The sequence below is a fragment of the Thauera sp. DNT-1 genome (genome assembly GCF_055393985.1).
Window position 1 is genome coordinate 2,589,220 of record NZ_AP043752.1, and the last position, 113,800, is coordinate 2,703,019.

Below are 113,800 nucleotides of genomic sequence, written 5' to 3' on the forward strand. Positions count from 1 at the left end.
CTCGTCAGAATCACCCCGCCAAGGGGAAGGCGGCGGGCAGAGAGTTTCGCATGAGTCCCAAGTGCGGACCGTACTTCCTGTGGCCGGAGAATCTCCTCCCGTGACTGAGCGCTTCCCGTCCGCAGGTTCGACAGTTCAGCACGCAAGTGCTTGTTTCAACTGAATCACACTTCCAGAAATGCCACCACACCACGCCCGCCCCCACGGCCCGGCCACGAGCCCTACCTGACCCCCCATCCCCGCGAGACATCTTGAAAAGCGCCCTCTTCGTCGACTTCGATAACGTCTATTCCGGCCTGCGCAAGCTCGACCCGGCCATCGCCGACCGCTTCGCCCGCCAGCCCCTGGAGTGGGTGAACTGGGTGATCGGCGAGCTCGAGCTGCCCGACCACGCCCCCGCCGGCGCGCGCCGCCGGCTGCTGGTGCGACGCTGCTATCTCAACCCGCAGGCCTATCAGCGCTTCCGGCCGTCCTTCAACCTCGCCGGCTTCGAGATCATCGACTGCCCCGCGCTGACGAGCGAGGGCAAGACCAGCACCGACATCCACATGGTGCTCGACATCATCGACCTGCTGCAGCACGAGGCCCGCTACGACGAGTTCATCGTGTTCTCGGCCGACGCCGACTTCACCCCGGTGCTGCGCAAGCTGCGGCGCTGGGATCGGCGCACCACGGTGCTGGCGATCGGCTTTCCGTCCGCGGCCTATCGCGCCTCGGCCGACCTGCTGATCGACCCCGACGAGTTCGTCCGCAACGCCCTCGGCTTCAAGGACGAGGACGATGCGCCCGGCGCCGGCGCGCCCCCTGCCGACGTCGCCCCGGAAAGCCTGTCGCTCGCAGCGAGCGCACGTTTCGCGCAGGCGTCGCCGGAAGCGGCCCGGAGCGTTCCCCCGGCCTCGTTCTCCAGCGGCGCCGACGCCCTCGACCACGACCTCGCCGAGATCGTCGAGACCATGCGCGCCGAGGTTGCGCGCTCGGCCGCGCCCGTCCCCTGCAGCCGCCTGGCGAGCCTGATCACCACGCGCCACCCCGCCCTCGCCGCCGACTGGAACGGCAAGGGCAGCTTCCGCAGGTTCGTCGACAGCCTCGAGCTCGCGCCGCTGCGTTTCGACTGGAGCAACAGCGGCGGCTTCGTCTTCGATCCCGCCCGCTCCGGCGCCGGCATGCAGGACGGCAGCGTCACGCCCGACTGGGGCGAGGATCAGGACATCCTGCCGCTCGCCATGCAGATCCACGAGGTCTCCGGCGTCCCCCTGCTCGGCCCGGCCGAATACCGCGCGCTGTTCTCGATCATCGCGGACGACGTCGGCCGCCATCCCTTCGACCTCAAGGAAACCGGCAAGCGCGTGCGCGACCGCCTGCGCGAAGCCGGTCTCGGCGGCAGCCGGCTCGACGTCAACTGGATCCTGCGCGGACTGCTGATGCGCGGCCACGCCTTCGGCGAGGGGCAGGACCGCGCCGCGACGCTCGCCACCAAGACGGCGAACAACGTGCGCTCGCTCTGCCTGCGCGAGCAGATGATCCTCGACCGCGCGGCCGAGACGGCGATCGCGCGCTGGTTCGGCACCCATCCGGCTCCCACCCGCAGCGGGCAGTGAGCCGATGCGGGTGCCGCGGCCCTCGACTCCGCCTCCCACACGCTTCTGAGCTATATTGCGTCGCAACAGATCCAGCACGAGGACCACCCCCATGGCCAGTCGCAACCCCTCCTTCTTCCGCCGCATCGGCCTCGCCTTCTCCGTCCTCTTCGGCGCCGAGCTCGCCGGCCGCCTCGTCCGCCTGCGCGAGGAAGGCGCAGACACCGAGGCCGCTGCCGGCACCGAGGACGCCGCCGCAGCCGCCCAGCCCGCCATCGTGCGCGAGACCACCCCCGAGGCCGCGCTGCAGCTGCTCGGCCTGCTCCAGCGCGACGCACGCTTCATCGATTTCGTCCAGGAAAACATCGCCGCCTATTCGGATGCCGACATCGGCGCCGCCGCGCGCGTAGTGCACGAGGGCTGCCGCAAGGTGCTCGACGAGCACTTCGCCATCGCGCCGGTGCGCGACGAGGCCGAAGGCAGCCGCCTCACCCTGCCCGAAGGCTTCGACGCCGCGGCCGTACGCCTCACGGGCAAGGTGGTGGGCAAGCCGCCCTTCACCGGCACCCTCGGCCATCGCGGCTGGCGCGTGACCGACACCCGCCTGCCGGCGCTGGCCGAAGGCCACGACGCCAGCGTGATCGCCCAGGCGGAGGTGGAGCTGTGAGCGCCCCCGCCCGCTACACCCTCGGCATCGACCTCGGCACCACCCACTGCGCGCTCTCCTATGTCGACCTCGAAGCCAGCGACGGCGACCAGGCCGCGCAGCAGGTGCTGGAGATCCCCCAGCTCACCGGCCCGGGCAGCATCGAGGCGCGCCCGCTGCTGCCCTCCTTCCTCTACCTGCCGCACGCCGACGAGCTCGCCCCCGGCGACCTGAGCCTGCCCTGGGGGGCGACGCAGGATCACGCGGTGGGCGAGTTCGCCCGCAACCGCGGGGCGGCCACGCCGATCCGCCTGGTGGCCAGCGCCAAGAGCTGGCTGTGCCACCCCGGCGTCGACCGCCGCGCCGACATCCTGCCCGCCGAGGCGCCGCCCGAGGTGGCGCGCATCTCGCCGCTGACCGCCTCGGTGCGCTACCTGTCGCACCTGCGCGCGGCCTGGAACGCCGCCCATCCCGAGGCGCCCTTCGACGCCCAGGACGTCACCGTCACCATCCCGGCCTCCTTCGACCCCGCGGCGCGCGAGCTCACCGCCGAGGCCGCGCAGGCCGCCGGCTACCCGCCGATCACCCTGCTCGAGGAGCCGCAGGCGGCGCTCTACAGCTGGATCCAGCGCAGCGCCGGGCAGTGGCGCAAGGAAGTGAAGACCGGCGACCTGATCCTGGTGGTCGACGTCGGCGGCGGCACCACCGACCTGTCGCTGATCGCGGTGCTCGAGCGCGAGGGCAACCTCGAGCTGCACCGCGTGGCGGTGGGCGAGCACATCCTGCTCGGCGGCGACAACATGGACCTGGCGCTGGCCTACACGGTCACGCGCAAGCTCGCCGAGCAGGGCACCCGGCTCGACCCCTGGCAGACGCGCGCGCTCGCCCATGCCTGCCGCGGCGCCAAGGAGGCGCTGCTGAGCGACTCCGACCTCGACAGCGTGCCGGTGGTGGTGCCGAGTCGCGGCTCGAAGCTGATCGGCGGCTCGATCCGCACCGAGGTGCGGCGCGAGGAGCTGGTCGCCACCCTGGTCGAGGGCTTCTTCCCCCGCGTCGCGGTCACCGAGATGCCCATCACGCGGGCGCGCGCCGCGCTCACCCAGCTCGGCCTGCCCTATGCGCAGGACGCGGCGGTCACCCGCCACCTCGCCGCCTTCCTCACCCGCCAGCTCGGCGCCACCGCCGATCTCGAAGGCTTCGCCGCGCAGCCCGAGGAGAGCGTCTTCCTGCACCCCACCGCGGTGCTGTTCAACGGCGGCGTGCTCAAGTCCGGGCTGATCGCCGGGCGCGTGCTCGACACCCTGAACGACTGGCTCGCCGCCGACGGCGCCGCGCCGGCGCGGCTCCTCGGCGGCGCCGACCTCGACCTCGCGGTGGCGCGCGGCGCGGCCTACTACGGCTACGTGCGCCGCGGACGCGGGGTGCGCATCCGCGGCGGCACCGCGCGCGCCTACTACGTCGGCATCGAGTCCTCGATGCCCGCCATCCCGGGCATGGAGCCGCCGCTCGAGGCGCTGTGCGTCGCGCCCTTCGGCATGGAGGAGGGCAGCGAGGCCGCCCTGCCCGCGCAGGAGTTCGGCCTGGTGGTCGGCGAGCCGGTGCGCTTCCGCTTCTTCGGCTCCTCGGTGCGCCGCCAGGACGAGGTCGGCACCCTGCTCGACTTCTGGCAGCCCGACGAGCTGCAGGAGCTCGAGGAGATCGAGGCCACCCTCCCGGCCGAAGGCCGCCGCCCCGGCGAGGTCGTGCGCGTGAAGCTGCACGCCCGCGTCACCGAGACCGGCACGCTCGAGCTCGAGGCCCTGCCGGTGGACGGCAGCGCGCGCTGGAAGGTGCAGTTCGACGTACGCGGCACCGCCGAGGCCTGAGGTCGCTCGGGTGGCGACGCGCTACACCGTCGGCATCGACCTCGGCACCAGCAACACCGTGGTCGCCTTCGCCGCAGAGGGCGAGGACCGCATCCAGGTGCTGGAGATCGAGCAGCTCGTCGGCCGCGGCGAGCTCGCCGCGCGCACGCTGCTGCCCTCGGTGCGCTACCACCCCGCCGCGGGCGAGCTCGACCCCACCACGCTGCGCCTGGTCGCGAGCGCCGGCGAGGGGCAGGGCGCGCCGCCGGGCGTGATCGGCCAGGCGGTGGTCGGTCAATACGCTCGCGAGCTCGGCGCCCAGGTGCCCGGGCGCGCGGTGGCCAGCGCCAAGAGCTGGCTCTCGCACGCCGGCGTCGACCGCAACGCCGCGATCCTGCCCTGGGGCGCGGCCGAGGACGTGCCGCGGGTGTCGCCGGTGGTGGCGAGCGCGAGCTACCTCGCCCACGTGCGCGCGGCGTGGAACCGTCAGCATCCCGGGGCCGCGCTCGAAAATCAGGACATCGTGCTCACGGTGCCCGCCTCCTTCGACGAGGGTGCGCGCGCCCTCACGCTGGAGGCGGCGCGGCTGGCCGGCCTGCCGCGCCTGCGCCTGCTCGAAGAGCCCCAGGCCGCCTTCCACGACTGGCTGTTCCGCCACCGCGAACAACTCGCCGCGGAGCTCGCGCAGTCCCGCCTGTTGCTGGTGTGCGACATCGGCGGCGGCACCACCGACCTCACCCTGATCCAGGTCGAGCCCGCCGCGGACGGTCTCTCGCCGCCGCGCCTGACCCGCATCGGCGTCGGCGACCACCTGATGCTGGGCGGCGACAACATGGACCTGGCGCTCGCCCACCTGGTGGAGAAGCGCCTGCTCGCCGGCGGCGAGCGCCTGTCCGCCGCACAGCTCGCACAACTTGTGCAGCGCTGCCGCACGGCGAAGGAGCAGCTGCTCGCCGCGGACGCGCCGGAAGAGCTCAAGGTCACCCTGCTCGGCGCCGGATCGCGCCTGATCGGTGCGGCGCGCTCGACCGCGCTACGCCGCGACGAGGTCCTGCGCCTGGTGGTGGACGGCTTCCTGCCTCTGGTCGGAGCCGACGAGGCACCCGCGCGCCGGCGCGCCGCGATCGTCGAGTTCGGCCTGCCCTATCCCGCCGACCCGGCGATCAGCCGCCACCTCGCCGCCTTCCTGCGCCGCCACGGCCAGGTTTCGCGCGTGGCGCTCGGGATGCCCGGTACGGGCGCGGGCAGAGATGCCGACGGAGATGCGGACGAAGCCGCAGCCCCACTCGCGATCCCCGACACCCTGCTGCTCAACGGCGGCGTGTTCCGCGCCGACGCGATCTCCGCCCGCCTGGAAGGATTGCTCGCACACTGGCGCGGCGCGCCCCCGCGCGTGCTGCACAACGACGCCCCCGACCTCGCCGTCGCCCGCGGCGCGGTGGCCTTCGCGCTCGTGCGCGCGGCGCGCAGCGGCCCCGGCATCGGCGGCGGCTCGGCACGCAGCTACTTCCTGGTGCTGGAGGCGGGTGGCGAGGCCGCGCGCGCGATCTGCGTGCTGCCGCGCGGCACCGAATCCGGCACCGAGGTCGCGCTCCCCGAGCGTCGCTTCGCGCTGCGCCTCGGCCAGCCGGTGCGCTTCCACCTCGTGTCCTCGACCGGCGACCGCGCGTGGCAGGCGGGCGAGCTGGTCGAGCTCGACGCCGACGATTTCATCCACCTGCCCCCGCTCGCCGCCCGCCTGCCCGCCACCGCCGCCGGACGTCGCGAGAACGTCGCCGTGCGCCTGGTCGCCTGCCTGACCGAGGTCGGCACGCTGGAGATGCAGTGCGTGGCGATCGACGACGACACGCAACGCTGGCAGCTCGCCTTCCAGGTGCGCGCCGAGACCGACACGCCCGCCACCGAGGCCGCGGCCGGCGCCCATCCTCGCCTCGCCCAGGCCATCGCCCTCATCGACGAGGTCTTCGGCGGGCAGGCGCGCGAACTCGACGCCAAGGCGGTACGCCAGCTGCGCGCCCGCCTCGAGCGTGTGCTCGGCCGCCGCGACGACTGGGACATGGCGCTGCTGCGCGCGCTCTTCGACGCCCTGCTCGAGCGCGCGCGCCGGCGCCGGCGCTCGGCCGAGCACGAGCGCGTGTGGCTCAACCTCGCCGGCTACTGCCTGCGCCCCGGCCTCGGCGCGGCGCTCGACGACTGGCGCGTCGACCAGCTGTGGGCGCTGTTCGGCCAGGGCCTGCAGTACGTGCGCGAGGGCAACAACTGGAGCGAGTGGTGGACGCTGTGGCGGCGCTGCGCCGGCGGCCTCGACGAGGCACGCCAGCTGCAGGTCCTGGAGGTGCTGGCCGAGCACCTCGAAGACACCGACGCCGCCCGCCGCCGCGGCGACCCGGTGCAGGGCAGCTACGACGACATGGTGCGCCTGGCCGCTGCCCTCGAACGCGTGCCGGCGATGCACCGCATCGAGGTCGGCAAGTGGCTGCTCGAGCGCCTCGCCCGCCCCGCCGAAAAGGCCCACACCTGGTGGGCGCTCGGCCGCGTCGGCGCGCGCGAGTCGCTCTACGGCAGCGCACACAACGTGGTGCCGCCGGAGACCGCCGCCGAGTGGCTGCAGGCCGTGCTCGCGCTCGACTGGAAGGTCGTCGAGCCCGCCGCCTTCGCCGCCGCCCAGCTCGCCCGCCTCACCGGCGACCGCGCGCGCGACCTCGCGCCCGAACTGCGCGACGAGGTCGCGCGCCGCCTCGCCGCCCTCCGCGCCCCGCAGAGCTGGATCACCATGGTGCGCGAGGTCGTCAGCCTCGACGACGCCGACCGCCGCCGCAGCTTCGGCGAAGCGCTGCCGCCGGGCTTGCGGCTGCTGTAGCGCTGCGCGGTGGAGGGAGGAGGGCGCGCCGTCGCCGGCTCGATGCCGACGGCGCCCATCCGGTCACTGCAGGCCGGCGAGCGGCGCGCGGTCGATCGCCGACAGCGGCGCGTTGACCTCGAACAGCTTCGCATGCACCTCGGGCACGCCGAAGCCGAGCAGGCGCGCGCGGTGCATCGCCAGGTAGCGCTCGGCGTCGGCGCGGTCGGCGAACAGGTAGATCCCGCCCGCCTCGCCGCTGTCGCGGTTCTCGGTCCAGATCTTCCACAGCAGGCCGGGCTCCTGCGCGATGGACTCCGCCAGGCCCCGCATGGCCTGCGCCATGTCCTCGCCCCAGGGGCCGGCATAGGGAAAATCGACTTGAAGAAGGATGGGCACGCGCGATCTCCTGTGCGTCGGGGTCGGAACGGAAGGCAAGCCGGGTCGCGCCGGGAGGGTGGACCGCGACGTTCGCACGGTTCAGGACGGCTCCGGATTCATCGGCCATTCTACCGTCGCGGCGCAGGTATCCGGTCGCGGCGCCAAACGAACCGACGCATCGCGACTTGCGTCTCCTATGGAAAACCGGGCAGGTTTCCGGAGCGCCCGCAGGAGCGACGCCAGTCGCGATAGCAGCGCGTCCTGCACAAGCCTCGCCGGCCAGGCCGGCTACCATTGTCGACCGCAAGGCCACCCCGCCTTGTCACCCATCACACCCGCACCCGCCATGTCCACCGACTCCGCTGCCCTGCACTACGACACCATCGCCCGCGCGATCGCCTTCGTGCGCGCCCGCCCCCGCCACACGCCACCGTCCGGGGCGGTCGCGGAGGCGCTTGGCCTCGATCTCGGGCAGTGGCAGCAGGTGCTCGCGGAATGGGCGGGGATCACGCCCGAGCGCTTCCTGCACTGCCTGGGGCGGGCGTATGCACGCGAGCGCCTGTCGCCGACGCCGGAGCGGCTCCCGGAGCGCGACGCCGGCGATCCCGCACCGTCGGACCTGGCCCGCGCCGTGCCGCTCACCTGGGAGCCGATGCCCCCCGCCTCAGGGCGCACCGTCGCACTCGGCCACGGCCTTGCAGCCACGCCCTTCGGCGACGCGCTGCTGGCGTGGACCACCCGCGGCGTGTGCCATCTCGCCTTTCGCTGTCGTGACGAGGCGGCCCTGCTCGTCGAGCTACGCAGCCTCTGGTCCGCCGCCGCGCCGGTGCGCGACGATGCGCACGCACACCGCCTGGCGCAGCGGATCTTCCCGTCGCGCGCGCCTTCCACCCCGGTGGCTGCAGCCACCGGGGCCTCCGCGCCCGCCGAAGCGGCGAACCCCGCCCCAGGCGGCGTTCACCTGATCCTGCGCGGCACGCCCTTCCAGGTCCGCGTCTGGTCCGCCCTCATGCGCATCCCGCCCGGCCGCCTGATGTCCTACCGCCAGCTCGCCACCCTGCTCGGCATGCCGGCTGCACCGCGCAGCGTCGGCAGCGCGATCGCGGCCAACACGCTCGGCTACCTCGTCCCCTGCCATCGCCTGATCCGCGCGGACGGCGACGCGGGCGAGTTCCGCTGGGGCCGCGAGCGCAAGCTGGCGATGCTGGCCTGGGAGGCCACTTGAACACGCGGCGCAGCCCCGACTACCTGGCCGGCTACCCACCGGCGCTGGTGCATCAGGTGAGAACGCTGATCGAGCAGGGCGGACTGGCCGACGCGCTGCGCCGACGCTATCCGCAGGGGCACGCGGTGCGTTCGGACAGCGCGCTCCACGACTACGTGCAGGCGCTCAAGGCCGCCCACCTGCGCAGCGCGCCGCCACTCGCCAAGGTGCGCTTCGACAACACCCTGCATGTGATCCGCAACGCGCTCGGCACCCACACCGCGATCTCGCGCGTGCAGGGTTCGCGCCTCCAGGCCAAGCGCGAGATCCGCATCGCCACGCTGTTCCGCGCCGCGCCGGAGGCCTTCCTGCGCATGATCGTGGTGCACGAACTCGCCCACCTGCGCGTGCGCGAGCACGACAAGGCCTTCTACCAGCTCTGCCTGCACATGGAGCCGGATTATCACCAGTACGAGTTCGACCTGCGCACCTACCTGAGCTACCGCGACGCGGGCGGCGAGGCGCTGTGGGGGGCGTAGGGATGCCGGAGTCCAGATACGCAGCGCGCGTCGCGGCCGCACCGCACGATCGCGACTTGCGTCGCTCCCACCGGGCACGGCGGAAGCACGGCGGCTATCCGTAGGAGCGACGCAAGTCGCGATCGGCCGGCGCGGCGGTTTTCCGTAGGAGCGACGCAAGTCGCGATCGGCCTGCACGGCGGTTTTCCGTGGGAGCGACGCGAGTCGCGATCGGCCGGCACGGCTCGACACGACGTGGCGAAGGGCACATCCCGGCCGTCCCCGAACGAAACCGCCCACACCGCGCGGCTGCACGGTGTGGGCGGGAGGGTGCTGCAGGCGGGAACCGCGTCAGCGCAGGTCGAAACGATCCGCGTTCATGACCTTGGTCCACGCGGCGACGAAGTCGCGCACGAACTTCTCCTGATTGTCGTCCTGGGCATACACCTCGGCGTAGGCGCGCAGGATGGAATTGGAGCCGAACACCAGATCGACGCGGGTCGCAGTCCACTTCTTCGCGCCGCTCTTGCGCTCGACGATGTCGTAGCTGTTGCGCCCGGTGGGCTTCCAGCTGTAGGACATGTCGGTCAGATTGACGAAGAAGTCGTTGGTCAGCGCGCCGACGCGGTCGGTGAACACGCCGTGCCCGCTGCCGCCGTGGTTGGTGCCGAGCACGCGCAGGCCGCCGACCAGCACGGTCATCTCGGGCGCGGTCAGGCCGAGCAGTTGGGCGCGGTCGAGCAGCATTTCCTCGGGCTGGACCACATAGTCCTTCTTCTGCCAGTTGCGGAAGCCGTCATGCACAGGCTCCAGCACCTCGAAGGACTCGACGTCCGTCTGCGCCTGGCTGGCGTCGCCTCGACCCGGGGCGAAGGGCACCTCGACATTGAAGCCGACGGCCTTGATCGCCTGCTCCAGGCCGACGTTGCCGCCGAGCACGATCACGTCCGCGATGCTGGCGCCGGTCTCGGCGGCGATCTTCTCGTAGGCCGCCAGCACCCTGGCCAGCCGCGCCGGTTCGTTGCCTTCCCAGTCCTTTTGCGGGGCGAGGCGGATGCGGGCGCCATTGGCGCCGCCGCGGTAATCCGAGCCGCGGAAGGTGCGTGCGCTGTCCCAGGCGGTGGCGACCATGTCGCCGACCGACAGGCCGGCGGCGGCGATCCTCGCCTTCACCGCGGCGACGTCGTAGGTCTTGTTGCCGGCGGGCACCGGGTCCTGCCAGATCAGGTCTTCGGCAGGCACGTCGGGACCGAGGTAGCGCGCCTTCGGGCCCATGTCGCGGTGGGTGAGCTTGAACCAGGCGCGCGCGAAGACGTCCTCGAAGTAGGCCTGGTCGTTGCGGAAGCGCTCTGCGATCTTGCGGTACGCCGGGTCGAATCGCAGCGCCATGTCGGCGTCGGTCATCATCGGCTTGCGGCGGATCGACGGGTCTTCCACGTCCACCGGCATGTCTTCCTCGGCGATGTTCACCGGCTCCCATTGCCAGGCACCGGCGGGCGACTTCTGCAGCCACCAGTCGTGCTTGAAGAGCATGTCGAAGTAGCCGTTGTCCCACTTGGTCGGATGCGAGGTCCACGCGCCCTCGATGCCGCTGGTCACGGTGTCACGACCGATGCCGCGGGTGGTGTGGTTCATCCAGCCGAAGCCCTGCTCCTCGAGATCCGCAGCTTCGGGCGCGGGGCCGAGGACGGCGGCGCTACCGTTGCCGTGCGCCTTGCCGACGGTGTGGCCGCCGGCGGTGAGCGCCACGGTTTCCTCGTCGTTCATCGCCATGCGGGCGAAGGTCACGCGCATGTCGTGGGCGGTCTTGATCGGGTCGGGCTTGCCGTCGACGCCCTCCGGGTTCACATAGATCAGGCCCATCATCACCGCGGCGAGCGGATTCTCGAGGTCGCGTTGGCCGGAGTAGCGCGAGCCCTCGCTGCCGCTGGGGGCGAGCCATTCCTTCTCGGAGCCCCAGTAGATGTCCTTCTCGGGATGCCAGATGTCTTCGCGACCGAAGGCGAAGCCGAAAGTCTTGAAGCCCATCGACTCGTAGGCCATGTTGCCGGCGAGGATGATGAGGTCGGCCCAGCTGATCTTGTTGCCATACTTCTTCTTGATCGGCCACAGCAGGCGGCGCGCCTTGTCGAGGTTGCCGTTGTCGGGCCAGGAGTTCAGCGGCGCGAAACGCTGGTTGCCGGTGCCGCCGCCGCCACGACCGTCGGCGATGCGGTAGGTGCCGGCGGCGTGCCAGGCCATGCGGATCATCAGGCCGCCGTAGTGGCCCCAGTCGGCCGGCCACCATTCCTGGCTGTCGGTCATCAGCGCCTTGAGGTCGTTCTTGAGCGCGTCGACGTCGAGCTTCTTCAGCTCTTCGCGATAGTCGAAGCCCGGGCCGAGCGGGTTGGTCTTGCGGTCGTGCTGATGGAGGATGTCCAGGTTCAGCGCCTTGGGCCACCACGCCATCACCGCATCCTTGGCGGCGGTATTGCCGCCATGCATCACCGGGCACTTGCCGGCGGTGTTCGTGCTGTTCTCGCTCATCTGATTCTCCCTCTGTGACTGCTACGCAGACTGATTGCGAGGGGCGGTCGCGCCTCGCAGAAAACCGCTTCCGAAGCTCGCTCCACGATCGCGGAACAAGGCCGGAAACGGCCGAAAACCGCTGCTGACAGGCTCAGACTAGCAAAGATCGGGCGCTTTGGAAGCAATGGAGAGAATTGACGGAGGCTATCTTCCGACGTTGCGGTGCACAATAAAATTTATCCGGCTGGCCTGCGGAACGCGTTCCGCTCATGCGGCTCCACATCGTCCAGCAGAGGTGCGAACGCCCTGCCGGTCGCGCGCACGAAACCCAGCCTGGCTACCCAGTTCGAGCAGTTTTCTCCATAGCCGGGTGTAAGAAAACCCGACACTCCGGGGTCGCCAACCTTGTTCGGCCAGGGACTGTCATTTTCCTGCAACCCGCCGCACCGCTTCGCGCCGGAAATGCGAGAATCGCGCCCCCTCTCCCGCGGGCACGACCCGCCGGCAGGCTGGAAAAGACAACGGACACCATCGAGGAAAGCAACATGTCGAAGAAGTTGGCAGGTTTGATCGTTCTTGGGCTCGCGAGCGCGACGCCCGCATTCGCCGCCGGGCAGGCCGAGGCGAAGGGTCTCGTGGAGGACAGCTCGCTGAACGTGCTGCTGCGTAACGCGTTCATCAATCGTGATTACAAGGGCGGCCGCCACGACAGTGGCGAATGGGGCCAGGGTGCGATCGCGAACTTCGAGTCGGGCTTCACACAGGGCACGGTCGGATTCGGTGTGGACGCATTTGCCGCCTATGCGGTTCGCCTCGATGGCTCCCGCGACCGCGCAGGCAACTGGGGGATCGACTTCTTCAAGCAGGACAGCACCGGCATGCCGGAGAAGGATGTGGCCAAGGGTGGCGCCTCCCTCAAGCTGCGCTTCTCGAACACCGTGCTCGCTTACGGCGACCTGCGCCCCAACCTGCCGGTGCTGAGCCACGACAACTCCCGCCTGCTGCCCGAGAGCTATACCGGCACCATGCTGACCTCGACCGAGATCGAAGGCCTGGAATTCAATGCCGGCACCTTCCACGCCCAGTCGCGCAAGAGCGACGAGGGTCGTGACAGCGGTGGTCTGAAGGGCATCGACGTGATCGGTGCGAGCTACAAGTTCAACGACGCCTTCAGCGGCGCGTTCTACGCCTCGGACGTCGAGGACGTGCTCAAGCGCCAGTACCTCAACCTGAACTATGTGCTGCCGATCGCCAGCAACTCGCTGACCTTCGACTTCAACGGCTACCGCACCAAGCAGGACGCCGACTTCCAGCCCGGCAAGAGCCGCATCTGGAGCCTGGCCTCGACGTACGCGACCGGCCCGCATGCCTTCACGCTGGCCTACCAGCGCAACAATGGCGACATCGACTACAACTACGGCTTCTACCAGAGCGAGGGATGGATCGGTGACGGCGGCGGCTCGATCTGGCTGGCCAACTCCTACTGGTCCGACTTCAACGCTGCGGACGAGCAGTCCTGGCAGGTGGCTTACTCGGTCGACTTCGCCGAGTACGGCATCCCCGGCCTGAGCTACCGCATCGCCTACGTCCGCGGCCACGACATCGACGTCGGCACGACCACGGATGGCAAGGAGCACGAGCTCTTCAACCAGCTGTCGTACAAGGTGCAGAGCGGCGCCGCCAAGGATCTGAACGTCCGCCTGCGCGCCTCGACGCTGCGCGTCTCGGAGAGCGCCCGCGCCTACAACAGCAGCGGCAACGAAGTCCGCATCTTCCTCGACTACCCCTTCAGCGTGTTCTGATCCACGCGATGCGCACCGGTCCGGGCATCCCCCGATCCGGTGCGCACAAGAACAAACGGGAGCCATCGGCTCCCGTTCCTTTTTTGCGGGGATCGCGCCCCCCGCCTCAAGCCCTGCGCCTGCGCGCTACACCAAGCCCGGCGAGCCCCAGGCCGAGCAGCGCGAGCGAGGCGGGCTCCGGTACGCCGTTCGGCGTGCAGCCGGGTGCCGTCGGGTTCGCGTCGCAAAACTCGACCGCGGTCCCCTGCACGCCCACCGTGAAGCCGTTCCAGTTTTCGTCGCTGAGGCTGCGCCAGTTCACGGTGTCGAACGTGCCCTTGAACTGCAGCGTGCCGTGCGGTTCGCCCGTGCCCAGCAACTGGTACTCGGTCTTGCCGTTGACCGTCACCATCTGCTTGTACGAGGTTCCGCATCCCCAGTAGCCGCAGGCGTTGCCGTCACTGGAATCGCCGAAGCTGAGGATGTCGAAGTCCTGGTCGAAGCCGTAGCCGTTGCCGTTGAGGCTCACATAGGCGAACACCGGATTCGCGATCGCCTGCGAGAAGCTCAGCGTCTGCAGGCCTGCGCGGTTCAGTGCAACGATGTCGGTCGTGGCCGGCCGGTTGTCGACCGCAGTACTCGTGAACGGCGAGGTGCCGGTCGGGCCATCCGTGCCGTTGCTGTAATAGTAGGTGCCCCCGCCCGTCTCGTAGAAGCTGATCCCCTGCGGGTTCGTGTAGGTCACGGAGACCGTCGAATTCGACGTCGTGATCGTGCCCACGCCCTTGAAGCCGACACCCGGATCCAGGTCGCTTCCGGTCCAGTCCGTCCAGTAGATCTGCGCCGCCGAGGCGCCGCCGGCGCTCAGCGCCAGAGCCAGCGCCAGCACGCCGGCCTTGCAACTCGTCCGTGTCCTTGTTTTCATGTCCGTCTCTCAATCAATCTCGGCGACGCCGAGCCGTCTCGACCGAAGCGAGATCCGTGCCAGCCTTGCAAAAATGCCGAATTTGCCCTTGATAACAGAAACTTGCGGGCTTGTCGGAAAAGTCGGACGCGTATCGGGCCCACAGGCGTGTAAAGATTGCCGACACCGCCCATCCCGGGCAAAGGAAGCGCGGCCCCGTCAGCACACCTCGCCTGAAAACATCCCCATGCGGCCCGAAATCCATCCCTCGATCCCCGCCCTCCACGTCGACGAGTGCCTCCTCGTCGTCGACAAGCCTGCCGGCCTGCTCTCCGTCCCCGCGGGCGGGGAAGGCCGGCAGGATTGTCTGGCGGCGCGGATCCAGGCGCGCTGGGCCGACGCCCGCATCGTGCATCGGCTCGACGCCGCCACCTCCGGCCTGGTGCTGTTCGCGCGCGGCGCGGAGATGCTGCGGCGCATGAGCCTCGCCTTCGAGCAGCGCATCGTCGGCAAGCAGTACGTGGCCGTGGTGCACGGCCATCTCGCCCAGGACGACGGCGAGATCGACCTGCCGCTGGCCGAGGATGCGGACAACCGGCCCCGCCAGATCGTCGATGCGCTGCGCGGCCGGCGCGCGCTCACGCGCTATCGCGTGCTCGATCGCCAAGGGGCGGGCGCCGACGCCTGCAGCCGCCTGGAGCTCAAGCCGGTCACCGGGCGCGCGCACCAGCTGCGCGTGCATCTGCTCTGCCTCGGCCACCCCATCTTCGGCGATCCGCTCTATGCTCCGCCCGAGTCCGCCGCCCGCTTCGGCCGCATGCACCTGCACGCCGCCCGCATCGCCTTCATGCATCCACACACGCGCGTGCCGATGGTGTTCGACAGCCCGGCGCCGTTCTGAAGCCCATGGTGCAGGCCGCCCCCACGCGAGCACTGCATCGAGCCCTCGACCGTGAGAACCGCATGACGACCCGCTCCCCCCTGCAACGCGTCGCAGACCTGCTGCGCGCCGAGTGGCACCACCTCACCGCGTTCACCCCCAGCACCCGGCGCTGGCAACTGGCCTTCGCCGCCGCGTTGGCCTCCGGCCTGCCGCTGATGGTGGGGGCATGGTTCGGCCATCTCGAATACGGACTGATCTCTTCGATCGGCGGGCTCGCGCTCCTCTACCTCCCCAACACGCCGATGTCGCACCGCATGGTGTGGCTGATGGCCTGCGCCTTCGGCATGGCGGCGAGCTATGCGCTCGGGCTGATGACGCATTTCCTGCCGCTGGCCAAGGTGGGCGTGCTGGCGTTGATCGCGATGCTGGTGACCATGGTGTGCCGCTTCTATCGCGTCGGCCCCCCGGGCAGCCTGTTCTTCGTCATGGCGGCGGCGATCGGCGCCTACACGCCCGGCACGGTGGAGGAGATCCCGCTGCGCGTGGGCCTGTTCACCATGGGCGCCCTGCTCGCGAGCCTGATCGCCTTCGTCTACAGCCTCCAGGTCCTGCGCCTGCAGCCGGCCGATGCGGTGCCGCCGCTGCAGCCGCCGACCTTCGACTTCGTCGTCTTCGATTCGGTGGTGATCGGCGCCTTCGTCGGCCTGGCGCTGGCGATCGCCCAGGCGCTGCAGCTCGACCGCCCCTACTGGGTGCCGGTGAGCTGCCTGGCGGTGATCCAGGGCGTGTCGCTGCGCGCGGTGTGGAACCGCCAGCTCCAGCGCGTGCTCGGCACCGCCATCGGCATGCTCTTCGCCTGGTGGCTGCTGAGCCTGCCGCTCGACGCGTGGCGGATCGCGCTGCTGGTGATCCTGCTCGTCTTCGTGATCGAGAGCCTGGTGGTGCGCCACTACGGCCTCGCGGTGATCTTCATCACCCCGCTCACCATCCTGCTCGCCGAGGCCGCCACCCTGGGCCACGCGCCGCTCGCCGAGCTGATCGCGTCGCGCTTCACCGACACCCTGCTCGGCTGCGTCGTCGGTCTGGTGGGCGGCATCTGCCTGCACAGCGCGCGCTTCCGCACGCTCTTCGGCAACCCGATGCGCCGGCTGATCCCACGCCAGCCGCCATCCTGACCGGCTTCAGCCCGTAGCCGGACCGCCAGCACCGATGAAAATCAACCAGTTGCGCTATTTCCTCGCCGTGGCCGACAAGGGCAGCGTGCGCGCGGCCGCAACGGCACTCGGGGTCTCGGCTGCCGCCGTCAGCCAGGCCCTGCGCGAACTCGAGACGGCGATGGGGACGCCGCTGTTCACGCGCGAGTCGCACGGCGCGGTGCTGAGCTACGCCGGACGACAGTTCCTCATCCACGCCCGCCTGATCCTTGGCCAGGTCAGCCGCGCCGAAGCCGAGATCGCACAGATCCGCGGCGCAACCGGTGGCTCGCTGACGATCGGGGTCACGCCCTGGGTCGCGCAGTCCATCCTGCCCCACGCCCTGGCCCGCTTCCACGCCCTGCGCCCGGACGTGCACCTGGACGTCACCGAGGCGGTGGGCACGGTCCATCCGCTGCTGCGCGACGGCACCCTCGACCTGGTGATCGCGATCCCGCCACCACGCCAGGAGGCGTCGATCTTCTACACGCGCGAGCTGTTCCGCTGCGATCTGGCTGTCGTCGGCCGCCTCGGCCATCCCTTTGCCAGCGCCACTTCGCTCGAGGAGCTCGTCGACCAGGACTGGGTGCTGACGATGCTCGGCGCCGGCCAGGACGAGCCGCTGGTCAACCTGCTCGCCCCCCACGGCATCGCGCCGCCGCCGCACCGTGTGCATTACGCGCGCTCGGCGCTGGTCGCCATCAGCATGCTCGAGGTCGGCAACATGCTCACCATCTGCCCCTGGCCCCTGCTCGAGACCCCGCTGCTGCGCGGGCGCGTGCAGGCCCTGCCGATCCGCAACCCGCTGCCCGAAATGCACACCGCCATCATCGTCCGCCGCAACGACACGCTGAGCGCGGCGGGGCAGTTGTTCATCGACTGCTTCGAGGACGCCACCCGGACCTGCGTGGCCACCGACGATCCCGCGCTCAAGCGCATCATGAACTCGGTCGAGCGGGCGCCCGACGCATGATCCGCCGGGAAGAAACCAAAAAAATGCCCGCAAGCTGCGGGCATGAACCACATTGAAGTGGAGGAGGGAGACCAGAAAGGATTTGCAGGCGGTCGCGTGGCACCACGCCACGCGCTTGCAGCTCAGGCGGCGCAGCGTTGCGCGACCGCGCCCGGCGGCCACCGCCGGGTCACGCTGGGCGCCGGGCGCGCGGCGCGTGCCGACAGGACGGTAGCGCGGGCATGGGCGAGGGCGACGAAGCGATCGACCGCAACACGATCGAAGGTCGCGCCGCTGCGCACGCCGACGTACGCGGCCGCATCGACCAAGGCGCGTCGCCAGGCATCGAGGGCATCACCTTCACTGATGCCGGCCTTGCGGGCAACCCAGGGCAGAATTTTGGGGGCTTGCATGGTGAGAACTCCTGTGAATTTCGTCGAAGGCCGCGCGCCGGTGAGCCTGGTTGCACGCCTCTTGCAGTGCACAAATCTTATGGGACGATGGGCCGTCCGAATAGACAGGCATTTCCGTGGGTGTAAGGTTTTTGTTTACGCGGGACGACGCCCGCTGGTCGCACTACCCGCGGGGCAGGACAGGCGCCAGCCCGGGCCGGCGCGCTTCGGGCATACTGGCGCGCCCCGCGCAGGAACCCGCCATGTCCTCCACCCTCACCGACCTGCTCTCGACCGCGCTCGCCGCCCGCGCACCGCTGATCGCACAGCTGGCTGCCGAAGACACCGACGCCTGGCGCCTCTTCCACGGCACCGTCGAGGGCGCGCCCGGCATCACGGTCGACCGCTACGGCAGCGTGCTGCTGGCGCAGACCTTCCATCGCCCGCTCAGCGCCGAGCAGCTGGCCGAGCTCGAGGCCTTCTACGCCGCCGCCCTGCCCGGCCTGGCGCTGGTGTGGAACGACCGCAGCGGCAAGAACTCGCGCGTCGCCAACGCGCTCCCGCCCGAACAACAGGCCCTCGCCGAGCAGCCTTCGGAGTTTTCCGAACTCGGCGTGCGCTACCGCTTCCAGGCCCGCCACGGCGGGCAGGACCCCTGGCTGTTCCTCGACCTGCGCGCCGCGCGCCGCCGCGTCATGCAGGAGGCCGCGGGCAAGTCCCTGCTCAACGTGTTCGCGTACACCTGCGGCGTCGGCATCGCCGCGGCCAAGGCCGGCGCGCGCCACGTGGTGAATGTGGATTTCGCCGAGTCCGCCCTCGCGGTCGGCAAGGACAACGCACGCCTCAACGAGCTGCCGATCCGGGTGCGCTTCATCAAGTCCGACGCCTTCGCCGCGCTGCGCCAGTACGCCGGCATCGGTCAGCCGAAGATGGTGCGCGGCAAGCACCTGCCGCCCTTCCCCGAGCTCGCGCCGCACCGCTTCGACCTCGTCTTCCTCGATCCCCCGCGCTACGCCAAGAGCCCCTTCGGCGTGGTCGACCTGGTGCACGACTACGCCGCGCTGTTCAAGCCCGCGCTGCTCGCCACGGAAGAGGGCGGCACCCTGATCTGCTGCAATAACGTCGCCCGCGTGGATCGCGAGGACTGGCTCGAGCAGCTCGAGCGCAGCGCCCGCAAGGCGGGCCGTGCGGTGCGTGAGGCCGAATGGATCAGCCCCGAGGCGGACTTTCCCAGCCGCGACGACAACCCGCCGCTGAAGGTGGTGCTGCTGCGCGTTTGAGCAAGGCGCCGGCACGCCGCCACCGCCCATCCACCGGACACGCCCCAGGAGAGGTCATGGCAGGATTCGAGAACTATCAGGAAGCCACCCGCAAGATCGAGGACGAGATCGAGCACATGGGCGTCGCGCTCGGCATCGACTGGTCCGACGAGGCCCAGGTGAGGGCGCTCGCGCGCGAGGCGCTGGACCACTCCCAGGACAGGATCCGCGAGGCCGCGGCCAGCCCGGACGACCACGAGCTGGGGGCGAAGGTGACGCTCTTCGGCCTCGCCAGCCTGATGCTGCGCACGATGGAAGAGAGCGCCGGCGTCGGCATCGAGAGCCATGGCGGACCGGTCTGGAAGGCCTTCGGCCGCGCGCTGTGGCTCGAGGCCGAGCAGCGCCGCCAGCCCGAAGCCTGAGCCTTGCGGATCCCGATCGCGCCGCATGCGGTCTCGGCGCGGGAGGTGCGCGGAAAGAAGTCATTGGGCCGATAAACAACGCGCATGAAAATCCGCTGCGGATTTGACGGAAAATATGGTTTTGGCCGGTCCGCAGCCCCGCTGCCCCGCCGGCCCCGGATTTCTCCTTCAGGAAGCGACCATGCTGCAGAAATTCCCCGCCTTCGCCGGCGTCCAGGGCCCTGTCGTCGTCATCGTGATGGACGGCTACGGCATTCCCAAGCACGAGGTCGGCAGCGCCATCGACGCCGCGCGCAAGCCCACGCTCGACCGCCTGTTCGCCCAGTACCCCAACATCGTGCTGCGCGCCCACGGCACCGCGGTGGGCATGCCGTCGGACGACGACATGGGCAACTCCGAGGTCGGCCACAACGCCATCGGCGCCGGCCAGGTGTATGCGCAGGGCGCGGCACTGGTCGCCAACGCGATCGCCGAAGGCGTGATCTGGCAGGGCGAGGCCTGGCAGCAGATCGTCGCCGGCGCCAAGGCCGGAGCCAGCGGAAAGGCAGGGGTGCTCCACTTCATCGGCCTGTTCTCCGACGGCAACGTGCACAGCCACATCGACCATCTCAAGGCGATGGTGCTGCGCGCGAAGGAGGAGGGCGTGCCCACGGTACGCATCCACGCCCTGCTCGACGGCCGCGACGTGCCCGAGACCAGCGCGCTCGACTACGTCGAGCCCTTCGAGGCCTTCCTGAAGGACATCAGCACTGCCGGCTTCGACGCCCGCATCGCCTCCGGCGGCGGCCGCCAGACCATCACCATGGACCGCTACGACGCCAACTGGCCGATGGTGGCACGCGGCTGGCGCACCCACGTGCTGGGCGAAGGCCCGCAGTTCGCCAGCGCCACCGACGCGGTGCACGGCCTGCGCGAGAAGCACCCCGGCACCATCGACCAGGACCTGCCCGAGTTCATCGTTGCCGAGGATGGCAGGCCGATCGGCACCATCGAGGACGGCGATGCGGTCGTGTTCTACAACTTCCGCGGCGACCGCGCGATCGAGATCACGCGCGCCTTCGTCGAAGAGCACTTCACCGAATTCGACCGCGTGCGCCATCCGCGCACGACCTACGCCGGCATGCTGCAGTACGACGGCGACCTGCAACTGCCCAAGCGTTTCCTGGTTGCCCCGCCGGCGATCAAGGACACCTCCAGCGAGTGGTTCAGCAAGTCCGGCCTCGCCCAGTTCGCCTGCTCCGAGACGCAGAAGTTCGGCCACGTCACCTACTTCTGGAACGGCAACCGCTCGAACAAGTTCGACGGCGAAACCTGGCAGGAAGTCCCCAGCGACGTCGTGCCCTTCGAGCAGCGCCCGTGGATGAAGGCGGCCGAGATCACCGACGCGATGATCGCCGCGCTGCAGTCCGGCCGGTTCAAGGTGCTGCGCTGCAACTACGCCAACGGGGACATGGTCGGCCACACCGGCAACTTCCGCGCCGCGACCATGGCGATCGAGGCGGTGGATCTGGCGCTCGCGCGCCTGCTGCCGGCGATCGACGCCGCCGGCGGGGTGGCACTGATCACCGCCGACCACGGCAATGCCGACGAGATGTTCGAGCTCGACAAGAAGACCAGGCAGCCGGCGCAGAACAAGGACGGCAGCTACAAGGCCAAGACCGCGCACACGCTCAACCCGGTGCCGCTGATCCTCTACGACAACGTCAGCGGCGGCAAACTCGGCCTGAAGCCGCTCGAGACCGCCGGCCTGTCGAACATCGCCGCCACGGTGGCCAACCTGCTCGGCCTGCACAAGCACGACAAGTGGGACGACAGCCTGCTGGAGGTGAAGTGATGGCTACGGCCACCGGGCGCCGCCCCTTCCCCGGCTTCGTGGTCGGAGTCTTTCCTTTGGAGCCGGTTCGATGCGAAGCATGAAGAAGCCCGTGCGTGCGGCCTCGGGCGCACTCCTCTTCGTCGCCGCCCTCGCGACGGGCGCATGCGGCCTGCTCCCGCAGAAGACCGAGGTCGCCCCGGGCGTGACCCAGCAGACCGGCCAGTTCGAGTTCGCCCTCCCCAGCGGCGAATACCGCTGCGAGCGCGGCGAACGCCTGCAGATCCGCCGCGAGCTCGCCAACGCGGTGAACAACCGTATCCAGCTCGGCTGGAACGGCAGCCAGTACCAGCTCGAGCGCGACCTGTCGTATTCCGGCCTGCCACGCTTCGAGGACGGCGCCAGCGGCCTGGTCTGGATCGACCTGCCGTGGAAGGGCCTGCTGCTCGACGGCCGCACGCACAAGCCGCTGGCCAACGAGTGCCGGGCGGCCTGATGGCACGGTGACGACAGCCGGAGTCCGAGCCTACCCGCCGCAATCGCGACTTGCGTCGCTCCTACAAACGCTCGAGAGACCGTGCTGGTCCGTGTAGGAGCGACGCAAGTCGCGATCCGGACGATGCGGTGGCGACGGGCGTCGTCGAATCGCGACTGCCGTAATCGCGACTTACGTCGCGCCTACGAAAGCTCGAGAGACCGCGCTGGTCCGTGTAGGAGCGACGCAAGTCGCGATCCGGACGATGTGGTGGCGACGGGCGTCGTCGAATCGCGACCGCCGTAATCGCGACTTGCGTCGCTCCCGCAGACAGCCCGCGACAAGCCATCCGCAGGCGATCGAACCCATGTCAACGCGAGGCCTTGGGCAGGGATCCCGCGCTCAACCCTCGACCACCACGCCCAACGCGGCGGCGTTCGCCAGCGCCAGCCCGTCGGCGACCGCCCGCGCCGCCTCGATCTCCGCCTGCGCACGCGCCTGCGCGTCGGCGACGCCGAAGCGCGCCGCGTCCTCCGCCTCGCTGCGCAGCGCATGCGCGCTGCCCACATGCAGGCCGAAGCGCGCCAGCGCCGAACGCGCGGCCGGATCGGCGCCGTGCACGATCGCCATGCACTCCGCGCCCGCCTCGAAGAGCTTTGCGCGCCGCCGGCGCGCGATGTCCAGCCAGGCCTCCGGCGTACGGGACGCCGGCGCGGCGAGCAACTCGCGGTACGCCACCTCACCCTCGGCGATCACGTTGGTCGCATCGGACAGCACCCGCATCACCTCCATGTCGCCGAGGTCCACGATCATGCGGAAGGCGCTGGTGTAGAGCAGGTCGCCGAGCAGGATGTTGCCGGCGTTGCCGAACAGCGCTCCCTCGCGCTCGCCGTCGGCCGCGCCGCCGCTCGCCTCGGTGACGTCGTCGTGCAGCGCGAGCGAGATGTGGATCAGCTCCACCGCCGCCGCCAGCGCGTGCGGGCGCTCGCCGCCGTGACCGAGGGCGCGCGCGCTCGCCAGAACCAGCGCCGGCCGCCGGCGCTCGGCACCGTGCAGGATGAACTCGACGACCTGGCGGATCAGCGCCACGTCGTTGTTCATGTGCGCGCGGATGATCGCGTCGACCCGCTCCATGTCGTGCTGGAGCCAGGCGGGGGAGGGGGCGGAGTGCTGGAACATGTTCGGGGTGCCGTGCGGTGGCCGCAAACGGCGGCCGGTCGAGGTTCGCCCGCGAGTCTATAGGCGCGCCGCCACGCTGACCAGCCGCAGGCGCCCGCGCGGGCTACAAGCCGGTACAAGGCGGACACATGCTGTGGCGCACAATTTCCCGCATGGGATCCGCTGCCTCATGGCGGCCGCATTCCGCTCGAAGGGAGCCATCATGAAGAACATCAAACTCGCACTCCTCCTCGTCCTCGCCACCCTCAGCCTGCTGTGGTGGTGGGCCGATCCGCTGCTCGTCCAGGGCGACACCTACTTCGCGCTGCGCACGCTCGCGGTCAACTACACCGGCGTGCTCGCCATGGGCGCGATGAGCATCGCGATGATCCTCGCCCTGCGCCCCGCCGCGCTCGAGCCGCTGCTCGGCGGCATGGACAAGGCCTACCGGCTGCACAAGTGGCTGGGCATCGCCGGCCTGTCGGTCGGCGTGGTGCACTGGCTGTGGGCCAAGGGCACCAAGTGGGCGGTCGGCTGGGGCTGGCTGCAGAAACCCGCGCGCGGCCCGCGCCCCGAGCAGACCGTCGAGCTCTTCCGCTTCTTCCAGGAGCAGCGCGGCCTCGCCGAAACCATCGGCGAGTGGGCCTTCTACCTCTTCGCCGTGCTCGCCGCGATCGCGCTGATCAAGCGCTTCCCCTACCGCCGCTTCGTGCAGACCCACCGCGTGATGGCGGCGGTGTACCTCGCACTGGTCGTGCATGGCGTGGTGCTGCTGCCCTTCGCCTACTGGACGCAGCCGCTCGGCATGGTCATGGGCATGCTGATGGCCGCCGGCAGCTGGGCCGCGCTGCGCTCGCTCGCCGGCCGCATCGGCCGCGGGCGCCGTGCGCACGGCCGCATCGAGCGCGTGGTGCGGCACCCCGCCAACCAGGTGCTCGAGGTCGGCCTGCGCCTCGACACGCCTTGGCCGGGACACCAGGCCGGACAGTTCGCCTTCGTCACCTTCGACGAGCGCGAGGGTCCGCACCCCTTCACGATCTCCTCCGCCTGGGGCGGCGACGGCCGCATGGATTTCATGATCAAGCCGCTCGGCGACTACACCCGCAGCCTGCCGGCGACGCTGAAGCTGGGTGACCCGGTGCGCGTCGAAGGCCCCTACGGCCGCTTCGACTTCGGCGGCGCCCAAGCTCGGCAGATCTGGGTCGCCGGCGGCATCGGCATCACCCCCTTCGTCGCCCGCATGCAGGCGCGTGCGCAGGAAGACAGGCCGGGTGGGCGCGCGGCGGCGATCGACCTCTTCTACAGCACCAGCGCCCCCGACGAAGGCTTCATCGCCCGCCTGCGCGAACTCGCCGCGCGGGCGCGGGTGCAGCTGCACGTGCTGGTCTCGCCACGTGACGGCCGCCTCGACGCCGACGGCATCTGTCGCAGCGTGCCCGACTGGAAGCAGGCCGGCGTGTGGTTCTGCGGCCCGGCCGGCTTCGGCGCGATGCTGCGCGACACCCTCGCCACCCGCGGCCTGCCCGCCGAGCGCTTCCACCAGGAGCTGTTCGAGATGCGCTGAGGCGGATGATCCGGAGTCCCGGGCGACTTCCAAGGGTTTGGCGCAGGCGCGACACAAGTCGCGATTTGAGCGCTCACGCGACGCGACACGTCGTCTCCTGCGAATGGCGCGGCAATCGCGACCTGCCTCGCTCCTGCCAAAGGCTCGAAACCCCGACCGCGGCACGCACCCTGGCTGCACCGCCCGCGAGCCGGCACAATTCCACAGATGAACGACGCCCTCGCCATCCCCGCCGCCTTCGCCGAGCGCCGGCTGTTCGAGCCGATCGCGCCGTGGCTGGCCCGCTTCACCACACCCGGGCTGCCCTCGCGCGCCGCGCTCGACGCCCTGCTCGCCGAGGCCGCGCCCGCGGCGCGCAGCGGTGGCGGCGCGCCGATCCGCTTCGCCGCGCCGGGCGACGACGAGGCCGGCTACGAGGCGCGCATCTTCGCCACCGGCGAGGTCCCCACCCGCGAGGCCGACTGGCACGACTTCTTCAACGCGCTCGCCTGGTGCGCCTGGCCGCGCACCAAGGCCTGCTGCAACCGCCTCCACCTCGACGAGCTGCGCGCACGCGATGCCGCCGGCCTCGCCGGACGCGGGCCGCGGCGCGACGCGCTGACCCAGTTCGACGAGTGCGGCATCGTCGTGGTGTCCGCCGACCCGCAGGTCCCCGCCCTGCTCGCCGCGCACGCGTGGGAAGAGGTGTTCTGGAACCGGCGCGAGGCCCTGCAGCACAGCACCCGCTTCCTCGTCTTCGGCCACGGCACCTGGGACCAGCTGCGCGCGCCCTTCCCCGGCCTGTGCGCCAAGGCCATCCACCGCGTGGTCGATCCGGCCTGGCTCGCACTGCCCGCGGCCGCGGCGCGCGCCGAGACCGATGCCTGGCTCGCTGCCCGCCTCGCCGCCACGATCGGCGACTTCAGGCCGCGCAGCCTCGCCCCGCTGCCACTGCTGGGCATCCCCGGCGTGACGCCGGCCAGCGAGTCCGCCGGCTACTACCGCGACACCCGCCAGTTCCGCCCGCAGCGCATGCCTGCGGGCACCGCCGCCGGCGCCTGAAGTTCCGCCTGGCGGCGCCCACGCACCGCAGCTATAATCCTTTTGTCATTTTCCGGCCTCGCATGCCGACGTGCTCGAGGCGAGCATCGAGGGCACAGGCCGCCGTCCCGCGAGGGGCTTGCCCGCAAGCCTTGTCCGCGTTGGCGCGGCACGGGCGAAGAGGCGCCCACACCCGCGATCGGACTGGAGGGTTCGCCCGTGAGACCGCCCACCCGCATTCCCGCACCGGCCCTGCGCAGGCCGGGCAGCTGCATCCGCAGCCTGATCCTGGCCCTCGCCCTGCTGCCGGCCGGCGCGGTCGCACAGACCGCAGAGCCCGCAGACGCGCCCGCAGCCATGCTCGCCCTGCGCTACGACCCCGCGATCGACCCCGCGGGCTGGTGGGTGAGCGAGAAGCTCGACGGCGTGCGCGCGTCGTGGGACGGCAGCGTGCTGCGTTTCCGCAGCGGGCGCGCGTTGCCGGCGCCGGCCTGGTTCCTCGCCGCGCTGCCGCCGGTCGCCCTCGACGGCGAGCTCTGGCTCGGCCGCCGCCGCTTCGACGAGCTCTCCGGCCTGCTGCGCCGCGAGGATCCCGCAGACCCGCTGTGGCGCGAGGTGCGCTACATGCTCTTCGAACTGCCCGGCGCCGCCGGCGACTTCGACAACCGGCTGGCGCGCCTGCGCGGCCTGGCCGAGGCCGCCGATGCGCCCTGGGTGCAGGCGATCCCGCAGCAGCGCGTACCCGACCGTGCCGCCTTGCAGCGCCTGCTCGGCGAGGTCCTCGCAGGTGGTGGCGAAGGCCTCATGCTGCATCGCGCCGACGCCCTCTGGCAGCCCGGCCGCAGCGAGGCCCTGCGCAAGCTCACCCCCTGGCTCGACGCCGAGGCGCGCGTGGTGGGCTACCTGCCGGGCAAAGGCAGGCTGCAGGGCAGGGTGGGCGCGCTGCAGGTCGAGCGCGCGGACGGGCGGCGCTTCCGCATCGGCAGCGGCCTCAGCGACGCGCTGCGCGCCAACCCGCCCGCGCTCGGCGTCCTCGTCACCTACCGCTACCGCGAGCTCACCCCCGCCGGCCTGCCGCGCTTTCCGCGCTACCTGCGCGAACGCACGCTGCCGTGAAGCGCCGGCGCCATCCGGGAGCGTCAGCGCGTGCGTGCCCGCCGCAGGGCGCAACGGATCCGCGCCTGCGCCACAGGGCCCCCCGATCGCGACTCGCGTCGCTCCTACGGGGCTCCCCGGAGCGAAGCGGTATTCCGCTGCCCGATCGCGACTTGCGTCGCTCCCACAAGGCTCCCCGAAGCGCGGCGGTTTTCCGTGGGAGCGACGCGAGTCGCGATTGCAGCGCACCGGGTCCGCGCCTGCGCTGCGGGAGGCTCCGGTCAGCCCTCCAGCTGCAGCGCCGCCAACCGCGCATACAGCCCGCCCTGGCGGCGCAGGTCGGCCGGGGTGCCGGTCTCGACGATGCGCCCCGCGTCCATCACCACGATGCGATCCACCTTCTGCACCGTCGCGAGGCGGTGGGCGATGATCAGCGTGGTGCGGCCCTGCATCGCGGCGGCCAGGCCTTGCTGCACGAGGACCTCGGCTTCGGCGTCGAGCGCGCTGGTGGCCTCGTCGAGCAGCAGGATGGGCGCGCCCTTGAGGATCGCGCGTGCGATCGCGATACGCTGGCGCTGGCCGCCCGAGAGCCGCGTGCCGCGCTCGCCGAGGAAAGTGGCGTAGCCCTCGGGCAGGCGGGCGATGAACTCGTCGGCGGCCGCGGCACGCGCGGCGGCGATCACCTCGGCGTCGCCTGCGTCGGGGCGACCGTAGCGGATGTTGTCGAGCGCGCTCGCGGAGAAGATCACCGGGTCCTGGGGCACGAGGGCGATACGCGCACGCAGGCTTCGCAGCGGCAGCGCGCGGATGTCCTGGCCGTCGATGCGGATGCAGCCCTCGCCGGCCTCGTAGAAGCGCAGCAGGAGCTGGAACAGGCTGGTCTTGCCGGCGCCCGAGGGGCCGACCAGCGCGAGCCTTTCGCCCACCGCGATGCGCAGGTCGATGCCGTCGAGCGCTGGCACGGCGGGGCGGGCAGGGTAGCGGAAGACGACGTCGGCGAGCTCGATCGCGGGGTGGGTGGCAGGGGCCTTGGTGGGGGAATCGGGTGCGGGGTTCGCGGCGGGCGCCGCGCCCGCAGGGCGCGTGCTGCGCGGGTTCTCATGCAGGCGCGGCGCCCGTCGCGAACCGCCACCTCCGGCCGCCTCCGCTACGCCCTCCGCCGCCTCTGCATCCCGGATCACCGGCTCTGCCTGCAGCAGCTCCAGCAGCCGCCCGCTCGCCCCCGCGGCGCGCATCACGTCGCCCCACACCTCGGCAAGCGTGCCGGCGCCGCCCGCGACCAGCGCGGCGTAGATCACGAAGGCGCCGAGATCGCCCACCGACAGCGCGCCGGCCTGCACCTGGCGCGCGCCGATCCACAGCACGAAGATGATCGTGCCCATCACCGCGGCGATGATCAGCCCGGTGAGCGCCGCGCGCACCCGGGTGCGCCGCACCGCGGCGGCGAAGCTGGTCTCGGCGCGGGCGGCGAAACGCGCGGCCTCGTTGTCCTCCTGCCCGAAGGCCTGCACCGTGGGCATGGCCGCGAGGATCTCGCCGGCGAGCGCCGAGGCGTCGGCGATGCGGTCCTGCGCCTCGCGCGAGAGGCTGCGCACGCGCCGGCCGATCAGCGTGATGGGCAGCGCGAGCAGGGCCATGAGCCCGAAGATGAGCCCGAAGAGCTGCACGCTGGTCACCGCCAGCATCAACATGCCGCCGACGAACTGGAAGAGGCTGCGCAGCCCCAGCGAGATCGAGCTGCCCACCACCGTCTGCACCAGCGTCGTGTCGCCGGTGAGCCGCGACAGCACCTCGCCGGTCTGCAGGGTCTCGAAGTACTGCGGCGACTGGCGCAGCACGCGCGCATACACCGCGCTGCGCAGGTCGGCGGTGACGCGCTCGCCGATCCACGACACCGTGTAGTAGCGCGCGGCCACCGCCGCCGCCCAGAACACTGCGAGGCCGAACAGCGCGACGAAACGTCCGTCCAGCCCCTGCGCGCCAAACAGCCCGCCGCCGTCCGCCGCCCCGCCCGTCGCGGCACCGCCGACGGACACGCCGCCGAAGCCCGCGTCGATCAGGTCGCGAAAGGCCAGCGGCACCACCAGGATGGCCGCCGAGCCCAGGCACAAGAACACGAAGGCGAGCACCACCCGTGCGCGGTAGGGGCGCAGGAAGGGGAGCAGGCCACGCAGGGCGGAGAGCGGGGCGGGGGAGGCGGTGTCGCTGGGCATGGCGGCATTATTGCGCCACCCGCGCGGACGGGGTGCGAACCAGGCGTCTGGAGCAGGGCGATTGCATGAAGGCGCTGCAGGCGCTCATCGCCTGCCACGTGGGAGCGGACCATTCCGTTGGAGCGATCGCCCTCGCGCCCGACGCTCCCGCATCGCAGCGGGCTGGGCTATGCTTGCCCCACCCCGATCGGCCGCCCGGAGCCCCGCATGGACACGCCCGCCACGATCCACGCCTTCTGGTTCGGCCCCGCGGCCGATGCGGACGCAGAGGCCGCCATCATCGAGCGCCAGTCGGCGCTATGGTGGAGGAAACAGCCCGCGGTCGACGCGGAGATCCGCGCACGCTTCGCCCCGCTGGTGGGCCGCGCCGCGGGCGGGGAGCTCGACACCTGGCTGGGCGGGCTGCGCGGGCGCCTGGCGCTGGTGCTGCTGACCGACCAGTTCCCGCGCAACATCTGGCGCGGCGAAGCCGCGGCCTTCGCCTTCGACGTGCTCGCGCTGCGCTGGGCGAAGGAGGCGCTCGCGCGCGGCCTCGACGCCGGGCTGCGCCCGATCGAGCGCGTCTTCCTGTACCTGCCGCTGGAGCACTCCGAAAACCTCGCCGACCAGCGCGAGGCGGTGCGTCGGTTCGATACGCTCGCCATCGCGGTCGAGCCCGCGCTGCGCACGGCCTTCGCCGGCTACCTCGACTACGCCCGCCGCCACCTCGAGATCATCGAGCGCTTCGGCCGCTTCCCGCACCGCAACGCCGCGCTCGGGCGCGAGACAAGCCCGGAGGAGGCCGAATTCCTGCGCCAGCCCGGCTCGCGCTTCTAGAATAGGCCACCCGTTCCATCTCGCCACCCCAGGACGCCATGAAAGCCCACATCCTGCAGCACGTTCCCTTCGAAGGCCCCGGTCACATCGGCGACTGGCTCGCCGCGCGCGGTGCGGACATCGGCTCGACCCGCTTCTGGGAATCGCCGGTGCTGCCCGACCCGGCCGCGATCGATCTGCTGGTGGTGATGGGCGGGCCGATGAGCGTCAATGACGAGGCGGAATTGCCCTGGCTGGTCGCCGAGAAGCGCTTCATCGCGGAAGTGGTCGCGCTCGGCCGGCCGGTGCTCGGCATCTGCCTCGGCGCGCAGCTGATCGCCAGCGCGCACGGCGCCCGCGTCTATCGCAACGCGGACAAGGAGATCGGCTGGTTCGAGGTCGCCGCCAGCGGAGCGGAACCCGACGCTGCAGACACCGCATCGCGCTTCCCCTTCCCCGCGCGCACCACCGTGCTGCACTGGCACGGCGAGACCTTCGATCTGCCCGCGGGCGCGCGCCTGCTCGCGTCGAGCCCGGCGTGCCGCCACCAGGCCTTCCAGCTCGGCGGGCGTACGATCGGCCTGCAGTTCCACCTCGAGATGACCGCATCCAGCCTGCGCGCGATCGTCGACAACTGCCGCGGCGAGCTGGTGCCGGGACGCTGGATCCAGGACGAGGCGACGATCCTCGGCCACGCCGACGGGCACTTCGCCGCGACCCACGCGCTGATGGACGGCCTGCTCGACTGGCTCGTACGCGCCTGAGGCAGCTTCAGCCGCCCTCGCGCGGCCGGCCGTGGTACTTCTTCGCGGCCTCGATCCAGGAGGCGGCCTGCGCCGCGTTGATCGGGGCGAGGCTCTTGTGTGCGCGGCGGGCGACCTCGGCGTTGTATTTCTCGACGACCTCCACCGCCGCCGCGCCGGCGAGCGTCTCCAGCGAGCGGATGCCGACCGTCCACAGCACGTCGGCCGCGCGCGGCTCGATCGTGCGCACCGAGAGCAGCTCCGCATGACCCATCCACTCGGCCAGGCGCTGCCGATCCACCCCCACCAGCGCGGCCAGTTCGGCGCTCGACTTGAGCCGCGACCCGGCCACCAGCAGGTCGGCGATGGTGAAGATCTGCTGGCGGTTGAGCGCGCCGCGCCAGGTCTCGCCGACCCCGACGATGTCTTCCACGCCCGCCCACGGGCTGAACTCCGGGCTGGCGCTCAGGCCCGCGTCCTCGCGCGGCAGGGGCACGAGGTCGAGCCGGATGCGCGACAGCTTGGACGGATCGATGTCGTCCTCGGGGCGCACGAAGCGGTACTCGAGGGTGCCCAGCGGCGACACGTCCACCGTCACCTGGGCGTCGATCGCCACCTCGCGCACCGCGAAGCGGCTCACCGGGTTGGTGGTCTGCGTCAGCTTGTGCTGCAGGGTGTCCAGGGTGTGGGCGACCGCGCTGGCGAAGTCGTCCGGGCTGCGCTTGCGCGCCGCCTCGACCTCGGCGAGCTGGCGGCGCAGCGCGGCGTTCTCGCTCTCGAGGCGGACGAGCTCCTTGCGCAGCGCCGCGATCACCGCCTCGGTGTTGTCGGCGCCGCTGCCGTCCTCCGCCACCGGGGTGAAGACGCCCAGCCTGCCCTCCAGATTCACCAGGCTGGACGTGCCGACGGGCTTCAGGTTCATCGTGTCCACGAGCCGGGGGTCGAGCAGCGAGCCGGCAGCGGTGCGGAGGTCCTTGGGATCGATGGGCATGGCGGGGCGACGAGTTCGTGAGGGGAAGGGCGGGCGATTCAGGCGGGTGGCGGCGAGACGTCGGGCATGCCCTGGCGCGGCGCCAGCCGCAGCCGCACCATCAGGCTGCTCGCGGCCTGGTAGCCGTACAGGCTGACCTGGCGCGGATCCACCGGGCGCGACATGAGGCGCGGCGGGACGCTCCCGCTGGCGCGCTCGACCGATGCGGAGAGCGCCACCTCGAGCGTCACCTCGGTGAAGGTGTACCACAGCGGCGGCACCCGGGGGGCGTCCTCGTCGCCGCGCTCGATCGCGTCGAGGCGATCGGTGGCGTGGCGGTCGAGCGCCTCCTGCGCCGCGGCGACCGAGACTACGGTGCGCGCGAGCAGTTCGCCCAGCTCGACGGCCTGCTGGCCGGCCAGTTCGCCGGCACTGACGTTCGCCTTGTCCATGCGTTCTCCCGCCGGCGCGGAGGCGGGCCTTCCCGCCCCCACGCCGGACCGTTCAGAAGGTGACGGTGACCGAGTTGCTCACCAGGCCGATGCGCGCGGTGATCACGAAGCTGGCCGGCGCCGTGTCGGCGTCCTCGTCGAGGAAGTCACGCCTCAGCTCGATCTGGAGCTGCCCCGCGGCATCGGTGACGCCGCTGCCGAGATGCCGCCAGGGCACGCCGGAGCTCTCGACCGACAGCGCCTTGCCGGCGATCGGCGCGCCATTGCGGCGACTGTACTGCAGCAGCACGCTCATGGTGCGTCCGACCAGATCGCCGCCATCCATGACGTCGGCGATCTCGCCCTGGATGAGCGCGAGGCGCGGCCCGCGGATCACCTGGTTGGGCTTGGGGATGCCGACGTCGTCGCGCGGCTCGAGCAGCGCACTGGCGCGGATGCGGCCGAGCGAGACGTCGGTGGACACGTCGGTCGTGGTGGTGCTCGACCCGGATCCGCTCCCGCTGGTGACCATGCCGGGGCCGAAGAACATCGACACGCCGCTGCCGAAGAGCCCGAAATTCGAGCCCGAGTACGCGCTCGTGGTCTCCGAGGACGCGGCGAACTCGCGCGCGCAGAACTCGCCCTGCAGGCGCACGCTGGTCCATTGGTAGAACACCGGATCGATGAAGCTGATCAGCGGCAGCGGGCGCACGTGGTTGGTGACATGGTCGAGCGTGCCGTCGTCGCGGAACACCTGCTCGCGCACCGCGATCACGTTGACCAGCGTGGCGGCCAGCGCCGAGGCCGTCGCCGCGCTCGAGGTGTCGAGCTGCAGCTGGGTCGCGGCCACGGCCGCGCCGGTGCGTTCGACCAGCGTGCCGAAGGCGATGCCGGCACCGCGCAGTTCGTCGGAGACGTTGGCGTCCTCGGCCAGCGCTCGGGCAAGGGGAGGAAGTAGATCAGGCATGATGGTTTCTCCTGTGGCGGGCGGCGCTCAGAGCGACACCGTCGTGCTGCGTTCGATCTGGCCCAGCGTGGCGGTCACCGTGCCGCGCACGCGGCGCTGGAAGAGCGGGCTGGGGATGTTGCGCGACAGCGTGATCCGGCACTGCCCGGCCGCGTTCGTGGTGTTGCCGGTGAAGCCGTCGGCGGTCGCGAAGGACAGGTCGAAGGGGCCGGGATCGACGTCGATCGTCACGGTCGGATTCACCGCGCCATTGGCCTTGCGCACCGTGATCACGATGTCGGTGGAGCGCGCGGTGACGACGCCCGAGTTCAGCGTCTCCTGCACGCTGCCCAGCGCCATGAAGAGCTGCGGTCCGATGGAGACCTCGGCCGGCGGGTCGAATCCGTCGACGTTGCGCGGCTGCAGCAGGGCGTCCATCAGCACGCGCCCCTCCGCCCAGTTCGATTCGAAGTCCGACTCCTCGGAACGGAAGGTCGATTTCTCCTTGAACGACGACACGCCGATGCCCAGGAAGCCGAAGAAGAGGCCGACATTGGTCGCCCGCGCGCTCTTGGTCTTGCTGTTGACGCTGATGCCGCGCTCGTTGTCGACCGCACCGACGGTCATGTCCATGCGCAGCGCGACGTGGCTCCACTGATGCGCGGTGGGACGGACGAAGTTGATCAGCGACACGTTCTGGGTCACGAGCTGGGTCGCGCTGGGGACCGGGAGGCCGTCGTCGTTCAACTCCTGCACGACGTCGGTGACCACCGTGATGTTGGACTGCGACAGGGTGGTCGCGGTGTCGACCAGGCCACGATCGAGGGCGGTCTGCGAATCGGCGACCCCGCGGCCGATCGAGGCCAGGATATCGCCGAAGCTGGGCGCGAGCTCGGCGAGTTCGCCGGAGACGTCGGCCCCGAGGGCGAGCGCGCCGCCGACCGCACCGGGCATCAGCGCACCCGCCGAGAGGATGCTGCCCTCGGGCAGCGCGGCAGCCGGCGACGTCGCGCCGGCCTGGGTCCGGGTCGGCTTGCCCTTGCCCGGTTTTTCGGTGTTGTCAGCCATGATGCACTCCTTGTGAGTGGTTCATCGGAACAAGCGCTCGCCGCGGACCTCGCGGGCGACGTTGCGGTCGAGCGCTTCGAGCAAGGGAGAGAGCGCGGCGGCCAGGGCCTGCCATGCGACGGTGGAGACGGTCTCGGGTGCGCCGGAGAGCAGGGCGTGGAGCGGATGCGCCAGCGCGAGTCGCGCCGCGGCGGGTGGCGGCGCACCGAGGAAGGCGGCCACGCTGCGGATCTGCGCGCGCAAGGCCGCGGGCAGGAAGGCCAGCGCATCCTCGTCCGGGGCACCGGCGCATAGTGCGGCGAGCCCGCCGGGCAGCGTGCGCTCGAGTTCGATCGCGCGTCTGGCCCCCACGCCGCGCACCGCCGTCCACGGCAGGTCGACCCGCCAACGCGGCGCGGGCAGCGGATCCGCGGGCACCGTCGGCGTCCCCGGCGCCGCGGGGGTGGCCCGCACGACGACGCCGGGACTCGTCGCCAGCGCCCACGGCTGCGGCCCGAGCGGCACATTCACGCCGCGCACCTCCAGCATCCACTCACCCTCGCCGAGCGCCACGTCGATGCATTCGACGGTGTTGCGCCGGTCCGGACTGCCGACCGCGCCGGCCGGGTGGTTGCCCCAGGCAAGCACGCTGCCGCCGGCATCGCGCAGCACCAGGTCGAGGTCGTTGATCAGGGCCTCGCCCGGCGCGTCGTACCAGCACAGCACCGCGCGCAGCCGTCCCGGCCCCGTGCAGTCGATGCGGCGGCGCTCGCCGGTCGCCACACCGACGCGGTCCTCGATCAGCACCGGCCCGTCGGGACCGGGCAGGCTGCCGGCCAGCCACAGGCGACCGAAGCCCGCGCGCTGGCGGTCCTCCTCGCCCTGTCCGTCGCGCCGATGCACCGCCCGTGCGCCGTGGATCAGCAGCGCCTTGAGCGCGGCGCCGCCCGGCGCCTCGCCGAGCACCGGCCGCCAGCGCTGGCGCAGCACCGCCGCCGCACCCGCGACCACCCCGGTCGACATCGAGGTGCCGCCGAGGTACTGGTACCAGGGCAGCGGATTGGCCAGGCCCCAGCCCCGTGCCGAACTCGCCGTGCTGCGCGCGGCGGCGAGGTTGGTGCCGGGCGCACACAGGTCGGGCTTGATGCGGCCGTCCAGCGTGGGACCGCAGCTCGACAGCAGCGCGAGCCGCTCGGCGTCGCCCGAGACGGACGCGCCGCGCTGTGCCGGATCGGGAAAGCGCGTGCCAGCGGGATCGAGCGCCGCCCACCCGCCGCGCAGGCCGATGCCGGCATCCGGTCCCTCGGTGGCACCGACGGCAAGAACGCTTTTCGCGCTTGCCGGCGCGTACAGCGTGCCGGCATCGACGGCCCCGTCGCGGTTGCGGTCGCGGCCGGCGTTGCCGGCGGCGACGATCACCAGCATCTCGGCATGGGCGTGAAGGAAATGGTCGCACTCCCAACTGTCGTCGGTATAGGCGCCCGCAGCCTCCACGCCCCAGGCGTCGACGTGGATCGCCGCACCGGCGGCGCGCGCCTGTTCGAGCAGCTCGCGCAGGTCGAGCGGCCGCCCGGCGAGGTAGAAGCCGGGCTGCAGCCGGCTGCGCCATTCCGGCAGCGGGTCGACGTACTGCTCGATCGCCTGCATGAGGATGCGCGCACCCGGCGCCACGCCCACCAGCCTGCCGGCGCTCAAGCCGCCGTCGCCCGCAGCCAGCCCCACCACATGGGTGCCATGGCCGCTGCCACGATCGGCGCCACCGTCGTCCGCGCCCGGAGCGCGCACGAAGGCCGACCATCCGGGCGCGAGCGGCCAGCTATGGATCGCCTGCACCCGCCCGGCGAAATCGGGATGCGGCGCATCGGTCGCACCGGTTCCCAGGCCGGTATCGGCGAACGCGATCAATTCGCCCTCGCCGCCCTGCGCGCCAGTCGCGCCGCCCGCGCTCTCCGGCAGGGCGGTCGCACCGATCGCGAGCCGCAAGGACAGCGAGGCCGTGCGCGGCAGGGTGCCCGGATCGGCAATCTTCACCCCGACCGCGTCGCGCAGCCGGCCGACCGCACCCGCATCGCCGCTCACCCGCAGCTTGTAGGGGCTGCTCGCGACCACCTGCAGGCCGGCGGCGGTGAGCTCGCCTTCGAGGCGGACGCGGTCTTCCACGCTGAAGGCCACCGCATCGACGGTGTCCGGCAAGGCCGCCACCCCGCCCGCGCCCGCGCGCGCGCAGTCCTCCGCCGCGTAGGGAGCGATCGCGCGCAAGGCAGGAAGCGCGGCACGCAGGGCGACAAGATCGCCACCGACGTCCGCACACAGGCCGCTGGGCGGACAGTCGAAGCGTGGCGTCCAGCCCAGCGTGGCGAGCGTCTCGCGCCAGGCTGGCAATACCGGGCCGGCGAAGCGCAGGATGCAGCGCGGCCCCGCTCCCGGCTCGAAGCATCCGGACGGAAGAGTGCGGGGCACGCCATGGACCCGGATCGGATCGAGATCCGTCCAGCTCGCCCAGGCCGTGACCGGCACACGTTCGACCTCGACGAGCGCCAGCTCGCCATAGCGAGCCAACACCGCGCCTGCTGTCGCCGCGGCCGGCACGAGGGCGAAACACGCGGGCGCGACGCCAGGATGCGCGCGCGGGGCGGAAACCATGCTCGACTCCAGGGAAGAAGGCTGCGCGGACAACCGGGGAGACGGGCGCCGGCGCACAACCGACCGGCACCGCAGTCACCACCGATGCTTTCACCATAGCCCCAATGCGGGTCGAATTCAAAAGGCGGAGACGCTTTGTCCCACGCCGATCGACTGCGGCAGCTTCCTTGCACGGCGCGGTTAGAATGAATGTCACACTCGCCCACCGTGGCCGCAGAGCGCGCGCCCTTGCCCGGAGTCGGCACCATGTCCCTTGCTGTCCGCCCGTCTGCCTCGTCCTTCACCCGCAGCCTGCTCGCCGTGCTCGCATCGGTGCTGCTCGCCGGCTGCGCCAGCCTGATCCAGCGCGAGCCGGTGCGCATCAACGTGGTCGGGCTCGAACCCCTGCCGGGCGAGGGCATGGAGATGCGCTTCGCAGTGAAGCTGCGCGTGCAGAACCCCAACGAGGCGGCGATCGATTTCGACGGCCTCGCCCTCGAGCTCGACCTCGACGGCAAGCCCTTCGCCACCGGCGTCAGCGACCGCAAGGGCAGCGTGCCGCGCTTCGGCGAGGCGCTCGTCGAGATCCCGGTGTCGGTCTCGGCGATCGCGGTGGTGCGCCAGGCGCTCGGCGTCATCGAAGGCGAACCGAAGACCGAGGTGCCCTACATCCTGCGCGGGCGGCTCGCCGGCGGGCTGCTCGGCGGCACCCGATTCGGCGATGCGGGCATGCTGAAATTGCCCGAGCCGCTCCGTAACCCGCGCTGAACGCAGCACCCGAACCAGTCCCAGGCCCTGCCCCAGGCCGCGCACCGCGGCCCCCAACTGTCCGCCGCCCACAAGGAGACCGCACGATGACCCTGCCCACCGTCCACGACGCCCGCCTCCAACTCGACAAGCGCGTCGCCACCCTCACGCTGGCGCGCGACGACGTGCGCAACGCGCTCACCGGCACCGCGCTGATCGACGACATCGTCGGCGTGGCCGAATGGGTGAACCGCTGCGAGGAGGTCTCCGTCCTCGTCATCACCGGCGAAGGCGCGGCCTTCTCCGCGGGCGGCAACGTCAAGGACATGGCGGCGCGCGGCGGCGACTTCGCCGGCGACGTGGCCGAGGTCGCCACCCGCTACCGCCAGGGCATCCAGCGCATCCCGCTGGCGCTGCAGGCGGTCGAGGTGCCGGTCATCGCCGCGGTCAACGGCCCGGCGATCGGCGCCGGCTTCGACCTCGCCAACATGGCCGACATCCGCATCGCATCGACCAAGGCGAAGTTCGGCGAGACCTTCCTCAACCTCGGCATCATCCCCGGCGACGGCGGCGCCTGGTTCATGCAGCGCCTGATCGGCTACCAGCAGGCCTTCGAGCTCACGCTCTCGGGCCGCATCGTCGGCGCCGCCGAGGCGAAGACGCTCGGCATCGTGCTCGAGGTGGTCGAGCCCGAGCAGTTGCTGCCCCGCGCGCACGAGCTGGCCGCACGCTTCGCCGCCCAGCCTCCCAAGGCCCTGCGCCTCACCAAGCGCCTGATGAAGATGGCGCAGCGCATGGAACTGAAGGACTTCCTCGACCTTTCCGCCGCCTTCCAGGGCATGTGCCACAACGAACCCGAGCACCTCGAGGCGGTCCAGCGCCTGCTCGCGCGCACCTGAACCACGAGCACCCGCAAACGATGAACGGCCACGCCCCCCACTTCGACGTCGAGGACTTCGCCGATCCGGCCGCGGCGCTGGCCCGGGCGCACGAGATCTACGACCTCGCGGTCGAGCACCTGCGCCGCGGCCTGCAGCACTACGTCGACGGCGCCGACATCGGCCGCCACGTGCGCGCCTGCTATCCGCTGCTGCGCGTGCGCACCGACACCGTGGCGCGCGCCGATTCGCGGCTGTCCTACGGCTTCGTCGCCGGGCCGGGCGTGTTCGAGACCACGCTGACCCGGCCCGACCTGTTCGCCGACTACTACCTGGAGCAATTCCGCCTGCTGGTGCAGAACCACGGCGTGGCCTTGCAGGTGGGCAGCAGCACGCAGCCCATCCCGGTGCATTTCGCCCTGCCCGAGCACGACTACCTGGAAGGCCACCTCGGCCCCGAGCGCCGCCGCCTGCTGCGCGATCACTTCGACCTGCCCGACTTGGGCGCCATGGACGACGGCATCGCCAACGGCACCTTCGAGCCCGGCCCCGGCGAACCGCATCCGCTCGCGCTGTTCACCGCGCCGCGGGTGGATTACTCGCTGCACCGGCTGCGCCACTACACCGGCACGCGGCCGGCCTTCTTCCAGAACTTCGTGCTGTTCACCAACTACCAGTTCTACATCGACGAGTTCATCCGCCTCGGCCACGAGCTCATGGCCGACACCGCCTCCGGCCACGGCTACGAGGCCTTCGTCGAGCCGGGCAACGTGGTCACCCGCCGCAGCGACCTCGCGCCGCAGGCCGAGGACGCCGATGGCACCCCGCCGCCGCGCCTGCCGCAGATGCCGGCCTACCACCTGGTGCGCGGCGACCACGCCGGCATCACGATGGTGAATATCGGCGTCGGCCCGGCCAACGCCAAGACCATCACCGACCACATCGCGGTGCTGCGCCCGCACGCCTGGATCATGCTCGGCCACTGCGCCGGGCTGCGCAACAGCCAGCATCTGGGCGACTACGTGCTCGCCCACGGCTACGTGCGCGAGGACCACGTGCTCGACGAGGAGCTCCCGCCCTGGGTGCCGATCCCGCCGCTGGCCGAGGTGCAGGTCGCGCTCGAGGCCGCCGTGGCCGAGGTCACGCAGCTGTCCGGCTACGAGCTCAAGCGCCTGATGCGCACCGGCACCGTCGCCAGCACCGACAACCGCAACTGGGAGCTGCTGCCCTCGCACGGCATGTCGAGCAGCCCGGAGCGCCGCTTCAGCCAGAGCCGCGCGGTGGCGCTCGACATGGAATCCGCCACCATCGCCGCCAACGGCTTCCGCTTCCGCGTGCCCTACGGCACCCTGCTGTGCGTCAGCGACAAGCCGCTGCACGGCGAGATCAAGCTGCCCGGCATGGCCGACAAGTTCTACCGCGAGCGGGTGGACCAGCACCTGCGCATCGGCATCCGCGCGCTCGAGCAGTTGCGCGAACAAGGCGTCGACCGCCTGCACAGCCGCAAGCTGCGCAGCTTCGCCGAGGTGGCGTTCCAGTAGCGGCTGCGGCATCCTCGCGCCCTTCGCCCGCAACATCCGCCATGTCCGCCGCGCCGCCCTCCGCCCACCCGATCCGCGTGCTCTCCGTCATCCCGCCGATGACGCAGCTCAACACGCCCTACCCGTCCACCGCCTACCTCACCGGCTTCCTGCGCTCGCGCGGGGTGGATGCGGTGCAGGAAGACCTGGCGCTGAAGCTGGTGCTGCGCCTGCTCTCGCCCGCCGGGCTGGACGACATCCGCGCCCGCGCCGAGGCGCTGCCGAAGAAGCGGCGCACGCCGCTGGTACAGGGCTTTCTCGACCACTTCGCGCGCTACCGCTACACCGTCGACCCCACCATCGCCTTCCTGCAGGGTCGCGACCCGACCATCGCGCACCGCATCGCCAGCCGGACCTTCCTGCCCGAGGGGCCGCGCTTCGATGCGGTGGACGCCTACGTCGACCCGGACGACCCCGAGGGCGGCGACCCGCTCGCCTGGGCCTTCGGCGCCCTCGGCCTCGCCGACCGCGCGCGCCACCTGGCGACGCTGTACCTCAACGAGCTCGCCGACATCCTGCGCGACGCGGTGGATGCGCGCTTCGAGTTCGTGCGCTACGCCGAGACGCTGGCGATGAGCCAGCCCACCTTCGAGCCGCTCGCCGCCGCGCTTGCCGCCGCACCGACGCTGGTCGACGCGTATTTGAAAGACCTGACCCTCGAAGCCCTCTCCCGCCACTCGCCGCAGGTGGTGCTGGTCTCCACCCCCTTCCCGGGCTCGGTGTACGGCGCCTTCCGCATCGCGCAGGCGATCAAGGCCGCGCATCCGGAGATCGTCACCGTGCTCGGCGGCGGCTTCGTCAATACCGAGCTGCGCGAGCTCGCCGAGCCACGGGTGTTCGACCATTTCGACTACGTCACGCTCGACGACGGCGAGCGCCCGCTGCTCGCGCTGCTCGAGCACCTGCAGGGCCGGCGCGGCAGATCCCGGCTGGTGCGGACCTTCGTGCGCGATGCGGATACGGGCCAGGTGCGCTACATCAACCTCGCCGAGCCCGACGTGCCCTTCGCCGAGGTCGGCACCCCGACCTGGGACGGCCTGCCGCTGGACGGCTACCTGTCGGTGCTCGACATGCTCAACCCGATGCACCGCCTGTGGTCGGACGGGCGCTGGAACAAGCTCACCGTGGCCCACGGCTGCTACTGGAAGAAGTGCAGCTTCTGCGACGTCAGCCTCGACTACATCGGCCGCTACGACGGCGCCGCCGCCGGCCTGCTGGTCGACCGCATCGAGGCGATCATCGCCGAGACCGGCCAGACCGGCTTCCACTTCGTCGACGAGGCCGCGCCGCCCAAGGCCTTGCGTGCGCTCGCCGAGGAGCTGCTGCGGCGCGGCTTGGCGATCTCGTGGTGGGGCAACATCCGCTTCGAGAAATCCTTCAGCCCCGAGCTCTGCCAGCTGCTCGCCGACAGCGGCTGCATCGCGGTCTCGGGCGGGCTGGAGGTGGCCTCCGACCGCCTGCTGCAGCTGATGAAGAAGGGCGTTTCGGTCGAGCAGGTCGCGCGCGTCACCCACGCCTTCACCGCGGCCGGGGTGCTGGTGCACGCCTACCTGATGTACGGCTTCCCCACCCAGACGGTGCACGACACCGTCGACGCGCTCGAATACGTGCGCCAGCTCTTCGAAGCCGGCTGCATCCAGTCGGGCTTCTTCCATCGTTTCGCATGCACCGTGCATTCTCCGGTGGGCAGGAACCCGGAGGAGTTCGGCGTCACCCTGGTGGCGCTGCCCGAGATCACGTTCGCGAAGAACGACGTCGGCTTCATCGACCCCACCGGGGTGGACCACGACCGCCTCGGCAAGGCGCTCAACAAGGCGCTATACAACTACATGCACGGCATCGGCCTGGACACCGACGTGCGCGCCTGGTTCGAGGACAAGGTGCCGCGCCCGCGCGTGGCCAGGCACTTCATCGCCCGCGCACTGGGCGCCTGAGCATTGCACGGGCGACACGGCCGCGGGCGTCGAATCAGGTTCGCCCCATTGGCACCAACAATATGCGCGCGGCTACAATCCCCCGACCGCGCACGCGGACCTTGCTGATCGGATCGCACTGGAAACATGGACAAGCAGCCCACGGAAGGCCCGGAACTGGAGGTGTCGTTCGACGAACTCACGCGCGTCCTGAGCGTGAGCATCGCCCATGACCCGCATTTTCCGCGCATCGACGCCTTGTGGCTGCGCCGACGGCTCGAAGCCGCGGGCTACGCCGACCTGCAGATCCGCCCCGACCCGATCCGCCGCCTGATCGCCCAGTACAACGCCGGCGAGGCGGTGGCGCCGGTCGAGATCGCGCAGTGCGTGGATGCGTCGATGCAGATCGGAGTCTCGCTGGACGGACTGGTCGCACGCCTGAGCATCGTGCCGGCCAAGGGTGGCAAGCCGGCGAGCAAGACCGAACTGCTCGCCCTGATCGAATCGCGCGGCATCGTCGAGGGCCTGCTGCTGGAGGAGATGAACCGCGCCATCGCCGACGGTCAGGCCGACGACCTCGCCATCGCGCGCGGCCGGGAACCGGAACCGGGCAAGGACGGCTGGCTCGAGTACCTGCTGCCGGAGACGCGCGAGCGCGTACCCAGCGTGCGCCCCTGCGGCCGCACCGACTACCGCGACCTCGGCGAGATCCTCGTCGTCCACGCCGGCGATGCGCTGATGCGCCGCCATCCCCCGCAGCCCGGAGTCGACGGCGTCAATGTGTACGGCCGGCCGATCGTGGCGCGGCGCGGTCGCGAGCAGCGCTTCGCCCCCGGCCTGCGCGGCACCGCGATCTCGCCCGAGGACCCCGAGCTGCTCGTGGCTGCCTGCGACGGCCAGCCGGTGCGGGTGCGCAACGGCGCGATGGTGGAGCCGATCTTCACCGTGGATGCGGTCAACCTCGCCACCGGCAACATCGACTTCGACGGCAGCGTGCGCATCCGCAACGATGTGCAGGCCGGGATGACGGTGCGCGCCAGCGGCGACATCGAGGTCGGCGGCGTGGTCGAGCCGGCCACGCTGGAGGCCGGCGGCAGCATCGTGGTCAAGGGCGGCGTGCTCGGCGGGCTGGGCGGCAAGACCGCCGGCAAGGATTACAGCGCGCACGCGATCCGCTGCGAGGGCAGCTTCTGCGCCACCTACGCGCAGCAGGCGCGCATCAGCGCGGGCGACTCGATCTTCATCGACGACGTCGCCATGCAGTGCCAGCTCGAGGCACGCAACCACATCCGCGTAGGCAAGCGCCTGCGCGGCCAGATCGTCGGCGGCCATTGCCGCGCCAGCCTGTCCATCCACGCGCGCACGATCGGCGCGAACAGCCGCATCCGCACCGAGCTCGAGATCGGCATGGACAACGGGCTGGAACACGCCATCCAGGAGAAGGCCGAGGCGCGCGACGCACTCGAGAACCGCTTGCTCGAGATCGGCAAGATGCTCACCTTCGCCGACCGCCATCCCGATCGCGTGACACCCGAGATGCTGGGACGTGCCGAGCAGACGGCGAGCGCGCTGTCGGGCGAGATCGAGAGCTTGCGCAGCGAGGAGGAGGATCTGCAGCACCGCCTCGCGCTCACCCGCGAGGCACGGGTGAATGCGGAGCGCGAGATGTTCGAGGGCTGCATCGTGCGCATGGGCGAGCAGCTGTTCAAGCTGTCGCAGGACCGCGGGCCGACCACGGTGCGACTGGCCACCCAGGGGCTGGGCGTGTTCCCGCTCGAGGACGACAGCCGCTTCGACGAGCCGCAGCGCCCGGCGGCGGCCAGCCAGGGCTCGTCCCGGCGCTGAGCGTCGCCACCGCGCCCGGCGGCGACGCCCGCGGCACGGCGGCTTACTTCAGCGCGGCGAGCGCGGCGGCGTAGTCGGGCTCTTCCTTGATCTCGGGCACGAGCTGCGAATACACCACCTTGTCGTTGCCATCGACGACCACGACCGCGCGCGCGGTGACGCCGGCGAGCGGGCCGGAGGTGATCGCGACGCCGTAGTCCTGCGCGAACTTCGGGTTGCGGAAGGTCGACAGCGTATGCACGTTCTTCAGGCCTTCGGTCTCGCAGAAGCGCTTGGCGGCGAAGGGCAGGTCGGCGGACACGACCAGCACCACGGTATCCGCGAGGCCGGCGGCCTCGGCGTTGAACTTGCGGGTCGAGGTGGCGCACACCGGGGTGTCCAGGCTGGGGACGATGTTCAGCACCTTGCGCTTGCCGGCGAAGGCCTCGAGGCCCACGTCGGCGAGATCGGCGCCGGTGAGCCTGAAGACGGGCGCCGCCTCGCCGGCCTGCGGGAAACGGCCCGCCACGTCGATCGGGTTGCCGCCAAGGGTGACTTTGCTCATGTCGATCTCCTTCAGGTGAGGGTTGCGCCGGCACGTGCCTGCGTCGCCGGCTGGTGGGACCGCTAGCCTACACCAAGCCGATGCATGCAGGCGTTCTGGTCCGCGCGCGGAGGCTCCGCACCGAAGTGCGCCGTGGAAGCGGGCCGGGAAGGGCTCGGGCGAGGCGGGGGTCCCGACACCACGCAGACGGAGCCGGCCTGATCTATGGTGAAGATCAGGCGGCAACCCGATGGAGCATCGTGATGGAACCGGTGGATCTCTTCTACAGCTACGCGCACGAGGACGAAAAGCTGCGCGACGAGCTCGACGGCCACCTCGCGCTGCTGCGGCGCAAGGGCGTGATCCGTCCCTGGCACGATCGCGGCATCGTCCCCGGGCAGGAGTGGGACAAGGCGATCGACGAGCAGCTCGCCATGGCAGACCTGATCCTGCTGCTGGTGAGCATGGACTTCCTCAACTCCGACTATATCTGGGGCAAGGAGCTCGCCACCGCGATCGAACGCGCCCGGCGCGGCGACGCCAGCGTGATCCCGGTGCTGCTGCGCGCGGTCGATCTCGAGGACGCGCCCTTCGCCCACCTGCAGGGCTTGCCCACCGACCTGCGCCCGGTGACCTCGTGGCCCAACCGCGACGAGGCCTGGACCGACGTCGCCAAGGGCATCCGGCGCGCGGTCGAGGCCATCCGCCAGCGCTGGGCGAGCGCACCGCCCCCGGCAGCCCCGCCGGCAGCCCCGCCGGAGGCGCCGTCCGTACCGCGCGCGAGCGGTTTCGGTACGGCGGTCGCAAGCGTGCCGCTTCCGGAAGAGCCTGTCCGCACGCTCGAAATGGCGCGTCCGGCGCCCAGGATGGCCGCGACCCGGGACGCCCGCACCGACGCCCTGCTCGAGCGCACCATCGCCGCGTTCGCAAACGAGCTCGCCCTCGCGGCGCGCATCAAGGGCGTGCAGGGCATCGGCAGCGGCGAGGCGGAGGGCCTGGCCGAGGCGCTGATCGACATGCCCGCGCAGAAGCGCGTGCTCTGGGTGGACGACCGCCCGGAAAACAACCGCCATGAGCTGGCCGCGCTGGCGAAACTGCAGGTCGAGGTGGTGAACGTGCGCAGCACCGGGGAAGCGATCGCCTGCCTCGACGCGGACGAGGAAGGTTTCGACCTGATACTGTCGGATTGGGACCGAGCCGAACCGGCCGCCACCGCATCGAGCGCCGGACTCGAGCTGCTACGCATGCTCGCCGCACGCCCGCGGCGACCGCCGGTCATCTTCTATCACGCCGAGTTCGATCCCTCGCGTCGCGCGGCGCGGCGCGAATGCCTGCTGCGCGCCGGTGCCTTCGGCGAGGCGGTGCGGCCGGGCGAGCTGCTCGCCCTGATCCGCAGCGCCTTCGCGTCGGACTGAGCGTCGGGCAGGCCTCAGCGCATGGTCTGCAGGCGCGCGATGCGCTCCTGGGTGGAGGGGTGCGTCGAGAACAGCCCGCGCAGGCCGCCGCCGGAGAGCGGGTTCATGATCATCATCTGCGCGGTCTCCGGGTGGCGCTCGGCTGTGTGCATCGGGATGCCGCGCGCGTAGGCGTCGATCTTGGCGAGCGCGGCGGCGAGCGCGGCGGGATCGCCGGAGATCTCCGCGCCACCGCGGTCGGCGCCGAACTCGCGGGTGCGGCTGATCGCCATCTGGATCAGCATGCCGGCGAGCGGGGCGAGGATCATCATCGCGATCGAGACGATGGGGTTGGGACGCTCCTCGCCCTCGCGGCCGCCGAAGAACATGCCGAAGTTGGCCAGCATCGAGATCGCGCCCGCGATGGTGGCCGAGATGGTCGAGATCAGGATGTCGCGGTTCTTCACGTGTGCCAGTTCGTGCGCCATCACCCCGCGCAGCTCGCGCTCGGAGAGCATGCGGATGATGCCGGTAGTCGCCGCCACCGCGGCGTTGTCGGGGTTGCGGCCGGTGGCGAAGGCATTGGGCTGGGCCTCGTCGATGATGTACACCTTCGGCATCGGCAGCTCGGCACGGCGGGCGAGCTCCGCCACCATGTTGTACAGGTAGGGCGAGGAGGCGGCATCGACCTCGCGCGCCTTGTACATCTTCAGCACCATCTTGTCCGAGAACCAGTAGGCCCAGACGTTCATCGCGCCACCCATCACGAGCGCGATCAGCATGCCCTGCTGGCCGCCGATGGCCGCGCCCATCGCCCCGAACAGGGCGACGATGCCGGCCATCAGGATGGAGGTCTTGATCCAGTTTCCGAACATTGCGGGATCCTTCCTGCGAGAGATTGATTCGTCAGTGTAGCTTGGGGCGTCCGCGACCGCCTTCAAGGCCGCCACGGACGCGCCGCGCGCTCACGTCGCAGACGCGAAGCGTTCGCCCACAGAGACCGGGAAACCGCGCAGGAATTCCCCCGCGGGCAGGCGCTTGCTGCCCGGGCGCTGTAACACCGTGCAACGCAGCGCGTCGCGCCCGCAGGCCACGACGATGCCGTCCGCATCGACCGCGAGCACCCGGCCCGGCTCGCCCTCGCCGGCCACGACCCGTGCCTTCCAGCACTTGACCGCGGTGTCGCGCAGGCTGGACACGGCCCCCGGGAAGGGGTCGAAGGCACGCATGGCGCGCTCGATCTCCGCCGCCGGCCGGCTCCAGTCGATGTCGGCCTCGGCGCGGCCGATCTTGGCTGCGTAGGTGACGCCCTCCGCCGGCTGCGGCGTCGCGACCAGCGCGCCGGCGGCGAGCGCGGCGAGCGCCTCGACGATGCATGCGCCGCCGAGCGCGGCGAGGCGGTCGTGCAGGCTGGCGGTGGTGTCGTCCGCGGCGATCGGCAGCGCGCGCCGCAGCAGCATCGGGCCGGTGTCCAGGCCCTCGTCCATCTGCATGATGGTGATGCCGGTCTCGGCGTCGCCGGCCTCGATCGCACGATGGATGGGCGCCGCACCACGCCAGCGCGGCAGCAGCGAGGCGTGGATGTTGATGCAGCCCAGGCGCGGCAGCGCCAGCACCGCGGGCGGCAGGATGAGGCCGTAGGCGGCGACCACCAGCACGTCGGGCGCGCAGGCGACGAGGCGGGCACGCTGCTCTTCGGTGCGCAGCTTCTCGGGCTGGTCGACCTCGATGCCGTGGGCGAGCGCGAGCTGCTTGACCGCGCTCGGGCTGAGCTTCATGCCGCGACCGGCGGGGCGGTCGGGCTGGGTCAACACGAGCGGGACCGCGTAAGCGGCCTTCAGGATGGCGTCGAGCGCCTGCGCGGCGAATTCGGGGGTACCGGCGAAGGCGACGCGCAGGCCGCCGGCCCCGGATGCGGTGGCGGCCATCACGCGGTGATGCGGGCCTTCTTGGCCAGCTTGGACTTGATGCGGCCGAGCTTGAGCTGCGACAGGTATTCGACGAAGACCTTGCCGTCGAGGTGGTCGATCTCGTGCTGCACGCATACCGCGAGCAGGCCGTCGGCCTCGAACTCGAAGGATTCACCCTTTTCGTTCAAGGCGCGAACTTTCACACGCTCGGCGCGCGACACCTTCTCGTAGATTCCGGGTACGGACAGGCAACCTTCCTCGCACACCTGTTCGCCCGAACGCTCCAGGATCTCGGGGTTGATCAGCGCCATCAGGCCGGACTTGTCCTCGGACACGTCGATGACGACGATGCGCTTGTGCACGTCGACCTGGGTGGCGGCCAGTCCGATGCCGGGCGCCTCGTACATGGTCTCGGCCATGTCGGCGACGAGCTTGCGGATTTCATCGTCCACCTTGGCGACCGGCGCGGCGACCGTGTGGAGGCGGGGATCGGGGTAGCGGAGAATGGGTAGGAGAGCCATGAATACCTTGCTGGGTTAAGCCTTTGAGTGCAGAATTTCAAGCGTTTTCACACGCTTCGGCATGTATTTAGCCGGAATATCCGCGACCGGTATGCAGGATGCGCGCTGCGCGCGATCGACTGCTTCGACCCGGGCGCGCAGCCAGCGTTCCGGGTCGAACCCGGCACGCACGGTCCCGATCGGATGCGTCCAATGATGCGAATTATATTCCCTCTGCTCGTCACCTTCGCGAGCCTCCTGGGCAGCGGCGCGCACGCGCAATCCACTGTGCGCCTCGCCGCCGACGCCCCCGACAGCTACACCGTGGCGCGCGGCGACACCCTGTGGGGCATCTCCGGACGCTTCCTCCAGGAGCCCTGGCGCTGGCCCGAGGTCTGGCGCCTGAACCGGGACGAGATCCGCAACCCGCACCTCATCTATCCCGGTCAGGTCATCCTGCTCGACCGCAACGGCCCCTGGCTCAGCGTCGGTCGGCGCATCGGCAGCGGCACACAGGACGGCCGCCTGCAACCGAAGGTCTACAGCGAGCCGATCGCCGAGGCCCTGCCCAGTATCCCGCTGCAGATCATCGAGCCCTTCCTGAATCGCCCGCTGGTGGTCGACCAGCCGCGCCTCGACGGTTCGGCCACGATCGTCGCCACCGAGACCAGCCGCGTGCTCACCGGCACCGGCGACACCGTGTTCGCCAAGAACGTCGGCGACGAGAGCGAGCTTTGGCACATCTATCGCCCCGCGCGCCCGCTCGAGGATCCGCGGACCCGCGAGCCGATCGCCTGGGAAGCCGCCTATCTCGGCACCGCCCGCGTCACCGGGCGCGGCGAACCGACCACGCTCGAGATCGTCTCCGCGGTCGAGGAGATCGGCACCGGCGACCTGATGATGCCGAGCGAGCCGCCGAGCGTGTTCTCCTATGTTCCGCACGCACCCGACTTCGACGTCGAGGGCAGCATCATCTCCATCTACCGTGGGGTCAGCGAGACCGGCCGGCTCAACGTGGTCGCGCTCGACACCGGCGAGCAGGACGGCCTCGAGCGCGGCCACGTGCTCGCGCTCCATCGCAACCGCGGTGTCGCCGAGTACCGCGGCGAGGACGGCAAGGAAAGCTTCCGCCTGCCGGAAAAGCGCTACGGCGTGGCCTTCGTGTTCCGCGTCTTCGAGCGCGTCTCGTACGCGCTGGTGATGGAGTCCGACGGTCCGGTCACCATCGGCGACACCCTCCGCAAGCCCTGATCCGGCACCGGCAAGCCGCAGCCGCCCGATCGTGACCGCGCCTGCCGACGACCTCGCCGACTGGCTGCGCCTCGCCTGCATCCCGGGCGTCGGCACGCAGGGCCAGCGCGCCCTGCTCGCCGCCTTCGGCCTGCCCGGCCACATCTTCGCCGCCGGACGCGGCGCGCTCGCCGCGGTGGTGGGCGGTCAGGCGGCGGACGCCGTGCTCGCCGTGCCGGCACACGAAGACATCGAGCGCACGCTCGCATGGGCGAGCGAGGCCGGCAACCGCGTCCTGACCCTGGCCGACGCCGACTACCCGCGCCAACTCTTCGACATCGCCGATCCCCCGGTGCTGCTCTACGTCAAGGGCGAACCCGCGCTGCTATCGCGCCCGGGCATCGCGCTGGTCGGCGCACGCTCGGCGACCGCGGCCGGCGAAGCCAACGCCGAGGCCTTCGCGCGCACGCTCGCCCAGCAAGGCCTCGTCGTCGTCAGCGGACTGGCGCTCGGCATCGACGCCGCGGCACACCGCGGCGCGCTCGCCGCCGGCAGCACAGGGGCCGGAACGGTGGCGGTGATCGGCACCGGCATCGACCGCATCTACCCGGCGCGCAACGCCGCGCTCGCGCGCGAGATCGCCGCTGCCGGCGCGGTGGTCAGCGAGTTTCCCCTCGGCACGCCGCCTCTGCAGCACAACTTCCCGCGCCGCAACCGCCTGATCGCCGGACTGGCCGAGGGCGTACTGGTGGTCGAGGCGGCGCTCGGCAGCGGCTCGCTGATCACTGCGCGCCTCGCCACCGAGACCGGCCGCGAGGTGTTCGCGATCCCCGGCTCGATCCACTCGCCGCTGTCGCGCGGCTGCCATCGCCTGATCCGCGACGGCGCGAAGCTGGTCGAGACGGCGGAGGACGTCGTCGAGGAACTGCGCGGCCGCCTCGGCTGGCCAGCGCCGGTCGCCGCATCGGTAAAGGACCGCCGGAGTCGCGGCGCGGTACCCGCCGTCCCGGCCGCACCCCCTCGCCAGGCCGCGATCGCGCTCGATGGCGAGCGCACACGCGTGCTCGAGGCGATCGGCCACGATCCGGTGGACCTCGACACGATCGCCGCACGCTGCGGCTTGACGGTCGACGCCCTCTACGCCATCCTGCTGCCACTCGAACTGGAAGGGCGCCTGGCCAAGCTGCCCGGCGGACGCTTCCAGCGCATCACCTGAAAGAGCGGCCGCGAGCCGCCGCCCCCCACACCCTGGCGGGGGACCGGCTCTTCCGCCTCCCCAGCCGATCCACGAGAGGCCGCCTTGTTCGACATCCTCGTATACCTCTTCGAGAGCTACATCCACGCCGACGCCTGCCCGGAAGGCGAGCTGCTGAACCGCAAGCTGTCAGCAGCGGGCTTCGAGCAGGACGACATCTCCGAGGCGCTGGAGTGGCTCGCCGGGCTGCGCCGCGTCGCCCGCGACATCCACCCCGGCACCGCGCCGCAGGCGGGCTCGGTGCGCATCTACACCGAAGAGGAGCAGGCCCTCCTCGACGGCCGCTGCCGCGGCTTCCTGAGCCTGCTCGAGAGCGCCGGCGTGCTCGGCACCGCCCACCGCGAGCTGATCATCGAGCGCGCAATGGCGCTGGCCGACTTCACCATCACGCTGAACCGGCTCAAGGTCATCGTGCTGATGGTGCTGTGGCAGCAGGAAGAACCGATCGACACCCTGATGGTGGACGAGCTGCTCACCGAGGAAGACGACTGGGCCTACGAACCCACGGTGCACTGAACGGTCCAGCCCTACGGCTTGCCTGCCCCGGCAGGCCGTCCTTACCATCCGCCGCTTCCGAACCCACGCGCCCTCGCGGCGCGACCCTCGTTAATTGTCGAGCATGAGCAAGCAACTGATCATCGCGGAAAAGCCTTCCGTCGCGCAGGACATCGCCCGTGCGCTGGGCGGCTTCACCAAGGAGAAGGACTACTTCGAGTCCGACGACTACGTATTGTCGTCGGCCGTCGGTCACCTTCTCGAGCTCACCCTGCCCGAGGAGTTCGAGGTCAAGCGCGGCAAGTGGACCTTCGCCCACCTGCCGGTGATCCCGCCCCACTTCGCGGTCAAGCCGATCGAGAAGACCGAGGACCGCCTGAAGCTGCTCACTCGACTCATCAAGCGCAAGGACGTCACCGGCCTCATCAACGCCTGTGACGCGGGCCGCGAAGGCGAGCTGATCTTCAACTTCATCGCCCAGCATGCCGGCACGAAGAAGCCGATGCAGCGCCTCTGGCTACAGTCGATGACGGCGCAGTCGATCCGCGACGGCTTCGCCCACCTGCGCGCCGCGCAGGACGTCGAAGGCCTGCGCAACGCGGCGATCTGCCGCGCCGAATCCGACTGGCTGATCGGCATCAACGGCACGCGCGCGATGACCGCGTTCAACTCCAAGACCGGCGGCTTCCACCTCACCACGGTGGGCCGCGTGCAGACCCCGACGCTGGCGATGGTGGTGGAGCGCGAGGACCGCATCCGCAAGTTCAAGTCGCGCGACTACTGGGAGCTCGAGGCGCGCTTCGGCTGCGCCGCCGGCGAATACCCGGGGCGTTGGTTCGACGAAAAATTCAAGCGCCCCGAGGGCGACGAGCACGCCACCGCATTCCGCCTGTGGGACAAGTCCCAGGCCGAGGCCATCCGCGCCAAGTGTGCGGGCAAACCGGGCGTGGTCAGCGAGGAGGCCAAGCCCTCCACCCAGCTGTCGCCGCTGCTGTTCGACCTCACCAGCCTGCAGCGCGAAGCCAACGGCCGCTTCGGTTTTTCAGCCCGAGTGACGCTGCAACTGGCGCAGGCGCTGTACGAAAAACACAAGGTCCTGACCTACCCGCGTACCGACGCGCGCGCGCTGCCCGAGGACTACCTCGCCACCGTGGGCGAGGTCATGCGCACGCTGCCCGACCAGTACGCGCCCTTCGCCAACGAGATCACCAGGCAGGGCTGGGTGCGGCCGAACAAGCGCATCTTCAACAACGCCAAGATCTCCGACCACTTCGCCATCATCCCCACCGGGGCGCTGCCGAAGAGCCTGTCGGACGCCGAGCACAAGATCTACGACCTCGTCACCAAGCGCTTCCTGGCGGTGTTCTACCCCGCGGCCGAGTACCAGATCACCACCCGCATCACCCGCGTCGCGGGCGAGGCCTTCAAGACCGAGGGCAAGGTGCTGGTCAATCCGGGCTGGCTGACGGTGTACGGCAAGGAAGCCGCCAACGACGAGAAGGACACCAAGGACGGCGGCGCCCCGCAGCTGGTCGCGGTGAAGCAGGGCGAGACGGTGTCCACCGAGGACATCGTGGTGAAGTCGCTGCAGACCAAGCCGCCGGCGCGCTTCAACGAAGCCACGCTGCTGTCCGCGATGGAAGGCGCGGGCAAGATGGTCGACGACGAGGAGCTGCGCGCGGCGATGGCCGAACGCGGCCTCGGCACCCCGGCCACGCGCGCACAGATCATCGAAGGCCTGATCAGCGAGCAGTACATCCACCGCGACGGCCGCGAGCTGATCCCGAGCGCCAAGGCCTTCTCGCTGATCACGCTGCTGAAGGGCCTCGGCGTCACCGCGCTGACCTCGCCCGAGCTCACCGGCGGCTGGGAATACAAGCTCGCGCAGATGGAGCACGGCAAGCTCAGCCGCGAAGCCTTCATGAACGAAATCGCCGAGATGACGCGCGAGGTGGTCGAGCGCGCCAAGCGTTATGAATCCGACACCGTGCCGGGCGAGTTCGTCACGCTGCAGACCCCGTGCCCGAAGTGCGGCGGCGTGGTGAAGGAGAACTACAAGAAGTTCGCCTGTCAGGCCTGCGACTGGAGCACCTGGAAGATCGTCGCCGGCCGCCAGTTCGAGTACGACGAGATCGAGACCCTGCTGCGCGCGGGCAAGGTCGGCCCGCTGCTCGGCTTCCGCAACAAGATGGGGCGGCTGTTCAACGCCGACATCGTGTTGAACGAGGACAAGCAGCCCACCTTCGACTTCGGCCAGCCCAAGGAAGGCGAGGAAGCGGAGGCGGTGGACTTCTCCGATCAGCAGCCGGTCGGCGCCTGCCCGAAATGCGCCAGCCGCGTCTTCGAGCACGGCATGGCCTATGTGTGCGAGAAGTCGGTCGGACCGGGCAAGAGCTGCGACTTCCGCTCCGGCAAGGTCATCCTGCAGCAGCCGATCGAGCGCGAGCAGATGGCCAGGCTGCTGACCGAGGGCAAGACCGAGTTGCTCAAGGGCTTCGTATCGGCGCGCACCCGGCGCAAGTTCTCCGCCTTCCTGGTGCGCGGCAAGGACGGCAAGGTCGGCTTCGAGTTCGAGGCCAAGGCACCCAAGGCCGGCGCCAAGCCCGCCGCCGGCAAAGGCGACGAAGCCGCAGGCGAGGACGCCGAACCCGCCGCGCCGCGCAAGCGCGCTGCGCGCAAGGCAAGCTGAAGCCCCGCACCGGCCGCCTGGCGCCGCATCGCGACTCGCGTCGCTCCCACAGGCCCTCCTGACACCGCGCCGGTTTTCCGCAGGAGCGACGCAAGTCACGATCGCAGCGCAGCGGATTTGCGCACGCGCGGTATCGCGACTTGCGTCGCTCCCACAGGCCCTCCTGACACCGTGCCGGTTTTCCGTAGGAGCGACGCAAGTCGCGATCGCAGCGCATCGGGTTTGCGCGCGCCCGCGCAAGCGCGGCATCGCGACGCCCGTCTCTCCTGCGAAAGCTTCAGCTCACAGTGAAGCGCACGCCGCGGCGGGGCCGGCCGGGGCGGGCGATGTGCTCGAGCGGCAGCACGTGGGTCTGCTTGACCTTGCCGAGCACGATATCGGTCTTGATGTTGGCGATGCCGGGCAGGCGCAGCACGCGCTTCATCATCAGCTCGGAGAAGGCGGCGAGGTCGGGCGCGACGATGCGCAGCACGTAGTCCGCATTGCCGCTCACCGAAAAACACTCCAGCACCTCCGGCAAGGCCGCGACCCCGTCCTCGAAGGCCTCGGTGCGCACGCCGCCGTGGCGCTCGAGCACCACATGGGCGAACGCCATCACGTCCAGCCCGAGCGCGGCAGGGTCGAGCAGCGCCGCGTAGCCGGTGATCAGCCCGGCCTCCTGCAGGCGCTGCAGACGACGGCTGACCTGCGAGGCGGACAGGTGCACCGCCTCGCCGAGCGTGGCGTTGGTCGCGTCGCCGCTGCGCTGCAGTGCGTCGAGAAGCGCAAGATCGTGGCGGTCTATGCTCAGGGTGCTCATCATCCGGCCTCAGAATGCACGGAACGTGCGTATCGGCAGAGTTTATACCCGCATGATGCGCACACGGTGCGGAGCAGGCCAACCATAATGCCCGTCACCAGACCAAGGAGGAGACGAGCATGAACCTGACCGAATCGCTGCTGCACGCGCTGGTCGACCACGGCGCACGCCAGATCTTCGGCATCCCGGGCGACTTCGCCTTGCCGTATTTCCGCATCATCGAGCAGACCGGCATCCTGCCGCTGCACACGCTGTCGCACGAGCCCGGCGTGGGCTTCGCCGCCGACGCGGCCGCGCGCGTCCAGGGCGGCATCGGGGTGGCGGCGGTCACCTACGGCGCCGGCGCGCTCAACATGGTCAACGCGGTCGCCGCCGCGTATGCCGAGAAGTCGCCGCTGGTGGTCATCTCGGGCGGACCGGGGCTGGGCGAATCGCAATCCGGCCTGCTGCTGCACCACCAGGCCAAGACGCTGGACTCGCAGTTGCGCATCTTCCAGGAGATCACCTGCGACCAGGTGCGGCTCGACGACGCGGCACGCGCGCCGGCCGACATCGCGCGCGTGCTCGGCAACTGCGTGCGCAATTCACTGCCGGTGTACATCGAGATCCCGCGCGACATGGTCGCCCGGCCATGCGCGCCGGTAGTGCGCGAGGCGCCGCGCGCGGTCGATGCCGACGCGCTCGCGGCCTGTGTGGACGAGATCCTCGCACGCCTGCGCGCGGCCCGTGCCCCGGTGCTGATGGCCGGCGTCGAGGTGCGCCGCTTCGGGCTGGAGGACAAGGTCGCAGAGCTGTCGCGCCGGCTCGGCATCCCGGTGGTGACCAGCTTCATGGGCCGCGGCCTGCTCGCCGACCAGGACGCCCCGCTGATGGGCACCTACATGGGGCTCGCCGGCCTGCCCGAGGTGAGCGCGCTGGTGGAGGATTCCGACGGACTGTTCCTGGTCGGGGTGATCATCTCCGATACCAACTTCGCCGTCTCCGGCAAGCACATCGACCTGCGCCACACCATCCAGGCGCTCGAGGCCCGGGTCACGATGGGCTACCACACCTATGCCGACATCCCGCTCGACGCCCTGATCGACGGGCTTCTCGCGCGCGTTCCGCACGCCGACGCGCACTTCACGGTCGACCGCCCCGCCTTTCCGCACGGCCTGCAGGCGGACGAAGCGACGATCGCGCCCGCCGACATCGCCTGCGCGGTAAACGACCTGATGGCGGCCCACGGCAAGCTGCCGATCGCCTCCGACATGGGCGACTGCCTGTTCACCGCGATGGACATCGAGCACACCGCGCTGGTCGCGCCCGGCTACTACGCCACCATGGGCTTCGGCGTGCCCGCCGGCCTCGGTGTGCAGGCCGCCACCGGGCAGCGGCCGCTGATCCTGGTCGGCGACGGCGCCTTCCAGATGACCGGCTGGGAGCTCGGCAACTGCCGGCGCTACGGCTGGGATCCGATCGTGCTGTTGTTCAATAACGCGAGCTGGGAGATGCTGCGCACCTTCCAGCCCGAGTCAGGCTTCAACGACCTCGACGACTGGGGCTTCGCGCAGATGGCCGCGGGCCTGGGTGGCGACGGCGTGCGCGTGCACACGCGCGCGCAGCTGAAGGCTGCGCTCGACAAGGCGATCGCCACGCGCGGACGCTTCCAGCTCATCGAGGTGATGATCCCGCGCGGCGTGCTGTCGGAGTCGCTGTCGCGCTTCGTCAACGCGGTCAAGCGCCTCAACGCCGCCAAGGCCGCCTGAGTCCGCTGTAATCGCGACTCGCGTCGCTCCTACGAGAACCACTGCGCTCTCGGAGACGTCCGTAGGAGCGACGCGAGTCGCGATCGGGCGGTCCCGATGCGTCAGCGCGGGTCTTGTGCGCCGCAATCGCGACTTGCGTCGCTCCTACGAGAACCACTGCGCTCTGGAAGACGTGCGTAGGAGCGACGCGAGTCGCGATCGGGCGGTCCCGATGCGTCAGCGCGGGTCTTGTGCGCCGCAATCGCGACTTGCGTCGCTCCTACGAGAACCACTGCGCTCTGGAAGACGTGCGTAGGAGCGACGCGAATCGCGATCGGGCGGTCCCGATGCGTCAGCGCGGGTCTTGTGCGCTGTAATCGCGACTTGCGTCGCTCCTGCGAGAACCACTGCGCTCTGGAAGACGTGCGTAGGAGCGACGCGAGTCGCGATCGGGCGGTTCCGATGCGTCAGCGCGGGTCTTGTGCGCTGCAATCGCGACTTGCGTCGCTCCTACGAGAATCACTGCGCTCTCGGAAGCGTCCGTAGGAGCGACGCGAGTCGCGATCGGGCGGTTCCGATGCGTCAGCGCGAGTTTTGTGCGCCGCAATCGCGACTTGCGTCGCTCCTGCGAGAATCACTGCGCTCTGGGAGACGTCCGTAGGGGCGACGCGAGTCGCGACCGGGCGGTTCCGATGCGTCAGCGCGAGTTTTGTGCGCCGCAATCGCGACTTGCGTCGCTCCTGCGAGAATCACTGCGCTCTCGGAGGCGTCCGTAGGAGCGACGCGAGTCGCCACAGATAAAGGAACGGGCCCCGCGGGCCCGTTCATTTGCTGCACAAGCGCGGCGGGAATCAGCCTTCGAGCAGGCTGCGCAGCATCCAGGCCGTCTTCTCGTGCACCTGCATACGCTGGGTGAGCAGGTCGAGCGTGGGCTCGTCGCTCGCCTTGTCGGCGATCGGGGCGATGCTGCGGGCGGTCTTGACAACCGCTTCCTGACCCTGCACCAGCAGGCGGATCATCTCCTGCGCGTTCGGCACACCTTCCGGCTCGGCCATGCTGGTGAGCTTCTGGAATTCCTTGTAGGTGCCCGGCGCCGGGAAGCCGAGCGCGCGGATGCGTTCGGCGATCTCGTCCACCGCGAGCGCGAGTTCGTTGTACTGCGTCTCGAACATCAGATGCAGGGTGTTGAACATCGGCCCGGTCACGTTCCAGTGGAAGTTGTGCGTGGTCAGGTAAAGCGTGTAGCTGTCGGCGAGCAGACGCGACAGGCCCTCCGCGATCTTCGCGCGGTCCTTTTCCTTGATGCCGATGTCGATTTCCATGCTGGTTCTCCTGTGTATGCAGGCTTCACACCGCCCGCAGGGGTTTGCGCTTCATGTTAGCGCCTGAGGGATGCATTGATCAAACCGATTACCCTGATGGATCCGATCAAGAATTCTCATCGCGAATCCACCCACGGCACCTGCCCGGGCGGCACGGCGCGGCCCACCGGACGCACGCCCGGCAGGGCGCTGTCGAGGATCGCCGCGCGCAGCACGTCGATCGCCCCGTTGCGCGGATAGGTCACCCGCCAGGCGAGCGCGACGCGACGCGAGGGCTCCGGCATGGTGAAAGGCCGCACCGCGACCAGCGGATTCTGCGTCGCCATCTCGTCCGCTGCCGAGCTCGGCAGCACGGTCACGCCGAGGCCGGTGGCCACCATGTGGCGGATGGTCTCGAGCGAGCTGCCCTCGAGCGTGCGCTGCAGCCCGCCGATGTTGCGGCAGCTCGGGCACACCTCCAGCACCTGGTCGCGGAAGCAGTTGCCGGCACCGAGCAGCAGGAGCTGGTCGTCGGCGAGATGCTGGGGGTCGATCTCGCTTTCCGCATTCCACGGATGGTCGGCCGGCATCAGCACGCGGAAGGGCTCGTCATACACGGGCTGCGCCACCACGCCCGCCTCGTCGAAGGGCAGGCTGATGATGATCACGTCGAGTTCGCCGCGCTTGAGCGCCTCGGCCAGACGCGCGGTGAAGTTCTCCTGGATGATCAGCGGCATCCGGGGCGCGAGCTGATGCACGCGCGGAATCAGCCGCGGCAGCAGGTAGGGTCCGATGGTGTAGATCACGCCCACACGCAGCGGCCCGGCGAGCGGGTCCTTGCCTGCGGCGGCGATCTCCTGGATCTGACTCGCCTCCATCAGCACCCGCTCGGCCTGGGCGACGATCCGGCGCCCGGTCTCGGTGATCTTGACCTCCGAGGCGCTGCGCTCGAAGAGCTGGATGCCGAGCTCCTCCTCGACCTTCTTCACCGCCACCGACAGCGTGGGCTGCGACACGTGGCACTTCTCGGCGGCGCGGCCGAAATGACGCTCGTGGGCGAGCGCGACGAGATAACGGAGATCGGTCAGGGTCATGGCTTCGACACGATGGAAGGGCGTGCACCCGGAGTCGACGGTGCCCGATGTTACCCCGACTGATCGTTGCTGCGCGCCCCGAAAGCGCACTGGGTATACTCGCGCATTCTGCGCCGCCGCCCGCTTCCGATGCACCTCCACCGCCCCCCCACCGCTCTCGCCCTGCTGTCGCTGCTGGCTGCCGGCACCGTCGAAGCGTCGTCCGCAGATGCCTTCTTCGAGCCCCTGCCGGTGGTGCTCAGCGCCTCGCGTCTGGCGCAGCCGTTGCAGGACAGCCCGGGCGCGGTCACCGTGATCGATGCGGACCTGATCGCCGCGACCGGCTACCGCGAGCTCGCGCGCGTGCTGCGCCTGGTGCCCGGATTCCAGGTCGGCCAGGAGCGCGGCAACCTGCAGTGGGTGACCTACCACGGCCTCGGCATGGACTCGCCGATGCAGATCCAGCTGCTGGTCGACGGACGCGCGTCGCTGACGCCATCCTTCACCGCCAGCGCCGAGCGTGCCCTGCCCGGAGACATCGAACGCATCGAGGTGGTACGCGGCTCGAACTCGGCCGCCTACGGGTCCAACGCCTTCCTCGGCATCGTCAACATCATCACCGACGACGCCAGCCGACATCCCGGCACCCGGCTGAAGCTCGCCACCGGCGCACCCGGCATCCGCGACGCGAGCCTGCGACACGCCGTGCAGAGCGGGCCCCTCAGCGTGCGCATCGGCGCGCATCATGAAGAAGACGAAGGGTTTGCCGATCTGTACGACGGTCGCCGCACCGACGTCCTGAACCTTCGCGCCGACCTGCAGGTGGGCGAACACGATGCACTCGCCCTCAACGCGGGGGTCGCCGAGAGCACCCACGAACTCGGATACGCCGGCTCGATCTTCGACATCGCGGCCCAGCGCGAAGGGCGCGACACCAACCGATCCCTGCATCTGCGGTGGCGGCACGGCCCCGAGGACGACGCGATACGCGTGTCGGCCTACTGGAGCCGGCAGAGTCGCGACGATCTCTGGCGCTACGACTCCGCGGCAAACAGCCGGACCCTGGCGAACGCCTTCCCCGAGCGCCTGCGCGGCACGGTCGGCAACAGCGCCACCTTCGTCCAGCACAACCTGGAGATCGAGCGGCGCGAGCGCGTGGACGAGGCCACGCGGCTGATGTGGGGCGCGGAATGGAAGCGCATCGAGCACGACTCGCCCTTCTGGTATCACGAGCGCCGCAACCATGCGCGGGACGAACACCGCCTGTTCGCCAATCTCGAGCTGCGAACGGGCACCGCCTTCCTGTGGAACGCGGGCGGCATGCTGGAGCAGTTGCAAGGCGACGAGGCGCGGCTCGCGCCACGCGTGTTCCTGAACTGGCAGGCCGCTCCACGGATCACCTGGCGCATCGGCCACTCGCGCGCATGGCGACAGCCGGACCTTTTCGAGCGCAACGTCGACATACGGATCACCGACGACAAGGGCGAGCTGGTCCAGCGCCGGCAATACCCCAATCCGGACCTGCGCCCCCAGCGCATCGACGCCAGCGAGATCGGCTTTCTCGGCGTTTTCGGCGACAGCCGCAGCACGCTCGACGTCCGCCTGTTCCGCGAGCGCATCGAAGACCTGATCGTGCGCAACGCCGTTCCCTCCGACTGGCCGATCGAGGGCAAGCTCCCCGAGGCGATCTCGCGAGGGCTGGGCAGCACGCGCTGGGAGAACCACAGCGGCCGCGTACAACTGAACGGCATCGAAACCCAGCTCCACCTGAAGCCCTGGCGCGGCACCGAGTTCCTCCTTGCGCACAGCCTCATCGACCGCGACGTCGACGACCCACGCATCCGCCGCAACGTCGCCCCCTACACGGCCAGCCTGAGCTGGCTGCAGCGTGCAGGGGCGTGGCGCTCGCTGCTCAGCGTGCTGCGCATGGGGCCGATCGACGCCGGCTTCAGCTATGTTCCCGGCTTCGACTACACCGTGCCGTCCTACACCACGGTGGACTGGAGCGTCTCGCGCAGCCTGCGGCTGTTCGACATGGCGGTGGAGCTCCGCCTGACCGGCATCAACCTGCTCGGCCGCCACCAGGAACTCGCCAATCGCCCCCTGCAGGCCCAGCCCGAGTTCGCCGGCCGACCCGCCAACGAGGTGAGCCGCCAGGCCTGGCTCGCGCTCGAAACCACTTTCTGAACGCAGCCTCTTGAAGCGCCCGTGCCCGACCCGATTTGAAAACGCAGGTTTCGTCGGGAACGGCGCACGCCAGGCCGCGTCCACGACAGGTGGCCGCCGGGACTCCGGCGCCGAATCTTTCCGTTGCCGAACAAGGATGCCCGACAACATGCGCAAACTCCTGACCGTCACCGCCGTCGCGCTCGCGCTCGGCACCCTCTTTCCCCAAGCCTCGGCGCTGAGCGCCGCGCACGCCCAGGCGGCCGCCCCGTCGATGGTCTCGCCCAACCGCTTCGGCCTGCCCGACTTCGGCGACCTGGTCGAGCAGGTGGGCCCGGCGGTGGTCAATATCCGCGTGGTGCAGCGCGCGGCCCAGGGCACGGCGGGCGAGAATCCGCTCGCCAACGACCCCTTCTACGACTTCCTGCGCCGCTTCGGCGTGCCCATGCCGGGCTTCCCCGGCCAGCCCGGCATGGGTCCGCGCGCGCGCCAGGGCATCGGCTCGGGCTTCATCGTCAGCAAGGACGGCTACGTGCTCACCAACGCTCACGTGGTCGCCGGCGAGGATGGCGACGCCGCGCTCTCCGAGGTCACCGTCACCCTGATCGACAAGCGCGAGTTCAAGGCCAAGGTGGTCGGCATCGACCGTCGTACCGACGTCGCCCTGCTCAAGCTCGACGCCAGCGGCCTGCCCGCGGTGAAGATCGGCAACCCCGACCAGGCCCGCGTGGGCGAATGGGTGGTGGCGATGGGCTCGCCCTTCGGCTTCGACAACACGGTCACCGCCGGCATCATCTCGGCCAAGGCGCGCCGCCTGCCCGACGAGACCTACGTGCCCTTCATCCAGACCGACGTGGCGATCAACCCGGGCAACTCCGGCGGTCCGCTGTTCAACCTCGCCGGCGAGGTGATCGGCATCAACTCGCAGATCTACTCGCGCTCGGGCGGCTTCATGGGGATCTCGTTCGCGATCCCGATCGACGTCGCGATGAACATCAAGGACCAGCTCGTCAGCCACGGCCGCGTGCAGCGCGGCCGCCTCGGCATCGCCATCCAGAACGTCGACAAGGACCTCGCCCAATCCTTCGGCCTCACCGATCCGCGCGGCGCGCTGGTCGCCAGCGTCGAGCCGGGCAGCGCCGCCGACAAGGCCGGGCTGCAGGCGGGCGACGTGGTGCTCGCGGTCGATGGCCGCCGCATCGACGACTCTGCCGAGCTGCCGCGGGTGATCGGCGAGAAGCGCCCGGGCACGCGCGTGAAGCTGGAGCTGTGGCGCGACGGCCGCAGCCGCGAGGTCGCCGCCACGCTGGACGAGCTCAAGGCCGAGACCGTGGCCGGCAGCGCACCGGCGCCCAGCCAGGTGGAGCGTATCGGCGAGCAGTTCGGACTGAGCGCGCGTGCGCTCACCGCGGAAGAGACCGCCCGCCTGCAGCTGCGCGGCGGGGTGGTGGTGGAGGGCGCCGACGGCGCCGCGGCCCGCGCCGGCCTGCAGCGCGGCGACGTCATCCTGGCGATCAACAACCAGCCGGTCGCCAGCGTCGCAGACCTGCGCGCCCAGCTCGAGCGCGCCGGCAAGCGCTTCGCGCTGCTGATCCAGCGTGGCGAGGCACGCATCTTCGTGCCGGTACGCCTGGAGTGATGGCAGCGCGCTGAAGGGCGAGCGGGCAAGAGGGCGGGACCGGCGACGGTTCCCGCCCTTTCCACGTCCGCCTGGGCGCACTCAGAAACGGAAGCGCGACACGGATTCCTGCAGGCGCAGGGCGAGTTCGCCGAGCTCGCGCGCCGAACGCACGGTGTGGGCGAGCGCGTCGTTGTTGCTGCGCGCCATGCCGGCGATCTCGCCGATGCGCGCGGTGACCGACTCGCTCGCACTGCGCTGCGCACCCGTGGCGCCGGCGATGCGGTCGAGGCCTTCGCCCACCTCGACCACGAGCGAATTCGCCGCGGTCAGCACCTGCATCACCGCGTCGGCCATCTGCCGGCTGGAGGCGAGGTGACCGAGGCCGTCGTCGAGCGCGCCGCGCACCGAGCTCGAACGCCGGGCCACCTCGCGGGTGATCTGGTCGATCTCGCCCGCCGAGCGCGCGGATTTCTCCGCCAGCTTGCGCACCTCGTCGGCCACCACCGCGAAGCCGCGGCCCTGCTCGCCGGCGCGCGCGGCCTCGATCGCAGCGTTGAGCGCGAGCAGGTTGGTCTGCTCGGCGATCTCGCGCACCTCGCTGGTCATGCGCGAGATCGCCTGGGTGGAGTCGACGAAGGCGACCACCGCGTCGGCCATCTGGCGCACCGCGGCCTCGACCTCGCCGACCTCGCCGACCAGACGCTCCAGGCTGCGCTGGCCCTCGCGCGAGCGTTCCAGGCTGTCGTGCGAGCGCTCGCGCACCGCCTCGGCGTGCTCGGCGATCGCGGAGATGCTGCCGACCATCTCGTCCACCGCGCCGGCCGCGCCCACCGAGCTCTCGTTCTGGCGCTGCGAGCTCGCAGCGACCGCCTCGGCGTCGGCGGCCAGCCGGCTCGCCGCCTCGGTCACCGCGCTCGCCGAGTCGCCGACCTGGCGCACCAGCCCGCCGAGCGTGCCCATCATGTCGTTGAAGGTGCGCGCGCTGCGGCCGATCTCGTCGCGGCCGCGCACCGGCAGTTGCAGGCGCAGGTCGCCGCCACCCTCGGCGATCCGCCCCAGGCCCCGGTTGAGGCCGTCGAGCGGACGGGTGACGAAGCGGGTGATGAAGAGGTAGATGAACAGGATCAGCGGGATCGACACCAGCGCGGCGAACATCGCGCTCTGGTTGCGGAACGCATTCACCGCGGCATTCGCCTTGTCGAGCGAGATGCGCATCGACACCGCGCCGAGCGGCGTGCCCTGTGGCACCTGATGGCAGGCGATGCAGTCCTTGCCGAGCCAGGCGGGCGAGGCCAGCGAGGGAATCACCACGCGCAGATGCTCGCCATGCTCGGCGTCGTGGTCGACCCGCATCGTGGCGCGGCCCTCGACCAGGGCCAGGCGCTCGTCGGCGTCGCGCGCCGCGTCGCGCGCACCGCCCGCCCCGAACACCCGGCTCACCGCCTCGCCGCGGATCACCTCGAGGTCCTGCACCACGCTGAGCTCCTTGATCTGGTCGAGGAAGACGTCGCGCTGCGCCACCGTGCCGGTGATCATCATGCCGGTGAGTCCGGCCATCGTCATCTCATTGACCGTGCCGGCGAAGTCCTTCGCCTGCTCGATCGCCATGTCGCGGTTCACCCGGGTTTCCCAGACGATCATGCTGCCGAACGCGGCCACCATCATCAGCCAGATCGCGCCGGTGAGACGCAGCCATATCGGGGTGTCGGAAAATCGGATCATGTCGGTTCTCGCGGTCCTGCGGACGGTCGGCGGCGTGGGGACAGGCAGCCTCTACTCCTTCCTTACGGCCGCGCACGGCCCGGCTTGAGCGCACTTCTTCCGCGCCGCAACACGAGCGGACGAAGGAATATCGACCGAATTTGTTATAAGTCGGGTGCCGGCAGGCGGATCCCGGCATGCAACACGATGGAACTGGCGCGGCGCATCCTGGTCTGCGCAGTTCCCCGCAAGGTTTGTTCCTTCCTTCAACCCCCGACTCAGGAGGCTCACGATGAAAAAAGCGATCGCCCTCGGCATCCTCTCCCTTACCCTCGCCACCGCGGCTTCGGCCCAGGTCAAGCCCGAGGACCAGATCAAGTTCCGCCAGGCCGGCTACAGCTTCATGAGCTGGAACATGGGCAAGATCAAGGCCAACCTCGAGGGCGAGTACAACGCCCAGCAGGTCCAGGCCGCCGCCACCGCGATCGCCGGCATCGCCGGCTCGGGCATGGGCGCGCTCTACGGCCCGGGCACCGAGAAGGACATCGGCAACCTCAAGACCCGCGTCAAGCCGGAGTTCTTCCAGGAGATGCCGAACGTCGGCAAGCTCGCCACCGACTTCAACAACGCCGCCGCCAACCTCGCCAAGGTCGCCGCCACCGGCGACAAGGCCGCGGTGCAGAAGGCCTTCGCCGACACCGGCAGCACCTGCAAGGCCTGTCACGACAAATACCGGATGGAGTAAGGCGTCAGATATCGAACGACAAAGCCACCTGCGGGTGGCTTTGTCGTTCCTGGCACGGATGCGCGCCTAGGCAGGCATCGAGCCGCCGCCGGCAGGCCGGCGGCATCGCCACGCTCCCCGCCATCGAACATCCTCGAATGCCGGCTGCAAATACGCCGCGGATTCACAGCGGACAACGCTACCCGCATCGTCTATATGTGAATCAGGATTCGTCGCCATGGGTCGAGGCGGGTGCTTCTCTTCAGGGACTGCACACGCCGCACCCGGGAATCTGCCTCGACCCGCGGCCTGCGCGCGCGGGCTGCCGTGGCAGCGGCCGACGACGAGCATCTGTTCAACGCTTGAAGATCGGAGCGGGAGCCCATTCCATGAGCAATCAGCCCAAAGTCACCATCGTCCGCATACCGGGTCGGGTGCGGCCCGACGAACCGCTTCGGCTTGCGAGCTGGATCGGGGGTGATTCGCCCTTGTTCGCCGGTGTGGCGCCGGCGCGTTCCTTTCGCCTCGGCGCGACCGGCAGTCGCGGCACGGCCGAAGACACGGTCGCCGAGGCGATTCCCGAGGACGCCCTGGTCGAGATCGAGTTCGAAGGCGGCGCATGTTTCTGGACCGTGGGCGCGGATCTGCGCAAGCGCCTGCAGGAGGCGGGCGGCGCCAGCGCACGGGGTGGAAGCGGTGCGGACGATGGCGCCTGGGATCTGCCGTCCAGCATCGCCGCGCCGGTCACGGGTACGCGCGGGCTCGCCGGGAAACTGACCATCCGGGCCCTGCGCTGGATGGGCTTCGATCCGGTGAAGGCGGGTCTGGACAAGATCGTCGACCTGGCCGAGACACGCTCGGTGCCGCGCGAAGGGGTGTTTCTCGTGGGCGACGACGGCATCCGGGGCGAACCCCTGAAAACGCCGATTCCCGATGGCGAGCGCACCCTCATCCTGCTTCACGGCACGGCATCGAACACGCGCGGCAGCTTCTCCAAGCTGTGGCTGCGCCAGCCCAAACAGTGGGCGCGCCTGCGCGCATGCTACGGCGAGCGCATCTTCGCGCTCGAGCACTGCACCCTGACCCGCAGCCCGATCGAGAACGCGCTCAAGCTCGCGCGCCTGCTGCCACGCAGCGGTTCGCTGCGCCTCCTGTCGCATTCCCGTGGTGGCCTGGTCGGCGAACTGCTCGCGCTGGATCCGGCTCGCGTCGATCGCGCCGGCATCACCGCGGTGCTGGCTGCAGCGCAGCGGGAGAATCCGCCTGCGGCGGAGGCGCTGATGCAGCAGGAGGCACAGCTCTTCGCGCTGCTGCGCGAACTCGAGGCGCGCCCGGCGCTGCAGATCGAGCGTTTCGTGCGCGTGGCCTGCCCGGTCATCGGCACCTCCCTCGCCGGGGAGAAGCTCGACCAGTGGTTCTCGCTGCTGGTGCTGGCCGCGATCGCCGACGAGATGCGCCGCAGCAACAGCCGCGGCATGATCACGAGCGGGCTCGCCTCCCTCGCCAGCCATGGGCTGGACATGCTGGCGGAAACCGCGGCGGCCATCATCGGCAGCCGCAAGCGGGCCGACCAGTTGCCCGGCCTCGAGGCGCAGATGCCCGGCTCCGCGCTGGTCCGCATCCTCAACGGAAACCCGGGACGCGGAGAACTGTTCGTCGTCGCGGGCGACGCCGCCCCCCGGGAACAGGACTGGCTGGCCGAGCTGCGCTTCTGCCTGATCGACCGCTACTTCGAGCAGGACCACGACCTCGTGGTCGACACGCGCGCCATGCTGGACGGCCCCGACCGCCCGGTACGCAAGGTGTTCTTCCGCGCCGGCCCGACCGTCAATCACTTCAGCTACTTCGGTAACGAGGACAGCGCAGCCGCGGTCGCCGCCGCGCTGACCGACGCCGTCGACACCGCCACGCTGTTCCACGACTACGCAGGGGAATGGCCCCTGCCCGCCGAGACCGCGCGCGGCCTCTTCGCACCGCGTGCGCTCGCCGACCCCCCGCTCCAGGGCGCGCGAGGCATCGTGGTGCTCGTACCCGGCCTGTGCGGCTCCGAACTCCAGGTCGCCGGCCGCGAAGTGTGGGCGAGCGTGCCGGCCCTGGCCTGCGGCGGCTTCCGCAAGACGCTGCGCATCGACAATCCGGCGGTCGAGCCGGGCGATCCGCTGGCCGGCAGCTACCTCGCGCTGGCCAATGCGCTGCGCAGCAGCGGCTATGTCGTACGCATGCATGGCTACGACTGGCGCAAGTCCGTCGTCGACTCCATCAAGGGGCTCGGCGACACCCTGTCCACCGCGCTGGGCGATGCCACGGCGGGCAAGCTGCCGGTGCACGCGATCGTCCATTCGATGGGCGGCGTGCTGATCCGCGCCGCCTTCGCCCAGGACCGCGGGCTCTGGAAGCGCTGGAAGGAACAGCCGCGCCCCGAGGCGCGCGTCATCATGCTCGGCACGCCCAACCAGGGCTCGCACGCGGTGACGCTGCTGCTGACCAAGCGCGACGAGTTCTTCGCCAAGCTGGCGATGCTCGACCTGCACAACTCCGAGCGCGAGCTTCTCGAGATCGCCCAGCACTTCCCCGGTGTGCTCGAGCTGCTGCCGAACGCCGCCGATGAAAACGGCGAGGAGATCCGCCTGCCCGCGACCTGGCAGCGCTACTGCACCGCCGACGGCCAACGCTGGCCCGTTCCGCCGGAGGCTGCGCTCCCCAGTCCGGAGAACTGTGGCGGACGCTGCTCGCAGGCGATCCCCTGATCGACGACGAGCGCCTGATCTATGTCGCCGGCACGGCGAAGGAAACGCCCCGCCTCGCCGAGATCGCCGAGGACGGACGGTTCCGCCTGCTCAAGACGGCCGACGGCGATGGCCGCGTCACCTGGGCAAGCGGAATCCCCGCGAAGTGCCGGGAAGGCGGACGGCTCTACTACATGAACGCGGTGCATGGCGACATGCCGGCGCACACGCCGGCCTTCCCGGCATTGCAGGAGCTGCTGGAGAAGGGCGAGACCGGGCGCTCCGCGCTGACGCGCAAGCCCGTCCCCATCCAGGCCCGCGGCGCCGTCGAAGCCCCCGGGGAATATGCCCCCGTCAGCCCGGCCATGCTTTCACACTACCCGACGCGCTCCGACCTGCTGGCCGCGGCGACCGGCGCCACGCTCCGCGCCCCCCGCACCGAGCGCGAGGAGGAGATGCGGACGCGGGTCCGGGTCATTCACGGCGACCTGATCTTCGTCGACGCACCGGTTCTGGTCGGCCACATACAGGGCACCAACAATCTCGAGCAGGCGGAATACATCCTCGACCGCGCCCTCAACGGTCGCATGCAGAACCGCCTGGATGCCGGCATCTATGCGGGCCCGCTGGGCAGCTATGCCCTCTTCCCACCCCAGCCCGAGGAGCGCTTCGCCGCCGGCGCCATCGTCATCGGCATCGGCCGCGTCGGCGAGCTCTCGCCGGGAAGCCTGTGCGACGGCGTGGCGCGCGCGCTGGTCGCCTATGCGATCACGCGGCACGAGGAGCTCAAGCGCACACACGACCGGCAGGCCGCCACCGCCGGCAAACCGCTGCAGTTGCCGGTGTGTGCGCTGTTGATCGGTGCGGCGATCGGCGAGCTGAGCCTGCGCGATTCGGTCACCGCCATCCTGCGCGGCCATCGCAAGGCGCGCGAACGCCTCGCCGACGCGAAGCTCGACGACCGCATCGAGTTGACGCAGCTGGATTTCGTCGAGCTGCTGGAGGACCGTGCGATCCAGGCGCTCAACGCGGCACGCGACGCGGTGACGCTCGACGGCGAGCTGCGCAGGCATTTCTGCATCGAGGACACGCTGGCGAAGAACGAGGGCGGGCGCCAGCGTGCCTACGCCGAGCTCGGCGAAGATGCATGGACCCGGATCGCGATCAGCGCCGTCAGGATCGCCGACGGCAGCGGCACCCAGCTGCTGTTCAATGTCCATGGCGACCTTGCGCGGACCGAGCAGCTCTACAACGGCATTGCGCTCGGCAGCATCGAGCGCTTCACCCGCCAGCTGATCGACACGGAAAGCGACAACGAGGAAGTCGGCCGCACCCTGTTCGAACTGCTTCTGCCCAACTGGCTGAAGGACCAGGCACCGGACCGCCGCCGCGCCCAGCTCATCATCGATTCGGCCGTCGCCGGCATTCCCTGGGAGTTGCTGCGCGATCGCATGGAAGACGACCGCAGCGATCGCGGCGGCGCCCCGCTGTCGGTGCGCAGCGGCCTCGTACGCCAACTCTCCACGGGCCGCTTCCGCCAACGCATCCAGCGCGCGGACGGTTTTCACGCGCTGGTCGTGGGCGATCCCGACCTCGGGCGTCTGGGCGACTACTTTCCGCAGCTGGCCGGTGCGCGCGAAGAAGCCGCCGAGGTGGCCCAGCTGCTCAAGGACGGCGGCTTCGACACGCCGCCCGCGCTGCTCGGTGGCAGTGCCGAGCAGATCCAGATCGCGCTCTACCAGCGCGACTGGCGCATCCTGCACCTGTCGGGCCATGGCATCTATCGTGAAACCCTGCCGACGATCGATGCCGACCACAGCGCCAAGCCGGCCGACGAGGCCATCACTGCGACCGGCATGCTGATCGGCGAGAACAGCGTGCTCACCACCGCGCACATCGAGCAGATGCGGGTGGTACCCGATTTCGTGTTCATCAACTGCTGCTCCCTCGGTCGCATCGAGGCCGAGCGCGCGATGCTCGGCGAGAACCGGCCCGGCAATCCGATGCTCGCCGCCAACCTCGCGACCCAGTTGATCGAGATGGGCGTCCGTGGCGTCATCGCCGCCGGATGGCGGGTACTGGACGACGCGGCGAAGCTGTTCGCCAGCACCTTCTACGAAGCCTTCCTTGCCGGCGAGACCTTCGGCGAGGCGGTGCTCGCCGCCCGCCGGGCCACTTTCGACCGCTTCCCCACCACCAACACCTGGGGCGCCTACCAATGCTACGGCGACCCCAGCCTGCTGCTGCGGCGGCCGCCAAGCAGCCACGAGCGCCGCCGCCATGCCGCACGCTACGACTTCGTCGCACCGCGGGAGGTGATCGCCGAACTGGAGCGCCTGACCCAGCAGAGTCGCTACCAGGCCATGGAATCCGCCGACGACCGCAAGCGTCGCGAGGAGCGCATCGACGCGCTCGCGAGGCTGTGCGAGCGGCGCGGATGGTCGGGGCATGGCGACATCCAGGAGGCCTTCGGGCAGCTGTGGGCGGAATTCGGCGACCATGATCGCGCCATCGCCTGCTACCGGGCAGCCCAGGGGGCCGGGGACGGCAGCGCCTCGATGAAGGCCACCGAGCAACTCATAAACATGCTCGCGCGACGGGGCAGCGGCCTGCTCGCGGCGGGCGGGCCCGAGGCCATGGCAAAGGGCAAGGCCCTGCTCGGCGAGGCCGAGCAGCTCATCACCGGAGTGCTCGCCGTCGCTCCGAATGCCGAACGTCACTGCCTGCTCGGCAGCATCTGGAAGCGCAAGCTGAAACTCACCGCCGACAACCAGCTGGATGCAGCGCTGAAGAGCATGGCACAGGCCTACCGCAACGCCGAAAACTGTGCCCTCGAGGCGGGCGGGCGGCTCTACTACCCGGCGCTCAGCGTCCTCCATGCGGACCTGCTGCGCCAGCTGCTCGGCACCCTCACTCCGGACGAGGGCAAGGCGGCACGGCAACGCATCGCCGCCGTGCGCAAGGAGATCGAGGACCCGGCATTCCAGGCGCGCGATTTCTGGGATCGTGTCGCACCCCTCGACCTGGCCCTGAGCGAAGCCTTGTTCGACACCGCCTGCGAAGAAAATGCGGATCGCCAGGCGAATGATGCGAGCTTCAGCAAGGCGCAGGAGGAGTACCAGGCCTTGCTCGCCTACAGCTCACGCCGCGAACGGGAGTCGGTCGTGGGTACGCTGGACGCGCTCAAGACCTTCCTGGAACGCCTGCCAGCGCAGCGAAAAGGCGCTCATTTCGCCCGCGCGAGGGAGCTGGTCGGTCGCCTGAACACCCTGGCCGACGCCTTGCGAAAGTTGCTGTGAGGCATGTCTGGCGCGCACCGACCACCGTCCATCGGTGCGCGCTGTCGCCCCTCACCAGGCGGCGGGCGGCGGAGGCGGAGGCGGCTCGATGAAGCTGCCGGTGGCGAAGTAGAGCACCGCAGCGGTGATCGCCAGCGCGATCGCGAAGGCCAGCGCGCCGCCGCCCTGCGCGGGCTGGGCGTCGGCTTCGTCGACTTCCTTCATGCCGGTGACCATCGGCCGCAGCAGGTTGTCCTTCTTGAACAGCGCGTAGAACAGCACGGCCGACACGTGCAGGCCCACCAGCACGATGATCGCCCAGTAGTTCTGCCGGTGCAGCCCGGACAGCCAGTCGCTGGTCTCGCTGCTCACCAGCGCGCGCAGCGGACCGGAGAAGGCGATCTCGTCATTGGAAAACAGCCCGGTGACGGCCTGATAGAGCATGACCCCGAGCAGGGCAAGCACCGACAAGGCGCCGAGCGGGTTGTGCCCCAGCCCGCTCCAGTGCCCGCGCAGGTGCGCCCACAGGTGGGCCGGGCCGGGCACGAAGTCGGCGAAGCGGGCGTAGGTCGAGCCGATCACCCCCCACACCAGGCGGAAGGCGAGCAGCCCGGTGATGGCGATGCCGACGCGGCCGTGCCATTCGATGAGGCTGCCGCCGATCTGGGCGGTGACGTAGGCGGCCACCGCCAGGATGGCGAGCAGCCAGTGAAAAAGACGAGTGGGCAGATCCCAGACTCTGACCTTGCGCATGCTGTATTCCTTCCCTGAGATTCAGCCTGACTGACTGCGCCATCCGGCACAGGTTCCGCTGCACTGCATCATTCCGTCTTGCGCTGCGCCAGGAACTCGCGCAGATGGCGGCCGGTGTGGGATTCCGGCGTCGCCATCGCGACCTCGGGCGGGCCTTCTGCCACCACCCGGCCACCGCCCTCGCCGCCCTCCGGGCCGAGGTCGATCAGCCAGTCGGCCTCGGCCATCACGTCGAGGTCGTGCTCGATCACCAGCACGGTGTGGCCGGCATCCGTCAGGCGGTGCAGCACCCGGATCAGCTTGTCCACGTCGGCCATGTGCAGGCCCACGGTGGGCTCGTCGAGCACGTACAGGCTGTGCTTGTCGGCGGGCAGCGGCACGCCGCCGGTGTCCTCCGCATCGCCCGGGCGGCGGCGCACCTTGGCGAGCTCGGTCACCAGCTTGATGCGCTGCGCCTCGCCGCCCGACAGCGTCGGGCTGGGCTGGCCCAGGGTCAGGTAGCCGAGGCCGACGTCCTGCAGCAGCTGCAGCGGGTGGGCGATCGCGGGATGCGCGGAGAAGAAATCCACCGCCTCGTCCACCGGCATCGCCAGCACCTCGGCCACCGTCCTGTCCTTCCAGCGCACCGACAGCGTCTCGGGGTTGAAGCGCGCGCCGCCGCAGGCCTCGCACGGCGTCTTGACGTCGGGCAGGAAGCTCATCTCGACGGTGGTCTGGCCCGCGCCGTCGCACACCGGGCAGCGCCCGGCGCCGGTGTTGAAGGAGAAGCGCGAGGCGTTCCAGCCGCGCGTGCGGGCGTCGAAGGTGTCGGCGAAGAGCTTGCGGATCGCGTCCCAGAAGCCGACGTAGGTCGCCGGGCAGGAGCGCGGCGTCTTGCCGATCGGCGTCTGGTCGACCTCCAGCACGCGGCCGACCTGGTGCCAGCCGGGCATCGCCGCGCAGCCGACCAGGGGCTGGTCGACCGCCTCCGGCTGCGCCTGGCCGCGGCGGCGGGCGCGGGTCGCCTCGGGGTCGCCGAGGCGGGCGCGCAGGTTGGCGTGGATGACGTCGCGCGCCAGGCTGGACTTGCCCGAGCCGGACACGCCGGTCACCACCGTGAGGCGGGCGAGCGGGATGCGCACGTCGATGTCACGCAGGTTGTGCAGGTTGGCGCCCTCGATGCGGATCGCCGGGTTCTCCAGCGCCACCGCGCGGCGCGGGCGCAGCGGGTGCTGCAACGGGTGGCGGAAGCATTCGCCGGTGGCCGATTCGGGCGCCGCCAGCAGGTCGGCGATCGTGCCCTCGGCCACCACCCGGCCGCCGCGCACGCCGGCGCCGGGGCCGAGGTCGATGACGTGGTCGGCGCGGCGGATGGTGTCCTCGTCGTGCTCCACCACCAGCAAGGTGTTGCCGCGGTCGCGCAGGGCCTCGAGGGTGTCGAGCAGCAGGCGGTTGTCGCGCGGGTGCAGGCCGATCGTGGGTTCGTCGAGGATGTAGCACACGCCGCGCAGGTTGGAGCCGAGCTGCGCCGCCAGGCGGATGCGCTGCGCCTCGCCGCCCGACAGCGTGGGCGCGGCGCGGTCCAGCGCCAGGTAGCCGAGGCCCACGTGCTGCAGGAAGGCGAGGCGACCGCGGATCTCGCTCACCAGGTCGCGGGCGATGTCGGTCTCGCGCTCGTTCAATGCCAGGTCGGCGAAGAAGCCGGCCGCCCGGTCCACCGGCTGTGCCGCGAGCTGGTGCAGGCCGAGGTCGCGGAAGCGCACCGCGCGCGCCACCGGGTTGAGGCGCGCGCCGTCGCAGGCCGGGCAGGGTTCGTCGCTGACGATGACTTCTTCCGCGTCGCCGAGGTCGAGCGCGTCCGGGTCCTCGATGCGCGCCGCGGTCTTCAGCCCGGTGCCGTAGCACTTGGGGCACCAGCCGTGCTTGGCGTTGTACGAGAACAGGCGCGGATCCGGCTCGGGGAAGCCGGTGCCGCAGCTCGGGCAGGCGCGCAGCGTGGAGAAGGTGATCGGCACCGCACCGAGCTTGCCGATCTCCAGCACCTTGATCACGCCCTTGCCGATCTCCAGCGCCTGGCGCACGAACTCGCGCAGCGTGGCTTCGCTCTCGGGCTGCACCACCACCATGCCGGTGGGCAGCTCGATGTTGTGCTCCTTGTAGCGGTCCAATCGCGGCCACTTGGCGGTGGGCAGGTATTCGCCATCGACGCGCAGCTGCGCATGGCCCTTGCCGCGCGCCCACTTGGCGAGATCGGTGTACAGGCCCTTGCGGTTGACCACCAGCGGCGCCAGCACTTCGACCGAGGCGCCGCGCAGCTCGCGCTGGAGCTGCGCGACGATGGCCTCGAAGCTCTGCGGCGTCACCGGCACGTTGCAGTCGGGGCAGAACTGCGTGCCCAGCTTCACGTACATCAGGCGCAGGAAGGGGTGGATCTCGGTCAGCGTCGCCACCGTGCTCTTGCGCCCGCCGCGGCTGGTGCGCTGCTCGATCGCCACCGTGGGCGGAATGCCGAAGAGGCCGTCGACGTCGGGCCGGCTGGCCGGCTGCACGAACTGGCGGGCGTAGGCGTTGAGCGATTCCAGATAGCGGCGCTGGCCCTCGCCGAAGACGATGTCGAAGGCCAGCGTGGACTTGCCCGAGCCGGACAGGCCGGTGATCACGGTGAACTGGTCGCGCGGAATCTGCAGGCTGACGTTCTTGAGATTGTGCTCGCGGGCGTGGCGGATTTCGATCGCGGGGGCGGCGACGGGGCGGTATTCCACCCGCGGCTCGGCGGCGACGAGCGACCGATCTCCCGTAGGAGCGGCGCAAGCCGCGATTGCGCTTTCCGTGGCGACGGCGCGGCCGGAACCGCCGTGATCGCGGCTTGCGCCGCTCCTACGGGAACCCGGGGCCTCCGCATCCGCAGAAACAGGGGACAGACCCCGATTTCCTGCACGGGTGCGAGCAAGCGCCTCAGCGTAGTCGCGCAGCGCGGCACCGGTGTGCGAGCTCGCGTGCGCGCGCACCGCCTCCGGCGGGCCTTCGACCACGATCGCGCCGCCGTCTTCGCCGCCCTCGGGGCCGAGGTCGATGATCCAGTCGGAAGCAGCGATCACGTCGAGGTTGTGCTCGATCACGATCAGCGAATGGCCCGCCTGCAGCAGCTTGTCGAAGGCGCCGAGCAGCTTGGCGACGTCCTCGAAGTGCAGGCCGGTGGTGGGCTCGTCGAAGAGGAAGAGCAGGCCGGGTTCGGTCTTGTCCCCAGCCTTGTCCCCAAACTTATCCACAACACTGGCTTTGCGTACAGGCTTCTTCTGCGCGGCCTCGGCGAGGTGGCCGGCGAGCTTGAGGCGCTGCGCCTCGCCACCCGACAGCGTCGGCACGGGCTGGCCGAGGCGCAGGTAATCCAGGCCGACGTCGGCGAGCGGCGCGAGCGCGGCGAGCACCTTGGGATGCTCGCGGAACACATCCAGCGCCTCATGCACGGTGAGCTCCAGCACGTCGGCCACCGACAGCCCGTTCCATTGCAATTCAAGCACTTCCGGCCGATAACGCTTGCCGTCGCAGTCCGGGCAGCGCAGCCACACGTCGGACAGGAATTGCATCTCGACGTGCTCGAAGCCCGAGCCGGTGCAGGTCGGGCAGCGGCCGTGGCCGGCGTTGAAGCTGAAGGTGCCGGGGGTATAGCCGCGCTGCTTCGCCTCCGGCAGGGCGGCGAAGAGGGCACGGATCGGGTCCCAGGCGCCGACGTAGCTCACCGGGTTGGAGCGCGAGCTCTTGCCGATCGGCGACTGGTCCACCATGACCACGCCGCGCAAGTTATCCACATTCTCGAGACGATCGAAGACCCCCGGCGATTCCGCCGCTTCCCCGAAATGCTTGGCCAGCGCCGGGAACAGCACGTCCTGGATCAGCGTCGATTTTCCCGAGCCGGACACGCCGGTCAGGCAGGTCAGGCGCCGCAGCGGGAAACCGACCGTGAGATCGCGCAGGTTGTGCTGGCGCGCGCCGACCAGCTTCAGCCGCGGTGTGGCGGCGTCCACCGGGCGCGGCGGACGGTCGACGTCGATGCGCTTCGTGCCCGCCAGCCAGGGGCCGGTCACAGAATCGGGATTCGCCGCGATCTCGGCCGGCGTGCCGCGCGCGACGATGTCGCCGCCGCGCTCGCCCGGGCCGGGGCCGATCTCGAGCAGCTCGTCGGCGGCGACCATCACCTGCGGGTCGTGCTCGACCACCACCAGCGTGTTGCCGGCGTCGCGCAGCCGCGTCATCACCCCGAGGATGCGGCCGATGTCGCGCGGATGCAGGCCGATCGAGGGCTCGTCGAGCACGAACAGGGTATTCACCAGCGAGGTGCCGAGCGCGGTGGTCAGGTTGATGCGCTGCACCTCGCCGCCCGACAGCGTGCGCGACTGGCGGTCCAGCGTCAGGTAGCCGAGGCCGACGTCGGCCAGGTAGGTGAGTCGGCTGCGGATCTCGCCGAGCACCAGCTCGGTGGCCTCGTCCGCCACGCCGGGCAGCGCGAGCGCGGCGATGGCGTCGCGGATGCGGTCGACCGGCAGCGCCATCAGCTCGTGGATGGCGAGGCCCTGCACCCCCGCGATCGCAATCCCCCCCGCCGCGGCTGCCTCGCCGACGGCGGGCGCAGCCCCCATGGTCGGTCCCTCGCCGACGGTCGGCGCCCCCCCGATGGTCAGTCCCCGGCCGACAGTCGGCGCACCTCCTGTGGGAGCGGCGCAAGCCGCGATCGGGGGTTCAGCGGCGCCAACACTCGATGAAACGTGGTGATCGCGGCTTGCGCCGCTCCTACATGAAGCCTGAGCGCGGGTCGGCAAGCGCCACAACAAGGCGTCGGGTTTCAACCGCGCCCCATGGCACGCCGGGCATTCCGTGTAGCTGCGGTAGCGCGACAGCAGCACGCGGATGTGCATCTTGTAAGCCTTGGTCTCCAGCCAGTCGAAGAAATGCCGCACGCCGTACCAGTAACGCGGCCACGAGCTGTCCCAGTTCTTCCATTTCGGGTCGCCCTCGAACAGCCACTGGCGATGCTCCGGCGGCAGATCCCGCACCGGGATGTCCATCGCCACGCCGTACTTCTTCGCCATCTTCTCGAGGTCCTGCTGGCACTCGCGATAGCTCTCGGTCTGCCAGGGCTTGATCGCGCCCTCGGCCAGCGTCTTCGATTCGTCCGGCACCACCAGGCCGAAATCCACCCCGATCACCCGTCCGAAGCCGCGACAGGTCTCGCAGGCGCCGATCGGCGAGTTGAACGAGAACAGGCCGGGCGTGGCCTCCGAATAGTGGATGTCGCAGTCGGCGCAATGCAGGCCGGACGAATAGCGCCACACCGCCTCGCCCGGCGTCCCCGCCGACTTCTCCGCCCTCACCCCCTCGCCCGAGGCGTAGACGGCAAGCCGCCCGTGTCCGCGCTGCAGCGCCGCCTCCAGCGCCTCCGCCAGGCGTGAATCCTCGGCATTCGACGCGCGGAAGCGGTCCTGCACCACCTGCAGCACGTCCTGCCCCTCCGCGCCAACGCCCGCGAGGCGTTCCTGGATGCGCGTGTAGCCCTGCGCGGCGAGCAGTCCGGTCACTTCCTCCTCGCTGAAGCTCGACGGCACGGTCACCGGAAAGCACACCACCAGGCGCGGATCGCCCGCCGCCGCGGCGCGCGCGCGCAGGTCGGCGGCGATACTCACCGCCGAATCCCGCCGCACCGGCTTGCCGCAGCAACGACAGTGCAGATGCGCGGCGCGCGCGTAGAGCAGCTTGAAGTGGTCGGCGAGCTCGGTCATCGTGCCCACCGTCGAGCGCGAGGTGCGCACCGGGTTGGTCTGGTCGATCGCGATCGCCGGCGGCACGCCTTCGATGCGATCCACCTGCGGCTTGTCCATGCGGTCGAGGAACTGGCGCGCGTAGGGCGAGAAGGTCTCGACATAGCGCCGCTGGCCCTCGGCATACAGCGTGTCGAACACCAGCGAGGACTTGCCCGAGCCCGACACCCCGGTCACCACCGTCAGGCGGTTCAGCGGCAGGTCGAGCGACAGGTTGCGCAGGTTGTTCTGGCGCGCACCGCGGATGCGGATGGCGTCGGCGATCGAGGCGGGGGCGTCGATCGGGGTGTAGCGGGTGGCGGAAACGGACATGGGGCGGGAGGCGGAGACGTGAGCCGCCATTTTAGTGGGCGGGGGTGCGTCTCGGACTCATGACGCGGGGGGAAAGGTTCCCGCGCGGGGTGCCAGGACGAACCAGTCAGGCGGCAGCGTCGTGCTCGGCCAAGTGCGCGCCGGGACGCCAGCCAGTCCGCAGCAGCCCGCTCAAGGTGCTGCGCTGCAACGACGGAAATGAGGATATGGTCCGTCACGGCGGCCATCCCTACGGACCTCTTCACGCACAGTGCACCATCGGGCCAGCAGACACTCCAAAGCGCACATGCGACCACATTCAGCGACCATCTATAGGAAACTTTGTTAAGTTATACGTGCGTTGTAACTTTTCAAATCTTTATATAAACTGCACCGCATGGACCCTATCCGCAATCCCTTCTCCCCCGGTGCGGGCACTCCGCCCCCCGAACTTGCCGGCCGCGACGACCTGCGCGAGTCCTTGCGCATCGCGCTCGAGCGCGCGAGGATCGGTCGCCCGGCGAAGAGCGCCATGCTGGTTGGCCTGCGCGGTGTCGGCAAGACGGTCTTGCTGGACCGCATCAGGATGGATGCCGAGGCGGCCGGAATCCACACGGTCCGCATCGAGGCGCCCGAGGGGCGTTCGCTGCCTGCCCTGCTTGCACCGCAGTTGCGTCAGGCCCTGCTGCGCCTGAGCCAGATCGCGGCCGCGAAGGACTACGCCGTCCGCGGTCTGCGCGCGCTGGCGGGCTTCGTCGGCAAGCTCAAGGTCACTTTCGGCGACATCGAGGTAGGGATCGACTACGAGCCCGAGCCGGGCCTGGCCGACAACGGCGACCTTGAGCACGACCTGCAAGCACTGTTCGAGCAAGTTGGCCTGGCGGCCAGATCGGCCAGCACGGCCTTGGCGATCTTCGTCGACGAGCTGCAGTACGTGGAGGAGGCGCAACTGGCAGCCCTCATCACGGCGATGCATCGGACCGAGCAGCGGCAGTTGCCCGTCGTGCTGGTCGGTGCTGGTCTGCCACAACTGCGCGGGCAGATGGGGAACGCCAAGTCGTATGCCGAACGCCTGTTCGATTTCCCCATGATCGGACCGCTGCCACCCGCCGCGGCCCGCCTTGCAATCGAGAAGCCCATCGAGAACGAGGGCGTGGCGATCACCGAACGAGCCGTGAGCCAGATCCTGCAGGTCACTCAGGGCTACGCTTACTTCCTGCAGCAGTGGGGTAGTCACACGTGGCAGGCAGCGCACGCATCGCCGATCGATATCGACGCCGTCAATGCAGCGTCCGTCACCGCCGTGGCGGCGCTCGACGAGAGCTTCTTCCGCGTGCGCTTCGACCGCCTCACCCCAAAAGAGAAGCGGTATCTCCGCGCAATGGCCGAGTTGGGCGAGGGCCCCCACAGATCGGGCGACATCGCCAACTGCTTCAGCGCGCCCGTGTCTTCACTGGCTCCGACACGCAGCTCCCTGATCACCAAGGGCATGATCTGGAGCCCCAATCACGGCGACACCGCCTTCACGGTGCCGATGTTCAATGAGTTCATGAAGCGGATCATGCCGGGGGACGACTGGCGATGATCGCACTTGCTGCTTTCGATGCACACGCTCTCGGCAGGAGCCAGTGCTGGCTTGGGGGGAAGTCTGGTCAAGTTGCAGGATGCATCCGCCTATCCTCGGGGGATTCGCGTTGAATGATGGCACCCACTCCTGGTTCAACGAGCATGAATTGCTCAACCCGACAGCGCTCTGAGTGCTCCGGCCCTCCGAGTGGCTGTTCAGCAGGAATGGCGGCGGTCCGCAACGGGCCGGACTGAGACCTCCGTGCGCGGGTCCGCGAACTGTTCGTGGGGGTCTCGAACCGACCCAGAGCTGCCGCATCCCGACATGACAACCCTGCGACCGCTCTACGCCATGAAGCTGCCCCACTCAGGCGATGACCGCGACCGATTTAACCTGAGCCCACATCGCCAACCCCGGCTGAATCTGAAGCTCCTCAACCGATTTCCAGGTCACGCGCGAAATCAGGGTGTCCCCGCTGCAGCGAACCCGCACGAGTGCCTGCGCCGGATGGCTGTCGGCCAAGACGGCGTCGACCACGCCGGGGAGATGGTTCTGGATGCTGCTGCGCGTCGGCTGATCGAGCGTCAGGCTCACATCCCGTGCAAGGATGCGCAGGCGAACCCGGTTGCCGGGCACCAGGCCGATGTCACGCACCAGCACGCAGCCCGCCGATAGCTGAACACGCGCGAGGTGCCAGCGCGAATTGCACTCCTGGACGACGCCTTGGATGACCGTGCCTGCCTCCTCGTCTGCCAGGGCAGGCAAGTCGCCCTGAGCAAGCACTTCGCTGATGGGGCCGGCGGCGACGGCCTGCCCCTTGTCGAGCACCACGACCTCGTCGGCCAGTCGGCTCAGTTCATCCATCGAATGCGTGACGTAGAGCATCGGTATCGCGAGCTGGTCACGCAGGCGTTCGAGCCAAGGCATGATCTCGCGCCGGCGGTGAAGATCCAGGGAGGCGAGGGGTTCATCGAGCAGCAGCAGTCGCGGCTCGGTAACCAGGGCGCGTGCGATGGCCACGCGTTGACGCTCGCCGCCCGACAGTGCCTGCGGACGACGCTTGAGCAGCGCGCGAATACCCAGCAGATCGACCGCCTCATCTAGCGTGTTGCGGTCCGCCGATGTGGCCGTGCGACGCAGCCCATACTCGAGGTTGCGCTGCACATCCAGATGCTCGAACAGGCTGGGCACCTCCTGGAAGACGTATCCGAGGAGGCGGCGCCAGGTGGGAACGAATAGGCCCCGCTCGTCGTCCTGCCACACCGCGTCGCCGATCCTGACGAAGCCCGACACAGCACGCTCGAGCCCGGCTACACAGCGCAAGATGCTGGTCTTGCCCGACCCCGACGCCCCAAACAGCACCGTGATGCCTTTGCCAGGAAGGTGAAGATCGACATCGACATCGAACTGCGCGCGCGGCAGCTTCAGGCGGATCTGGTTGATATCAGCCATCAACGCATCACGCTCGCGCCGTTGCGCTTGAGCAACGACAGGCACAGCAGGACCACGAAAGAAAAGGCCACCATGCCGCCCGCCAGCCAGTGAGCCTGCGCGTACTCCATCGCTTCGACATGACCATAGATCTGAGTCGAGACCACGCGTGTCTTGCCCGGGATGTTGCCGCCGATCATCAACACCACCCCGAACTCGCCAACGGTGTGCGCAAAGCTGAGGATGGCGGCGGTGAGCAGACCGGGCCGTGCGAGCGGCAGCGCCACGCTGAAGAAAGCGTCGAGCGGGCTCGCGCGCAGGGTGGCGGCAGCCTCAAGCGGCCGGGCACCGATGGACTCGAAGGCGTGTTGAATCGGCTGCACGGCGAAGGGCAGCGAGAAGATGATCGAACCGATCAGGAGGCCGGTGAAGGTGAAGGACAACGTACCCCAACCCAAGGCCAGGGTCAGCTGCCCCAACGGCCCCTGCGGCCCCATCAACACCAGCAAATAGAAGCCCAGCACCGTCGGCGGAAGCACAAGCGGCAAGGTCACCACCGCGCTGATCGGTGCCCGCCAGCGCGAGCGTGTCTGTGACAGCCACCACGCCAGCGGTGTCGCGACGAGCAACAGCAGCACGGTCGTCAGTGTCGCCAGTTCCAGCGTCAGCCAGACAGCCTGCCAGGCGTGGTGGTCCAACATGGTGAGGCTCAGAGCCCGTAGCCGTAGGAACGAATGACCGCCTTCGCCGCATCGCCCTGCAGATAGCGCATCAACTCGGCTGCCGCCGTGTTGTCCTTGCCCTTGGCCAGGATCAGCGCATCCTGGCGGATCGGTTCGTAGAGCGTTTCAGGCACCATCCAGGCCGAGCCCTCGGTCAGGCGGCCTTCGGCATACACCTGCGACAGCGCGACGAAACCCAGCGGCGCGTTCTGGGTGGCGACGAACTGATAGGTCTGGCCGATGTTCTCGCCCTGCACGAACTTGCTGCTGAGCGCATCGGCCAGGCCAAGCTGCGTCAAGGTCTGCATCGCCGCCGCACCATAGGGGGCTAGGAGTCTGCGCGGCAGAAGCCAAGCGTCGGTGAGTTAAGTCCTCGCGGGCGTTTCGGGGCCGGTAGACTGTCGAGATGACGAGCTATCTGCCCTATTGCCCGCAGCAGCAGATGCTGCTGCCCCAGGCGCTGCAGGAGTGGCTACCCGAAGGCCACTTGGCGTACTTCATCAGCGACGCGGTCGACGGGTTGGATCTGAGCGCGTTCCACGCCCGGTATGCCGGTGGCGGACCGCGCAACCAGCCGTTTCATCCGGCCATGATGGTCAAGGTGCTGCTGTATGCGTACGCCACGGGCGTGTTCAGTTCGCGCAAGATCGCGCGCAAGCTGCACGAGGATGTGGCGTTCCGGGTCCTGGCGGCAGACAACTTCCCGGCCCACCGCACGCTGAGCGACTTTCGCGCGGTCCATTTGAAGGAGCTGAGCGAGTTGTTCGTGCAGGTGGTGCGACTGGCCCGCGAGATGGGGCTGGTCAAGCTCGGGACGGTGGCCATCGACGGCACCAAGGTCAAGGCAAACGCCAGCCGCCACAAGGCGATGAGTTACGGCCATATGGTGAAGGCGGAGGCCGAGTTGAAACGGCAGATCGAGGCGCTGCTCAATCGGGCCAAGGCCGCCGACGACGCCGAGCGGAACGAGCCCGAGTGGGATGTGCCGGCCGAGATCGCGCGGCGCGAGGCGCGGCTGACGGCGATTGCTGAAGCCCGGGCGCGGCTCGAGCAGCGCCAGCGCGAGGCCGATCAGGCGCGCGGGCGCAGCGACGATGACGAGCGTCGCCCGCGCGGCGGTGACGGCAAACCGAAGGGCGGGCGCTACAAGCGCGACTTTGGAGTGCCCGAGGACAAGGCGCAGGAGAACTTCACCGATCCGGACAGCCGCATCATGAAGCGCGCCGGCGGCGGTTTCGATCCGAGCTACAACGCCCAGACGGCGGTCGACGAGACCGCCCACATCATCGTGGCGGCCGAGCTGACCAACAACGCCAGCGACGCCGGGCAACTGGCGGGGGTACTGCAGGCCGTGCGCGACAACGTCGAACACCGACCGCGCCAGGCGCTGGCCGACACCGGCTACCGCTCGGAGCAAACGTTCCGGGAACTCGACGGGTGCGGGACCGAACTGGTGGTGGCGCTGGGCCGGGAAGGTAAGCGCCGACTCGGCTTCGATCGCGAACGCAATCCGCACACCGCGCAGATGGCCGACAAGCTCGAGAGCGAGGCGGGCAAGAGCGCCTACCGAAAACGGAAATGGATCGCCGAACCGCCCAACGGCTGGATCAAGAACGTGTTGGGATTCCGGCAGTTCAGCCTGCGGGGCCTGGAGCGCGTCAAAGCGGAGTGGAAGCTCGTCTGTATGGCGCTGAACCTGCGCAGGATGAGCACATTGAGGACGGCATGACGGGAAAAGGGGGCAAACCTGTCCCCGTTGCCGTCCGGCATGCGCGCCGCGCCGTCGCAAAGCAACTTGACCACGGCCTCAGTCTCGTGCAGCACCTCGCGGTTCGCCAATCATTCTGCTAGAAAACACGCTCTGGAGTTCTGCCGCGCAGACTCCTAGCTTGGGGTCGGCCAGTGCGATGCGTTCGAACGAGCCCGTGCGCAAGACTTCGCCCTTGTCGTCGACCAGGCCCGGCTGCTTGCTCCACAGCACGAGCTTGCCGATGGCGTAAGTGAAGCGGGTGCCCGCCACGCCTTCGCCTTCCCGTTCCAGACGCGCAGGCGTCTCGTCATCGGCGGCGAACAGGACCTCGAACGGAGCTCCATTCTTGATCTGCGCGTAGAACTTGCCCGTCGAGCCGAAGGACAGCGCAAGCTTGTGCCCCGTCTCCTTCTCGAAGGCTGCGGCAATCTTCTGCATCGGCGCGGTAAAGTTTGCGGCGACGGCCACGCTGAGCTCAGCGGCTTGCAGGGGCGCGCTCAGGAACAGACCCGCCATCAGGACGGCAGCAACTGGTTTCATGGCTATACTCGCTATTCACAAAAGGAATAGCGAGTATAGCCAAGCTTTTCTGGTGAGGGGACAATCCGCGCATGAACCCTTCACCTTCTCTTCAGTTTGACGCCGCCCTCGGGCATGACGCCACGGACAAGCGTATCGATGTGCTGCGTCGCATCGGGTCGGTTGGATCCATCTCCGAAGCGGCGCGCGGCGCCGGCATCAGCTACAAGGCGGCCTGGCAGGCCATCGAGACCCTCGGCAACCTCGCCGGGACGCCGCTGGTGGAGAAGGCGGTGGGCGGCAGCGGCGGCGGCGGCGCACAACTGACGGCGGCAGGGCATCGGCTGCTACGCGCCTTCGATCTGCTCACGGCAGCCCGCCACGCAGTCCTGACTCAGCTCGATCAAGAGCAGGGCAGCAATCCTCCCGCGCTTGGCCTGGCCGCGCTCGGGCTGCGAACGAGCATGCGCAACCAACTGCCCTGTGTCGTTGCCGATGTGAGCACAGCAGGCGCTGCAGTCAGGGTCGAACTCGCGCTCTCGGACGGAACGCGGCTTGCATCGCGCATCACCCAGGAAAGCGCGCAACTGCTGGACCTCAGAAAAGGCATGGCGGTGCTCGCCTTGTGCAAGGCGACGGCGGTCAAGATATTTGAGGTGGAGGCTGCGACCCATGCCAACAACGTGCTGCGCGGTCGCGTGGTTCGCGTCTCCGGGGATGCCGGAGCGGCAGAGGTGAGCTTGCAGCTGAGCTGTGGCTTGTCGATGGTGGGGTTCGCAGGCGACGACGGAGGACTCAAGGTCGGTCAAGATTGCGTGGCGCAGGTCGATGACTCTGCCGTCGTCATCGCACTGGCGGGCTAACCCATACACGTGAACTGCCAACGAACCAGTGGCAGCAGTCAGTGCAACACCGGTCCTCGGAAAGCGTGGCTAAGCCGTTCGAGCTGAGACAGCTCCTGGCCGAATGTGTGAGTTCGGGCTGAGTGCCCCGTAGCGGCCGGTGCCGATCGGGCGGCGGTCGCCCTCAATAGCTGCAAAGGCAGGAAGCGACCGAAACGAACAGTCCCCTGCCGAACGCATTCCAATCGAAACACCTCCCCGGTGCCCGAGCGCCAACCGTGACGCGCCAGCTCAATTGGGCGATCACCGGGCTATTGGGTTCTCACGATCCGCCCCCAATGCCCGCCCACGCATCGGCGGCGGGATCGACAACGATCCGGGATCACGACCCGCCGCGCAACTTGTAATACTCGGCGATGGCAGGAATCCCCGCGATCCGGTCGACGAAGGCCGCGAGCTTCGGCGCCACGGTCTCGACCAGATCGGCTGGAATGTGGTCCAGCTTGCCGGAGCCAAGCCAGCGCAGGATGACGAAGGTCTTGAGGTCGGCGATGGTGAGGCGATGGTCCGCAAGGAATTCGCCGCCGTGGGCTTCGAGTTGGTTCTGCAGCCAGCGCAGATACCGCGGCAATACTTCCGCCGCCAGGGCCTCGCGGGCGTGCTTGAGCGCATCGCCGGTCATTCCGAAAGTCGCCACGATCTTCGTGTTGATGTCTTCCAGCGCGCCCATCACTTCGTCGCAGAACAAGGCCTGAAGGTCGTCTTCGGGGTAGAGCCCGGCCAGCTTTCCGGCATAGCGCGTGATTGCGTCGCTCTGGGTGACCTGCACGTCATTGACGTGAAGCGTCGGCACCTGGTCCAGCGGTGTGGTCTTGCGAACCTCGGCAAAATCACCGAACGCAAAACGCTTGTCCTCGAATGGAATGCCGCCGATGTGCAGGGCCAGGCGTGCGGGCTCTGCCCGTCCGCCGGAAACGTCGAAATAGGTAAGCTTGAGTTTGTCCATGGGTCCGTGTCCTGCCAGCGTGCGGGGTTGTCGGTGTCGCCTGCAATGCGCTCCCGGTCACTGATCTGTCCAGGCGGCCATGTCAGGCTACGGAAAGTGCTTGAATCAGGTGCGGGTTGATGAAGAGTTTCTCGCGTCCTGCCTTCATCTCGCGCAGGAGGCCGATGTCGACGAGTTGCTTCAGATAGACCGATGCCGTCTGGCGTTGGGCAATGTCGGCGTCGACGACGTTGGCGATGCGGCAATAGGGTTGTACGAAGATCAGCTCGGTCAGCTCGCGCGAGTAGATGCCGGGCGCATCGCGCTTCATCCGTTCGGCTATGTCGTCGATGAGCGCTCTGATGGCCTTGATCCGGGACGTCGTCCATTGCGCGGTATTGCGGACCGCGTCGAGCATGAACAGTATCCACGGCTCCCAGGCGGCATCCCGGCTGACATTCAGCAGGAGGCGGTAGTAGTCCTGCCTGGCTTCGATGATGGCTTTGGACAGGTAGAGCATCGGGATGTCGAGCTGCAAGCCTTCAGGATGGCCCGCGACTCGACTTCCGCCTGAGGGGGAAGGGCAGGGAGGTCGTTGTATGGCTTGCGCGGGTCGAAGAGCATGTGTCGATATCTGGATGATTCATCGGCACGTCGATGGGACGTGTCGACGGAATCGACATGATATCGGGTCGTGTCGAAAAATGACGATATTCTCTACAAGTGTGGGGGTGATGATCCCCGCGCTTCGGTGGTGAGCGCCTGCTTTACATCTGCGCTTTGCAACGCATGGCACTTAGCGCGTGTCTTCAGTGCCTTGGCCAGTTCCAGATCGCGGGAACATCCCGGGCGTGGTGCAGGACGCACGCAACAGTGATCCCATCGTCCTCAACGTCGAGCGTGACGGTCTTGTCGTCGAGGCGGATGACGCAGCCGCTGCGCACCTGCTGGTCGCGGCCAACGAAGCCGACGCGATCGCCGATGGCGACTTCATTGCGCCCCAGGCCCTGGCGCGGCTTCTCGCGGATGTCGACGTCGGCGCCGTCGGGATTGATCGCAGCGTAGGGGATCAGCCAGCGCTGGCCGGTGGCGGTGTCGAGCACCAGGGCCTGTTTGCGCCTCAGCTCCAGAAGCTGGCCGCTGCGCGCGGTGTTGGCCCGGGTGTCGAAGTACTCGAGGGCTTGCCCGCGCAGCAGCTCGGGTCATTGCGGACGAGGCGTTTCAGTACTGGCGTCAGCCGAGGTAAAACTCCTCCCACTCGATCTCGGTCCACCACTCGGCCTCCAGTCCGTCGCAGGTCTCGCCATGGGCCCGGCACATGAAGCAACCGTCACCGCGCGTGAGCGCGAAGTCCTCGACCGGCGGGTAACGGACGAGCAGGGCCGCGGCGCCCTCACGCGCGGCCGCCTCTGCCTCGCTCATCGGCCGATCCGGCAATTCGGCAACGCCGCTGCGACGAAGCCGCTTGACGCCCTCCGGGTAGAGGACGGAATTCTCCGCGTCGATATGACGCCAGAGCGCGTGCGAGTAGCGAGTTGCCAGCGCGCGCAGCCGAACACGGTCGTCCTCGGACGGCGGCCGCTGTTCGAGAATCGGCAGCATCTCGCACAGCCACGCCGCCATCTCGGCGTGCTCGTGCAGCACGGCGTACACCGGTCCGCGGTCGCCCGGGAGTTCCGCGTCGGTGACGAGCGCATTGAGGAACACCCGCTCCTCGCGATCGTGATGGAAATGGCCGGCGAACTCGGTGAAAAACGCGGCGAAGCGTCCGCCGTCGTCCGGGTCCGCGGTGCCATCGATGAATCCGTCTACGAACGCGCGAAACGATCCGAGCACCTGATCGATCAGCACGTGTTCGTCCTGCAATGTTTCGATCAGCTTCATCGTCGATTCATCCTCCCGTATCCGTGTTCCTATCCGCCCGCATTCGCCGTCGAGGGCACCGGCGGCGCGATCACTTCCCTCGTCGACACCCCCGCCGCTACCTTGCCGGCCCGAGGATCTCGACCCCGTCCATCATCACCGGGTCGGCATCGACCACGCGGTAGGGCAGGCTGTACGCCACGCGCCATTGCTGCCCCGCGCAATCGAGGGTGACGGTCTTGTCGTTAAGGCGGATGACGCAGCCGCTGCGCTCCTGATGGTCGCGGCCGACGAAGCCAACCCGGTCGCCGATGGCGAGCTCGTTGCGGCCGAGGCCCTGGCGCGGCCTCTCGCGGAGGTCGACGTCGGCGGGGATGCCGGGCGGGCCTCAAGGCATCGACTTGCTTGTTCGACCATGGCGCCCGCAGGCACCAGCCTGGGCGCCGACCCGCAGCAGCTCCAGCAGCGCGCTCAGTGGCCCGCCGGGCTCGCCCGCCCAGACCAGGTTCGTCCGGTTCGTCCGCATCGCCTCCGGCAGTTCGTGGCGTTGGATCGAATCGCCCATGACGGCATTGTCGAGGACGCTCGCCGGCATGATGGCGACGCCGGTTCCGGCCGCGACGCAGGCCACGATAGCATGGTAGGAGCCGAGGTCGAGGAACCGGCGCGGGGTGACGCCGGCCGCGGCGAACCAGTCGACCAGCAGGCGCCGGTATGAGCAGCCATGCGGAAAGGCGACGACCGTCTGGTCGGCGAGATCCTGCGCACCGCCGATGCGGGGGCCGCCTCGCGCGGTGATGAGGACCAGCTCTTCCGCGAAGACGGCCACGGCCGAGAGGCTTCCCTTGTCGAAGGGTTCGGAGACGAAGGCGGCGTCGATCCGGTGATTGTCGAGTCGCCGCAGCAGCGCCGCGGTCGTTCCGGTCTGCAACTCCACGTGCGTTCGGGGATGCGCGGCGTGGTACCGCGAGAGGATGGGCGGCAGGCGCACGCTGGCCGCACTCTCCAGCGAGCCCAGGCGCAGCGAGCCCGCGACTACCCCGCTGCAGAGGTCCTCCTCGGCTTCGTCGGCCAGCCGCAACAGGCGCTCGGCGTGCCCGAGCAGGCGATGACCCGCATCGGTGAGCACCACGTTCCGTCCTTGCCGCCGAAAGAGTTGCGTACCCAGTCGGGACTCGAACTGCTTGATGCGGGTCGTGACGTTGGAAGGCACCCGATTGAGCCGGTCCGCCGCACGCAGCACACCGCCTTCCACCGCCACACATCGGAAGATGTGCAGGTCTTCCAGGCTGATCCTTCTCATATCGAGAACGTTATTTCTTAAAAATTCACTATTCGATTCTATCCGACGAGCGTCTAATCCCGCCATGGAAAAAAATCCTCCGTCGTCTCTGTCGCCGGGCGCCATCGTCTTCATCGGCCTCCTTGCGCTGGCCATCGCGATGGGCATCGGTCGCTTCGCATTTACGCCGCTGATGCCGCTCATGGTGCGCGATGGCAGCCTGAATACCGTCACCGGGACGGAATGGGCGACGGCGAACTACGTCGGCTACCTGCTCGGTGCGATCAGCGCCTCGTGGTTCGCGCGCAGTCCCCGGCTGGGCTTGCAGGTCGGGTTGCTCGGCGTCGCCGCGACCACCCTGGCGATGGCTTGGGGTAACGCCGCCTTGCCGTGGCTCGGCTTGGCCCTGCGGGCGAGCGCGGGCGTCTTCAGCGCCTGGGTGCTCGTGTGCGCCAGCAGTTGGTGCCTGCCCGAACTGGCGCGGCGGAGTTCGACCTCGCTGGGCGGATGGATCTACACCGGGGTGGGCGTGGGCATCGCGGCCACGGGTGTACTGACCTGGCTGGGCGGCGCACAGGCGGCCGCGGTGCTGTGGGTGGAGCTCGGGCTGCTCGCCGTCGTCGGCGCCGTCCATGTCATTTGGCGTCTGCGCGGGCAATCCGCCGCAGCGAGCCCTGCCGGCACGCCCGACGCGCCGAAGCCCCCACCGCCGGCGGTCGCGAGCGGGAACCTGGGCATCGTGCTGTGCTACAGCGCGTTCGGCTTCGGCTACATCATTCCCGCGACCTTCCTGCCCACCATGGCGCGGCAGCTGGTGTCCGACCCGCTCGTGTTCGGGCTCACCTGGCCGATCTTCGGCGCGGCGGCGGCGCTGTCCGTGGCCTTCGCCGCGCACCGTCTGCACGGCTGGCCGCGCAGGAAGGTGTGGGCGATCGCCCAGGGGGTGATGGCGGCAGGCACCCTGCTGCCGTTGCTGCAGCCGGCATTGTGGGTACTGGCCGCCTCGGCGGTGCTGGTCGGCGGCACCTTCATGGTGACCACCATGGCAGGCCTTCAGCTGGCGCGCGAACGCGCGCCCGCGAACCCGACGGCGCTGCTGGCCCGCATGACCACCGGCTTCGCTGCCGGACAGATCGCCGGTCCGCTGCTCGTGCGCCTGGTCGGCGATACGCGCATTGCCGGCCTCGACGCGCTGGGCCTGGCGAGCGCGACCGCCGGCCTCCTGCTGGCGATGACCGCCATCTGGCTCTGGCGCGACGACATCGCGGCCGCAACGAAGCCGCGATCCGCTTGAGACGCGGACGAACGCCCGAGCACGATCGCGGCGTCGGATTCCGCCGGGCCCGGCACCCCTTGCTTCAGCACGCATCACGCCTGCGCTGCGCCGGGCTTTGGTCTATGGTTCCGGTACGAGCCGCTCCGGCGCCGCCGGCGGGCTCGTACTGCCCAAGAGCCCGCATGGACAAGCCGCCTCATCGCTTGCCGGTATTCCTGAATCTGGCACAGATCCGCTTTCCGATCGGTGCGATCGCCTCGATTGCGCACCGGGTGTCGGGGGTCTTGCTGTTCATCGCCCTGCCCGTCCTCGCGGCGCTGCTCCACGCATCGCTGCGCAGCGAAGCGGATTTCGCCTCGGTGCGCGGTCTGCTCTCGTCGCCGCTCTCGCTCGTGGTGGCCGGTGTGCTGGCGTGGGCGCTCGCGCATCACGTGCTGGCCGGGATCCGCCACCTGTTGATGGACGTCGGCATCGGCAGCGAGCTCGAGCGTGCGCGCGCCAGCGCACGCCTCATTCTGGTCGCCGCGCCCGCGCTGGCCCTGCTCCTTCTCGTGTGGGGGCTGTCATGAGGTTGTTCACAGGGCAACGGGCATGGGTGGTGCAACGCCTCAGCGCCTTGCTGTTGCTGGTGCTGATCCTGCTCGCCATGCTCGCGCTGCCTTTCGCGTCGCCGCTCGATTTCTCCGCGTGGCGCGCCTTGGCCGGCGGCGCGCTGGGGGGGCCGCTGATCGCGCTGCTGTTCGGCGCCTTGTGCGCGCACGCCTGGGTAGGCATGCGCGACATCGTGCTCGACTACCTCCAGCCGCGCGGACTGCGGCTGGCGGTGCTGGGCCTGATCACGGTCGTGCTGCTCGGCGTGCTGGCACGCGTGCTGCTGAGCCTGGCCATGGTGGCGCTCGCCGCCTGAGCGGCGCAGGGGCGGACATGAGACTGAACATCTATCGCTACGACCCGGAGCGCGGCGATCCGCCGCGGATGCAGGCCTACGATGTGCAGCCGGAGGCGGGCGACAAGAAGCTGCTCGACCTGCTGATGAGGCTGCGCGTGCAGGACGACAGCCTGTCGTTCCGGCGCTCGTGCCGCGAGGGAGTGTGCGGCTCGGACGCGATGAACATCAACGGCCGCAACGGCCTCGCCTGCCTGACCGCGCTCGACGGGCTGAAGGAGCCGATCGTGCTGCGCCCGCTACCCGGCTTTCCGGTAATCCGCGACCTCGTCGTAGACATGACGCAGTTCTTCGCCCACTACCACTCGATCCGGCCCTGGCTGATCAACGACGAGCCCCTGCCCGAGCGCGAGCGGCTGCAGACGCCGACCGAGCGCGAGCGCCTGGACGGCCTGTACGAATGCATCCTGTGCGCCTGCTGCAGCGCGTTCTGCCCGTCCTACTGGTGGAATCCGGACAAGTTCATCGGGCCGTCGGGCCTGCTGCAGGCCTATCGCTTCATCGCCGACAGCCGCGACACCGCCTCCGCCGAGCGGCTGGACTTCCTCGACGACGTCTATCGCCTCTACCGCTGCCGCACGATCATGAACTGCACCGAGGTCTGCCCGAAGGGACTGAGCCCCTCGCACGCCATCGAACGGATCCGCCTGGCCTTGCTGCAGCGTTCATCCTGAAAAGGCAGGGCGGGAGCGCGCCATTCGCCCCGGGGGCCGGACCGCGTTCTTTCCGCGTCAAAGCGCCGGGAGGCCCGGGACGAGGAACACCGCCATCGTTGCGGCCCAGGCCAGCACACCGCAGTGGATCGCGACGATGCCGATCTCCAGGGCCACGATCTCTTCACGAACCCCGAGCATGCAGCGGACACCCCGCTTCAGCAGCGCGACCGAAGCGCCGATCGCCAGCACCGGCAGTACCAGGACGGCGAGCGTCCCGTCCTGCAGGAGCGCGAACGACGATAGCCAGAGCGGGAGCAGGGATACCGTCGCGAGCAGACAAGCGTCGCGTGCGCTCGCCCGCACCCCATGGGTCGCCGCGACGGCGCCGATCAGCCAGCGGATCATCAGGAAGCCGACGAGCTGCGCGGCGAACAGCGCGAACTCCACGAACTGCCAGGCGGAAGCGGAGAGGGCGGGCAGATAGTGGGCCGATCCGACATCGGTCGCATGGGACAACATCGCGGGGGGCAACATGGCGGCCGGCAGGGCGACCCCGAAGACCAGGGTGGCCAGCGAGGGCGGACGGCGGGAGAGTTCGGTCCAGGCGGCGTCCGAGGACCACAGCATGGGCGGCAGATGGAGGGAAGACATGATCGATCTCTGCTGGCGTGTTTGGGCGGCTCGAGGAATTTATATCACAACATGATATAAACTAGCATGGCCCGCCCCCCGACAGCGAATACGTTGCGACCAGCGCGCGGAGAACCCGCCCGCAGCTTTGCGCGGCCACGAAGCACAGGCAGACCGTCATCCGGTGGCGCAGCGCGCCCCGACTATCGCCGCTCCCGGCCGGCGGGCGGGCGCACGATCGTGATCGGCGCGATGGCGCGCGCCGCCGCTTGCAGGCCGAGTGCCTCGTGCAGCCGTGCGTCGCTGCCGACGAGGTCGGCAAGCGAAACGCGGTCGAGTGCAGCCAGGAAGGCCTGCAGGGCACCGTCCAGCGCGCCCTTGAGCCGGCACGCCGGATCCAGCAGGCAGTGCGACTGCGTTCCGAAGCACTCGACGAGCGCGAGGCTCGGTTCGAGCTGGCGGACCACGTTGCCGAGACCGATCTCGCTGCTTGCACGCGCGAGCCTCAAACCCCCTCCCTTGCAGCGTGCGCCGTCGACGAAGCCCTTCGCCACCAGTTCGGTGACGATCTTCATGAGGTGGCTGCGCGAGATGTCGAAACGCTCGGCGACCTCCTTGATGGTGATGCGCCGCTCGGGGATGGCCCCGAGCTACATGAGTACCCGGAGCGCGTAATCGGTGTGTTGCGTGATGTTCATCGGCAGGGCGTGCAGAGGAGTCGTTGTCGGCTCCATGCTAGCAACAATAGATTCATACAGGTTGACTCTTCAAGGAGGAACGGCCATGGCCCACGTCCTTACCGAAGCCTGCATCCGCTGCAAATACACGGACTGCGTAAGCATGTGCCCAGTCGAGACCCATCCGGCGCTGCCCGCCACCGCCCCCTGGCACGCTCGCAGCCCGCCTGCCCTCGCCTGTCGCTACACTGCCCGCACGAGAACCCGCGAAGCGAAGGGAGACAGGTCATGGCCGAGCACGCTGCCGAGCCGACGGTGAAGCATTTCCGCCTCGCCCTGCTGTGGCCGCTGCGGCTGCTGACCGCGACGGGCGCGCTGGGGCCGCAGCAGCGGCCGTGGCAGGTGCTGCGCGACCTGGGCGAGGCCTCGCCGTGGCGCGAGGTCGAGCACGACCTGGAGGTCGAAGGCAGCGTCTTCCAGGAGCGGCACTACAACGAGTTCGTGACCTTCCTGCCCTACGTGCAGCAGTTCCTCTACGGCGAGGGCCGTGCGCAGCGCGGCGACTCGGCGGACGCGGGGCCGGCGATGCGCGTGTTCCGTCGCCGCGATATCGCGAAACTGCGCGTGGCCGCACGCGACGGCGACGCGCCGGTGACGCTCGACGTCGTCCATGTGCATCTGTATTTCTTCTTCGACGTCGATGTGGTGATCCTCAACGTCGAGGTCGCCGGCGGCGACCTGCCCTTGTCCGCGGTGCAGGAGCTGATGTATCGCATCGGCCGCGCCTACCCGTCGGGCTGGGACGAGCACGGCCGCGCGCTGCACAGCCTCGCCGTCGCCGAGCTGATCGGGCGCGACGGGTCGGTGCTGGCGCGCACCGACGCGCACGAGCGCGAGGCCTTCCTGACCCACGTCAGCCGCCATCGCGCACCGCGCATCGCCGCGCACTGGGCCTGGCTGATGCAGCCGCTGGCGAGCGCCTACTCGGCCCAGCCCGGCACGCTGCGCTATCGCCAGATCGAGTATCACCGCATGCCGCTGACGGCCTATCTCGCCCTCGACGACCCGCAGGCGCTGACGCGCAGGGATTTCGTCCGCCTCGGCCTGGTGACCGGCGCGGGACCGCACACGGCACAAGCCGAACGCGAGGGCGGCGGCAACGCCCTGCCCTACGCCGAACCGCATCTGGACGACTTCGAGCGCCGCCACTGCTACGACCGCTTCTGGTCCGCGAGCGGCGCGGCGCCCTGGACCCGCTACCTGTGCAGCGGCCACGCGCTGGTGGTGGTGGGCGATGCGAAGTCGGCCTATTTCACCGACCGCGAGCGCGGCGTGCTGGCGCAGTTCCGCCACCAGCACTTCCTGCTGTTCCTGATCGCGCACTTCCAGAAGTCGGCGCTGCTGATGTTCTCCGAGCGCCTGGTCGAGGCGCTCAAGCGCCTGCACGTCACCGACCCGGAAAGCGTGCGGCGCTTCAAGCGCGCGATCCGCGCCAGCTTCGAGGGCTTCCTGCGTTTCACGCATCGCTACTGGTTCCACGACATCGCCGAGCAGGCGCAGACACGCGCGCTGTTCCGCATGACCAGCGCGCATCTGGGCACCGACGCGCTGTACGCCGAGATCAAGGAGCGCACCGCGGACATGAACGGCTACCTCGAGGCCGACAGCCTGCGCCGCCAGGCCAACACCGTGGTGCGCCTGACCGTGGTGACGATCTTCGGCCTCATCGGCACCATCACCACCGGCTTCCTGGGCATGAACCTGCTCGCCGAAGCGGAATCGCCGCTCGCCGAGCGCCTGGCCTACTTCGCGCTGGTGTTCGGCGTGTCGACGGCGCTCACGCTGTACACGATGGTCAAGTCCAAGCGCCTGTCGGACTTCCTCGACGCGGTGTCGGACGAGCGCCTGTCGACCTGGAACAAGCTCCGCGCGCTCGCCGCCGTGTGGCGTCGCGGCGCGGACTGAGCGGCCCCGCTACATCAGCCACTCCGGCCGCAGCAGCATCACCGCACCGAGCGCCAGCATCACCACGCCCGCAAGCAGCTTGAGCATGCGGCCGCCGCGCTCGCCGAGCTTGCCGCTGCCGAGGGCGAGCACCGCGGTGCCGACCATCAGCGCGTCGTCGGCGATGTAGGCGAGGATGTAGAGGCCGAGGTAGCCGTAGTGGGCGAGCGGCGAGAGGTCCTGGCTGGTGAGCACCGCGGTGTAGATCGCCGGCAGGCCGGCGGTGCATAGCAGCTCGACGAAGTTCACCACCACCGCCAGCACCGCGACCGCGGCGAGCGAGGCGGGCAGGGATTCGGCCTTCAGGATGGCGCGGGCACGCGCATAGATGCCCGGCTTGGCGGACTCCGGGATGGACAGCGAGACGCCGCGGCGGAAGGCGAAGAAGTCCTTTACGTTGATCAGGCCGATGAGCATGGCCAGCACGGCGAGGCCGACGCGCAGCGCGGCCGTCATGCCGACGAGCAGGAAGACGTTGAGCCAGGCCGCCATGAAGGCGTAGTACACCGCGCCGCTGGCGAGCACGAAGGTGCCGGCGACCATCGCCATGCGACGGCGGTCCTGCAGCCTCACCAGCAGCGACAGCAGGAATAGCAGCACCCACATCGCGCAGGGGTTGAAGCCGTCGAGCAGGCCGAGCGCCAGGGTGAACATCGGCAGGCCGAGCTCGCTCGCGCTCAGGGTGCCGAACAGGCCCGACTCCACCCGGTCGCGCGGCGGCGGCGGGGCCTCGTCGAGCAGGCGCAGCAGCTCGGCGCCGACGTGCTCGGCGTCGTCGAAGCCGACCAGCACCCGGCCGCCATAGACGAAAGTGGGCACGCCCGGCGGCCACGCCCCGACTGCCTCGCTGATCGCCACCAGGGCGTCGCGCGCGGCGGGGTCGCGATCGACCTCGCGCAGCACGACCTGCAGCCCGGGGCGGGCGTCGGCGAGACCGGCGAGAAAGCGCTTGGCCTCCGCGCAATGCGGGCAGCCTTCGCGCACATAGACGTGGAGCTGGCCCGGCGCGGGGAGATCGAGCGCCGGCGCGGCGGTGCCGGCATCGGCGCCCGGGCTCGCATGGGCGAACAGCAGGCATGCCAGCAGCAACAGGGTACGAAGAACCGCCGCGATCGCCATGGATGCGCCCCTCGCCGGCGCCGTGCCGCTCAGCGGCCGGCGGGCTCCTTGCCGCCTCCGGGCGGAACGGCGGCGCGCTCCTCGACCGGCGCGGCCTCCTGCGTCGTCGGCTCGGTGCGTGCGCGCATGCTCTCGAGCGCCCCCTTGCCGACCTCGCGCAGGCGCTCCGCGACGTCGCGGGTGGCCTCGGCGATGCGGTGCGCCGCCTGCTCGGCGGCTTCCTTGGCGTCGCGCGCGGTCTCGGGCGAGCGGCCATCACCGCCACGGTCTTCGTCGGGCGCCTGATTCAGCGCTCCCGCGTCGGATGATGCGCGCGAAGCGTCCTTGGCGAATTCGCTCGCGGCCTTCTCCGCCGCCGTGCGCACCGCCGCTTCCACCGCGGCGCTGCCCGCCTCGCCGATCTTGCGCGCGGCCTCGCCGGCCTTCTGCATCGCCTCGCGTGCCGCCTCGGCGGCTTCGCGCCGGGCCTCGGCAGCCTCGCCGCGCGGCGCCTCGGGCGCCGGAGCGGCTTGTTCGACCTTGGGCGCCGGCGCGGGCTCGGGTGCGCAGGCGACGACGAGCACGGAGGCGGCGAGGGCGAGGAGCAGGCGGGACGCGTTCATGAAGGACGAGAGCGGATTCGACGGCGACAGCCTGCAGGGTACGCAATCCCGTCGCGAAGAAGAACTGCAAGATGCACGCCGCAACAAGCGGAAAAACGATGGGGCCCACATGGGCCCCATCGTATCCGTCACACCGGAACCGCTTACTTGACGCGGTTCTTGTACTCGTCGGTGCGGGTGTCGATCTCGATCTTGTCGCCGATCTCGACGAAGGCCGGCACGGGCAGCTCGAAGCCGGTGCTGATCTTGGCCGGCTTCATGACCTTGCCCGAGGTGTCGCCCTTGACGGCGGGCTCGGTGTAGACGACCTCGCGCACCACGCTGTTGGGCAACTCGACCGAGATCGCCTTGCCGTTGTAGAACACCACCTCGCACTGCAGGCCGTCCTCGAGGTACTTGAGCGCGTCGGTCATGTTGTCCGCTTCGACTTCGTACTGCTCGTAGTCGGCATCCATGAACACGTACATCGGGTCCGCGAAGTAGGAGTAGGTGACTTCCTTGTGGTCGAGGACGACGACCTCGAACTTGTCGTCGGCCTTGTAGACCGACTCCGACGGCGCACCGGTGAGCAGGTTCTTGAACTTCATCTTCACGACCGCGGAGTTGCGGCCGGACTTGTTGTATTCGGCCTTCTGCACCACCAACGGGTCGCTGCCGACCATGATGACGTTGCCCGAGCGGAGTTCCTGAGCGGTTTTCATGCTGTTTCCTGAATGGTTCGACGCGACTCGTGGTCGCATGTCCTTGAAAAAATTAGCGCGCGATTCTACCGCGCGGCGTGCGCGATGTGGGAACAGAATGTATCGAGTGCGGTCGCGAGATCGGGCAGCTCCGCCTGCACATCGCACCAGCGGCGAGCATGGACATCGAGCCCGGGCAGCGCCGCGGCGAGGGCCGGCCAGGCCTCGGCCGGCGTCGCACGATCCGGCGCGCAGCCGTTCCAGGCGCGCCAGAAGCGGGCGAGCGCATCCGCCTCGGCCGCCGGCAGCCCCTGCAGGTAGCGCGCCAGGAAAGCCTCGAGCTTGTCGTGATGGGCGGCATCCGCCTGCGGATAGATCTGCCACACGAAGGGTCGCGCCGCCCATTGCGCGCGCACGAAGGAGTCCTCGCCGCGCACGAAATTCAGCTCGCAGGCCCACAGCAGCTCGTCGTAGCCCGCCTGGTCGGTGAAGGGCAGCACGCAGGCGGTGAGCGCGCCGTGCACCACCCGATCGCCCGCCTGCAGGCGCTCGCGACCGAGCGCACGTTGCACGTCGCCGAGCACGCGCGACTCGGGCACCAGCACCAGCATCTCGCGACCGCTGCCGGCCCAGGCGTCGAACAGGGCGGGGAGCTCCGGCTGCTCGTAGGCGAACAGCGACACCCGCAGCGCATCCGGGCCGCTCGCGATGCCGCGCGCGGCCAGCCAGGCGGCGCGTCCCTCGGGACGGGCTCGCCAGGCGTCGCGGCGCGCGAGCAGGTCGGCCTCGCGCGGCAATCCGCCAGTGCCCGCATCGAAGCCCGGAAAAAAGAAATGCTTCACCAGCGGCAGGCGCGGATGCGGCGAGGCCATGCCGTGACAGCCCGCCACCCAGGCCTCGGCCGACAGGTACTCGAGGTTGATCCACAACGGCGCCTGCCGCAGCGCCGCCATGGCCTCGAGCTGGGCGGTCGGCAGCTCGCAGGCGAAGGCCTCGACGACGATCTCGCCCGGCACGAGCGGAACGAACGCCCTCGTCCAGCGCCGCAACTCCACCCCTTGCACGCTTCCGCCCGCCCGCTCATCCACCGCGGCGGCGGCCGGACAGATGCGCCGCAAGGCCTCCCATTCATCCACCCAGAGCCGCACCGCTCCACCTCCACGGCGTGCCAGATCGGTCGCCAGCCGCCAGCACACGCCGATATCCCCAAAATTATCCACAACCTGACAGAAGATCTCCCAGCGGGGACGGGCGGGCGACCGGAATCGATGCATGGTGGGGACAATCCTGGATAAACAATGGGGACAGCTTGTGAACAAGCCGACTTCACGCGATCGGCCGGAAAAGGCTCAACAAAACGCGCACAGCCGACCAAGGGGCTTCTCAACCGCCTTTTGAAGAACACGAACGCTTTGCCGGCAAGGTCTCCGGGTACTTATCCACAAGAAACGCGCCACTGTTAACTTCTTTGTTATTTAAATCAATAGAAAAACAGAAGAACAAACCCGCAGCCGCCACGGCCGGGCCACCAAGCTTGCCCAGCGCACGAGAGTGCCGGCATGATGCCGGCCATGGGTGGTCGCTTCCCCGACCACGAACCACCCGAGAGGCCGCCAGGCCCATGAATCAGGATCTTTCCCCATGCATGGCCGCAAACTTCTTCCGCTCGCCCTGATCCTCGCCTTTCCCGCGCTCGCAATCGCCCAATCGGCGCAACAGCAAGGACTTCCCTCCCCCGAGGCGGCGCAGGAACAAGCTCTGCTGGAGCAGAGCCGCACGCAGGTGCGCGGTTTCTCGGTATGGCTGGGGGAAACGGTGAATGACTGGTTCGGCGATCGTCCCTTCGAGGAGGGCGGCAAGGTGACCAATGGGCGTCTGGGGCTACGCAACCTGTGGCGTCAGGACGAAGGCTGGAATACCAACGTGCGTTTCCGTGCGCGTTTCGATCTCCCCAACCTGCGCGACAAGGCCTACGTTTTCATCGGCCGGCAGAACGAGCGCGAACTCGTGACCGACCAATCCGAAGCCTTTACGCGCGAACAGCTCCTGCTCGAAGAACGCCGCAAGGAAGACCAGACCGGTTTTGCCGGCGTGGGGGTGGCCTTGCGCAAGAACCTCGATTTCCGTGTCGGTGTGCGCGGCGGAATGAAGTTCTACACGCAAGCGCGTTATCGCAAGCAGTGGGCGCTGACCGAACTGGACCGGATCGAATTCCGCGAAACGGTGTTCTGGAACAACAAGGACAAGTTCGGCTCGACCACCGCGCTGGACTACGAGCACGCCTTCACGCCCTCGCTCTCGCTGAATTGGCAGAATGCGACGACGATTTCGGAAAAGACCGACGATTTCGCCTGGGGTAGCAGCCTGGGGCTGTTCAAGCGCTTCGGTGACGATCGGATCCTGTCGGGCGAGATGCTGGTGACCGGAGAAACCGGTGCCGAAGAAAACGTGGATGAATACGGCGTGCGGATGAAATGGACCCAGCCGGTCTATCGCGACTGGTTGATCGGCGAGTTCATCGTCGGCCACTACTGGCCGCAGCGCGAGGACCGCGAGCGCGAGCGCGCCTGGGGGGTCGGGGTGAACCTCGAGATGCGCTTCTGAGCTTCCGAGGCCTCGTAGGAGCGACGCAAGTCGCGATCGGCGCGCCGGTTCGTGCGGCACTCGTCTCGCCACCGCAATCGCGACTTGCGTCGCTCCCACGGGAGACAGCGCGGCGTATCGGCGCCGTAGGAGCGACGCAAGTCGCGATCGGGCCTCGATAGCACCGTCCGCTCGAGGGCGAGCGTCCAATCGCGACTTGCGTCGCTCCTACGGAAACCGGTGCGGAGGCCGGCGCATGCGGCGGAGCGCGATGGCAGGCAGGCTCAGGAAGTCGCGTCGGCGTAGTCGGCCAGGCGGGCCAGGTCCTCGGCCTCGAGCCAGCGCCACTGCCCGGGCGCCAGCCCGGCCGGCAGGTCGAGCCCGCCCACGCGGCTGCGGTGCAGCACCTCGACACGGTTGCCGGCGGCGCCGACCATGCGCTTGACCTGATGATACTTGCCCTCGCAGATCGTCAGCCGCAGCGTGGTCGGACTGAGCAGCTCGCACGCCGCAGCCGCGATCGGAACGGGCTCGTCGTTCAGTTCGACGCCGGCGACCAGCCGGTCGGCGAAGTCCTGTTCCACCGCATGCTTGAGCGTCACCTCATAGACCTTGGGCGTACGCTTCTTTCCCGAGCTCCACTGGTGGATGAACTGGCCGTCGTCGGAGAGCAGCAGCAGGCCGGTCGTGTCCTGGTCGAGCCGGCCCACGCACTGCACGCCGCGGGCGAGCAGCTGCGGTGGCAGCAGGGTGAACACCGAGGGATGGAAGGTCGGCTTCTGCGAGCATTCGTAGCCTGCAGGCTTGTGCAGGACCACGTAGGCCTGGGCGCGGAAGCGCCAGGGTTGATCATCGACGGTGAATTCGAGCCCGGGCGAACCATCGCGGCTGCCGGGGTCGAACTCCTCGGTGGGGTCGTCGCAGACTTCGCCGGCGACGCTGACGTAGCCGGCACGGATAAGGGCACGGCAATCCTTGCGGCTGCCGAAGCCCTGGGCGTGGAGGAGGCGTTCGAGTTGCATGGGACGCATGTTAGCAGGGCGAGCGCCGCGGCAAGATGGACGCCCCGGCTCACCGTGCAGGATGGGGAGCGACCGAGGTCGTGCCGTGCGCGGGCCGAGCGGGTAAACTGCCGCCCTGGCCGCTCGGGAGAAGCACTTGAAATTCGAACACCTGATCGAGGTCAATGATCTCGCCGACCCGCTGCTGACCCCGCTCACCCGCGAAGAGCTGTGGTTCGGCCTGCTCTGCCGCGCCGAGGACGCGCGCGCCTTCCTGCCCGGCCTGGAGGCCTGCCGCATCGTCGAGCGCGGCGCGGGCAGCCTGGTCCGCGATCTGCACTTCGGTCACGCCGTGATCCGCGACCGGGTGAACTTCGACACCTTGCGCTGGATCCGCTTCGAAACCGAGGCCAACGCACAGCATGCCGGCGGCAGCCTCACGATCACGATCGAGGAACCCGAGCCTGGCGCCCTCTTCCTGCGTTTCGCCTACCACACCTCGCTGCCCGACCAGGGCGAGGACGCGCGCTACGCGGAATTCGTGCGCTCGGCCTACCACCAGTCCGACCTCGACACCGTGCGCATCATCCGCATGATCGCCGCGTCCGGCGGGCTCGAACAGTAGGGCCCCCAAGGACTCCCGACGGCGCTGCGGCGGCCGGCTTGCCATGGCAGCGTGCTGCCGTGCGCGAGTGGCCTGGCCAGCGAACTTCCCGTGCGGTGGCGTTGCATGTGCGGGCCGGACGGCTCGCACAGCCGTTTTTCGCTCCCGAGCGTCGTCTCATCTTCCCTCTCACCAACAGGAAACCCCTTCGTCATGTGGTTCAAGAATCTGCAGGTCTATCGCCTTCCCGCCAACTGGGACATGAGCGCCGAGCGCCTCGAGGAACAGCTCGCGAAGAAGCCCTTCCACCCCTGCGGCAGCCAGGACATGGAGAGTCGCGGCTGGCTGTCGCCGCTGGGCAACGAGGTGCTGGTGCACGCCGTGGGCGGCCAGTGGCTGGTCTGCCTCGGCTTCGAGCACCGCCTGCTGCCCTCCGCGGTGGTCAAGCAGGAGGCCGACGAGCGCGCCGAGGAGCTGGCCGAGCAACAGGGCTACAAGCTCGGTCGCAAGCAGTTGAAGGAGCTGCGCGAGCAGGTGACGCAGGAACTGATGCCGCGCGCCTTCACCCGCCGCCGCCGCATGTTCGCCTGGATCGACCCGATCAATGGCTGGCTGGTGGTGGATGCCGCCAGCCAGAGCAAGGCCGAGGACATGCTCGAGCAGCTGCGCCACACCCTCGACAGCTTCCCGCTGACCTTGCTGCGCACCGAGCGCTCGCCGATGTCGGCGATGGCCGACTGGCTGGCCGGTGGCGAGGCCCCGGACGGCTTCACCATCGACCAGGACTGCGAGCTGCGCTCGGTGGCCGAGGACAAGGCCGCGGTGCGCTATGCGCGTCACCCGCTCGAAGGCGACGACATCAAGGGCCACCTGGAAGCCGGCAAGCTGCCGACCCGGCTGGCGCTGACCTTCGACGACCGCATCAGCTTCGTGCTGACCGAGAAGCTAGAGATCAAGCGCCTCGATTTCCTCGACATCGTGCGCGATCAGGTGGGCGAAGCCGACAAGGACGACGCCGAGGCGCTGTTCAACGCCGAATTCGCGCTCATGACCGGCGAGCTCGCCCACCTGCTGCCGGCGGTCGTGGCCGCGCTCGGCGGCGAGCTTGCAGGCGCCGCGGTGGAAACCGGCGTGAGCGCCGAGCTGCCGCGTGTGCAGAAGGAAATGGCCGCCGCGCGGCCGGTGTCCGCGCAGACCGTCGCCGCGGACGATCCGCCGTTCTGAGCCTCGCAGCGCCTGGCCGGATTGGCACGGGCGCACGGGCCGGGCTGCTGCATCGCGACTTGCGTCGCTCCCACGGTACGGCTCCAGAAGAGCGGTGGATTCTCTAGGAGCGACGCAAGTCGCGATACAGGCCGTCGAGATGGAAATGCTGCACCGATGGGGGGTTCGAGCCGCAAGCAGGGGTCCGCTTCTTGGTGTACACAGAATTTAAAGATTTAAAAGATCATAAAGATCATGTACCGCCCGATTCTGTGGACAACCCGGTTTTTCATGGCTGAATCAGCGTCTTGCATCAAGCAAAACCCGGTGCACGATGGCCGCGGGAAACGAGTACGGTTTGTGGATGAAAAACCCGCCGTCGCCGCCTTCACGACTTATCCACAATTTCCGATCCCCTTCGGTCACAGCTTTCCCACTGCCCGAAAAACGCCACACGGGAACCGATCCTCACCCGCGAACCCGTTCCCCGGCGAGCTGCGCTAAAGTCTGCCCATGAACGACACGATGTTCCTCGAATGGTGGCACTGGGAGATCGCCGGCATCGCGCTGGTGCTGCTCGAGCTCGCCCTGCCCTCCTTCTTCATCATCTGGTTCGGGCTCGGTGCGATGCTCACCGGATTCGTGCTGCTCGCGATGCCGGACCTGGCGCTGTCGCAGCAGATCGCGGTCTGGATCATCGCCTCGATGGCGATGACCGTGCTGTGGTTCAGCTTCGCGAAGCGCGCGCGCGTCAGGACCCTGATCGGCACCGCCGCCGGCGAGGTGATCGGGGAAGTGGGCCTGCTGGTGAGCGCGGTCGCGCCCTTCGAGCGCGGCAAGGTGCGCTTCCAGCGCCCGGTGCTCGGCGCCGACGAATGGGCCTGTGTGGCCGAGAGCGCGATCGCGGCCGGCGAGCGCGTGAAGGTGGTGAGCGTGGAGGGCAGCTACGTCAAGGTGACGAAGGCCTGAGCAACAAGGAAAGCAAGGAAATGATCATGTCGGAAGGACTCGCGATCGCGATCGCGGTGCTGGTGTTCGTGGTGATCACGATCGCCAAGGGGGTGCGTCTGGTGGCGCAGGGCGAGGAATGGGTGGTCGAGCGCCTGGGCAAGTACCACGCCACGCTGCGCCCCGGGCTCAACATCCTCATCCCCTACCTCGACCGCGTCGCCTACAAGCTGGTGACCAAGGACATCATCCTCGACGTGCAGGAGCAGGAGGTCATCACCCGCGACAATGCGGTGATCCTCACCAACGCGATCGCCTTCGTGAAGGTCACCGACCCGGTCAAGGCGGTGTATGGCGTGACCGACTTCTCCGAGGCGATCCGCAACCTGATCATGACCACGCTGCGCTCGATCGTCGGCGAGATGGAGCTCGACGAGGCGCTGTCCTCGCGCGACAAGATCAAGGCGCGCCTGCGCGAGAGCATCGCCGACGAGGCGGTCGACTGGGGCCTCACGGTGAAGTCGGTCGAGATCCAGGACATCAAGCCTTCCGAATCCATGCAGCGGGCGATGGAGCTGCAGGCCGCCGCCGAGCGCGAGCGCAAGGCCGCGGTGACCAAGGCCGAGGGCGCCAAGCAGGCCGCCATCCTCGAGGCCGAGGCGCGGCTCGAATCCGCCAAGCGCGACGCCAACGCCCAGGTCATGCTCGCCGAGGCCTCGGCCGAGTCGATCCGCCGCGTCACCGCCGGAATCGGCGACCAGGCGGGCCCGATGATGTACCTGCTCGGCGAGAAGTACATCGCCGCGCTCGAGAAGCTGGGCGACTCCGGCAGCGCCAAGATCGTGGTGATGCCCGCCGACCTCCAGGAGACCTTGCGCGGCCTCGTCGGCCGGCTGGGCGCGCGCGGCTGAATCCGCTCCAGCCCGGCGTCTCCGATCGCTTTCCCCGGATCCGTACCCGCAACAAAGGAAGACAACGATGCGCAAATACTCGAAACCCGTCCGTAGCCTGATTGCCGCCGTCGCACTGGTCACGGTCTCCACTGGCGCGCTGGCGCAGAACTTCATGAAGGACAAGGCCGAGGTCGAGAAGCTGCTCACCGGCGCCACCTTGATCGGCGTGTATCTGCGCACCGAATCGGCCTACACGCTCAAGTTCGGCACCGACGGCACGCTCACCGACACCACCGGCGCCAAGGCGCGCTGGTGGGTGGACGACCAGGCGCGCTATTGCCGCGAATGGCTCGACGGCAAGCTCAAGGGCAACACCGGCTGCATGAACCTCGAGCTCGAGGAAGGCCAGGTGGCGCTCTACTCCGAAGGCAAGAAGGTGGTCGAGGGCATCGTCACCCGAAAATGACCTGCGCGACCGGAGCGGGCATGCGACTGCTGATCGTCTATTCCACCATCGACGGCCATACGCTCGAGATCTGCGAGCGCATCGCCGCGATCGCGCGTGCGACCGGTCACGAGGTCGAGCTGGCCGAGGTGGAGTCGGCCAGCGCTGAACAGCTCGAGGCCTGCGACCGCATCGTGATCGGCGCCAGCATCCGCTACGGTCACCATCGTCCCGCGGTGAAGGCCTTCATCGACCGCCACCAGGCGGCGCTCGAGGTGCGCCCGAACGCCTTCTTCTCGGTCAACGCGGTCGGCCGCAAGCCGCACAAGCGCCAGGCCGACACCAACCCCTACGTGCGCAAGTTCCTCGGCCAGCTGCGCTGGAAGCCGCAGCAGGTGGAGGTCTTCGGCGGCAAGATCGAATACCCGCGCTACGGCTTCTTCGACCGCAACATGATCCGCCTGATCATGTGGATCACCGGCGGCCCCACCGACCCGCGCTCGGTCACGGATTTCACCGACTGGACGCAGGTCGAGGCCTTCGCGCACCAGCTTCTCGCCTGACTGGTGACGGAAAACGCGCGCGCCGCGGAGCCGATCGCGGGCTGGGCACTGTGGCGGCTCGACGACAACGGCAACCGCTTCGTCGTCGCGGTGTTCGCGCACCGCGAAGAGGCCGAGGCGGCCGCGTACGCCTTCGAGGCGCACGGACACAAGCAGACCTACTGGGTGGAGGCGGTCGGCGATCGCGGTTGCCCACCCGTTTGACGGGACTTCCTACACCGGCGCCGGGATGGCGGCGAGGGTGTGCTCGAGATGCTCGCAGCAGCGCATCCAGACCATCGCGACCGGCGATGGCGAGCGGTGGTGTGGATGGTCCGGGGGGCACTTCGGCCGCGGCCAGGTGGACAGCCCATTGCTTGCGGAGGCCGCGGCGGACGAATCGCCGCGATTTGCGGAAACTTCCGCGTGCCACGAGCCTGCAAGGCCTCGGCGACCGGCTCGTCGAGGCTGCAGACGTTTCCAGCGCCTGGTTGCCGCGCTTATTTCAGGTGGTGCTGGGTCAGCGCCACCCAGTAGGCGGCGCCCACGGGCAGGTTGTCGTCGTCGAAGTCGTACTTGGGATGGTGAACCATGGCGGTGTCGCCGTTGCCGATGATGCAGTAGGTGCTCGGCTTGAGCTGGGCGAAAAAGGCGAAATCCTCGCTGCCCATGTAGGTCGGTCCGGGCATCACCACCTGATCCTCGCCGAGCAGCTTGCGGGCGACGTCGGCACACTCCTCGGTCAGCGCGGGATCATTGACCAGCACGGCACCCGGCGAACCTTCGCGGATTTCGTAGCGGACCCCGAAGGCCTCGGCCTGTGCCGCGGTGATGGACTTGATCTTGGCGAGCACCAGCTGACGCGTTTCCGGCTTGCTGGTGCGGGTGCTCAGGCGCAGGGTCGCGGTCTGCGGAATGACGTTGCCGGCATCGCCCGCCAGGAAGGCGCCGACGCTCACCACGGCTGAATCCTTGGCCGCGACGTTGCGCGAGACGATGGTCTGCAGCGCCATGACCAGGGAAGCTCCCGCCACCACCGGGTCGATGCTTTTCTCGGGCATCGAGCCGTGGCTGCCGACACCGGTCAGCACGATTTCCCAGTTGTCCACCGCGGCGAACAGCGGGCCGGAGGTGAAGTACATCTTGCCCTGCTCCAGCGCGGGCATGTTGTGCATGCCGAAGACCGCATCCATCGGGAAGCGCTCGAACAGACCGTCCTGGATCATGGCGACCGCGCCGCCCATGATTTCTTCGGCGGGCTGGAAGATCAGGTTGACCGTGCCGTTGAACGCACGAGTGCGCGCCAGGTGCTGCGCAGCCCCCAGCAGCATGGCGCTATGACCGTCATGACCGCATGTATGCGACTTGCCTTCGATGGTGCTCTTGTGGTCGCTGTCATTCGCTTCCTGCACGGCGAGGGCGTCGGTATCGGCACGCAGGCCGATCGACTTCTTGCTGTCGCCGCAGCGCATCCTGGCCACCACGCCCGTCTTGCCGACGCCTTCGGTGACCTCGTATCCCCACTCCCGCAGCAGGCCGGCGATGTAGCTGGCCGTCTTGTGCTCGTCGAACGCGACCTCGGGGTGGCGGTGCATGTGGTGACGCCAGGTCTTCATCGCTTCCTGATTCGCCGACAACTCTTGCAAAAGCGTGCTCATGATGACTCCCGATCGAAATCTGAAACCTGTTGATGAAACGCCCGGGCCGTGCGGACCGATGCGATCGGCCCGGGCTGACTGTGCGCACGCGCCATGCTGGAATCCACTGCGCACGGCGCGGAGAGGGTTTGCCCTGGAAGCGGGTCAGTTCTTCTTGCCGACGAACTTCGGCACGGTGAGCATGATCGACATGATCGCCACCACCACCATGAAGACGTTGAACATCAGCGCGATGATCGCTGCCTCGCGCACGGCCAGGTTGTCCTGGCGTCCGGCGAAGGTGATCACGCCTTCGAGCCAGGCGATGCTCTCGGGGTTGGCACTGAGCGCGGTGAAGATCGCAGCGGAGATCGCCACACCGAAGGCGGCGCCCAGCGAGGAAGCCATCTTGTAGATGCCCGCGCCCGAACCGGCCTGGGCGGCCGGTAGCGCGGACAGCGCGGCGTCGGTCGAAGGCGTGGCGTAGAAGGCCAGACCGACCCCGAACAGGGTGTAGCCGATGATGGCGAGGGTGTTGTAGTCCTCGAGCAGCAGGTTGGCCGGGGACAGCATCACGATCGACACGCCCACGATCAGGCAACCCCAGATCATCGGCTTGCGGGCGCCGAAGCGTTGCAGCAGCTTTTCACCGACACGGATGAAGGCGATGATTGCGATCGCATAACCCAGGGTCAGGCCACCGGCTTGCTGCGCCGTCATGTTGCCGCCCAGTTGAACCAGTTGCAGCGAAACCAGCAGGGTGCCGGCCACACCGTTGAGCAGGAAGTTGGACAGGGTGGCGCCGGTATAGGTCGGGTTCTGGAACAGCTTGAAATCGACGAAGGGCTGGCCGCTGGTGTTTTCGATACGGAAGAACAGGGTGCCGAAGATCACCACGACGGCGATCAGACCCATGATCAGCGGGCTGGTCCAGCCCATCTTGTTGCCTTGAGTGACGACGATCTGCAGGGCCACCATGCTGATCATGAAGGTCAGCACGCCCGGCAGGTCGAACTTGTAGGCGCCTTTGGTTTCGGCCTTGCTTTCCGGTGTGCCCTTGACCATCAGCATGCCGATCACGGCGACGACGATCGAGGCGAAGAAGATGTAACGCCAGCCGAGGTTCTCCGCGACCAGGCCGCCGAACAGCGAACAGACACCCGACCCTCCCCAGGAGCCGATCGACCACAGGCTCACCGCGCGCTGACGGGCCGGACCGTCCCAGTACGTCTTCACCAGCGCGAGACTGGCTGGCATGATGCAGGCTGCCGAAACCCCCTGCAGGGCACGACCTACCAGCAGGAAGGTGGTCGCCAGGCTGCCGGTGGGGGCGAGGGCGATCAGCAGGGAACCGACGATGCTGAGCAGGAAGCCGATCTGAACGGTCTTCACGCGGCCGATACGGTCTGCAAGCCCGCCGATGACGACGATGAAGATGCCGGAAAAGAGTGCGGTGATGGCCACCGCATTGTTCATCATGCTGGCATCGATACCGAGGTCCTTTTGCATGTCCGGCGCAATGTTGAGGACCGTCTGTGCAAAAAGCCAGAATGTGATGACGCCTAAGATGATGCCATACAGCAGCTTGTCATTGCCTTGGTAGGCAGTGCTTGGTGTACCCACGACGGCTGTCATGTCGATCTCCTGAATGAAGGGCTCTGGATGGAATTCACGCGGCCATGTTAGTCATTCGCTCGAGCGGCAAAAGGCATTTCATTGACTGTGGTGAAGACCGTTTGGAATCACCCCGGACGGTTTATCGGCTTATGATTCCGGCAATAAGACTCAGTCGATTGTTTGGACGGAATCCAAAGCATTCCGAACGAAACCGATGAAAGAGCATCAACTTCGAGCGCTGGTGCAGGTCGCGGAATGCAGTTCGATTCGTGCAGCGGCCCGTTCGATGCACCTGAGCCAGAGCGCCCTGACCAAGTCGCTGCGCGAACTGGAAGAAGACGTGGGTGAGGAACTCATGACCCGCAGCTACAAGGGCATCGAGTTCACCCCGGCGGGCAGCATGCTGCTCAGCCATGCACGGCTGGCGCTGTCGATTCTCGACAAGGCGGCGAGGGAAATCCGCCTGCTGCGGGGCGGTGCAGGCGCACGCGTGGTCCTCGCCGTCACGCCCATGGCGGGGGCCGTAGCCCTGCCGCGCGTGTTGCGCGAGTACGAAAAATTGTGTCCGGACGCCGAGGTGCACCTGACCGAAGGCTTGCTGAGCCAGGTTCTGCCCGACCTGATCGAGGGGCGCCTCGACTTTGCGATCGCGGTCGCCGATCCCGCCGAGCTGCCCTACGAAGTCATCTTCGAGCCGCTCGGACCCGCCAATGCCGTGCTGGAAGGACGGGAAGGCCACCCACTGGCCGCAGCCACGACCTGGGCGGAACTCCGCGACGCCAAGTTCGTGATGAACCTGAGCCCCGGCAGTCTCGGACGTGCCTTGATGAGCTGGATGGAGCAGCAGGGTCTGCCGACGCCCAGGCACGTGATCCACTGTTCATCGACCCTGCTCATGCTCGAGCTCATGCAGCGCACGGACTGCATCGGCATCGGTCCGGGCCGTCTGTTCGACGACAAGTTCGTCGGCTATGGCCTGCAGCGCATCGACGTGACGCCCATGCCGCCGCCGATGTGTTTCGGCCTGCTGCGCCTGCGCGCCTTGCCGCTGTCGACTGCAGCCAAACCGATGGCGACCCTGTTTTCGCGTTATCTGAGCACCTGAGCGGGGACGCAGCCCGGCCTGGGCTGCGCGATGAATGGCAGCGATGCTCGGTTGCCTCGCTCAGCCCAGCACTTCCCCATGCTCGCGCGTGGCGTGGAAGGTCACCTTGGGCCACTTCTCCGCGGTCACTGCCAGGTTGTAGCGACTGGTGGCCAGATACACCGGGTTGCCGTCGATGTCCTTGCCCAGGCGCAGCGCCTGTTCGCGCTCGAAGTTGCGCCGGGTGACGTCATCGGGGAAGGTGAGCCAGCGTGCGGTGTGGATGTCGGCCGGTTCGAAGATCGCATCGACCTTGTACTCGTCCTTCAGGCGCTGGGCGACGATCTCGAACTGCAGCACGCCGACCGCGCCGAGCAGCATCTGGCCGCCCTCGAGCTCGAAGACCTGGATCGCGCCTTCCTCGCCGAGCTCCTGCAGGCCCTTCTGCAGCTGCTTGGACTTGAGCGGATCGCGCAGGCGGGCGGCGCGGAACATTTCGGGCGAGAAGTAGGGAATGCCCTTGAAGCCGAGGTTCTCGCCTTCGGTCAGGGTGTCGCCGATCTGCAGCTGGCCATGGTTGTGGATGCCGACGATGTCGCCGGCGACGCCGTCCTCCATGATCACGCGCTCGTTGGCCATGAAGGTGAGCACGTTGGCCAGCTTCATCTCGCGCCCGGCGCGCACGTGGCGCACCTTCATGCCGGCGCTGTAGCGGCCGGAGCAGATGCGGAAGAAGGCGATGCGGTCGCGGTGCTTCGGGTCCATGTTGGCCTGGATCTTGAACACGAAGCCGGTGAACGCGGGCTCGGCCGGCTGCACCATGCGGCTGCCGCCATCGCGCGCCTGCGGCGGCGGCGCCCAGTCGATCAGCGACTGCAGGATCTCCTGCACGCCGAAGTTGTTGATGCCCGAGCCGAAGAACACCGGGCTCTGCTTGCCGGCGAGGAAGTCGTCGAGGTCGAAGGGCGGGGAGGCGCCGTCGATCAGCTCGACGTCCTCGCGCAACTGGCCGACCTCCATCGGGAAGCGCTTGTCGAGCTCGGGGTTGTCGAGACCCTTGATGATCTCGCCGTCGCTGCGGCGCTCCTCGCCCGGAGTGAAGGTCAGCACCTGGTGCTGCAGCAGGTGATACACGCCGCGGAAGGCCTTGCCCATGCCCAGCGGCCAGGTCACCGGCGCGCAGGTGATCTTGAGCACGTCCTCGATCTCGGCGAGCAGCTCGAAGGGTTCGCGCACCTCGCGGTCGAGCTTGTTGACGAAGGTGATGATCGGCGTGTTGCGCAGGCGGCAGACCTCGAGCAGCTTGATCGTCTGCGCTTCCACGCCCTTGGCGGCGTCGATCACCATCACCGCGGCGTCGACCGCGGTCAGCACGCGGTAGGTGTCTTCCGAGAAGTCCTCGTGGCCCGGGGTGTCGAGCAGGTTGATGGTGTGGCCCTGGTACTCGAACTGCATGACCGAGCTGGTCACCGAGATGCCGCGCTGCTTCTCGACTTCCATCCAGTCCGAGGTGGCGTGGCGGGCCGACTTCCTCGCCTTCACCGTGCCGGCGAGCTGGATCGCGCCGCCGAACAGCAGCAGCTTTTCGGTGAGCGTGGTCTTGCCCGCGTCGGGGTGGGAGATGATGGCGAAGGTGCGGCGCTTCTCGACGTCGCGCAGCAGTTCGGGCGGGAAGGGGGTGGTGGTCATCGGGGCTCGTCGGCAGGAAAGCAAAAACCGCCCGCCCGGGGTCGGGCGCGGCGGGACGAGCGGGATTCTACCAAGCAATCAGGGGGATGCCGCGCCGCGGGACGCACCCGCGGCGGCATCGCGCGGCGACGGGGGCTTACTTCTTCTTGCCGACCTGGTCGCCGATCACGCCACCGATCGCGGCACCGCCCACGGTGCCGAGGATGCCGCCGTCGGTGATCACGGCACCGGCCACACCGCCGACCGCGGCGCCGGTGGCCGCGCTCTTCTCGCGCGAGGACAGGTTGTCCCAGGTCGCACAGCCGGTGGCGGCGGCGGCGAGGAGCAGGGCGGGGACGAGGGTACGGATCTTCATGATGGCCTCCTTGTGATGGTCGGTGCGCGGAGCACAGAGACATTGCCGCGCCGTCGGGGGTGTGCAGTATGAGTGCGCATCCGACGCAGGGATCCGGTCGCGAGGTTTCGACTTGTTTCGGACTTCCCGGTTCATGCGGCAGCGCGGCAAGCGCCGATTTCCGGCCTTTCCGGCGCGCCGGCGCGCCGACCGCACGCCTGCGGGGCGGTCGCGTCGATCACATCCGGATGCAGGTCTCATCTGCCTAGCATGTCCTGCGGGCGCACCCAGGCATCGAACTCCTCCGCGCTGGTGAAGCCGAGCGCAAGCGCCGCGGTACGCAGCGTGGTGCCTTCCGCCCAGGCCTTCTTGGCGATCTGCGCGGCCTTGTCGTAGCCGATGTGCGGGTTGAGCGCGGTGACCAGCATCAGGCTGCGCTCGAGGTGCTCGGACATGCGCGCGCGGTCCGCCTCCAGGCCGGCCACGCAATGGCGCAGGAAGTTGCGGCAACCGTCGGCGAGCAGGCGGATCGACTGCAGCAGGTTGTAGGCGATGACCGGCTTGAACACGTTGAGCTGCAGATGACCCTGGCTGGCGGCGAAGGCGATCGTGGCATCGTTGCCGAGCACCTGGCAGGCGATCATCGACAAGGCCTCGCACTGCGTCGGGTTGACCTTGCCGGGCATGATCGAGCTGCCCGGCTCGTTGGCCGGCAGCTTCAGCTCGGCGAGGCCGGCGCGCGGGCCCGAGCCGAGCAGGCGCAGGTCGTTGGCGAGCTTCATCAGCGCCACCGCGAGCGTCTTCAGCGCGCCCGACAAGGCCACCAGCGGTTCGTGGCCGGCGAGCGCGGCGAACTTGTCGGGCGCACTGACCAGGGGCAGGCCGGTCAGCGCCGCCAGTTCGTCGGCGATCGCCGCGGCGAAGCCCGGCGGGGCATTGAGCCCGGTGCCGACGGCGGTGCCGCCCTGGGCGAGCTCGCACACCGCGGGCAGCGCGGCGCGGATGGCATGCGCGGCGGTGTTCAACTGGGCGACGAAGGCCGACAGTTCCTGGCCGAAGGTGATCGGCGTGGCGTCCATGAGGTGCGTGCGTCCTGTCTTGAGCACCCCGGCATGGCGTTCGGCCTGGATGGCCAGCCCGTTCGACAGCTCGGTGATCGCGGGCAGCAGCTCGTCGTGCACCGCGCGCGCGGCGGCGAGGTGCATCGCGGTCGGGAAGCAGTCGTTCGAGCTCTGCGCGCGATTGACATGGTCGTTCGGATGCACCGGCGCCTTGCCGCCGCGGCCCTGCCCGGCGAGCTCGTTGGCGCGCCCGGCGACGACCTCGTTGACGTTCATGTTGGTCTGCGTGCCGCTGCCCGTCTGCCACACCACGAGCGGAAACTGCGCGTCGTGGCGGCCGGCGAGGATCTCGTCCGCCGCCTGTTCGATCAGGCGGGCGATTTCTGCGGGCAGTTCGCCGCTGCGGGCATGCACGCGCGCCGCCGCCTTCTTGATCAGCGCGAGCGCATGCACGATGGCGATCGGCATGCGCTCCTCGCCGATGGCGAAGTGGTGCAGCGAGCGCTGGGTCTGAGCACCCCAATAGGCTTCGGCAGGGACATCGATCGGGCCGAGGCTGTCGGTTTCGCTGCGGGTCATGTTCGGCCTCCACGGGCGGGCAGACGGAAAACTCCGTCCCTACGCCGTCGGACGCCGTCGGTGCCGCGCTTGTTCCGCAGCACGCCGCGCGGCAGCATGTGGCCGGTGTATGTCCAATCCGCCACCGGTGCGCCGCCATGTTCCTGCTCGATGCCTCGCTCGCCCAGTCCATCGTCGATCGCGCGATGCAGATCCTGCGCACCAACGTCAATGTGATGGACGAGCGCGGCCTGATCATCGCCAGCGGCGATCGCGCGCGCATCGGCAGCCGCCACGAGGGTGCGCTGCTGGTGCTGGCGCAGGGGCGGGCGGTGGAGGTGGACGCGGCGGTCGCGCAGCGCCTGCACGACACCCGGCCGGGCATCAACCTGCCCCTGCGCGCGGAAGGCCGGGTGGTGGGCGTGGTGGGCCTGAGCGGCGAACCCGACGCGGTCCGCCAGCAGGCCGAGCTGGTCCGTCTCGCGGCCGAGACCATGCTCGAGCAGGCGCAGTGGATGCAGATGCTCGCGCGCGACCAGCGCCTGCGCGAGGAGCTGGTGCTGCAGTTGATCGGCGTCTCCCCGCCGGGCGCCGGGCTGGACGACTGGGCAAGCCGGCTCGGCGTCGATCTCGCCCGACCCTGCGTCGCCTTGCTGATCGAGATCGCCGACGCATCGCTGGCGGCCGATGCCGTCCTCGCCGCGCAGCAGCGCCTGCGCCGGCTGCTCGCCGAGCAGGAGCCCGGCCTTGCCTGCGCGCCGGTGACGTTGCGCGAGCTTGCCGTGCTGATGCCCTTGCCGGCGGCGGAACCCGATCTGCGGAGCCGCCTCCAGGCCCTGCACGGACGCCTGGGCGGCGAGGGCAGCGGGCAGCCATGTCTTGCCCTCGGTGGCCGTTTCGGTGGCGACGATGGCCTGGCTCGTTCCTGGCAGTCCGCGCGCGCC

The 113,800-nt window shown here is 69.3% G+C and carries 94 protein-coding genes and 2 pseudogenes (1 of these 96 cut by a window edge); 54 read left to right on the forward strand and 42 right to left on the reverse strand.

Features of this window, described 5'->3' with window-relative positions; all coding sequences use genetic code 11:
• Positions 1–251: 251 nt before the first annotated feature.
• From ACZ5PP_RS11970 to ACZ5PP_RS11985, 4 genes are all read left to right on the forward strand, one after another.
• Positions 252–1,598, forward strand: coding sequence for an NYN domain-containing protein (locus tag ACZ5PP_RS11970; protein ID WP_012584211.1), 1,347 nt, complete (start codon positions 252–254; stop codon positions 1,596–1,598).
• 91 nt (positions 1,599–1,689) lie between these two features.
• Positions 1,690–2,244 carry a DUF2760 domain-containing protein gene (locus ACZ5PP_RS11975; RefSeq protein ID WP_043741709.1) on the forward strand — a complete coding sequence of 185 codons (555 nt, stop codon included), beginning with the start codon at positions 1,690–1,692 and terminating at the stop codon, positions 2,242–2,244.
• Complete coding sequence (locus tag ACZ5PP_RS11980; protein WP_464826083.1) at positions 2,241–4,088, forward strand: Hsp70 family protein; 1,848 nt, start codon at positions 2,241–2,243, stop codon at positions 4,086–4,088. The genes ACZ5PP_RS11975 and ACZ5PP_RS11980 overlap by 4 nt, the downstream gene beginning before the upstream one ends.
• A 10-nt stretch (positions 4,089–4,098) precedes the next feature.
• The gene (locus ACZ5PP_RS11985) at positions 4,099–6,927 is read left to right on the forward strand and encodes an Hsp70 family protein (protein ID WP_464826084.1); all 2,829 of its coding nucleotides are present in this window, start codon (positions 4,099–4,101) and stop codon (positions 6,925–6,927) included.
• Positions 6,928–6,990: 63 nt separating this feature from the next.
• Here ACZ5PP_RS11985 and ACZ5PP_RS11990 read toward each other — a convergent pair whose 3' ends face one another.
• Positions 6,991–7,305 carry a monooxygenase gene (locus ACZ5PP_RS11990; RefSeq protein ID WP_043741703.1) on the reverse strand — a complete coding sequence of 105 codons (315 nt, stop codon included), beginning with the start codon at positions 7,303–7,305 and terminating at the stop codon, positions 6,991–6,993.
• Positions 7,306–7,633: 328 nt separating this feature from the next.
• Here ACZ5PP_RS11990 and ACZ5PP_RS11995 point away from each other — a divergent pair, with 328 nt between their 5' ends.
• Together ACZ5PP_RS11995 and ACZ5PP_RS12000 are read left to right on the forward strand one after the other, a co-directional pair.
• Entirely contained in the window at positions 7,634–8,512 is an 879-nt protein-coding gene (locus ACZ5PP_RS11995; RefSeq protein ID WP_043741701.1) for a methylated-DNA--[protein]-cysteine S-methyltransferase, read from the forward strand.
• Positions 8,509–9,030, forward strand: coding sequence for a M48 metallopeptidase family protein (locus ACZ5PP_RS12000; RefSeq protein WP_043741699.1), 522 nt, complete (start codon positions 8,509–8,511; stop codon positions 9,028–9,030). Before ACZ5PP_RS11995 ends, ACZ5PP_RS12000 begins: the two co-directional genes overlap by 4 nt.
• A gap of 330 nt (positions 9,031–9,360) precedes the next feature.
• On the opposite strand, the gene katG is transcribed toward ACZ5PP_RS12000, so the two are convergent.
• Complete coding sequence (katG, locus tag ACZ5PP_RS12005; protein WP_012584218.1) at positions 9,361–11,535, reverse strand: catalase/peroxidase HPI; 2,175 nt, start codon at positions 11,533–11,535, stop codon at positions 9,361–9,363.
• A gap of 527 nt (positions 11,536–12,062) precedes the next feature.
• On the opposite strand from katG, the gene ACZ5PP_RS12010 reads away from it, so the two are divergent.
• Positions 12,063–13,319, forward strand: a complete 1,257-nt coding sequence (locus ACZ5PP_RS12010) for an OprD family porin (protein WP_004312768.1) — start codon at positions 12,063–12,065, stop codon at positions 13,317–13,319.
• 106 nt (positions 13,320–13,425) lie between these two features.
• Here ACZ5PP_RS12010 and ACZ5PP_RS12015 read toward each other — a convergent pair whose 3' ends face one another.
• Positions 13,426–14,223 (reverse strand): PEP-CTERM sorting domain-containing protein, encoded by a 798-nt coding sequence (locus ACZ5PP_RS12015; RefSeq protein ID WP_012584220.1) that lies wholly within the window; start codon positions 14,221–14,223, stop codon positions 13,426–13,428.
• A 226-nt stretch (positions 14,224–14,449) separates the two neighbouring features.
• Between ACZ5PP_RS12015 and ACZ5PP_RS12020 the strand changes: the two genes are divergently transcribed.
• The 3 genes from ACZ5PP_RS12020 (at position 14,450) to ACZ5PP_RS12030 (ending at position 17,251) form a co-directional block, all read left to right on the forward strand.
• On the forward strand, positions 14,450–15,103 hold the full coding sequence (locus ACZ5PP_RS12020; RefSeq protein WP_004312771.1) for an RluA family pseudouridine synthase: 654 nt from the start codon (positions 14,450–14,452) through the stop codon (positions 15,101–15,103).
• Positions 15,104–15,165: 62 nt separating this feature from the next.
• Positions 15,166–16,260 (forward strand): FUSC family protein, encoded by a 1,095-nt coding sequence (locus tag ACZ5PP_RS12025; RefSeq protein ID WP_012584221.1) that lies wholly within the window; start codon positions 15,166–15,168, stop codon positions 16,258–16,260.
• A gap of 34 nt (positions 16,261–16,294) precedes the next feature.
• On the forward strand, positions 16,295–17,251 hold the full coding sequence (locus ACZ5PP_RS12030; protein ID WP_012584222.1) for a LysR family transcriptional regulator: 957 nt from the start codon (positions 16,295–16,297) through the stop codon (positions 17,249–17,251).
• 122 nt (positions 17,252–17,373) lie between these two features.
• On the opposite strand, the gene ACZ5PP_RS12035 is transcribed toward ACZ5PP_RS12030, so the two are convergent.
• On the reverse strand, positions 17,374–17,643 hold the full coding sequence (locus ACZ5PP_RS12035; protein WP_043741692.1) for a hypothetical protein: 270 nt from the start codon (positions 17,641–17,643) through the stop codon (positions 17,374–17,376).
• Positions 17,644–17,885: 242 nt separating this feature from the next.
• On the opposite strand from ACZ5PP_RS12035, the gene ACZ5PP_RS12040 reads away from it, so the two are divergent.
• From ACZ5PP_RS12040 to ACZ5PP_RS12055, 4 genes are all read left to right on the forward strand, one after another.
• Positions 17,886–18,902: a class I SAM-dependent rRNA methyltransferase gene (locus ACZ5PP_RS12040; RefSeq protein ID WP_464826085.1), complete on the forward strand. Its 1,017-nt coding sequence runs from the start codon at positions 17,886–17,888 to the stop codon at positions 18,900–18,902.
• Between the two features lie 56 nt (positions 18,903–18,958).
• Positions 18,959–19,303 carry a hypothetical protein gene (locus tag ACZ5PP_RS12045; RefSeq protein ID WP_004312780.1) on the forward strand — a complete coding sequence of 115 codons (345 nt, stop codon included), beginning with the start codon at positions 18,959–18,961 and terminating at the stop codon, positions 19,301–19,303.
• 181 nt (positions 19,304–19,484) lie between these two features.
• The gene (gpmI, locus tag ACZ5PP_RS12050) at positions 19,485–21,137 is read left to right on the forward strand and encodes a 2,3-bisphosphoglycerate-independent phosphoglycerate mutase (protein WP_464826086.1); all 1,653 of its coding nucleotides are present in this window, start codon (positions 19,485–19,487) and stop codon (positions 21,135–21,137) included.
• Between the two features lie 79 nt (positions 21,138–21,216).
• The gene (locus tag ACZ5PP_RS12055; RefSeq protein WP_004312784.1) at positions 21,217–21,612 is read left to right on the forward strand and encodes a hypothetical protein; all 396 of its coding nucleotides are present in this window, start codon (positions 21,217–21,219) and stop codon (positions 21,610–21,612) included.
• 381 nt (positions 21,613–21,993) lie between these two features.
• Here the strand turns inward: ACZ5PP_RS12055 and ACZ5PP_RS12060 are convergent, their stop codons facing one another.
• Positions 21,994–22,770 (reverse strand): polyprenyl synthetase family protein, encoded by a 777-nt coding sequence (locus ACZ5PP_RS12060; RefSeq protein ID WP_004312786.1) that lies wholly within the window; start codon positions 22,768–22,770, stop codon positions 21,994–21,996.
• A gap of 202 nt (positions 22,771–22,972) precedes the next feature.
• On the opposite strand from ACZ5PP_RS12060, the gene ACZ5PP_RS12065 reads away from it, so the two are divergent.
• The 3 genes from ACZ5PP_RS12065 to ACZ5PP_RS12075 all read left to right on the forward strand — a co-directional run bounded on the left by ACZ5PP_RS12065 (position 22,973) and on the right by ACZ5PP_RS12075 (position 26,449).
• Complete coding sequence (locus ACZ5PP_RS12065; RefSeq protein WP_464826087.1) at positions 22,973–24,313, forward strand: ferredoxin reductase family protein; 1,341 nt, start codon at positions 22,973–22,975, stop codon at positions 24,311–24,313.
• A 207-nt stretch (positions 24,314–24,520) separates the two neighbouring features.
• Positions 24,521–25,354: a DUF3025 domain-containing protein gene (locus ACZ5PP_RS12070; protein WP_464826088.1), complete on the forward strand. Its 834-nt coding sequence runs from the start codon at positions 24,521–24,523 to the stop codon at positions 25,352–25,354.
• 198 nt (positions 25,355–25,552) lie between these two features.
• On the forward strand, positions 25,553–26,449 hold the full coding sequence (locus ACZ5PP_RS12075; RefSeq protein ID WP_273421493.1) for a DNA ligase: 897 nt from the start codon (positions 25,553–25,555) through the stop codon (positions 26,447–26,449).
• 260 nt (positions 26,450–26,709) lie between these two features.
• Here ACZ5PP_RS12075 and ACZ5PP_RS12080 read toward each other — a convergent pair whose 3' ends face one another.
• Entirely contained in the window at positions 26,710–28,641 is a 1,932-nt protein-coding gene (locus tag ACZ5PP_RS12080; RefSeq protein WP_043741686.1) for an ABC transporter transmembrane domain-containing protein, read from the reverse strand.
• Between the two features lie 207 nt (positions 28,642–28,848).
• Between ACZ5PP_RS12080 and ACZ5PP_RS12085 the strand changes: the two genes are divergently transcribed.
• The gene (locus tag ACZ5PP_RS12085; RefSeq protein WP_004302857.1) at positions 28,849–29,457 is read left to right on the forward strand and encodes a DUF924 family protein; all 609 of its coding nucleotides are present in this window, start codon (positions 28,849–28,851) and stop codon (positions 29,455–29,457) included.
• Positions 29,458–29,495: 38 nt separating this feature from the next.
• Positions 29,496–30,200 (forward strand): type 1 glutamine amidotransferase, encoded by a 705-nt coding sequence (locus ACZ5PP_RS12090; RefSeq protein WP_004302859.1) that lies wholly within the window; start codon positions 29,496–29,498, stop codon positions 30,198–30,200.
• A gap of 7 nt (positions 30,201–30,207) precedes the next feature.
• On the opposite strand, the gene ACZ5PP_RS12095 is transcribed toward ACZ5PP_RS12090, so the two are convergent.
• Genes ACZ5PP_RS12095 through ACZ5PP_RS12115 form a run of 5 tightly spaced genes read right to left on the reverse strand, consistent with a single transcriptional unit; the run spans position 30,208 to position 36,216 of the window.
• Positions 30,208–31,170 carry a DUF4332 domain-containing protein gene (locus ACZ5PP_RS12095; RefSeq protein WP_012584230.1) on the reverse strand — a complete coding sequence of 321 codons (963 nt, stop codon included), beginning with the start codon at positions 31,168–31,170 and terminating at the stop codon, positions 30,208–30,210.
• Positions 31,171–31,208: 38 nt separating this feature from the next.
• Positions 31,209–31,601, reverse strand: coding sequence for a hypothetical protein (locus ACZ5PP_RS12100; RefSeq protein WP_012584231.1), 393 nt, complete (start codon positions 31,599–31,601; stop codon positions 31,209–31,211).
• A 52-nt stretch (positions 31,602–31,653) separates the two neighbouring features.
• Entirely contained in the window at positions 31,654–32,547 is an 894-nt protein-coding gene (locus ACZ5PP_RS12105) for a hypothetical protein (protein ID WP_464826089.1), read from the reverse strand.
• A 27-nt stretch (positions 32,548–32,574) separates the two neighbouring features.
• Entirely contained in the window at positions 32,575–33,594 is a 1,020-nt protein-coding gene (locus ACZ5PP_RS12110) for a hypothetical protein (RefSeq protein ID WP_464826090.1), read from the reverse strand.
• 21 nt (positions 33,595–33,615) lie between these two features.
• Positions 33,616–36,216 carry a S8 family serine peptidase gene (locus ACZ5PP_RS12115; RefSeq protein ID WP_464826091.1) on the reverse strand — a complete coding sequence of 867 codons (2,601 nt, stop codon included), beginning with the start codon at positions 36,214–36,216 and terminating at the stop codon, positions 33,616–33,618.
• Positions 36,217–36,462: 246 nt separating this feature from the next.
• Here ACZ5PP_RS12115 and ACZ5PP_RS12120 point away from each other — a divergent pair, with 246 nt between their 5' ends.
• The 5 genes from ACZ5PP_RS12120 to ACZ5PP_RS12140 all read left to right on the forward strand — a co-directional run bounded on the left by ACZ5PP_RS12120 (position 36,463) and on the right by ACZ5PP_RS12140 (position 43,158).
• On the forward strand, positions 36,463–36,963 hold the full coding sequence (locus tag ACZ5PP_RS12120; RefSeq protein ID WP_464826092.1) for an LEA/WHy family protein: 501 nt from the start codon (positions 36,463–36,465) through the stop codon (positions 36,961–36,963).
• Between the two features lie 86 nt (positions 36,964–37,049).
• Positions 37,050–37,841 (forward strand): enoyl-CoA hydratase-related protein, encoded by a 792-nt coding sequence (locus ACZ5PP_RS12125; RefSeq protein ID WP_004302873.1) that lies wholly within the window; start codon positions 37,050–37,052, stop codon positions 37,839–37,841.
• 20 nt (positions 37,842–37,861) lie between these two features.
• Positions 37,862–39,361, forward strand: coding sequence for an AMP nucleosidase (locus ACZ5PP_RS12130; RefSeq protein WP_043741677.1), 1,500 nt, complete (start codon positions 37,862–37,864; stop codon positions 39,359–39,361).
• A 41-nt stretch (positions 39,362–39,402) separates the two neighbouring features.
• On the forward strand, positions 39,403–41,334 hold the full coding sequence (locus ACZ5PP_RS12135; RefSeq protein ID WP_012584236.1) for a B12-binding domain-containing radical SAM protein: 1,932 nt from the start codon (positions 39,403–39,405) through the stop codon (positions 41,332–41,334).
• A gap of 126 nt (positions 41,335–41,460) precedes the next feature.
• Complete coding sequence (locus ACZ5PP_RS12140; protein WP_004302878.1) at positions 41,461–43,158, forward strand: DUF342 domain-containing protein; 1,698 nt, start codon at positions 41,461–41,463, stop codon at positions 43,156–43,158.
• A gap of 43 nt (positions 43,159–43,201) precedes the next feature.
• On the opposite strand, the gene tpx is transcribed toward ACZ5PP_RS12140, so the two are convergent.
• A complete protein-coding gene (gene tpx, locus ACZ5PP_RS12145; protein ID WP_012584237.1) occupies positions 43,202–43,702 on the reverse strand; it encodes a thiol peroxidase in 501 nt (166 codons plus the stop codon).
• Between the two features lie 242 nt (positions 43,703–43,944).
• Here tpx and ACZ5PP_RS12150 point away from each other — a divergent pair, with 242 nt between their 5' ends.
• Positions 43,945–45,096 carry a TIR domain-containing protein gene (locus ACZ5PP_RS12150; protein ID WP_004302882.1) on the forward strand — a complete coding sequence of 384 codons (1,152 nt, stop codon included), beginning with the start codon at positions 43,945–43,947 and terminating at the stop codon, positions 45,094–45,096.
• 14 nt (positions 45,097–45,110) lie between these two features.
• Here the strand turns inward: ACZ5PP_RS12150 and htpX are convergent, their stop codons facing one another.
• The 3 genes from htpX to def all read right to left on the reverse strand — a co-directional run bounded on the left by htpX (position 45,111) and on the right by def (position 47,506).
• A complete protein-coding gene (htpX, locus tag ACZ5PP_RS12155; RefSeq protein ID WP_004302884.1) occupies positions 45,111–45,950 on the reverse strand; it encodes a zinc metalloprotease HtpX in 840 nt (279 codons plus the stop codon).
• A 90-nt stretch (positions 45,951–46,040) separates the two neighbouring features.
• Positions 46,041–47,003, reverse strand: a complete 963-nt coding sequence (gene fmt, locus ACZ5PP_RS12160) for a methionyl-tRNA formyltransferase (protein WP_012584238.1) — start codon at positions 47,001–47,003, stop codon at positions 46,041–46,043.
• Entirely contained in the window at positions 47,003–47,506 is a 504-nt protein-coding gene (gene def / locus ACZ5PP_RS12165) for a peptide deformylase (RefSeq protein ID WP_464826093.1), read from the reverse strand. Before def ends, fmt begins: the two co-directional genes overlap by 1 nt.
• A 192-nt stretch (positions 47,507–47,698) precedes the next feature.
• Here def and ACZ5PP_RS12170 point away from each other — a divergent pair, with 192 nt between their 5' ends.
• From ACZ5PP_RS12170 to ACZ5PP_RS12185, 4 genes are all read left to right on the forward strand, one after another.
• Positions 47,699–48,736 carry a LysM peptidoglycan-binding domain-containing protein gene (locus tag ACZ5PP_RS12170; protein WP_464826094.1) on the forward strand — a complete coding sequence of 346 codons (1,038 nt, stop codon included), beginning with the start codon at positions 47,699–47,701 and terminating at the stop codon, positions 48,734–48,736.
• A 31-nt stretch (positions 48,737–48,767) separates the two neighbouring features.
• On the forward strand, positions 48,768–49,931 hold the full coding sequence (gene dprA / locus ACZ5PP_RS12175) for a DNA-processing protein DprA (protein WP_043741670.1): 1,164 nt from the start codon (positions 48,768–48,770) through the stop codon (positions 49,929–49,931).
• Positions 49,932–50,015: 84 nt separating this feature from the next.
• Positions 50,016–50,486 (forward strand): Smg family protein, encoded by a 471-nt coding sequence (locus ACZ5PP_RS12180; protein WP_004302893.1) that lies wholly within the window; start codon positions 50,016–50,018, stop codon positions 50,484–50,486.
• 103 nt (positions 50,487–50,589) lie between these two features.
• A complete protein-coding gene (locus ACZ5PP_RS12185; RefSeq protein WP_464826095.1) occupies positions 50,590–53,154 on the forward strand; it encodes a DNA topoisomerase III in 2,565 nt (854 codons plus the stop codon).
• Positions 53,155–53,431: 277 nt separating this feature from the next.
• On the opposite strand, the gene ACZ5PP_RS12190 is transcribed toward ACZ5PP_RS12185, so the two are convergent.
• Complete coding sequence (locus ACZ5PP_RS12190; RefSeq protein ID WP_004302896.1) at positions 53,432–53,953, reverse strand: Lrp/AsnC family transcriptional regulator; 522 nt, start codon at positions 53,951–53,953, stop codon at positions 53,432–53,434.
• 119 nt (positions 53,954–54,072) lie between these two features.
• Between ACZ5PP_RS12190 and ipdC the strand changes: the two genes are divergently transcribed.
• On the forward strand, positions 54,073–55,701 hold the full coding sequence (ipdC, locus tag ACZ5PP_RS12195; RefSeq protein WP_012584242.1) for an indolepyruvate/phenylpyruvate decarboxylase: 1,629 nt from the start codon (positions 54,073–54,075) through the stop codon (positions 55,699–55,701).
• Positions 55,702–56,531: 830 nt separating this feature from the next.
• On the opposite strand, the gene ACZ5PP_RS12200 is transcribed toward ipdC, so the two are convergent.
• Both ACZ5PP_RS12200 and ACZ5PP_RS12205 read right to left on the reverse strand, forming a co-directional pair.
• Positions 56,532–57,002: a Dps family protein gene (locus ACZ5PP_RS12200; RefSeq protein ID WP_004302900.1), complete on the reverse strand. Its 471-nt coding sequence runs from the start codon at positions 57,000–57,002 to the stop codon at positions 56,532–56,534.
• Between the two features lie 116 nt (positions 57,003–57,118).
• Positions 57,119–58,075: a hydrogen peroxide-inducible genes activator gene (locus ACZ5PP_RS12205; RefSeq protein WP_043741661.1), complete on the reverse strand. Its 957-nt coding sequence runs from the start codon at positions 58,073–58,075 to the stop codon at positions 57,119–57,121.
• Between the two features lie 129 nt (positions 58,076–58,204).
• On the opposite strand from ACZ5PP_RS12205, the gene ACZ5PP_RS12210 reads away from it, so the two are divergent.
• Positions 58,205–60,241, forward strand: a complete 2,037-nt coding sequence (locus ACZ5PP_RS12210; protein ID WP_043741784.1) for a TonB-dependent receptor plug domain-containing protein — start codon at positions 58,205–58,207, stop codon at positions 60,239–60,241.
• 148 nt (positions 60,242–60,389) lie between these two features.
• A complete protein-coding gene (locus tag ACZ5PP_RS12215; protein WP_012584244.1) occupies positions 60,390–61,859 on the forward strand; it encodes a DegQ family serine endoprotease in 1,470 nt (489 codons plus the stop codon).
• A gap of 81 nt (positions 61,860–61,940) precedes the next feature.
• Here the strand turns inward: ACZ5PP_RS12215 and ACZ5PP_RS12220 are convergent, their stop codons facing one another.
• Positions 61,941–63,563, reverse strand: a complete 1,623-nt coding sequence (locus ACZ5PP_RS12220; protein ID WP_043741659.1) for a methyl-accepting chemotaxis protein — start codon at positions 63,561–63,563, stop codon at positions 61,941–61,943.
• 271 nt (positions 63,564–63,834) lie between these two features.
• Between ACZ5PP_RS12220 and ACZ5PP_RS12225 the strand changes: the two genes are divergently transcribed.
• From ACZ5PP_RS12225 to ACZ5PP_RS12235, 3 genes are all read left to right on the forward strand, one after another.
• Positions 63,835–64,287, forward strand: a complete 453-nt coding sequence (locus ACZ5PP_RS12225) for a c-type cytochrome (protein ID WP_273421438.1) — start codon at positions 63,835–63,837, stop codon at positions 64,285–64,287.
• A gap of 368 nt (positions 64,288–64,655) precedes the next feature.
• A complete protein-coding gene (locus ACZ5PP_RS12230; RefSeq protein ID WP_464826096.1) occupies positions 64,656–67,013 on the forward strand; it encodes an esterase/lipase family protein in 2,358 nt (785 codons plus the stop codon).
• A 173-nt stretch (positions 67,014–67,186) separates the two neighbouring features.
• Entirely contained in the window at positions 67,187–70,291 is a 3,105-nt protein-coding gene (locus ACZ5PP_RS12235) for a CHAT domain-containing protein (protein WP_464826097.1), read from the forward strand.
• 51 nt (positions 70,292–70,342) lie between these two features.
• On the opposite strand, the gene ACZ5PP_RS12240 is transcribed toward ACZ5PP_RS12235, so the two are convergent.
• Both ACZ5PP_RS12240 and ACZ5PP_RS12245 read right to left on the reverse strand, forming a co-directional pair.
• A complete protein-coding gene (locus ACZ5PP_RS12240; protein ID WP_043741540.1) occupies positions 70,343–71,023 on the reverse strand; it encodes a cytochrome b/b6 domain-containing protein in 681 nt (226 codons plus the stop codon).
• A 68-nt stretch (positions 71,024–71,091) separates the two neighbouring features.
• Positions 71,092–77,127 carry an excinuclease ABC subunit UvrA gene (locus ACZ5PP_RS12245; protein WP_464826098.1) on the reverse strand — a complete coding sequence of 2,012 codons (6,036 nt, stop codon included), beginning with the start codon at positions 77,125–77,127 and terminating at the stop codon, positions 71,092–71,094.
• A 376-nt stretch (positions 77,128–77,503) separates the two neighbouring features.
• On the opposite strand from ACZ5PP_RS12245, the gene ACZ5PP_RS12250 reads away from it, so the two are divergent.
• Complete coding sequence (locus ACZ5PP_RS12250) at positions 77,504–78,691, forward strand: ATP-binding protein (RefSeq protein ID WP_043741546.1); 1,188 nt, start codon at positions 77,504–77,506, stop codon at positions 78,689–78,691.
• Between the two features lie 348 nt (positions 78,692–79,039).
• Here the strand turns inward: ACZ5PP_RS12250 and modC are convergent, their stop codons facing one another.
• From modC to modA (ACZ5PP_RS12265), 3 genes and pseudogenes are all read right to left on the reverse strand, one after another.
• Positions 79,040–80,125: a molybdenum ABC transporter ATP-binding protein gene (modC, locus tag ACZ5PP_RS12255; RefSeq protein ID WP_273421428.1), complete on the reverse strand. Its 1,086-nt coding sequence runs from the start codon at positions 80,123–80,125 to the stop codon at positions 79,040–79,042.
• On the reverse strand, positions 80,125–80,805 hold the full coding sequence (modB, locus tag ACZ5PP_RS12260) for a molybdate ABC transporter permease subunit (protein ID WP_004322545.1): 681 nt from the start codon (positions 80,803–80,805) through the stop codon (positions 80,125–80,127). The genes modC and modB overlap by 1 nt, the downstream gene beginning before the upstream one ends.
• 8 nt (positions 80,806–80,813) lie before the next feature.
• Positions 80,814–81,158: pseudogene (modA, locus tag ACZ5PP_RS12265) on the reverse strand (molybdate ABC transporter substrate-binding protein); the annotation flags it as partial.
• A gap of 74 nt (positions 81,159–81,232) precedes the next feature.
• Between modA (ACZ5PP_RS12265) and ACZ5PP_RS12270 the strand changes: the two are divergent.
• The gene (locus ACZ5PP_RS12270; protein ID WP_004301215.1) at positions 81,233–82,555 is read left to right on the forward strand and encodes an IS1182 family transposase; all 1,323 of its coding nucleotides are present in this window, start codon (positions 81,233–81,235) and stop codon (positions 82,553–82,555) included.
• A 156-nt stretch (positions 82,556–82,711) separates the two neighbouring features.
• Here ACZ5PP_RS12270 and modA (ACZ5PP_RS12275) read toward each other — a convergent pair.
• Positions 82,712–83,116, reverse strand: a pseudogene (gene modA / locus ACZ5PP_RS12275) (molybdate ABC transporter substrate-binding protein); the annotation flags it as partial.
• Between the two features lie 71 nt (positions 83,117–83,187).
• Between modA (ACZ5PP_RS12275) and ACZ5PP_RS12280 the strand changes: the two are divergent.
• Positions 83,188–83,958 carry a TOBE domain-containing protein gene (locus ACZ5PP_RS12280; protein WP_040829454.1) on the forward strand — a complete coding sequence of 257 codons (771 nt, stop codon included), beginning with the start codon at positions 83,188–83,190 and terminating at the stop codon, positions 83,956–83,958.
• 361 nt (positions 83,959–84,319) lie between these two features.
• On the opposite strand, the gene ACZ5PP_RS12285 is transcribed toward ACZ5PP_RS12280, so the two are convergent.
• The 5 genes from ACZ5PP_RS12285 to ACZ5PP_RS12305 all read right to left on the reverse strand — a co-directional run bounded on the left by ACZ5PP_RS12285 (position 84,320) and on the right by ACZ5PP_RS12305 (position 88,088).
• Positions 84,320–84,943 (reverse strand): glutathione S-transferase, encoded by a 624-nt coding sequence (locus ACZ5PP_RS12285; protein ID WP_273421421.1) that lies wholly within the window; start codon positions 84,941–84,943, stop codon positions 84,320–84,322.
• An 82-nt stretch (positions 84,944–85,025) separates the two neighbouring features.
• The gene (locus tag ACZ5PP_RS12290) at positions 85,026–85,442 is read right to left on the reverse strand and encodes a Fic family protein (protein ID WP_273421419.1); all 417 of its coding nucleotides are present in this window, start codon (positions 85,440–85,442) and stop codon (positions 85,026–85,028) included.
• A gap of 289 nt (positions 85,443–85,731) precedes the next feature.
• Positions 85,732–86,025, reverse strand: a complete 294-nt coding sequence (locus ACZ5PP_RS12295; protein ID WP_231570585.1) for a hypothetical protein — start codon at positions 86,023–86,025, stop codon at positions 85,732–85,734.
• Positions 86,026–86,155: 130 nt separating this feature from the next.
• Complete coding sequence (locus tag ACZ5PP_RS12300; protein ID WP_012584255.1) at positions 86,156–86,806, reverse strand: hemerythrin domain-containing protein; 651 nt, start codon at positions 86,804–86,806, stop codon at positions 86,156–86,158.
• 367 nt (positions 86,807–87,173) lie between these two features.
• Entirely contained in the window at positions 87,174–88,088 is a 915-nt protein-coding gene (locus ACZ5PP_RS12305; protein WP_004304688.1) for a LysR family transcriptional regulator, read from the reverse strand.
• 64 nt (positions 88,089–88,152) lie between these two features.
• Between ACZ5PP_RS12305 and ACZ5PP_RS12310 the strand changes: the two genes are divergently transcribed.
• The 4 genes from ACZ5PP_RS12310 to ACZ5PP_RS12325 all read left to right on the forward strand — a co-directional run bounded on the left by ACZ5PP_RS12310 (position 88,153) and on the right by ACZ5PP_RS12325 (position 90,963).
• Positions 88,153–89,361 (forward strand): YbfB/YjiJ family MFS transporter, encoded by a 1,209-nt coding sequence (locus ACZ5PP_RS12310; protein WP_043741576.1) that lies wholly within the window; start codon positions 88,153–88,155, stop codon positions 89,359–89,361.
• Positions 89,362–89,525: 164 nt separating this feature from the next.
• Positions 89,526–89,912: a succinate dehydrogenase, cytochrome b556 subunit gene (gene sdhC, locus ACZ5PP_RS12315; protein WP_004304692.1), complete on the forward strand. Its 387-nt coding sequence runs from the start codon at positions 89,526–89,528 to the stop codon at positions 89,910–89,912.
• Positions 89,909–90,250, forward strand: a complete 342-nt coding sequence (gene sdhD / locus ACZ5PP_RS12320) for a succinate dehydrogenase, hydrophobic membrane anchor protein (RefSeq protein WP_012584258.1) — start codon at positions 89,909–89,911, stop codon at positions 90,248–90,250. The genes sdhC and sdhD overlap by 4 nt, the downstream gene beginning before the upstream one ends.
• Before the next feature lie 17 nt (positions 90,251–90,267).
• Positions 90,268–90,963 (forward strand): succinate dehydrogenase iron-sulfur subunit, encoded by a 696-nt coding sequence (locus ACZ5PP_RS12325; RefSeq protein ID WP_004304696.1) that lies wholly within the window; start codon positions 90,268–90,270, stop codon positions 90,961–90,963.
• Between the two features lie 57 nt (positions 90,964–91,020).
• On the opposite strand, the gene ACZ5PP_RS12330 is transcribed toward ACZ5PP_RS12325, so the two are convergent.
• Together ACZ5PP_RS12330 and ACZ5PP_RS12335 are read right to left on the reverse strand one after the other, a co-directional pair.
• Positions 91,021–91,596, reverse strand: a complete 576-nt coding sequence (locus ACZ5PP_RS12330; RefSeq protein ID WP_004304698.1) for a DUF1282 family protein — start codon at positions 91,594–91,596, stop codon at positions 91,021–91,023.
• 182 nt (positions 91,597–91,778) lie between these two features.
• Entirely contained in the window at positions 91,779–92,150 is a 372-nt protein-coding gene (locus ACZ5PP_RS12335; protein ID WP_464826099.1) for an Rrf2 family transcriptional regulator, read from the reverse strand.
• Positions 92,151–92,540: 390 nt separating this feature from the next.
• Here ACZ5PP_RS12335 and ACZ5PP_RS12340 point away from each other — a divergent pair, with 390 nt between their 5' ends.
• Positions 92,541–94,217, forward strand: coding sequence for a hypothetical protein (locus ACZ5PP_RS12340; RefSeq protein WP_004304702.1), 1,677 nt, complete (start codon positions 92,541–92,543; stop codon positions 94,215–94,217).
• 9 nt (positions 94,218–94,226) lie between these two features.
• Here ACZ5PP_RS12340 and ACZ5PP_RS12345 read toward each other — a convergent pair whose 3' ends face one another.
• A complete protein-coding gene (locus ACZ5PP_RS12345; protein ID WP_004304704.1) occupies positions 94,227–95,375 on the reverse strand; it encodes a glutaredoxin family protein in 1,149 nt (382 codons plus the stop codon).
• Between the two features lie 29 nt (positions 95,376–95,404).
• Positions 95,405–95,977 (reverse strand): hypothetical protein, encoded by a 573-nt coding sequence (locus ACZ5PP_RS12350; protein WP_012584261.1) that lies wholly within the window; start codon positions 95,975–95,977, stop codon positions 95,405–95,407.
• Between ACZ5PP_RS12350 and ACZ5PP_RS12355 the strand changes: the two genes are divergently transcribed.
• Positions 95,976–96,128 carry a hypothetical protein gene (locus tag ACZ5PP_RS12355; RefSeq protein ID WP_156147754.1) on the forward strand — a complete coding sequence of 51 codons (153 nt, stop codon included), beginning with the start codon at positions 95,976–95,978 and terminating at the stop codon, positions 96,126–96,128. The genes ACZ5PP_RS12350 and ACZ5PP_RS12355 overlap by 2 nt on opposite strands.
• Here ACZ5PP_RS12355 and efp read toward each other — a convergent pair.
• Complete coding sequence (efp, locus tag ACZ5PP_RS12360) at positions 96,121–96,678, reverse strand: elongation factor P (RefSeq protein ID WP_004311867.1); 558 nt, start codon at positions 96,676–96,678, stop codon at positions 96,121–96,123. The two genes, ACZ5PP_RS12355 and efp, sit on opposite strands and share 8 nt — an antisense overlap.
• Before the next feature lie 65 nt (positions 96,679–96,743).
• Positions 96,744–97,931 carry an elongation factor P maturation arginine rhamnosyltransferase EarP gene (earP, locus tag ACZ5PP_RS12365; protein ID WP_040829169.1) on the reverse strand — a complete coding sequence of 396 codons (1,188 nt, stop codon included), beginning with the start codon at positions 97,929–97,931 and terminating at the stop codon, positions 96,744–96,746.
• Positions 97,932–98,298: 367 nt separating this feature from the next.
• Between earP and ACZ5PP_RS12370 the strand changes: the two genes are divergently transcribed.
• Positions 98,299–99,261, forward strand: coding sequence for a hypothetical protein (locus tag ACZ5PP_RS12370; RefSeq protein ID WP_004311863.1), 963 nt, complete (start codon positions 98,299–98,301; stop codon positions 99,259–99,261).
• A 263-nt stretch (positions 99,262–99,524) separates the two neighbouring features.
• Here the strand turns inward: ACZ5PP_RS12370 and ACZ5PP_RS12375 are convergent, their stop codons facing one another.
• Positions 99,525–100,271 carry a 16S rRNA pseudouridine(516) synthase gene (locus ACZ5PP_RS12375; RefSeq protein WP_004311861.1) on the reverse strand — a complete coding sequence of 249 codons (747 nt, stop codon included), beginning with the start codon at positions 100,269–100,271 and terminating at the stop codon, positions 99,525–99,527.
• 127 nt (positions 100,272–100,398) lie between these two features.
• Here ACZ5PP_RS12375 and ACZ5PP_RS12380 point away from each other — a divergent pair, with 127 nt between their 5' ends.
• From ACZ5PP_RS12380 to ACZ5PP_RS12410, 7 genes are all read left to right on the forward strand, one after another.
• Positions 100,399–100,866 (forward strand): SRPBCC family protein, encoded by a 468-nt coding sequence (locus tag ACZ5PP_RS12380; protein WP_004311859.1) that lies wholly within the window; start codon positions 100,399–100,401, stop codon positions 100,864–100,866.
• Between the two features lie 192 nt (positions 100,867–101,058).
• A complete protein-coding gene (locus tag ACZ5PP_RS12385; protein WP_004311857.1) occupies positions 101,059–102,069 on the forward strand; it encodes a recombination-associated protein RdgC in 1,011 nt (336 codons plus the stop codon).
• Positions 102,070–102,561: 492 nt separating this feature from the next.
• A complete protein-coding gene (locus ACZ5PP_RS12390) occupies positions 102,562–103,017 on the forward strand; it encodes an NfeD family protein (RefSeq protein ID WP_004311856.1) in 456 nt (151 codons plus the stop codon).
• Between the two features lie 20 nt (positions 103,018–103,037).
• On the forward strand, positions 103,038–103,907 hold the full coding sequence (locus ACZ5PP_RS12395) for an SPFH domain-containing protein (protein WP_004311854.1): 870 nt from the start codon (positions 103,038–103,040) through the stop codon (positions 103,905–103,907).
• A gap of 67 nt (positions 103,908–103,974) precedes the next feature.
• Positions 103,975–104,355, forward strand: coding sequence for a hypothetical protein (locus tag ACZ5PP_RS12400; protein WP_004311852.1), 381 nt, complete (start codon positions 103,975–103,977; stop codon positions 104,353–104,355).
• Between the two features lie 20 nt (positions 104,356–104,375).
• The gene (gene hemG / locus ACZ5PP_RS12405) at positions 104,376–104,897 is read left to right on the forward strand and encodes a menaquinone-dependent protoporphyrinogen IX dehydrogenase (protein ID WP_004311851.1); all 522 of its coding nucleotides are present in this window, start codon (positions 104,376–104,378) and stop codon (positions 104,895–104,897) included.
• Between the two features lie 3 nt (positions 104,898–104,900).
• Positions 104,901–105,101, forward strand: a complete 201-nt coding sequence (locus ACZ5PP_RS12410; protein ID WP_004311849.1) for a hypothetical protein — start codon at positions 104,901–104,903, stop codon at positions 105,099–105,101.
• A 275-nt stretch (positions 105,102–105,376) separates the two neighbouring features.
• Here the strand turns inward: ACZ5PP_RS12410 and ACZ5PP_RS12415 are convergent, their stop codons facing one another.
• On the reverse strand, positions 105,377–106,534 hold the full coding sequence (locus tag ACZ5PP_RS12415; RefSeq protein ID WP_040829166.1) for a M20 aminoacylase family protein: 1,158 nt from the start codon (positions 106,532–106,534) through the stop codon (positions 105,377–105,379).
• A gap of 144 nt (positions 106,535–106,678) precedes the next feature.
• Positions 106,679–108,148, reverse strand: a complete 1,470-nt coding sequence (locus ACZ5PP_RS12420) for an MFS transporter (RefSeq protein ID WP_004311846.1) — start codon at positions 108,146–108,148, stop codon at positions 106,679–106,681.
• 196 nt (positions 108,149–108,344) lie between these two features.
• Here ACZ5PP_RS12420 and ACZ5PP_RS12425 point away from each other — a divergent pair, with 196 nt between their 5' ends.
• Positions 108,345–109,235 (forward strand): LysR substrate-binding domain-containing protein, encoded by an 891-nt coding sequence (locus ACZ5PP_RS12425; protein ID WP_012584269.1) that lies wholly within the window; start codon positions 108,345–108,347, stop codon positions 109,233–109,235.
• A gap of 60 nt (positions 109,236–109,295) precedes the next feature.
• Here the strand turns inward: ACZ5PP_RS12425 and ACZ5PP_RS12430 are convergent, their stop codons facing one another.
• The 3 genes from ACZ5PP_RS12430 to ACZ5PP_RS12440 all read right to left on the reverse strand — a co-directional run bounded on the left by ACZ5PP_RS12430 (position 109,296) and on the right by ACZ5PP_RS12440 (position 112,877).
• A complete protein-coding gene (locus ACZ5PP_RS12430; RefSeq protein ID WP_004311843.1) occupies positions 109,296–110,903 on the reverse strand; it encodes a peptide chain release factor 3 in 1,608 nt (535 codons plus the stop codon).
• Between the two features lie 136 nt (positions 110,904–111,039).
• The gene (locus tag ACZ5PP_RS12435) at positions 111,040–111,258 is read right to left on the reverse strand and encodes a glycine zipper 2TM domain-containing protein (RefSeq protein ID WP_273421391.1); all 219 of its coding nucleotides are present in this window, start codon (positions 111,256–111,258) and stop codon (positions 111,040–111,042) included.
• Between the two features lie 236 nt (positions 111,259–111,494).
• A complete protein-coding gene (locus ACZ5PP_RS12440) occupies positions 111,495–112,877 on the reverse strand; it encodes a class II fumarate hydratase (RefSeq protein WP_273421388.1) in 1,383 nt (460 codons plus the stop codon).
• 137 nt (positions 112,878–113,014) lie between these two features.
• Between ACZ5PP_RS12440 and ACZ5PP_RS12445 the strand changes: the two genes are divergently transcribed.
• On the forward strand, positions 113,015–113,800 hold the 5' portion of the coding sequence (locus tag ACZ5PP_RS12445) for a sugar diacid recognition domain-containing protein (RefSeq protein ID WP_273421384.1). Its footprint extends 369 nt past the window's final position; only the first 786 of its 1,155 coding nucleotides appear in the window; it begins with the start codon at positions 113,015–113,017; the stop codon falls past the right edge of the window.

Excerpts from the sequence above, each read along its gene's own strand:
- ACZ5PP_RS12200 (WP_004302900.1), bottom strand. The coding sequence starts at position 57,002 with ATGGAAATCGACATCGGCATCAAGGAAAAGGACCGCGCGAAGATCGCG.
- ACZ5PP_RS12300 (WP_012584255.1), bottom strand. The coding sequence starts at position 86,806 with ATGAAGCTGATCGAAACATTGCAGGACGAACACGTGCTGATCGATCAG.
- sdhD (WP_012584258.1), top strand. The coding sequence starts at position 89,909 with ATGAGGTTGTTCACAGGGCAACGGGCATGGGTGGTGCAACGCCTCAGC.
- ACZ5PP_RS12095 (WP_012584230.1), bottom strand. The coding sequence starts at position 31,170 with ATGCCCATCGATCCCAAGGACCTCCGCACCGCTGCCGGCTCGCTGCTC.
- gpmI (WP_464826086.1), top strand. The coding sequence starts at position 19,485 with ATGCTGCAGAAATTCCCCGCCTTCGCCGGCGTCCAGGGCCCTGTCGTC.
- ACZ5PP_RS12035 (WP_043741692.1), bottom strand. The coding sequence starts at position 17,643 with ATGCAAGCCCCCAAAATTCTGCCCTGGGTTGCCCGCAAGGCCGGCATC.
- ACZ5PP_RS12340 (WP_004304702.1), top strand. The coding sequence starts at position 92,541 with ATGGCCGAGCACGCTGCCGAGCCGACGGTGAAGCATTTCCGCCTCGCC.
- def (WP_464826093.1), bottom strand. The coding sequence starts at position 47,506 with ATGGCTCTCCTACCCATTCTCCGCTACCCCGATCCCCGCCTCCACACG.
- ACZ5PP_RS12010 (WP_004312768.1), top strand. The coding sequence starts at position 12,063 with ATGTCGAAGAAGTTGGCAGGTTTGATCGTTCTTGGGCTCGCGAGCGCG.
- katG (WP_012584218.1), bottom strand. The coding sequence starts at position 11,535 with ATGAGCGAGAACAGCACGAACACCGCCGGCAAGTGCCCGGTGATGCAT.
- ACZ5PP_RS12250 (WP_043741546.1), top strand. The coding sequence starts at position 77,504 with ATGGACCCTATCCGCAATCCCTTCTCCCCCGGTGCGGGCACTCCGCCC.
- ACZ5PP_RS12130 (WP_043741677.1), top strand. The coding sequence starts at position 37,862 with ATGAACGGCCACGCCCCCCACTTCGACGTCGAGGACTTCGCCGATCCG.
- ACZ5PP_RS12305 (WP_004304688.1), bottom strand. The coding sequence starts at position 88,088 with ATGAGAAGGATCAGCCTGGAAGACCTGCACATCTTCCGATGTGTGGCG.
- ACZ5PP_RS12235 (WP_464826097.1), top strand. The coding sequence starts at position 67,187 with ATGAACGCGGTGCATGGCGACATGCCGGCGCACACGCCGGCCTTCCCG.
- ACZ5PP_RS12090 (WP_004302859.1), top strand. The coding sequence starts at position 29,496 with ATGAAAGCCCACATCCTGCAGCACGTTCCCTTCGAAGGCCCCGGTCAC.
- ACZ5PP_RS12015 (WP_012584220.1), bottom strand. The coding sequence starts at position 14,223 with ATGAAAACAAGGACACGGACGAGTTGCAAGGCCGGCGTGCTGGCGCTG.
- ipdC (WP_012584242.1), top strand. The coding sequence starts at position 54,073 with ATGAACCTGACCGAATCGCTGCTGCACGCGCTGGTCGACCACGGCGCA.
- ACZ5PP_RS12215 (WP_012584244.1), top strand. The coding sequence starts at position 60,390 with ATGCGCAAACTCCTGACCGTCACCGCCGTCGCGCTCGCGCTCGGCACC.
- ACZ5PP_RS12190 (WP_004302896.1), bottom strand. The coding sequence starts at position 53,953 with ATGAGCACCCTGAGCATAGACCGCCACGATCTTGCGCTTCTCGACGCA.
- ACZ5PP_RS12245 (WP_464826098.1), bottom strand. The coding sequence starts at position 77,127 with ATGTCCGTTTCCGCCACCCGCTACACCCCGATCGACGCCCCCGCCTCG.
- ACZ5PP_RS12220 (WP_043741659.1), bottom strand. The coding sequence starts at position 63,563 with ATGATCCGATTTTCCGACACCCCGATATGGCTGCGTCTCACCGGCGCG.
- ACZ5PP_RS12375 (WP_004311861.1), bottom strand. The coding sequence starts at position 100,271 with ATGCGTCCCATGCAACTCGAACGCCTCCTCCACGCCCAGGGCTTCGGC.
- ACZ5PP_RS12355 (WP_156147754.1), top strand. The coding sequence starts at position 95,976 with ATGAAGGACGAGAGCGGATTCGACGGCGACAGCCTGCAGGGTACGCAA.
- ACZ5PP_RS12425 (WP_012584269.1), top strand. The coding sequence starts at position 108,345 with ATGAAAGAGCATCAACTTCGAGCGCTGGTGCAGGTCGCGGAATGCAGT.
- ACZ5PP_RS12435 (WP_273421391.1), bottom strand. The coding sequence starts at position 111,258 with ATGAAGATCCGTACCCTCGTCCCCGCCCTGCTCCTCGCCGCCGCCGCC.
- ACZ5PP_RS12040 (WP_464826085.1), top strand. The coding sequence starts at position 17,886 with ATGTCCTCCACCCTCACCGACCTGCTCTCGACCGCGCTCGCCGCCCGC.
- ACZ5PP_RS12025 (WP_012584221.1), top strand. The coding sequence starts at position 15,166 with ATGACGACCCGCTCCCCCCTGCAACGCGTCGCAGACCTGCTGCGCGCC.
- ACZ5PP_RS12105 (WP_464826089.1), bottom strand. The coding sequence starts at position 32,547 with ATGCCTGATCTACTTCCTCCCCTTGCCCGAGCGCTGGCCGAGGACGCC.
- ACZ5PP_RS12185 (WP_464826095.1), top strand. The coding sequence starts at position 50,590 with ATGAGCAAGCAACTGATCATCGCGGAAAAGCCTTCCGTCGCGCAGGAC.
- ACZ5PP_RS12335 (WP_464826099.1), bottom strand. The coding sequence starts at position 92,150 with ATGAAGATCGTCACCGAACTGGTGGCGAAGGGCTTCGTCGACGGCGCA.
- ACZ5PP_RS12230 (WP_464826096.1), top strand. The coding sequence starts at position 64,656 with ATGAGCAATCAGCCCAAAGTCACCATCGTCCGCATACCGGGTCGGGTG.
- sdhC (WP_004304692.1), top strand. The coding sequence starts at position 89,526 with ATGGACAAGCCGCCTCATCGCTTGCCGGTATTCCTGAATCTGGCACAG.
- ACZ5PP_RS12115 (WP_464826091.1), bottom strand. The coding sequence starts at position 36,216 with ATGGTTTCCGCCCCGCGCGCGCATCCTGGCGTCGCGCCCGCGTGTTTC.
- ACZ5PP_RS12060 (WP_004312786.1), bottom strand. The coding sequence starts at position 22,770 with ATGTTCCAGCACTCCGCCCCCTCCCCCGCCTGGCTCCAGCACGACATG.
- ACZ5PP_RS12395 (WP_004311854.1), top strand. The coding sequence starts at position 103,038 with ATGATCATGTCGGAAGGACTCGCGATCGCGATCGCGGTGCTGGTGTTC.
- ACZ5PP_RS12290 (WP_273421419.1), bottom strand. The coding sequence starts at position 85,442 with ATGCTCTACCTGTCCAAAGCCATCATCGAAGCCAGGCAGGACTACTAC.
- ACZ5PP_RS12285 (WP_273421421.1), bottom strand. The coding sequence starts at position 84,943 with ATGGACAAACTCAAGCTTACCTATTTCGACGTTTCCGGCGGACGGGCA.
- ACZ5PP_RS12070 (WP_464826088.1), top strand. The coding sequence starts at position 24,521 with ATGAACGACGCCCTCGCCATCCCCGCCGCCTTCGCCGAGCGCCGGCTG.
- ACZ5PP_RS12170 (WP_464826094.1), top strand. The coding sequence starts at position 47,699 with ATGATGCGAATTATATTCCCTCTGCTCGTCACCTTCGCGAGCCTCCTG.
- ACZ5PP_RS12390 (WP_004311856.1), top strand. The coding sequence starts at position 102,562 with ATGAACGACACGATGTTCCTCGAATGGTGGCACTGGGAGATCGCCGGC.
- modC (WP_273421428.1), bottom strand. The coding sequence starts at position 80,125 with ATGGCTGATATCAACCAGATCCGCCTGAAGCTGCCGCGCGCGCAGTTC.
- ACZ5PP_RS12280 (WP_040829454.1), top strand. The coding sequence starts at position 83,188 with ATGAACCCTTCACCTTCTCTTCAGTTTGACGCCGCCCTCGGGCATGAC.
- ACZ5PP_RS12415 (WP_040829166.1), bottom strand. The coding sequence starts at position 106,534 with ATGAGCACGCTTTTGCAAGAGTTGTCGGCGAATCAGGAAGCGATGAAG.
- ACZ5PP_RS12150 (WP_004302882.1), top strand. The coding sequence starts at position 43,945 with ATGGAACCGGTGGATCTCTTCTACAGCTACGCGCACGAGGACGAAAAG.
- ACZ5PP_RS12140 (WP_004302878.1), top strand. The coding sequence starts at position 41,461 with ATGGACAAGCAGCCCACGGAAGGCCCGGAACTGGAGGTGTCGTTCGAC.
- ACZ5PP_RS12345 (WP_004304704.1), bottom strand. The coding sequence starts at position 95,375 with ATGGCGATCGCGGCGGTTCTTCGTACCCTGTTGCTGCTGGCATGCCTG.
- ACZ5PP_RS12370 (WP_004311863.1), top strand. The coding sequence starts at position 98,299 with ATGCATGGCCGCAAACTTCTTCCGCTCGCCCTGATCCTCGCCTTTCCC.
- ACZ5PP_RS12125 (WP_004302873.1), top strand. The coding sequence starts at position 37,050 with ATGACCCTGCCCACCGTCCACGACGCCCGCCTCCAACTCGACAAGCGC.
- fmt (WP_012584238.1), bottom strand. The coding sequence starts at position 47,003 with ATGGCCGCCACCGCATCCGGGGCCGGCGGCCTGCGCGTCGCCTTCGCC.
- ACZ5PP_RS12310 (WP_043741576.1), top strand. The coding sequence starts at position 88,153 with ATGGAAAAAAATCCTCCGTCGTCTCTGTCGCCGGGCGCCATCGTCTTC.
- ACZ5PP_RS12420 (WP_004311846.1), bottom strand. The coding sequence starts at position 108,148 with ATGACAGCCGTCGTGGGTACACCAAGCACTGCCTACCAAGGCAATGAC.
- ACZ5PP_RS12385 (WP_004311857.1), top strand. The coding sequence starts at position 101,059 with ATGTGGTTCAAGAATCTGCAGGTCTATCGCCTTCCCGCCAACTGGGAC.
- ACZ5PP_RS12225 (WP_273421438.1), top strand. The coding sequence starts at position 63,835 with ATGAAAAAAGCGATCGCCCTCGGCATCCTCTCCCTTACCCTCGCCACC.
- ACZ5PP_RS12240 (WP_043741540.1), bottom strand. The coding sequence starts at position 71,023 with ATGCGCAAGGTCAGAGTCTGGGATCTGCCCACTCGTCTTTTTCACTGG.
- ACZ5PP_RS12350 (WP_012584261.1), bottom strand. The coding sequence starts at position 95,977 with ATGAACGCGTCCCGCCTGCTCCTCGCCCTCGCCGCCTCCGTGCTCGTC.
- ACZ5PP_RS12400 (WP_004311852.1), top strand. The coding sequence starts at position 103,975 with ATGCGCAAATACTCGAAACCCGTCCGTAGCCTGATTGCCGCCGTCGCA.
- ACZ5PP_RS12065 (WP_464826087.1), top strand. The coding sequence starts at position 22,973 with ATGAAGAACATCAAACTCGCACTCCTCCTCGTCCTCGCCACCCTCAGC.
- ACZ5PP_RS12100 (WP_012584231.1), bottom strand. The coding sequence starts at position 31,601 with ATGGACAAGGCGAACGTCAGTGCCGGCGAACTGGCCGGCCAGCAGGCC.
- earP (WP_040829169.1), bottom strand. The coding sequence starts at position 97,931 with ATGCATCGATTCCGGTCGCCCGCCCGTCCCCGCTGGGAGATCTTCTGT.
- hemG (WP_004311851.1), top strand. The coding sequence starts at position 104,376 with ATGCGACTGCTGATCGTCTATTCCACCATCGACGGCCATACGCTCGAG.
- ACZ5PP_RS12325 (WP_004304696.1), top strand. The coding sequence starts at position 90,268 with ATGAGACTGAACATCTATCGCTACGACCCGGAGCGCGGCGATCCGCCG.
- ACZ5PP_RS12430 (WP_004311843.1), bottom strand. The coding sequence starts at position 110,903 with ATGACCACCACCCCCTTCCCGCCCGAACTGCTGCGCGACGTCGAGAAG.
- ACZ5PP_RS12055 (WP_004312784.1), top strand. The coding sequence starts at position 21,217 with ATGAAGAAGCCCGTGCGTGCGGCCTCGGGCGCACTCCTCTTCGTCGCC.
- ACZ5PP_RS11995 (WP_043741701.1), top strand. The coding sequence starts at position 7,634 with ATGTCCACCGACTCCGCTGCCCTGCACTACGACACCATCGCCCGCGCG.
- efp (WP_004311867.1), bottom strand. The coding sequence starts at position 96,678 with ATGAAAACCGCTCAGGAACTCCGCTCGGGCAACGTCATCATGGTCGGC.
- ACZ5PP_RS12440 (WP_273421388.1), bottom strand. The coding sequence starts at position 112,877 with ATGACCCGCAGCGAAACCGACAGCCTCGGCCCGATCGATGTCCCTGCC.
- ACZ5PP_RS12330 (WP_004304698.1), bottom strand. The coding sequence starts at position 91,596 with ATGTCTTCCCTCCATCTGCCGCCCATGCTGTGGTCCTCGGACGCCGCC.
- htpX (WP_004302884.1), bottom strand. The coding sequence starts at position 45,950 with ATGTTCGGAAACTGGATCAAGACCTCCATCCTGATGGCCGGCATCGTC.
- ACZ5PP_RS12030 (WP_012584222.1), top strand. The coding sequence starts at position 16,295 with ATGAAAATCAACCAGTTGCGCTATTTCCTCGCCGTGGCCGACAAGGGC.
- ACZ5PP_RS12020 (WP_004312771.1), top strand. The coding sequence starts at position 14,450 with ATGCGGCCCGAAATCCATCCCTCGATCCCCGCCCTCCACGTCGACGAG.
- ACZ5PP_RS12205 (WP_043741661.1), bottom strand. The coding sequence starts at position 58,075 with ATGACCCTGACCGATCTCCGTTATCTCGTCGCGCTCGCCCACGAGCGT.
- ACZ5PP_RS12270 (WP_004301215.1), top strand. The coding sequence starts at position 81,233 with ATGACGAGCTATCTGCCCTATTGCCCGCAGCAGCAGATGCTGCTGCCC.
- ACZ5PP_RS12110 (WP_464826090.1), bottom strand. The coding sequence starts at position 33,594 with ATGGCTGACAACACCGAAAAACCGGGCAAGGGCAAGCCGACCCGGACC.
- modB (WP_004322545.1), bottom strand. The coding sequence starts at position 80,805 with ATGTTGGACCACCACGCCTGGCAGGCTGTCTGGCTGACGCTGGAACTG.
- ACZ5PP_RS12135 (WP_012584236.1), top strand. The coding sequence starts at position 39,403 with ATGTCCGCCGCGCCGCCCTCCGCCCACCCGATCCGCGTGCTCTCCGTC.
- ACZ5PP_RS11975 (WP_043741709.1), top strand. The coding sequence starts at position 1,690 with ATGGCCAGTCGCAACCCCTCCTTCTTCCGCCGCATCGGCCTCGCCTTC.
- ACZ5PP_RS12210 (WP_043741784.1), top strand. The coding sequence starts at position 58,205 with ATGCACCTCCACCGCCCCCCCACCGCTCTCGCCCTGCTGTCGCTGCTG.
- ACZ5PP_RS12085 (WP_004302857.1), top strand. The coding sequence starts at position 28,849 with ATGGACACGCCCGCCACGATCCACGCCTTCTGGTTCGGCCCCGCGGCC.
- tpx (WP_012584237.1), bottom strand. The coding sequence starts at position 43,702 with ATGAGCAAAGTCACCCTTGGCGGCAACCCGATCGACGTGGCGGGCCGT.
- ACZ5PP_RS12045 (WP_004312780.1), top strand. The coding sequence starts at position 18,959 with ATGGCAGGATTCGAGAACTATCAGGAAGCCACCCGCAAGATCGAGGAC.
- ACZ5PP_RS12120 (WP_464826092.1), top strand. The coding sequence starts at position 36,463 with ATGTCCCTTGCTGTCCGCCCGTCTGCCTCGTCCTTCACCCGCAGCCTG.
- ACZ5PP_RS12080 (WP_043741686.1), bottom strand. The coding sequence starts at position 28,641 with ATGCCCAGCGACACCGCCTCCCCCGCCCCGCTCTCCGCCCTGCGTGGC.